Source organism: Ancylobacter sp., assembly GCF_965279025.1.
In the GTDB taxonomy this organism is placed as follows: Bacteria; Pseudomonadota; Alphaproteobacteria; order Rhizobiales; family Xanthobacteraceae; genus Ancylobacter.
The window spans coordinates 3631386-3745627 of record NZ_OZ257132.1; the positions used below are offsets into that span (position 1 = coordinate 3631386).

95 protein-coding genes and 1 tRNA gene (1 of these 96 only partly in view) are annotated in these 114242 nt (G+C 68.3%); 46 read left to right on the top strand and 50 right to left on the bottom strand.

The genetic code is table 11. The features are described 5' to 3' along the window. Positions 1–174 precede the first annotated feature (174 nt). The gene (lipB, locus tag ACQY76_RS16940; RefSeq protein WP_428029881.1) at positions 175–858 is read left to right on the top strand and encodes a lipoyl(octanoyl) transferase LipB; all 684 of its coding nucleotides are present in this window, start codon (positions 175–177) and stop codon (positions 856–858) included. Here lipB and ACQY76_RS16945 read toward each other — a convergent pair. Next, positions 855–1148 carry an acylphosphatase gene (locus tag ACQY76_RS16945; RefSeq protein ID WP_428029882.1) on the bottom strand — a complete coding sequence of 98 codons (294 nt, stop codon included), beginning with the start codon at positions 1146–1148 and terminating at the stop codon, positions 855–857. The genes lipB and ACQY76_RS16945 overlap by 4 nt on opposite strands. A 167-nt stretch (positions 1149–1315) precedes the next feature. Here ACQY76_RS16945 and mgtE point away from each other — a divergent pair, with 167 nt between their 5' ends. Beyond that, the gene (gene mgtE, locus ACQY76_RS16950; protein ID WP_428029883.1) at positions 1316–2710 is read left to right on the top strand and encodes a magnesium transporter; all 1395 of its coding nucleotides are present in this window, start codon (positions 1316–1318) and stop codon (positions 2708–2710) included. A 60-nt stretch (positions 2711–2770) separates the two neighbouring features. Then, complete coding sequence (locus ACQY76_RS16955) at positions 2771–3598, top strand: YdcF family protein (protein WP_428029884.1); 828 nt, start codon at positions 2771–2773, stop codon at positions 3596–3598. Here the strand turns inward: ACQY76_RS16955 and ACQY76_RS16960 are convergent. Together ACQY76_RS16960 and ACQY76_RS16965 are read right to left on the bottom strand one after the other, a co-directional pair. Further along, positions 3568–3846 (bottom strand): DUF3253 domain-containing protein, encoded by a 279-nt coding sequence (locus tag ACQY76_RS16960; protein ID WP_428029885.1) that lies wholly within the window; start codon positions 3844–3846, stop codon positions 3568–3570. The two genes, ACQY76_RS16955 and ACQY76_RS16960, sit on opposite strands and share 31 nt — an antisense overlap. Further along, complete coding sequence (locus ACQY76_RS16965; RefSeq protein WP_428033038.1) at positions 3836–4519, bottom strand: DUF599 domain-containing protein; 684 nt, start codon at positions 4517–4519, stop codon at positions 3836–3838. Before ACQY76_RS16965 ends, ACQY76_RS16960 begins: the two co-directional genes overlap by 11 nt. A 272-nt stretch (positions 4520–4791) precedes the next feature. On the opposite strand from ACQY76_RS16965, the gene ACQY76_RS16970 reads away from it, so the two are divergent. The 4 genes from ACQY76_RS16970 (at position 4792) to ACQY76_RS16985 (ending at position 6516) form a co-directional block, all read left to right on the top strand. Beyond that, positions 4792–4917: a hypothetical protein gene (locus ACQY76_RS16970; RefSeq protein WP_428029886.1), complete on the top strand. Its 126-nt coding sequence runs from the start codon at positions 4792–4794 to the stop codon at positions 4915–4917. A 195-nt stretch (positions 4918–5112) separates the two neighbouring features. Further along, positions 5113–5787: a glutathione S-transferase family protein gene (locus tag ACQY76_RS16975; RefSeq protein ID WP_428029887.1), complete on the top strand. Its 675-nt coding sequence runs from the start codon at positions 5113–5115 to the stop codon at positions 5785–5787. A gap of 30 nt (positions 5788–5817) precedes the next feature. Then, on the top strand, positions 5818–6252 hold the full coding sequence (locus ACQY76_RS16980; protein WP_428029888.1) for a DUF1489 family protein: 435 nt from the start codon (positions 5818–5820) through the stop codon (positions 6250–6252). 66 nt (positions 6253–6318) lie between these two features. Further along, on the top strand, positions 6319–6516 hold the full coding sequence (locus ACQY76_RS16985; RefSeq protein WP_428029889.1) for a hypothetical protein: 198 nt from the start codon (positions 6319–6321) through the stop codon (positions 6514–6516). Positions 6517–6530: 14 nt separating this feature from the next. Here ACQY76_RS16985 and panC read toward each other — a convergent pair whose 3' ends face one another. Beyond that, positions 6531–7385, bottom strand: a complete 855-nt coding sequence (gene panC, locus ACQY76_RS16990) for a pantoate--beta-alanine ligase (RefSeq protein WP_428029890.1) — start codon at positions 7383–7385, stop codon at positions 6531–6533. A gap of 140 nt (positions 7386–7525) precedes the next feature. On the opposite strand from panC, the gene ACQY76_RS16995 reads away from it, so the two are divergent. Both ACQY76_RS16995 and ACQY76_RS17000 read left to right on the top strand, forming a co-directional pair. Next, entirely contained in the window at positions 7526–8254 is a 729-nt protein-coding gene (locus ACQY76_RS16995) for a VWA domain-containing protein (RefSeq protein WP_428029891.1), read from the top strand. Then, entirely contained in the window at positions 8251–8952 is a 702-nt protein-coding gene (locus ACQY76_RS17000) for a DnaJ domain-containing protein (protein ID WP_428029892.1), read from the top strand. The genes ACQY76_RS16995 and ACQY76_RS17000 overlap by 4 nt, the downstream gene beginning before the upstream one ends. A 13-nt stretch (positions 8953–8965) precedes the next feature. On the opposite strand, the gene ACQY76_RS17005 is transcribed toward ACQY76_RS17000, so the two are convergent. After that, positions 8966–10636: a serine hydrolase gene (locus tag ACQY76_RS17005; RefSeq protein WP_428029893.1), complete on the bottom strand. Its 1671-nt coding sequence runs from the start codon at positions 10634–10636 to the stop codon at positions 8966–8968. Positions 10637–11014: 378 nt separating this feature from the next. Here ACQY76_RS17005 and ACQY76_RS17010 point away from each other — a divergent pair, with 378 nt between their 5' ends. The 5 genes from ACQY76_RS17010 to ACQY76_RS17030 all read left to right on the top strand — a co-directional run bounded on the left by ACQY76_RS17010 (position 11015) and on the right by ACQY76_RS17030 (position 15812). Beyond that, positions 11015–11353: a phasin family protein gene (locus tag ACQY76_RS17010; RefSeq protein ID WP_428029894.1), complete on the top strand. Its 339-nt coding sequence runs from the start codon at positions 11015–11017 to the stop codon at positions 11351–11353. 355 nt (positions 11354–11708) lie between these two features. After that, positions 11709–12044 carry an ATP-dependent Clp protease adapter ClpS gene (gene clpS, locus ACQY76_RS17015; protein WP_428033039.1) on the top strand — a complete coding sequence of 112 codons (336 nt, stop codon included), beginning with the start codon at positions 11709–11711 and terminating at the stop codon, positions 12042–12044. Positions 12045–12075: 31 nt separating this feature from the next. Further along, a complete protein-coding gene (gene clpA, locus ACQY76_RS17020) occupies positions 12076–14514 on the top strand; it encodes an ATP-dependent Clp protease ATP-binding subunit ClpA (protein WP_428029895.1) in 2439 nt (812 codons plus the stop codon). Between the two features lie 231 nt (positions 14515–14745). Further along, on the top strand, positions 14746–15462 hold the full coding sequence (locus tag ACQY76_RS17025; RefSeq protein ID WP_428029896.1) for an AzlC family ABC transporter permease: 717 nt from the start codon (positions 14746–14748) through the stop codon (positions 15460–15462). After that, positions 15459–15812, top strand: coding sequence for an AzlD domain-containing protein (locus ACQY76_RS17030; RefSeq protein ID WP_428029897.1), 354 nt, complete (start codon positions 15459–15461; stop codon positions 15810–15812). The genes ACQY76_RS17025 and ACQY76_RS17030 overlap by 4 nt, the downstream gene beginning before the upstream one ends. Here ACQY76_RS17030 and ACQY76_RS17035 read toward each other — a convergent pair. The 4 genes from ACQY76_RS17035 to ACQY76_RS17050 all read right to left on the bottom strand — a co-directional run bounded on the left by ACQY76_RS17035 (position 15802) and on the right by ACQY76_RS17050 (position 18846). Next, entirely contained in the window at positions 15802–16224 is a 423-nt protein-coding gene (locus ACQY76_RS17035) for an HIT domain-containing protein (protein WP_428029898.1), read from the bottom strand. The genes ACQY76_RS17030 and ACQY76_RS17035 overlap by 11 nt on opposite strands. Positions 16225–16272: 48 nt before the next feature. Further along, on the bottom strand, positions 16273–17481 hold the full coding sequence (locus ACQY76_RS17040) for a GNAT family N-acetyltransferase (protein WP_428029899.1): 1209 nt from the start codon (positions 17479–17481) through the stop codon (positions 16273–16275). A gap of 125 nt (positions 17482–17606) precedes the next feature. Then, the gene (locus ACQY76_RS17045) at positions 17607–18374 is read right to left on the bottom strand and encodes a glycerophosphodiester phosphodiesterase family protein (protein ID WP_428029900.1); all 768 of its coding nucleotides are present in this window, start codon (positions 18372–18374) and stop codon (positions 17607–17609) included. Between the two features lie 10 nt (positions 18375–18384). Further along, positions 18385–18846: a RidA family protein gene (locus ACQY76_RS17050; protein ID WP_428029901.1), complete on the bottom strand. Its 462-nt coding sequence runs from the start codon at positions 18844–18846 to the stop codon at positions 18385–18387. 148 nt (positions 18847–18994) lie between these two features. Between ACQY76_RS17050 and ACQY76_RS17055 the strand changes: the two genes are divergently transcribed. After that, positions 18995–19813 (top strand): cell envelope integrity EipB family protein, encoded by an 819-nt coding sequence (locus ACQY76_RS17055; RefSeq protein WP_428029902.1) that lies wholly within the window; start codon positions 18995–18997, stop codon positions 19811–19813. On the opposite strand, the gene ACQY76_RS17060 is transcribed toward ACQY76_RS17055, so the two are convergent. Continuing rightward, a complete protein-coding gene (locus tag ACQY76_RS17060) occupies positions 19770–21155 on the bottom strand; it encodes a DNA polymerase IV (RefSeq protein WP_428029903.1) in 1386 nt (461 codons plus the stop codon). The two genes, ACQY76_RS17055 and ACQY76_RS17060, sit on opposite strands and share 44 nt — an antisense overlap. Before the next feature lie 39 nt (positions 21156–21194). Then, complete coding sequence (locus ACQY76_RS17065) at positions 21195–21497, bottom strand: DUF3572 domain-containing protein (protein WP_428029904.1); 303 nt, start codon at positions 21495–21497, stop codon at positions 21195–21197. 107 nt (positions 21498–21604) lie between these two features. Here ACQY76_RS17065 and ACQY76_RS17070 point away from each other — a divergent pair, with 107 nt between their 5' ends. Beyond that, on the top strand, positions 21605–21976 hold the full coding sequence (locus tag ACQY76_RS17070) for a response regulator (RefSeq protein WP_428029905.1): 372 nt from the start codon (positions 21605–21607) through the stop codon (positions 21974–21976). 324 nt (positions 21977–22300) lie between these two features. Here the strand turns inward: ACQY76_RS17070 and rpmG are convergent, their stop codons facing one another. From rpmG to rnr, 5 genes are all read right to left on the bottom strand, one after another. Beyond that, on the bottom strand, positions 22301–22468 hold the full coding sequence (gene rpmG, locus ACQY76_RS17075) for a 50S ribosomal protein L33 (RefSeq protein WP_018390658.1): 168 nt from the start codon (positions 22466–22468) through the stop codon (positions 22301–22303). A 130-nt stretch (positions 22469–22598) separates the two neighbouring features. Next, on the bottom strand, positions 22599–23759 hold the full coding sequence (locus tag ACQY76_RS17080; RefSeq protein ID WP_428029906.1) for an MFS transporter: 1161 nt from the start codon (positions 23757–23759) through the stop codon (positions 22599–22601). Positions 23760–23874: 115 nt separating this feature from the next. Further along, the gene (locus ACQY76_RS17085; protein WP_428029907.1) at positions 23875–24615 is read right to left on the bottom strand and encodes an NUDIX hydrolase; all 741 of its coding nucleotides are present in this window, start codon (positions 24613–24615) and stop codon (positions 23875–23877) included. Between the two features lie 47 nt (positions 24616–24662). After that, the gene (locus ACQY76_RS17090; RefSeq protein ID WP_428029908.1) at positions 24663–25106 is read right to left on the bottom strand and encodes a DUF983 domain-containing protein; all 444 of its coding nucleotides are present in this window, start codon (positions 25104–25106) and stop codon (positions 24663–24665) included. Between the two features lie 19 nt (positions 25107–25125). Continuing rightward, a complete protein-coding gene (rnr, locus tag ACQY76_RS17095; RefSeq protein WP_428029909.1) occupies positions 25126–27366 on the bottom strand; it encodes a ribonuclease R in 2241 nt (746 codons plus the stop codon). 267 nt (positions 27367–27633) lie between these two features. Between rnr and ACQY76_RS17100 the strand changes: the two genes are divergently transcribed. After that, on the top strand, positions 27634–29112 hold the full coding sequence (locus ACQY76_RS17100; protein WP_428029910.1) for an MDR family MFS transporter: 1479 nt from the start codon (positions 27634–27636) through the stop codon (positions 29110–29112). Positions 29113–29136: 24 nt separating this feature from the next. On the opposite strand, the gene topA is transcribed toward ACQY76_RS17100, so the two are convergent. After that, positions 29137–31806 carry a type I DNA topoisomerase gene (gene topA, locus ACQY76_RS17105; RefSeq protein ID WP_428029911.1) on the bottom strand — a complete coding sequence of 890 codons (2670 nt, stop codon included), beginning with the start codon at positions 31804–31806 and terminating at the stop codon, positions 29137–29139. 290 nt (positions 31807–32096) lie between these two features. Here topA and ACQY76_RS17110 point away from each other — a divergent pair, with 290 nt between their 5' ends. Then, a complete protein-coding gene (locus ACQY76_RS17110; RefSeq protein ID WP_428029912.1) occupies positions 32097–32294 on the top strand; it encodes a hypothetical protein in 198 nt (65 codons plus the stop codon). 9 nt (positions 32295–32303) lie between these two features. Here ACQY76_RS17110 and dprA read toward each other — a convergent pair whose 3' ends face one another. From dprA to ruvX, 6 genes are all read right to left on the bottom strand, one after another. Further along, a complete protein-coding gene (gene dprA / locus ACQY76_RS17115; protein WP_428029913.1) occupies positions 32304–33416 on the bottom strand; it encodes a DNA-processing protein DprA in 1113 nt (370 codons plus the stop codon). A 3-nt stretch (positions 33417–33419) separates the two neighbouring features. After that, positions 33420–34025, bottom strand: coding sequence for a glycerol-3-phosphate 1-O-acyltransferase PlsY (gene plsY, locus ACQY76_RS17120; protein ID WP_428029914.1), 606 nt, complete (start codon positions 34023–34025; stop codon positions 33420–33422). A 63-nt stretch (positions 34026–34088) separates the two neighbouring features. Then, positions 34089–35384 carry a dihydroorotase gene (locus ACQY76_RS17125; protein WP_428029915.1) on the bottom strand — a complete coding sequence of 432 codons (1296 nt, stop codon included), beginning with the start codon at positions 35382–35384 and terminating at the stop codon, positions 34089–34091. Then, on the bottom strand, positions 35377–36342 hold the full coding sequence (locus ACQY76_RS17130; RefSeq protein WP_428029916.1) for an aspartate carbamoyltransferase catalytic subunit: 966 nt from the start codon (positions 36340–36342) through the stop codon (positions 35377–35379). Before ACQY76_RS17130 ends, ACQY76_RS17125 begins: the two co-directional genes overlap by 8 nt. Positions 36343–36412: 70 nt before the next feature. Next, entirely contained in the window at positions 36413–37345 is a 933-nt protein-coding gene (locus ACQY76_RS17135; RefSeq protein WP_428029917.1) for an AEC family transporter, read from the bottom strand. 24 nt (positions 37346–37369) lie between these two features. Further along, entirely contained in the window at positions 37370–37852 is a 483-nt protein-coding gene (gene ruvX / locus ACQY76_RS17140; RefSeq protein WP_428029918.1) for a Holliday junction resolvase RuvX, read from the bottom strand. Positions 37853–38017: 165 nt separating this feature from the next. Here ruvX and ACQY76_RS17145 point away from each other — a divergent pair, with 165 nt between their 5' ends. Next, on the top strand, positions 38018–38722 hold the full coding sequence (locus tag ACQY76_RS17145; RefSeq protein ID WP_428033040.1) for a metal-dependent hydrolase: 705 nt from the start codon (positions 38018–38020) through the stop codon (positions 38720–38722). A gap of 6 nt (positions 38723–38728) precedes the next feature. On the opposite strand, the gene ACQY76_RS17150 is transcribed toward ACQY76_RS17145, so the two are convergent. Further along, complete coding sequence (locus ACQY76_RS17150; protein ID WP_428029919.1) at positions 38729–39643, bottom strand: hypothetical protein; 915 nt, start codon at positions 39641–39643, stop codon at positions 38729–38731. 113 nt (positions 39644–39756) lie between these two features. Between ACQY76_RS17150 and ACQY76_RS17155 the strand changes: the two genes are divergently transcribed. From ACQY76_RS17155 to ACQY76_RS17175, 5 genes are all read left to right on the top strand, one after another. Further along, on the top strand, positions 39757–40083 hold the full coding sequence (locus tag ACQY76_RS17155) for a hypothetical protein (protein WP_428029920.1): 327 nt from the start codon (positions 39757–39759) through the stop codon (positions 40081–40083). A gap of 25 nt (positions 40084–40108) precedes the next feature. Beyond that, the gene (locus tag ACQY76_RS17160; protein WP_428029921.1) at positions 40109–40411 is read left to right on the top strand and encodes a hypothetical protein; all 303 of its coding nucleotides are present in this window, start codon (positions 40109–40111) and stop codon (positions 40409–40411) included. A 150-nt stretch (positions 40412–40561) separates the two neighbouring features. After that, positions 40562–40849 carry an Asp-tRNA(Asn)/Glu-tRNA(Gln) amidotransferase subunit GatC gene (gatC, locus tag ACQY76_RS17165; protein ID WP_428029922.1) on the top strand — a complete coding sequence of 96 codons (288 nt, stop codon included), beginning with the start codon at positions 40562–40564 and terminating at the stop codon, positions 40847–40849. A gap of 5 nt (positions 40850–40854) precedes the next feature. Then, positions 40855–42351: an Asp-tRNA(Asn)/Glu-tRNA(Gln) amidotransferase subunit GatA gene (gatA, locus tag ACQY76_RS17170; protein ID WP_428029923.1), complete on the top strand. Its 1497-nt coding sequence runs from the start codon at positions 40855–40857 to the stop codon at positions 42349–42351. Between the two features lie 4 nt (positions 42352–42355). After that, a complete protein-coding gene (locus ACQY76_RS17175) occupies positions 42356–42649 on the top strand; it encodes a chorismate mutase (RefSeq protein WP_428029924.1) in 294 nt (97 codons plus the stop codon). 15 nt (positions 42650–42664) lie between these two features. Here the strand turns inward: ACQY76_RS17175 and ACQY76_RS17180 are convergent, their stop codons facing one another. Both ACQY76_RS17180 and ACQY76_RS17185 read right to left on the bottom strand, forming a co-directional pair. Continuing rightward, positions 42665–42976: a DUF6455 family protein gene (locus tag ACQY76_RS17180; protein ID WP_428029925.1), complete on the bottom strand. Its 312-nt coding sequence runs from the start codon at positions 42974–42976 to the stop codon at positions 42665–42667. Between the two features lie 100 nt (positions 42977–43076). Then, positions 43077–44771: an L-lactate permease gene (locus ACQY76_RS17185; protein WP_428029926.1), complete on the bottom strand. Its 1695-nt coding sequence runs from the start codon at positions 44769–44771 to the stop codon at positions 43077–43079. A 350-nt stretch (positions 44772–45121) separates the two neighbouring features. Here ACQY76_RS17185 and gatB point away from each other — a divergent pair, with 350 nt between their 5' ends. After that, positions 45122–46615 carry an Asp-tRNA(Asn)/Glu-tRNA(Gln) amidotransferase subunit GatB gene (gene gatB / locus ACQY76_RS17190; protein ID WP_428029927.1) on the top strand — a complete coding sequence of 498 codons (1494 nt, stop codon included), beginning with the start codon at positions 45122–45124 and terminating at the stop codon, positions 46613–46615. Continuing rightward, complete coding sequence (locus ACQY76_RS17195) at positions 46612–47112, top strand: N-acetyltransferase family protein (protein WP_428029928.1); 501 nt, start codon at positions 46612–46614, stop codon at positions 47110–47112. The genes gatB and ACQY76_RS17195 overlap by 4 nt, the downstream gene beginning before the upstream one ends. A 24-nt stretch (positions 47113–47136) precedes the next feature. Here the strand turns inward: ACQY76_RS17195 and ACQY76_RS17200 are convergent, their stop codons facing one another. Next, the gene (locus ACQY76_RS17200) at positions 47137–47772 is read right to left on the bottom strand and encodes a hypothetical protein (protein ID WP_428029929.1); all 636 of its coding nucleotides are present in this window, start codon (positions 47770–47772) and stop codon (positions 47137–47139) included. Positions 47773–47934: 162 nt separating this feature from the next. On the opposite strand from ACQY76_RS17200, the gene ACQY76_RS17205 reads away from it, so the two are divergent. From ACQY76_RS17205 to ACQY76_RS17235, 7 genes are all read left to right on the top strand, one after another. After that, a complete protein-coding gene (locus ACQY76_RS17205; RefSeq protein WP_428029930.1) occupies positions 47935–48648 on the top strand; it encodes a glutathione S-transferase N-terminal domain-containing protein in 714 nt (237 codons plus the stop codon). Positions 48649–48760: 112 nt separating this feature from the next. Continuing rightward, positions 48761–48852, top strand: a tRNA-Ser gene (locus ACQY76_RS17210). A 154-nt stretch (positions 48853–49006) separates the two neighbouring features. Next, a complete protein-coding gene (locus tag ACQY76_RS17215) occupies positions 49007–49222 on the top strand; it encodes a hypothetical protein (protein WP_428029931.1) in 216 nt (71 codons plus the stop codon). 918 nt (positions 49223–50140) lie between these two features. Continuing rightward, positions 50141–51907 carry an amidohydrolase gene (locus ACQY76_RS17220; RefSeq protein ID WP_428029932.1) on the top strand — a complete coding sequence of 589 codons (1767 nt, stop codon included), beginning with the start codon at positions 50141–50143 and terminating at the stop codon, positions 51905–51907. Between the two features lie 123 nt (positions 51908–52030). Then, positions 52031–52354, top strand: coding sequence for a hypothetical protein (locus ACQY76_RS17225; RefSeq protein ID WP_428029933.1), 324 nt, complete (start codon positions 52031–52033; stop codon positions 52352–52354). Positions 52355–52441: 87 nt separating this feature from the next. After that, a complete protein-coding gene (locus ACQY76_RS17230; protein WP_428029934.1) occupies positions 52442–54250 on the top strand; it encodes a sulfatase-like hydrolase/transferase in 1809 nt (602 codons plus the stop codon). A 173-nt stretch (positions 54251–54423) separates the two neighbouring features. Then, positions 54424–55233, top strand: coding sequence for a hypothetical protein (locus ACQY76_RS17235; protein ID WP_428029935.1), 810 nt, complete (start codon positions 54424–54426; stop codon positions 55231–55233). A gap of 17 nt (positions 55234–55250) precedes the next feature. On the opposite strand, the gene ACQY76_RS17240 is transcribed toward ACQY76_RS17235, so the two are convergent. Further along, complete coding sequence (locus tag ACQY76_RS17240; protein WP_428029936.1) at positions 55251–55628, bottom strand: hypothetical protein; 378 nt, start codon at positions 55626–55628, stop codon at positions 55251–55253. Positions 55629–55989: 361 nt separating this feature from the next. On the opposite strand from ACQY76_RS17240, the gene ACQY76_RS17245 reads away from it, so the two are divergent. From ACQY76_RS17245 to ACQY76_RS17260, 4 genes are all read left to right on the top strand, one after another. Beyond that, positions 55990–57240 carry an HdeD family acid-resistance protein gene (locus ACQY76_RS17245; RefSeq protein WP_428029937.1) on the top strand — a complete coding sequence of 417 codons (1251 nt, stop codon included), beginning with the start codon at positions 55990–55992 and terminating at the stop codon, positions 57238–57240. Beyond that, positions 57237–57392, top strand: coding sequence for a hypothetical protein (locus ACQY76_RS17250; protein ID WP_428029938.1), 156 nt, complete (start codon positions 57237–57239; stop codon positions 57390–57392). The genes ACQY76_RS17245 and ACQY76_RS17250 overlap by 4 nt, the downstream gene beginning before the upstream one ends. Positions 57393–57490: 98 nt before the next feature. Then, positions 57491–58408, top strand: a complete 918-nt coding sequence (locus ACQY76_RS17255; protein ID WP_428029939.1) for an aldo/keto reductase — start codon at positions 57491–57493, stop codon at positions 58406–58408. Then, the gene (locus ACQY76_RS17260) at positions 58408–59079 is read left to right on the top strand and encodes a DUF6064 family protein (RefSeq protein WP_428029940.1); all 672 of its coding nucleotides are present in this window, start codon (positions 58408–58410) and stop codon (positions 59077–59079) included. Before ACQY76_RS17255 ends, ACQY76_RS17260 begins: the two co-directional genes overlap by 1 nt. A 5-nt stretch (positions 59080–59084) precedes the next feature. Here ACQY76_RS17260 and ACQY76_RS17265 read toward each other — a convergent pair whose 3' ends face one another. The 8 genes from ACQY76_RS17265 to ACQY76_RS17300 all read right to left on the bottom strand — a co-directional run bounded on the left by ACQY76_RS17265 (position 59085) and on the right by ACQY76_RS17300 (position 77880). After that, positions 59085–59879, bottom strand: coding sequence for a 4'-phosphopantetheinyl transferase family protein (locus ACQY76_RS17265; RefSeq protein WP_428029941.1), 795 nt, complete (start codon positions 59877–59879; stop codon positions 59085–59087). Then, a complete protein-coding gene (locus tag ACQY76_RS17270) occupies positions 59879–62944 on the bottom strand; it encodes an efflux RND transporter permease subunit (protein ID WP_428029942.1) in 3066 nt (1021 codons plus the stop codon). The genes ACQY76_RS17265 and ACQY76_RS17270 overlap by 1 nt, the downstream gene beginning before the upstream one ends. 12 nt (positions 62945–62956) lie before the next feature. Then, complete coding sequence (locus ACQY76_RS17275) at positions 62957–64069, bottom strand: efflux RND transporter periplasmic adaptor subunit (protein WP_428029943.1); 1113 nt, start codon at positions 64067–64069, stop codon at positions 62957–62959. Then, entirely contained in the window at positions 64066–65592 is a 1527-nt protein-coding gene (locus tag ACQY76_RS17280) for an efflux transporter outer membrane subunit (RefSeq protein WP_428033041.1), read from the bottom strand. Before ACQY76_RS17280 ends, ACQY76_RS17275 begins: the two co-directional genes overlap by 4 nt. Before the next feature lie 135 nt (positions 65593–65727). Continuing rightward, positions 65728–72714 (bottom strand): amino acid adenylation domain-containing protein, encoded by a 6987-nt coding sequence (locus ACQY76_RS17285; protein ID WP_428029944.1) that lies wholly within the window; start codon positions 72712–72714, stop codon positions 65728–65730. A gap of 28 nt (positions 72715–72742) precedes the next feature. Beyond that, the gene (locus tag ACQY76_RS17290; protein ID WP_428029945.1) at positions 72743–75898 is read right to left on the bottom strand and encodes a non-ribosomal peptide synthetase; all 3156 of its coding nucleotides are present in this window, start codon (positions 75896–75898) and stop codon (positions 72743–72745) included. Positions 75899–76072: 174 nt separating this feature from the next. After that, entirely contained in the window at positions 76073–76390 is a 318-nt protein-coding gene (locus ACQY76_RS17295; RefSeq protein ID WP_428029946.1) for an antibiotic biosynthesis monooxygenase family protein, read from the bottom strand. A 623-nt stretch (positions 76391–77013) separates the two neighbouring features. Beyond that, positions 77014–77880 (bottom strand): phytanoyl-CoA dioxygenase family protein, encoded by an 867-nt coding sequence (locus tag ACQY76_RS17300; RefSeq protein WP_428029947.1) that lies wholly within the window; start codon positions 77878–77880, stop codon positions 77014–77016. Positions 77881–78044: 164 nt separating this feature from the next. Here ACQY76_RS17300 and ACQY76_RS17305 point away from each other — a divergent pair, with 164 nt between their 5' ends. Genes ACQY76_RS17305 through ACQY76_RS17320 form a run of 4 tightly spaced genes read left to right on the top strand, consistent with a single transcriptional unit; the run spans position 78045 to position 92677 of the window. Next, positions 78045–78908: a thioesterase II family protein gene (locus ACQY76_RS17305; RefSeq protein WP_428029948.1), complete on the top strand. Its 864-nt coding sequence runs from the start codon at positions 78045–78047 to the stop codon at positions 78906–78908. A gap of 11 nt (positions 78909–78919) precedes the next feature. Then, positions 78920–81706 (top strand): ATP-binding cassette domain-containing protein, encoded by a 2787-nt coding sequence (locus ACQY76_RS17310; RefSeq protein ID WP_428029949.1) that lies wholly within the window; start codon positions 78920–78922, stop codon positions 81704–81706. Beyond that, the gene (locus ACQY76_RS17315) at positions 81703–83802 is read left to right on the top strand and encodes an AMP-binding protein (RefSeq protein WP_428029950.1); all 2100 of its coding nucleotides are present in this window, start codon (positions 81703–81705) and stop codon (positions 83800–83802) included. Before ACQY76_RS17310 ends, ACQY76_RS17315 begins: the two co-directional genes overlap by 4 nt. After that, a complete protein-coding gene (locus tag ACQY76_RS17320) occupies positions 83795–92677 on the top strand; it encodes an aminotransferase class III-fold pyridoxal phosphate-dependent enzyme (RefSeq protein ID WP_428029951.1) in 8883 nt (2960 codons plus the stop codon). Before ACQY76_RS17315 ends, ACQY76_RS17320 begins: the two co-directional genes overlap by 8 nt. Positions 92678–92773: 96 nt before the next feature. Here the strand turns inward: ACQY76_RS17320 and ACQY76_RS17325 are convergent, their stop codons facing one another. Further along, on the bottom strand, positions 92774–93694 hold the full coding sequence (locus ACQY76_RS17325; RefSeq protein ID WP_428029952.1) for an SDR family oxidoreductase: 921 nt from the start codon (positions 93692–93694) through the stop codon (positions 92774–92776). Positions 93695–93781: 87 nt separating this feature from the next. On the opposite strand from ACQY76_RS17325, the gene ACQY76_RS17330 reads away from it, so the two are divergent. Beyond that, positions 93782–94609: a helix-turn-helix transcriptional regulator gene (locus ACQY76_RS17330; RefSeq protein ID WP_428029953.1), complete on the top strand. Its 828-nt coding sequence runs from the start codon at positions 93782–93784 to the stop codon at positions 94607–94609. A 76-nt stretch (positions 94610–94685) separates the two neighbouring features. Next, a complete protein-coding gene (locus ACQY76_RS17335; protein ID WP_428029954.1) occupies positions 94686–95690 on the top strand; it encodes an AraC family transcriptional regulator in 1005 nt (334 codons plus the stop codon). Here the strand turns inward: ACQY76_RS17335 and ACQY76_RS17340 are convergent. The 6 genes from ACQY76_RS17340 to ACQY76_RS17365 all read right to left on the bottom strand — a co-directional run bounded on the left by ACQY76_RS17340 (position 95687) and on the right by ACQY76_RS17365 (position 102556). Further along, the gene (locus tag ACQY76_RS17340; protein ID WP_428029955.1) at positions 95687–96670 is read right to left on the bottom strand and encodes an XdhC family protein; all 984 of its coding nucleotides are present in this window, start codon (positions 96668–96670) and stop codon (positions 95687–95689) included. The genes ACQY76_RS17335 and ACQY76_RS17340 overlap by 4 nt on opposite strands. Before the next feature lie 32 nt (positions 96671–96702). After that, complete coding sequence (locus ACQY76_RS17345) at positions 96703–98922, bottom strand: molybdopterin cofactor-binding domain-containing protein (RefSeq protein ID WP_428029956.1); 2220 nt, start codon at positions 98920–98922, stop codon at positions 96703–96705. A gap of 3 nt (positions 98923–98925) precedes the next feature. Further along, positions 98926–99378, bottom strand: a complete 453-nt coding sequence (locus ACQY76_RS17350; RefSeq protein ID WP_428029957.1) for a (2Fe-2S)-binding protein — start codon at positions 99376–99378, stop codon at positions 98926–98928. Between the two features lie 282 nt (positions 99379–99660). Next, on the bottom strand, positions 99661–100272 hold the full coding sequence (locus tag ACQY76_RS17355) for a class I SAM-dependent methyltransferase (RefSeq protein WP_428033042.1): 612 nt from the start codon (positions 100270–100272) through the stop codon (positions 99661–99663). A gap of 80 nt (positions 100273–100352) precedes the next feature. Next, the gene (locus tag ACQY76_RS17360; protein WP_428029958.1) at positions 100353–100994 is read right to left on the bottom strand and encodes a DedA family protein; all 642 of its coding nucleotides are present in this window, start codon (positions 100992–100994) and stop codon (positions 100353–100355) included. A gap of 245 nt (positions 100995–101239) precedes the next feature. Beyond that, a complete protein-coding gene (locus tag ACQY76_RS17365) occupies positions 101240–102556 on the bottom strand; it encodes an MFS transporter (RefSeq protein ID WP_428029959.1) in 1317 nt (438 codons plus the stop codon). Between the two features lie 158 nt (positions 102557–102714). On the opposite strand from ACQY76_RS17365, the gene ACQY76_RS17370 reads away from it, so the two are divergent. The 3 genes from ACQY76_RS17370 to ACQY76_RS17380 all read left to right on the top strand — a co-directional run bounded on the left by ACQY76_RS17370 (position 102715) and on the right by ACQY76_RS17380 (position 105681). Further along, positions 102715–103653 (top strand): AraC family transcriptional regulator N-terminal domain-containing protein, encoded by a 939-nt coding sequence (locus tag ACQY76_RS17370; protein WP_428033043.1) that lies wholly within the window; start codon positions 102715–102717, stop codon positions 103651–103653. A 395-nt stretch (positions 103654–104048) separates the two neighbouring features. Then, positions 104049–104519, top strand: a complete 471-nt coding sequence (locus tag ACQY76_RS17375) for a DUF2147 domain-containing protein (protein ID WP_428029960.1) — start codon at positions 104049–104051, stop codon at positions 104517–104519. Between the two features lie 244 nt (positions 104520–104763). Further along, positions 104764–105681 (top strand): SDR family oxidoreductase, encoded by a 918-nt coding sequence (locus ACQY76_RS17380; RefSeq protein WP_428029961.1) that lies wholly within the window; start codon positions 104764–104766, stop codon positions 105679–105681. A gap of 52 nt (positions 105682–105733) precedes the next feature. Here ACQY76_RS17380 and ACQY76_RS17385 read toward each other — a convergent pair whose 3' ends face one another. The 7 genes from ACQY76_RS17385 to torT form a co-directional block, all read right to left on the bottom strand. Next, positions 105734–108103: a xanthine dehydrogenase family protein molybdopterin-binding subunit gene (locus ACQY76_RS17385; protein WP_428029962.1), complete on the bottom strand. Its 2370-nt coding sequence runs from the start codon at positions 108101–108103 to the stop codon at positions 105734–105736. Beyond that, the gene (locus tag ACQY76_RS17390) at positions 108100–108573 is read right to left on the bottom strand and encodes a (2Fe-2S)-binding protein (RefSeq protein WP_428029963.1); all 474 of its coding nucleotides are present in this window, start codon (positions 108571–108573) and stop codon (positions 108100–108102) included. The genes ACQY76_RS17385 and ACQY76_RS17390 overlap by 4 nt, the downstream gene beginning before the upstream one ends. Positions 108574–108592: 19 nt before the next feature. After that, positions 108593–109444, bottom strand: a complete 852-nt coding sequence (locus ACQY76_RS17395; RefSeq protein ID WP_428029964.1) for an FAD binding domain-containing protein — start codon at positions 109442–109444, stop codon at positions 108593–108595. Next, positions 109444–110457, bottom strand: coding sequence for an ABC transporter permease (locus ACQY76_RS17400; RefSeq protein WP_428029965.1), 1014 nt, complete (start codon positions 110455–110457; stop codon positions 109444–109446). Before ACQY76_RS17400 ends, ACQY76_RS17395 begins: the two co-directional genes overlap by 1 nt. Then, on the bottom strand, positions 110450–111475 hold the full coding sequence (locus ACQY76_RS17405; RefSeq protein WP_428029966.1) for an ABC transporter permease: 1026 nt from the start codon (positions 111473–111475) through the stop codon (positions 110450–110452). The genes ACQY76_RS17400 and ACQY76_RS17405 overlap by 8 nt, the downstream gene beginning before the upstream one ends. Further along, complete coding sequence (locus ACQY76_RS17410; RefSeq protein ID WP_428029967.1) at positions 111472–113043, bottom strand: sugar ABC transporter ATP-binding protein; 1572 nt, start codon at positions 113041–113043, stop codon at positions 111472–111474. Before ACQY76_RS17410 ends, ACQY76_RS17405 begins: the two co-directional genes overlap by 4 nt. 176 nt (positions 113044–113219) lie before the next feature. Further along, positions 113220–114242, bottom strand: the 3' portion of a protein-coding gene (torT, locus tag ACQY76_RS17415; protein WP_428029968.1) for a TMAO reductase system periplasmic protein TorT. 81 nt of this gene lie beyond the right edge of the window; only the last 1023 of its 1104 coding nucleotides appear in the window; its start codon lies beyond the right edge, outside the window — the gene reads right to left on this strand; it ends in the stop codon at positions 113220–113222.

A 114242-nucleotide genomic window follows, 5' to 3' on the forward strand; every position in this document is an offset into this window, starting at 1 on the left:
GGGGGTCCACAAGGGCCGCAGGAGCCACGCGGCGGCCTGTGGACAGCTGCGCCTGCCGCACATGGCGACGGACGCGACAGGAACGGGCCCAGCGACTATGTATCGGCAATGGATGAGACCACGTCTTCACCCGGACAGGCCCGGCCTGTCGGTCGCGATTCCCTTAGCCCGCTGATGCCGCCACGCGCCGGCAGTGCGCCGGTGCGCTGGCGCGTCTCGCGGGATGCCGTTGCCTATCCCGAGGCGCTGGCGGAAATGGATCGGCTGGTGGAGGAGATCGCAGCAGGGCGAGCCGATGAACTTGTCTGGCTGCTGGAGCATCCGCCACTCTACACCGCCGGCACCAGCGCCCGGGCCGAGGATCTCGTGGAGGCGGAGCGCTTCCCGATCTTCCAGACCGGTCGCGGCGGGCAATTCACCTATCACGGCCCCGGCCAGCGTGTTGCCTATGTCATGCTGGACCTCAAGCGGCGCGAACCGGATGTGCGTCGCTATGTCACCGCGCTGGAGGAATGGCTGATTCGGGCGCTGGATACGTTCAATGTGCGCGGCGAGCGCCGCGAGGATCGCGTGGGAGTCTGGGTGCGGCGCCCGGAGAAAGCGGGGTCGGGCGAGGACAAGATCGCTGCCATCGGCATCCGCGTACGGCGCTGGGTGACGCTGCACGGCGTCTCGCTCAATGTGGAGCCGGATCTCTCCCATTTCGCCGGCATTGTGCCCTGCGGCGTACGGGACCACGGCGTTACCAGCCTTGTCGATCTCGGCCTGCCCGTGAGCATGGACGACGCCGACATCGCCCTGCGCCGTGCCTTCGAAACGGTATTCGGGCCGACGATCCTAGAAGACACAACCGTCTAGGCGGTCGGCCAGACGGCGAAACCGCCGAAGGCTTCGGCCTCCGCCATGCTTTCCTCCTGCACCGTGACCTCGCTGACGTGGGCGGCCGGGGGCCCGGAGCGGCAAGCGTAGATGAAGTCCGCCAAGGTCGGTGCGGGCGCGAAGATGAGCGCTTCGACAGCGCCGTCACGCCGGTTGCGTACCCAGCCCCGCATGCCGGCCCGCTCGGCCTCACGGGCCAGCCAGGCGCGGTAACCAACACCTTGAACGCGTCCACGCACGAAAAGACGGGTGGCGGCGAGCGTGGTCATGTCGAGGCGTCTCCAACTATCTTTCGGTAGCGCGAAACCGTAGCCCGGTTGAGGAATTGTCCCCTGGCCGACTCTTCATTAACACCAGCTCGTTTATCAACGGGAGCGTCATTGCCGCACGCGGCCGAACTCCCGCTTCCCCCCATGACCCCCGTCCGGAGTAGGGCATGCGCGAAGAGACCGATCTCGCCACCCCGCCGCGCGGGCCGGAGCATGACAACGACCCGAGCGACACGCCGGGCTTCGTCGAGGCCGTCGTCGGAGCCATCGAGACGCGCGATGTCGACGCCCTGCGCGCCATCGTCAGCGATCTGCACGAGACCGATGTCGCCCGGCTGCTTGAAGCGCTGCCCGCGCCTGACCGGCCCCAGCTCATCGAGCTGCTGGGCGGCGATTTCGACTTCACGGCGCTCACCGAGCTCGACGAGACGGTGCGCGTGCAGATTCTCGAGGCCCTGTCGACGCAGACCGTCGTCGACGGCATGCGCGAGCTCGATTCCGACGACGCGGTCTACATCCTCGAAGACCTCGACGATGCCGACAAGCAGGAGATCCTTTCCAACCTGTCGATCCCGGAGCGGGCCGCGCTGCAGCGCAGCCTCGACTATCCCGAGGAAAGCGCCGGCCGGCGCATGCAGACCGAGTTCATCGCGCTGCCGCCGTTTTGGACGGTGGGCCAGGTGCTGGACTATATCGGCGAGACGGAGGGTTTGCCGGAGACCTTCTTCGAGGTGTTCGTCGTCGACGCCACCTATCGCCTCAACGGCTCGGTGCCGCTGGACCGCCTGCTGCGCACCAAGCGGGGCATCAAGCTCGGCGACGTGGTCACGCCGGATCGCCATGTGGTCAACGCCACCGACGACCAGGAAGACGTGGCGCGCGTGTTCGAACGCTACAATCTGATCTCGGCGCCGGTGGTCGACGAGGCCGGCCGCCTCGTCGGCGTGCTGACCGTGGACGATATCGTCGACGTGATCCAGGAAGAGGCGGACGAGGATCTGAAGGCACTCGGCGGCGTCGCCGGCGACGAAGAACTGTCGGACAGCTTCTGGTACATCGCCCGCAGCCGTTTCTCCTGGCTGCTGCTGAACCTGATCGCCGCCAATATCGCCTCCTTCGTCATCGCCCTGTTCGAGAACGAGCTGCAGCGCATGGTGGCGCTTGCCGTGCTTATGCCGATTGTGGCCAGTCAGGGTGGTAATGCCGCCACGCAGACGATGACCGTGGCGGTGCGGGCGCTGGCGACGCGCGAATTGCGGCCCAGCAACGCCCGGCGGGTAATCGCGCGCGAATTGCTGGTCGGGCTGTTCAATGGCGTCGTCTTCGCGGTCATCATGGCCGTGGTGGTGTTTGCGCGGTTCGGCGTGGCCGATCTTGGCTTTGTCATCGCGCTGGCCATGATCATCAATCTCGCCGCGGCCGCGCTTGGCGGCATCCTGATTCCGCTGGCGCTGGACCGCTTGAAAGTCGATCCGGCGGTGGCGTCGGGTCCGTTTGTCACCACCATCACCGATGTGGTCGGCTTTTTCGCCTTTCTCGGAATCGCCTCCCTGTGGTTCTGAACGGGCGCGCCCTATCCTGACGGTTGCAAGCTGGTCCGGACGGGCTGACGAGGGGGCGGAATGTTCTTCTACGTGTCGAAGATTGCCTGGCTGGTTGCGACCCCGTCGACCTTCCTCACACTGCTGATCGTGGCCGGCCTGGCGTTGAGCCTGTTCTGGCGGCGCGTCGGCATGACGCTGGTCACTCTCGGCGCCGTGGGCCTGCTGCTGCTTGGCCTCGGCCCGTTTGGTCGCATCATGCTGGTGCCGCTCGAAGCCCGCTTCCCGACCTTTGCCGATGACGGGCGCCGGGTCGACGGGATCATCGTGCTGGGCGGCGCGGAACTCCCCGGCGTCAGTGCCGCGCGGAGGCAGCCCTCATTCCAGGAATCGGCTGAGCGGATTCTGGCGATGGGCGAGCTCGCCCGCCGCTATCCCGAGGCCCGGGTTGTTTTCGCCGGGGGCAGCGGCCTCATGAGAAAGCAGGCGGCGCAGGAGGCGGATGTGGTGCGCCTGGCGCTTCCGCAGATCGGGCTGGCGGAGGAAAGGGTCGAGTTTGAGGACACCTCGCGCAACACCGCAGAGAATGCGCGGCTTGCCAAGGAACTGATAAAGCCACTTCCGGGAGAGAACTGGCTGCTCGTCACCTCGGCCTTCCATATGCCGCGGGCGGTAGGCTGTTTCCGGGCGGTCGGGTTTCCCGTCACGGCGTATCCGGTTGATTTTCGCACCACCGGCGATCCAGGCTACTTTCACCTCTTCGGTTCGGTCTCGGAGGGGTTGAGCTTCTTCGAGCTGGCGCTGCGCGAATGGGTCGGATTGGCAGTTTATTATCTGACCGGACGCATCGACAGCCTGCCACCGGGGCCGCTGACGGATCAGCCTGCCGGCGGCAGCCCCAGCCGGTAGACGCCGCGCAGGTCCGCCGCGTCGATCGGCTTGCCTTTGCGATAGAGCACGATACGGCCCGCCTGTGCGAGGCGTAGGGCGCCGCGCCGCACAGAGGGGAGAAGGCTCTGCCAGTCGGGTCCGGTAGCGACACTGCGCGCCACATCCTCCGGCGTCACCGTCCGCGCCGCGCCGGGCTGGCCGGCAACCGTGAGGATAGCTTCTTCGACGGCCTCCTCGGAGGGGCGGGGAGCGGCTTCATCCGGCATTGTCGAGAACCCAGTGTGAATCCCGGCCGAGCTGCCGGTTGATCATGACGAGGAAGATGGCCAGCGTCGCCGCCATCAGCGCCCAGCCATTAATGTACCAGCCGAGATAGGCAATGGCGAAAAAGAAGGAACGCTGGCCGCGGTTGAAGTGGCGGCCGGCGATCGTCGCCATGCGGGCGAGCTTGACGACATGCGCCTGCGCTTCCGGCGTGCCGCCCTCGGAAGGGGGAGGGGTCGATCCCAGCAGGATGGTTGAATAGTTGAACAGCCGGTAGGCCCAGGCGAATTTGAAGAAGGCGTTGGCGAAGATCAGCGTCAGGCCCAGCGTCTTCAACTCCCACCCCGTGCGGTTGGCGGCGCCGAAGGGCAGGTCGCGAAACAGCGCCATCACCGCTTCGGTCGATTGAAGGAAGGCGAGGGCGGCGCCGATGGCGAGCAGCGAGGTGGAGGCGAAAAACGCCGTTCCATTTTGCAGTGCAGCGATGATCTGCGCGTCGACGATGCGGTTCTCGCGCGTCAGCATGCGCTGCATCCACTCCAGCCGATAGACATCCATGCGCCGGTTCAGCGTGCGCGACTCGGCCCACTTTCCTTCCATGATGAGGTGATAGGCTACCCAGGCGAGGCAGAATGCCGACAGGGCAACCCCGTCAATATAATTGAAGCCGAGCATAGTGTTACCCAAGTGTCCCCTCTGCCGCGCCACTCTGGCAGTCTTTCCGCCATGGTGGGCGCGGCGCGCGGCGCGTTCAATAGGCCGATGCGGGAATGTTCCCTGAGACGGCATGCGGCGAGGGCAGGGCTGCACTGCGGGCAGCGGGCCCAAATGTGGCGTTTTCGCGGTTGCGAACGGCGTAACGATTTATTAAATACTGTTTCAGACGGCAGCGCTTTGCGGACACAAGGCGGGTGCGTCGAGGCGAACGTATCGTTCCGAGGATCACCATGAATTCCATTCCCGAGCGCTCCTGTTGGGGAGTTGCCCGTTGGGCTGTCGCCGCCTTTCTGGCGTGCATTGCCCTGATCTACCTCTTCGGAGGCTTCCAGGCGGCGCAGGTCGTCGCCGGTTGAGCCGAGTGCCTTCCGCATAGCGGCTTTCTCCCGTTCAATCGACAATGGCTCGGCCGCAAGGCCGGGCCATTTTTGTCGGTGGCGGCACCGGTCGGGGTGAGGATAACGGGAATTGATCGTCTCCATCACGCGGATGCGTTTGCCCTGCCGTCCCGGATGAAGGATTGATCGGGGTATGGGAAGAGGAGACGCGGCGTGACGCTCAGGCTTGTCATCGGCAACAAGAACTATTCCTCCTGGTCGCTGCGACCCTGGCTGGCCATGACCGCCCTTGGCATTCCTTTCGAGGAAATCCTGGTTGCGCTCGACGCGCCGGACTTCAAGGCGCGCGTCCGCGCCCATTCGCCGGCCGGCAAGGTGCCGGTGCTGATCGACGGCGACGCGATCGTGTGGGAATCGAGCGCGATTCTGGAGCACCTGGCTGAACGCTTTCCCGACAAGGGCGTGTGGCCGGGCGATCCCGTCGCCCGCGCCTATGCGCGCTCGCTGGCCACCGAAATGCACAATGGCTTCGGGGCGCTGCGCAGTGTAGCGCCGATGAATCTGTGGCGGCCTGTCGAAGCGCGGTCCTTCCCCGATGCGGCGATTGACGATGTCCGCCGCATCGTCCGCCGCTGGGGCGAGGCGCGGCAGCGCTTCGGGGCGAAGGGCGACTTCCTGTTCGGGGCGTTTTCGGGCGCCGACGCGATGTATGCCCCGGTGGCGACGCGGATCCGCACCTATGCGATCGAGGTCGATGACGTCGCCTCCGCCTATGTCGAGGCGATCCATGCCCATCCGGCCTTCAAGGCCTGGAAGGAAGCAGCGCTGAAGGAGACGGGGGAACTTGCCGAGGATGAGGTCGACTGGCCGATCGTCAAGCGCGTATAGAACGCGCCAACATTGACCCGCGAGCCGCTCATGCCGCTTCACCTGCTCAAGCTCTGCGTCGGCGCCGAATCCATCGAGGATCTCGAAGCGTGGATCGCCGAGAATCTCGCCAGCAAGGCGGCTCGTGGGCAACCGGCCGAGCAGGCGCACACCACCCGCATGGTGCCGACCCGAACGAGTGAACTGCTGGAAGGCGGCTCGCTCTACTGGGTGGTCAAGGGCGAGGTGGCCTGCCGGCAGGTGCTGACCGGGATACGCCCCTTCGTCGATGGCGACGGCATCCGCCGTTGCCATCTCGTGCTCGATCCTGTGGTGCATAGGGTAGAGCCGCGCCCCAATCGGCCCTTCCAGGGCTGGCGCTATCTCGCCGACAAGGACGTGCCGCCGGATATCGCCGCCGGCCGCGACGCGCCGCTTTTTCCCGATGAATTGCGCCGCGAACTGCGCTCTCTGGGACTTCTCTGACACGTCGAGGGATCGGAACTGCGATTCGGACGTTATTCCCTCACGTAATGCTAAGGGAGTAACGGAATGAGCCAGACACATACTGATGGAATGACCAAGACCAACTCGGATGATCACCGCGTGGTCGATAATGGCGAGGTCGTCGTTAAAGCCAATACGGAGGAGCGGCAGGCCGTCGAGGTCAAGCCGATGCGCTATGTTCTGGGCATCAGTCTCGCGCTCGTGGTCGTCGCCATGATCCTCGCCTATACGGTGATGATCTGACGAGGCCGTTTCCGTCACACCGCAAGATTGTCGATCAGACGGGTCGCACCAATCTTGGCGGCGACAAGGAGGCGGACGGGCCCGTCCTCCACTGATGAAACCGGCGCCAGTGTAACGGCGTGCCGGGCCTCCAGATAGTCGATGTGGAAGCCCGCCTTTGTAACATGCGCGCGGGCCGCGTCGACGGAGTTGGCGATGGCGCCGCCTCGCTTGATCGCCGCGGCAGCGGCGCTCAGGGCGCGATGCAGAGCCGGCGCGGCGGCACGGTCTTCCTGTCCGAGATAGACATTGCGCGAGGAGAGGGCGAGTCCGTCCGCCTCGCGCACCGTCGGCACGCCGATGATCTGCACGGGCAGGTCGAGGTCACGTGCGAGCTGCGTAATCACCTGAAGCTGCTGGTAGTCCTTTTCGCCGAAAAGCGCGATGTCGGGCTGGGCCTGGATGAGCAGCTTGGCGACGACGGTGGCAACCCCCGCGAAATGCGTCGGCCGAAAATCCGTCTCCAGCCCCAGCGCGGGCCCGGCCATCGAAATGGTGGTGACGAAACCCGGGGGGTACATCTCCGTGGCATCGGGCACGAAGGCGAGTTCCACACCTGCCGTCTCGGCCTTGTCGAGATCCGCCTCCAGAGTCTTGGGATAGCGCGAGAGGTCCTCCGTCGGGGCGAACTGCGTCGGGTTGACGAAAATGGAGACGACGATGTGCTCCGCGAGCTTGCGCCCTTCTGTCATCAGCGCCACATGGCCGGCATGCAGCGCCCCCATGGTCGGCACGAGGGCGACGCGCTCGCCGGCCGCTCGCCATTGCCTCACCTGCGCCCGCAGCTCGGCGACGGTGTGAACGGTTCGGATTGCGCGCGTTCTGGCCATGGCGGACGCCTCTTAAGTCGGGGCGCGGAAGCTAGCAGAGCGACCATGAGGGTCAACTGCGGGTCATCCTCGTCGTGCGGGCCTGTTCGCACGGGCGCATCGCCCGCTACACTTGCGCCGAATCCGCATCGGAAACTCGTATGGCTGCCGACAAGACCACTCCGACGAAAAGTACCTCCGGATCGCCGTCCGCGCTCTCGGCGGACACGTCCGCCTTCCTCGCAGAGCTGGAGCGCCGTGCTCCGCTGTCGGCGGAGCGGCGCGGACGGCTCATCTTCGGGCTCGACGCCACGATGAGCCGGCAGCCGACATGGGATCTCGCCTGCGGCCTGCAGATGGAGATGTTCGAGGAGGCGGCGCGTGTTGGCGGGCTGGACGTGCAACTCGTCTATTATCGCGGCCTTGGTGAATGCCGGGCATCTCCCTGGATGGCCGATGGCGGCAAGCTCGGCGCGCTGATGGCGCGCATTCAGGTTCAGGGTGGGCGCACGCAGATCGGGCGCGTGCTGAACCATGCGGGCGCGCAGGCCGCCAAGGGGCATGTCGGCGCGCTGGTCTTCGTCGGCGACGCGATGGAAGAGAATGTGGACGCGCTCTGCGCCGAGGCCGGGCCGCTGGCGCTTCGCGGCGTGCCCGCCTTCATGTTCCAGGAGGGCGGGGACATAGCTACCGAGCGGGCCTTCCGGGAGATTGCCCGCCTCACCAAGGGCGCCTATTGCCGCTTCGACGCGGGCGCCTCCGCCGAATTGCGGGCGCTGCTGCGCGCCGCCGCCTCCTATGCTGCCGGCGGATCGAAGGCGCTGGCCGCGTTGGCCGGCGCCTCGCCCGGGGCGCGGCGTCTCATCTCCGCGATGCAGGACACGCGATGATCGTCAATCTTGTCGTGGCGGCGGCCATTGTAGCCCTGCTGTATTACGGCCTGAAAGCCTTCGGCAACGCTAACCCTGCAATCCTGGCTCAGCTCGGCCGCCGGGTCGGAGGCGGGGCTCTGGTGCTTGCCGCGGGCTTCGTGGGCATGCGCGGCCATGTGGAGACGGCGTTGCCGCTCGGAATTTTCGGATTGTCGCTGTTGGGCTGGGACATTCGAAAGGCCTTCACGTCCTCGCAGAGCAAACCGAGCGGTGGGCGGACCTCGAAGGTGCGTACCGCGTTCCTCGACATGGAACTCGACCATGACAGCGGTCGGCTGCTCGGCAAGGTGATCAACGGCCCGCTGGCCGGGGCGTCTCTCGAAGCGCTCGACGTGCCCACGCTGGCCCGTCTCGCGCTCGACGTGGATACCGAAAGCCGCCAGCTACTCGAAGCTTATCTTGACCGCCGCTCGCCCGGTTGGCGTGAAAACGCGCAGGGCCATGCGGGCGGGCGGAGCGCTGACCCGCCGCGCCGCAGCGCGATGACGAAAGAGGAGGCCTACCAGATCCTGGGGCTTCAGCCGGGGACGGGGGCGGATGAGATCCGCAAGGCTCACCGTTCCCTTATGAAGAAACTCCATCCCGATCAGGGCGGGTCGAACTATCTCGCCGCCCGGGTGAACGAAGCCAAGGATATCCTGCTCGGCGGCCATTGATTCCTCCCCCCGGTCAGTTGCGGAAGACCATGCAGCCGAAGTCGCTGCGCTTCAGGGCCTGACAGGCCTTGCGCGCGGCGGACTCGGCGTCGAAGCCGGCGAAGCGGGCGCGCACGATACGGGTGGAGCCCTTGACCGCCGCTTCCGTGTAGGCGTCCGCCTTGGCCAGCGCACCGCCAGCCTTCTGCTGAGCCTTGGCGATCTGGGCGCGGGCATCGGCCTCGCTGCCGAAGGCGCCGATCTGGATCGCCCAGCCCGAACGCGGCGCAGCGGACTGTTCGGCGGTCTCGGCATCCTGGCGCGGAATCTCTATCGGTCCGGCGCTGGCGACCTGAATCTGCTGCTGCTTGATGGCGCGCTGGGCCGGCGCCGCAGCCTGCGATTCGGTGGCGTCGGACACGAAGCCGTTGGTGAAGGACAGGGTGCCCAGAATGCCCGGCTGGTTGCTGAAGGTGGCGACCGGGGTGGTCGGGCGGGCCACCGCCACGGTCTTCACCGCAACCGGTACGATGGGCGCGGCGGAACCGACCGGCGGCGTATTGACCGGCGGCGCGCTGGCCACCGCTCGGGCCGGCCGCGCCGGGGAGGGGGCGGGCGTGGGAACGGAGGCGGTGACGCTGTCCGTGTCGGCAACGGCGGACGCCATGGCGAGGCGCGGGCTGACGGCCGGAACCGGAATGGACTTGGACGCCGCAGGGGCTTCGACGGCGACCTCGATAGGCGCGCCTGCATCCTCGGCGGAGGCACCCTGGGGAGCGGTGTTCATGCGGGCGACCATCTGGCGGCCGGACTGAGCCTTGCCGAGATTGTCGTTGAGCAGGGCCACCATCTGGTTGTCGCGCGAGGCGGCGCTGGAGCCGCCCATCACCACGGCGATCACGTAGCGGCCGTTCTTCTTCACGCTGGTGAGAAGGTTGAAGCCCGAAGCGTTGGTGTAGCCGGTCTTGATGCCGTCGACGCCATCGACGCGGCCGAGCAGCCGGTTGTGATTGCGGATGGCGACGCCGCGATACTGGAAGCTGCGGGTTTCGAAATAGGCGTAATAGCGCGGGAAACGCTCCTGGATGGCACGGCCGAGCGTGGCGAGGTCGCGGGCCGTCGTCACCTGTTCGGCATTGGGCAGGCCGTTCGGATTCTTGAAGACCGAGCGCGACATGCCCAGCTGCCGGGCCCGACGGGTCATCAGGTTGGCGAAGCTGCCGGCGCTGCCGGAAACGTTCTCCGCCACGACGACCGCGACGTCGTTGGCCGAGCGGGTGATGAGCGCCTGGATGGAGTCCTCGACCGAGATGGTCGAGCCGGCTTTCACGCCTAGCTTGGACGGCTGTTGGGCGGCGGCATAGGGCGAGACGCGCAGCTGCGTGTTGAGCGTCATGCGGCCGGTCTCGAGCTGCTCGAACAGCAGATAGAGCGTCATGACCTTGGTGACGGAGGCAGGATGGCGGAGCTCGTCAGCATTGTTGGCATCGAGCACGCGGCCGGTATTGGCATCGACGACGATGTGGGAGTAGCCGCGATGCCAGTTGCCCGTGCTGGCGACGCTGCGCGTGACGGCCTGCTTGCTGCGCACCGTCTTCTTTTTCTTGGAAGCGGCTTCCGCGACGCCCGCTCCAAGGAGAGAAACTGCCAAAACCGCCACTGCGGCACGCATGAGAGTGGTGCCGACCATCTCCGGAACCCGCATTTGTCTGTCCCGCTACTCGCTGCCGGCAGGGTGCCGGAACTCAACACATTCGTCAGGAAAGGGGTGCCGCGCCCACGGCTTTGCTGCCGCTGCGAAGACCCCGATTGTTAAGGAACCCTGCCGAACCATCACTTCCCAAACCTTAAGAAGGGCAGGGTTACAGAGTCGTAAAGAACGCTCATCAACCCTGTTCATATGGCACGAAGATGGTGCCGCGCTGATTCTCGGCTCGCCTCACCCGCGAGTTATGTTGCGCTGCACAAATTCGCTTGACGGTATGTGGTGCGGTGCATTACAAAATTTGCAGGGAGAATTCCCGGGCGGGCGCGTGCGGCTGATGCGCGACGCGCGTGGCGAAACACCACAGGAGTTGGGCTCATGCTGCAGAATTTTGAAGACATCCAGAAGGTCGGCAAGGACAATCTCGAACTTGCCACGAAGAGCTTCGGCACGGTGTCGAAGGGCGTTCAGGCGATCGCCGTCGAGGTGGCCGACTACTCGAAGAAGTCGTTCGAGGAAGGCACCGCCACCGCCGAGAAGCTGTTCGGCGCCAAGACGCTGGACAAGGCAGTGGAGATTCAGTCGGCCTATTTCAAGAGCGCCTATGAGAGCTTCGTCGCCCAGGCCACGAAGATGGGCGAGCTCTATGCCGATCTCGCCAAGGAAACCTACAAGCCGTATGAGAGCGTCATCGGCAAGGTTGCTGTCGGCAAGTGATTTTAAGCGCCGGGCTTCGGCCCGCGCAAAAGGCTGACCTGAAACGGGAGTTCGGGTCATTCCTTGGTTTCGAAAGGCCCGGCGGCAACGCCGGGCCTTTTCATTTTGCGGGCTGTGACAGGTGCCGGAGGCAGGGCAGGCGCCGGCAAATGCAGGTGTCTCCACGGCTTTTGCGCCGAGGCGCCGCTCGCAAGGCGGAGCGCCGCCTCGCAATGTCACCGAATTGCGACAGCTGGTCCCGCACGCCCCACTGGCGTGAGCGGGAGGGCGTACATATTATAGCTACCGAGAACCGGGGAGCCGGTTGGGGAAATGTTTGATGTCCGACCGCGCCGAATGGCAGCCGCGTGAAAATATGATGGCCGACGACGACCGTCGCCGCCGTGGCGACAATGCGCCCGGCACGGCGGTGATCACCCGCACCAAGACGCAGGTGAAGCGGCCAAATCTCTATAGAGTGCTTCTGGTTAACGACGATTACACGCCAATGGAGTTCGTCGTGCACATACTGGAGCACTTTTTCAGCAAGAACCGGGAGGAAGCCACCCAGATCATGCTGCATGTGCATCAGCATGGCGTGGGGGAGTGCGGTATCTTCACCTATGAAGTGGCCGAGACAAAGGTCACGCAGGTGATGGACTTCGCGCGCAAGCACCAGCATCCTTTGCAGTGCGTCATGGAGAAGAAGTGACGCTCCGCGACGGCTAAACGAAGAGGTCCCGATGCCCACCTTCTCCCGAAGCCTCGAGCAGTCGCTGCACAGGGCCCTCGCGCTCGCCAACGAACGCCACCACGAATATGCGACGCTGGAGCACCTGCTGCTGTCACTGGTCGATGACCAGGACTCGGCGGCGGTGATGCGCGCTTGCAATGTCGACATCGACAAGCTGCGGCGCAATCTGGTCGAGTACATCGACACCGAGCTCGACAATCTCGTGCAGGACGGCGGCGAGGACTCCAAGCCGACCGCCGGCTTCCAGCGCGTCATCCAGCGCGCCGTCATCCATGTCCAGTCTTCCGGCCGCGAGGAAGTGACCGGCGCCAACGTGCTGGTCGCCATTTTCGCCGAACGCGAGAGCCATGCGGCCTATTTCCTGCAAGAGCAGGACATGACTCGCTACGATGCGGTCAACTACATCAGCCACGGCATCGCCAAACGCGCCGGCATGTCGGAAAGCCGACCCGTGCGCGGTGCCGAAGAGGAGACCGAAACGAAGACCGGGGAGGACACCAAGAAGAAGGCCGATGCGCTCGAGGCCTATTGCGTGAACCTCAACAAGAAGGCGCGCGAAGGCAAGATCGATCCGCTGATCGGCCGCGACGGCGAGATCCAGCGCACCATCCAGGTGCTGTGCCGCCGCTCGAAGAACAACCCGCTCTTCGTGGGCGATCCCGGCGTGGGCAAGACTGCCATCGCCGAGGGACTGGCGCGCCGCATCATTGCCGGCGAAGTGCCCGAAGTTCTCGCCAAAGCCACCGTCTTCTCGCTCGACATGGGCGCGCTTCTCGCCGGCACCCGTTACCGGGGTGATTTTGAGGAGCGCCTGAAGCAGGTGGTGAAGGAGATCGAGGCCTATCCCGACGCCATCATGTTCATCGACGAGATCCACACGGTGATCGGCGCTGGCGCGACCTCGGGCGGGGCGATGGATGCCTCCAATCTGCTCAAGCCTGCCCTCGCGGCGGGCACCCTGCGCTGCATCGGCTCCACCACCTACAAGGAGTACCGCCAGTACTTCGAGAAGGATCGCGCGCTGGTGCGCCGCTTCCAGAAGATCGACGTGCCGGAGCCGACCGTGCCGGACGCGATCGAGATCCTGAAGGGTCTGAAGCCCTATTTCGAGGACTACCACCGGCTGCGCTACACCAACGACGCCATCAAGGCGGCGGTGGAGCTCTCCGCGCGCTACATCCATGACCGCAAGCTGCCGGACAAGGCGATCGACATCATCGACGAATCCGGCGCGGCGCAGATGCTGCTGCCGGAGGGCCGGCGCAAGAAGATCATCGGTGTGAAGGAGATCGAGGCGACGGTCGCGACCATCGCGCGCATCCCGCCAAAGTCGGTCTCGAAGTCCGACACCGAGATTCTCTCGGCGCTGGAGACGACGCTGAAGCGCGTGGTCTACGGGCAGGACAGGGCCATCGAGGCGCTTTCCTCGGCGATCAAGCTGGCGCGGGCGGGCCTGCGCGAACCGGAGAAGCCGATCGGCTCCTACCTGTTCTCGGGCCCCACCGGCGTCGGCAAGACCGAGGTCGCCAAGCAATTGGCGTCCAGCCTCGGCGTCGAGCTGCTGCGCTTCGACATGTCCGAGTACATGGAGCGGCACACCATCTCGCGGTTGATCGGCGCCCCTCCCGGCTATGTCGGCTTCGATCAGGGCGGCCTGCTGACCGACGGCATCGACCAGCACCCGCATTGCGTGCTGCTGCTCGATGAGATCGAAAAGGCGCATCCCGACCTGTTCAACATCCTGCTGCAGGTGATGGACCACGGGAAGCTGACCGACCATAACGGCAAGCAGGTGGATTTCCGCAACGTCATCATCATCATGACGACCAATGCGGGCGCCGCTGACATGTCGAAGTCGGCCTTCGGCTTCACCCGCACCAAGCGCGAGGGTGACGATGTCGAGGCGATCAACCGGCTCTTCGCGCCGGAGTTCCGCAACCGCCTCGACGCCATCATTACCTTCGCCCACCTGACCAATGAGGTCATCTCGCTGGTGGTGGAGAAGTTCGTGCTGCAGCTTGAGGCTCAGCTCGCCGACCGCAACGTCACCATCGAGCTCTCCGACGAGGCGACCGCGTGGCTGGTGGAGCGCGGCTATGACCAGCAGATGGGTGCGCGCCCCATGGGCCGCGTGATCCAGGAGCACATCAAGAAGGCGCTGGCCGACGAGGTGCTGTTCGGCAAGCTGCGCTCGGGCGGGCATGTCCGCGTCGTGTTGAAGACCGACGAGGATGGCGAGACGTCGCTGGCCTTCGAATTCCCGGAAGGGCCGATCACGCCCAAGCCGGAGAAGATCGAGGCGCCCAAGGCCAAGCGAGCGCCGCGTCGCAAGGCGCCGGCCGCCAAGGCAAAGAAGGCGGCTCCCGCAGGCAGCCGCGCCAAGCCGGGCTCCTCCAAGGTGCCGAAGGTGCCGCTCGTCAAGGCGTGAGCCGCGGGCCGTCCTGGACGGTTGAGACGATAGCCATCAAGCCGCCCGCGATCCTGTCGCGGGCGGTTTCGTTTTGAGCGTGCTACGGGGCGTGCGGGCCGCCGTGCGCGTTTCGCTCGCCTCATGGCAGCCATGCGCGTGCCGCGTGCCGTTTGTCTTGACGGGATCGGGCTCGGGCCGCAGAACGCCGTCGCGAGTTCCCGAATGAATGGCGTTCCTGATCCGTCTGTCGTGATCCATTCCCATGCGGCGCACTGGTTTGCGCGCGGCATGCGTGGGGCGTTGTCGACACCGGGCCTCGTGCTGGTCGCGACCTTCATCGGCTTTGGAGGGTTGCTGCACGATCTCGGCTTTCCCATCTTCGCCGGCATCCTCTCCACCCTGCTGATTTGGGCGCTGCCGGCGCAGGTGATCCTGGTCGGCGGGCTTGCGGCCGGCGCGTCGCTGCCGGCGCTGGCCCTCGCGGTCTGCCTGTCCGGCGTGCGGCTGCTGCCCATGGTGGTGTCGCTGATGCCGCTGATGCGCGGGCCCTGGCCGCGCCTGCTGAGCGAACTGGTTTGCGCGCATTTCGTCGCCGTCACCATGTGGGTGGAAGGCTTCCGGCTGCTGCCGAAGGTGCCGGCCGAGGGCCGGCCGGCCTATGCCGCCGGGCTCGGCTTCGGGTTGACCGCGCTGAGCATGTTCGGGACAGCGGTGGGCTTTTATCTGACCGGAGCCCTACCTGGCCCGCTGGCGGTGGCGCTGCTGCTGCTCACCCCCATCTCGTTCGCCATCCTCCTCGTGCGCAATGCGCGCCAACCGGTCGACTGGCTGGCCATCGGGCTCGGCGCGGCGATCTCACCGCTCGTCGCCAATTCGCCCGGCGGGCTCGACCTGTTCTGGGCCGGCGTGGGCGGTGGGACTCTGGCCTTCTTCATCGCCCGCCATTTGCCGGGGGCACGGTCATGAATTTCGTCTCGACCGAACTCGGCGCCATGCTGGTGGTGATTCTTGTTGGCTTCCTGCCCAACGAGGTGTGGCGGGTGCTCGGCGTGCTGTTCGGCCGGCGTATCGATCCCGACAGCGTCTGGATGCAATGGGTGCAGGCAGTGGCGACCGCACTGCTGGCGGCGGTGGTGGCGCGGCTGCTGCTGGTGCCCAGCGGCGCGCTGGTCGCGCTGCCGCTCTGGCTGCGCGTCGGCGCCGTGGCGAGCGGCATTGCCGGCTTCCTCGTCGTCCGCCGCTCGGTCCTCGCCGGCGTTCTCACCGCCGAGGCCGTGCTGGTAGCCGGCGCCTGGTGGCTCGGCGTCAGTCCCTGAGCGCCGCCGCCAGCCGGCTCGCCTGGTCGGCCAGCACGTCCGCCGCTTCCTTGTAGGAGAGCGGAGCGCGCAGCTCGATGCCGGCGTGGCGCGGGATGACATGGACATGCAGGTGGAACACCTCCTGCCCGCCGGCCTTTTCATTGTGCTGGGTGAGGGTGATGCCCTCCGCCTCGAACACCTTCATCTGCGCCTGCGCAATGCGCTGCGCGGCGGCGGCCACCGCCGCCAGATCATCCGCCTTTACGTCGAGCAGGTTGCGGGCCGGGGCCTTGGGGATGACGAGGACATGGCCGGCCGCGCGCGGCATGATGTCGAGGAAGGCGAGCACGCGCGCGTCCTCATAGACCGTATAGGCGGGCAGTTCGCCGCGCAGGATCTTCGCGAAGATGTTGCCGGGATCGTAAGCCATGGGTTCCTCCCTGTCCGGCTGACCTGATCGCAAGCCCTCGGGCGGCGGTCAAGGTTCGTCCGCGCGCTCGTCCGCCACCTGCTGACGGAAGGGCCCGAGCGCGCTCAGTTCCGCACCGGCTTCCGCGACATAGCGGCGCTCGCGCTCGAGATAATGGGCGACGGCGGCTCGGAACTGCGGATCGGCGATAAAGTGCGCCGAGCGGGTGATGACCGGCATGTAGCCGCGCGCCAGCTTGTGCTCGCCCTGCGCGCCCGCCTCGACCGTCGACAGGCGGTGCGCGATGGCGAAGTCGATGGCCTGGTGGTAGCAGACCTCGAAATGCAGGAAGGGATGGTGCTCGATGGCGCCCCAGTGGCGGCCGTAGAGCGCGTCCGAACCGATAAAGTTGATCGCGCCGGCGATCCATTGCCCGCCGCGTTTCGCCATGATCAGCACCATGCGATCCGCCATGCGCTCGCCGATGAGCGAGTAGAAGGCGCGGTTGAGATAGGGGCGCCCCCATTTGCGCGAGCCCGTCTCCATGTAGAAGCCGAAGAACGCGTCCCAGACCTCCTCGGTCAACTCGGCGCCGGTGAGGTGGTGGATGGTGATGCCGTTCTCCAGCGCCTCGCGCCGCTCGCGCCGGATCTGCTTGCGCTTGCGCGAGGCGAGGGCACCGAGAAAATCCTCGAAGTCGCCATAGCCCTCATTGTGCCAGTGGAACTGCTGGTCGGTGCGGGGCAGAAAACCCTCTGCCTCCAGCGCTTCCGCGTCGGCCTCGCTGAGGAAGGTGGCGTGTACCGACGAGACCTTGCGCATCCTAGCCAGCGCGACCAGCCCGCCCGCAAGCGCCGCACGCACGCCCGGCGCCTCCGGCCCGGTGCCGGCCAGCAGGCGCGGGCCGGTGGCGGGGGTGAAGGGCACGCTGACCTGCAGCTTGGGATAATAGCGCCCGCCGGCGCGCTCGAAGGCCTCCGCCCAGCCATGGTCGAAGACATATTCGCCCTGGGAATGCGACTTCAGATAGGCAGGGCAAACGCCGAGCACATCGCCCTCTGGCCCTTCGAGAACCAGATGCTGGGGCAGCCAGCCGGTTTCCGCGCAGACGGAACCGGATTCCTCAAGCGAGGACAGAAAGGCGTGGCTTACGAAGGGGTTGTAGGCGGGCTTTGACTCCGGCTCCGAGGCCGGAGGGCTGGCGCAACCATCCCAGTCTTCAGCGGCGAGCGCGGTGATGTCGCTCTCGACGCGCAGGCGAAACGTTTCGTCGGACATGCGGGAGTGGCTCGGTCCGTTCTAAGCCCGGCGACGGTCATGCCCGGCATCGTCGCGCACATTGTGCGCCGCACGCAGCCGCGCCCACAAGGGTGCTCACGCGATCGGGAAGCGCTGCCGCACGTTTACGGCAGAAAGCCCTCGAAGATCATCTGGTCGGCATAGCGCGCGGCGACCTCGCGGTCCTGTGCCGTGCGCACTGTCCAGGTGAGCAACGGAAGAGGCGCGGCGCGGCGCACGTGATCGACGGCGGCAGAAGGCAGTTCCTTGACATAGTGGGCGATGAAGTCCGGCTTTGTCTGCGGGAGGTGCAGCAGGTTGCCCCAGGCGTGCTTGGTCTGCGAACTGAGAATGTCCCATTCCGGGTCGTCATAGCGATGTTCCATGGTGATGCCGCGCGGGATGAGCGGTGCCAGCGTGCGCACCGCCGCCACCAGGGCGGGATCGAACGACATCAGCGCCGCCGGCCCCTCATAGGTTGCGAGCACCTCGGCGGCGCGGGCGGCGAGGGCCGTCTCGCCATCGAAATGGCTTTTCATCTCGATGATGAGCGGCACCCGGCCGCCGACCCGGGCGAGCAACTCGTCCAGCGTCATCATGCGGTCGGCAGTGCCGCGCAAGGCGATAGCCTTGAGCTGCGCCGTTGTAAGCGCCTTTGCCGGCCCTTCCGCGAGGGTCAGGCGTTCCAGCGTGTCGTCGTGGAACACCATGGCATCGCCATCGGCGGAGAGCTGGATATCGACCTCGATGGCGTAGTCGCGCGCCAGCGCGGCATCGACCGCCGACGCCGTGTTCTCGATGACACCGCGCGCGGCGTCGTGCAGCGCGCGGTGGGCGATCGGCCGGGCGGTCAGCCAGCCAGGCGCGTTGAGAGCGGGCGTATCGGGAGCCATGGGCGCAGCCTCAGGCGAATTCGATCACCGCCTCGATTTCGACGCTGACATTGAACGGCAGGGCGGCGACGCCCACGGCGGAGCGCGCATGCCGGCCCGCGTCGCCGAACGCCTCGACGAACAGATCGGAGCAGCCGTTCACCACCTTCGGCTGGTCGGTGAAGTCCGGCGCCGAGTTGACGAAGCCGACCAGCTTCACCACCCGCTTGACCCGGTCGAGGTCGCCCAGGGCGGCCTTCATCTGGGCCATGAGGTTGATGGCGCACTGGCGCGCCGCAGCGCGTCCGGCCTCGACGTCCGCCTCGCCATGGAGCTTGCCGGCCATGAACGCGCCATTGGCCATGGAGATCTGCCCGGAGATCCACAGCAAGTTACCGCTGATGACGAACGGGACATAGTTTGCCGCCGGCGCCGAGGCGGCGGGGAGGGTGATGCCGAGGGTCGCCAGCTTGGCCTCAACCGTTCCGGTCATGGGTATCTCCTGCTATCGTGCCGGGCGCGCCTTTCCGGCGCGCGGCCGAGACAATCGACCTTCAATTGCCATCTTCGATGGGTCATGTTTGGCGGATCGGTCCGCCATTCGCAAGCCGCGTCTGACGTCTGCGAGGAGCCTCTTGCCTATGCCGTCCGCACGTTCCACCCGCCTCGCTGTCGCTGCCCTGCTTCTGGGTGCGTCCTCGCTTCCGGCCTTGGCGATCCAGTTGACGCCGCACCGCGCCACCTATGCGGTCTCGCTGGACGCCTCGGCGTCTGCGACGCGCATCAACGCTGCCGAGGGGCGCATCGTCTACGAGATGCGCGGCAATGCCTGCTCCGGCTATTCGGTGCAACTGCGGCAGGACACGGTGCTGGCGACCGAGGGCGGCCGGGTCAACAGCGCGGTGTCGACGGCCACCTGGGAGGATGGCGAGGCCAAGTCCTACCGCTTCCGCGTGACCAATGCGGTGAACGGCGAGAGCAGCGAAGAGGCCGACGGCGTGGCCGAGCGCGGCGACAAGGGGCTGGTCGTGACGGCGACCAAGCCCGAGGATCTGACCGTCGATCTGGGCAAGAGCGTGCTGTTGCCGACCCAGCACGTGCTGCGCCTCATTGCCAGCGCGGAGAAGGGCGAGGCGGTCCTGGAGGCCTCGGTGTTCGACGGCTCGCCCGATGCGAAGAAGGTCTATGACACGCTCGCCGTCATCGGCCGTGAGACCAGCGACACCAAGGGGCTCGAACAGGCCGCCACCTCCGCCGACCTCGCCGGCCGCCCCCGCTTCCCGGTGACGATCAGCTATTATGAGCGCGGCGGCGCCAGCGACACGCCGGACTACGTGATCAGCTTCGACATGTTCGACAATGGGGTGAGCCGCAAGCTGAAGCTCGATTATGGCGAGTTCGCCCTGAACGGCACGCTCATTTCCTACGAGGCGCTGCCGCAGGAAGCGTGCGCGAAGTAGCACTTGCGGGGTTCGACGCGTCGGGCCCACCCGGCTCTTCCAGCCGATTGCGATGCGGCTGCTCGGGCTCCCGCCGGCGCGGCGCGTCGAGGCCGATGCCGCGGTCGATGATCTCCTTGCCGAAACGTGCCCGCAGCGAATCGGTGGCGAGTTCGGCCTTGCTGCGCTTGGTGGCGGAGGCGTCGACAAGGTCTGCCGGGTCCGCCAAAGTCGGGTCGGCGAGTTCGGACACCCCCACCCCGATCAGCCGGAAACGCCGTCCATCCGTTTCGCGCGCCAGCAATTCGCGGGCGTGGTCGAAAATCCGGTGCGCCAGCCGCGTCGGGTCCTCCAGAGAGCGGGCGCGGGTGACGAGGCGGAAGTCCGACGTCTTCAGCTTCAGCGTGACGGTGCGGCCGGCGAGATCGGCGGCCTTCAGCCGGTCGGAGAGTTTGCGGGTGAGCCGGTAGAGTTCCTGCTCCAGTGTGCGGTAATCGGCGATGTCTGTGTCGAAGGTCGTCTCGGTCGAGACGCTCTTGGTCTCGCGCTCGGGATTTACCGAGCGCGTGTCGATGCCGCGCGCCAGCCGCCACAGTCGCAGCCCCTCATTGCCGAAGCGGCGGGCGAGGGTGGTCTCGTCAGCCACTTGAAGGTCGGCGATGGTCCGGTAGCCTTCGCGCGCGAGCCTTTCCTGCGTGGCCTTGCCGACGCCCCAGATCGCGCCGACGCTGCGCGGGGCGAGAAAGTCCATCGCCTCCTTCGCCCCGATCACCGCGAAGCCGCGCGGCTTGTCGAGTTCCGACGCCATCTTGGCGAGGAACTTGTTGGGCGCGAGGCCGACGGAGATGGTGACGCCGATCTCTGTTTCGACCGACCGTGCCAGCCGCGCCAGCGCCCGCGCCGGGCTTTCCCCATGCAGCAATTCGGTGCCGGCGAGGTCGAGGAAGGCCTCGTCGATCGACAGCGGCTCGACGAGCGGGGTGAGGCGCAGGAAGCGTTCGCGAATCTGCCGGCCGACGGCGACATACTTCGCCATGTTGGGCTTGATCACCACCGCCGCCGGGCACAGGGCGAGGGCCTTGAACATCGGCATGGCCGAGCGCACGCCCTGCACCCGGGCGAGGTAGCACGCGGTCGATACCACCCCGCGCTTGCCGCCGCCGATGATGACAGGCACGTCGCGCAGTGCGGGGTCGTCGCGCTTCTCCACGGACGCGTAGAAGGCATCGCAGTCGATATGGGCGATGTACAGCGTGTCCAGCTCGGCGTGGCGGGCGAGGCGCGGGCTGCCGCAGCGAGTGCAGCGGCGCTCCTCCCCGGCCTCGTGCAGGCAGTCGCGGCAGAAGGCCGGCAGGCGTGTCATCACCCGTGCTCCGCTGGGCGGTACTCTCGGTGTTCCGCCTCAGTCTTCGCCCATATCCGCATGAAAGAGAATCTCGCGCGCCGCCACCACATGGCCGGGGTCGATCCCCGCCTCGCCGGCATAGTCGACCAGCAGGTCCTGCCGGTTGATCAGATAGTCCAGCAGCGCCACATGGAAGGCGGCCGACCCCACCGCTCCGCGCAGGTCGGCGGGCGACAGGCCGCTCTCCGCCAGAAACGGGCCGATGCGCTCGGGATCGCCGGCGAGAAAAGCGAGGGCGCCGAGAGCGACCTGCCGGGCAGCCTCGACCTGGGTGGGGGTGCGGGAGTTGCGGCTTTTCATTTCCGGTTCCGTAAGGAATGGGTGGGTAAAGCTAGCGTATCGAACGGCGGATAGGTGAGCGATTCCGGCTCGCCAGAATGTGCCACCGTTGCAGGGACCGTCGAGCAATGCCCAAGACCGTTCTGATCGTTGAAGACAACGAGCTCAACATGAAGCTCTTCAACGATCTGCTCGAAGCCCACGGCTATATCACGGTCGGCACGCGCAACGGCATTGAGGCGCTGGATCTGGCGCGGCGCCACCGTCCCGATCTGATCCTGATGGACATCCAGCTGCCCGAGGTCTCGGGCCTGGATGTCACGCGCGCGCTCAAGGCCGATCCGGAGCTGAAGGCTATTCCCGTGATCGCCGTCACCGCCTTCGCAATGAAGGGCGACGAGGAGAGGATTCGCGAGGGGGGCTGCGAGGCCTATCTCTCCAAGCCGATCTCGGTCGCAAAGTTTCTCGAAACCGTGCGCCAGTTCGTTCCGCCGAACTGATTTGGCGGCCCGATCCGCGCGCCTCGCCCGAATCGATCCACGACAAATACCGTTGCTTTTGCCGAAGGTTCGGGTAGCTTCGCCTGGGTATCCGTTTGCCCTACGGAGTGCTCGGGTCCGCCGCATCTCCTGGGTCCGTGGGGTCTGGTCGGCGGGCGGTGTCTACGGATGGCCTCTCCGTTCACCGCTCGCCGATTCCACCCCGATACGCCCCCACCGACACCGATTGTCCGAAACGGCCCAACCAAAGGAAAAGGCGCCTTGCGGCGCCTTTTGCGTCTCTGGTCAACAGCGCGGCGGGCAGGGCCCGCGCGGTGGCTCAGATCACTTGATCTTGCCTTCGCGGAACTCGACGTGCTTGCGCGCAACCGGGTCGTACTTCTTCACGACCAGCTTGTCGGTCATGGTACGCGAGTTCTTCTTGGTCACGTAAAAGAAGCCGGTGTCGGCGCTCGACACGAGCTTGATCTTGATGGTCGTTGCCTTGGCCATGACCGGGTCTCCTGGGAGCGTGGTCTCAACGTGGGGTCACCACGCCGAAGAAATGGGGTTCGCGCGGCAGAACCGCCGCTCGTTGCGCGTCCGTATCGGTGATCGGCGCGCGAATGTCAAGAAAGCAGGGTCAGCGATCGCGCCAAATCTGCCCGGCCACCACCAGCACATAGAGCAGCAGGAACGCGCCGATGGTCCAGGCGAAGCCGTGCGGATCAAGGATCTGCATGCCGCCGCCCACGGCCGTGGGGCCGATGGTGAGGCCGATCGAATAGAGCATCACGAAGGCTGCATTGGCGGTGGCGAGCGCCGCCCCGTTGAAGCGCGCGCCCAAGAGGGCGAGGCCGACCGTGTAGAGACCGGCGACGATTCCCGTGGTGAAGAACGCGGTGATCCACAAGGCCCAGCTGCCGATGGCGAGGTGGGGAATCAGCAACGAGCCGACGACCCCGATGATGCCGCAGGCGAGCAGCAGCCGGCGCCGGTCCACCCTGTCGCTCAGCAGGCCGAGCGGCAGCTGCAGGGCGACATTGCCGAGCTCGGCGACGGTGAGCAGCAGCGCCGCCTCGCCCGCATCGAGCCCGCGCCGTAGCGCGTAGAGCGGCAGGAAGTTGATCATGCCGGTTTCCACCGCGCCGAAGATGAAGGCGGCCAGCGTGGCGGCCGGCGCTATGCGCATGAGCGTCCAGACGCCGCCGCCGGAATGGTCCTCCTCGATCGCCGGCGCACCGGCGGCGCCGATCAGCACCGGAATGCCGGCCAGAGCGAAGAAGGCGGCGCCGAAGAGATAGGGTGGCCAGCCCTGCGTGCCGACGAGGCTCAGGATCGCCGGGCCGCCCGCAAAGCCCATCGACAGCACGGTCCCGTAAATGCCGATGACGAGCCCGCGCCGGTCGTTCGGCGACGCCGCATTGATCCAGAACTCGCTGACCACGAACAGCACGCACAAGGCGGCCCCGAAAATGAAGCGCAGCGGAAACCACAGCACGAAGGACGAGGTGACCTTGAAGGCGAGCAGGCTCACCGCCGCGCTGAGAAGGGCGGCCAGCAGCAGTGGCCCGGCACCGAGCCGGCGCACGAGCTTGGGCAGAAACGGCGCCAGCGCGATGGTGGCGAGCCCGCCAACGGCCGTGTTGATGCCGATCCAGGTGCTGGAAATGCCCCGGTCGTGCAATTCAAACGCGAGCAGCGGGATGGAAAGCGCGAGGCCGAGGCCGACCACCGAGATGGCGGCGATGGCGGCCGCTATGGAGGCGATGTTGACCGGGCGTGAGACGGCGGGGGCATGCATGGGTCACCTGATGCCGGGAGGCGCCTCCCGGACCGCCCGCTCTAGCCCATGGATGGCAAAAGTCGAATGACTTTTGGGAATGTCTTCATGCCGGGAATTTCTGAGACGCCTGCGCTCAGGAAATCGCCTCGCGAAAAACCTTGCCGCCGCGCGAGAAAAAATACGGCACTGGCTGCCAGGGCCGGTTGCCGGCGGTGAGGCGCGTCTCGACCTCTTCGAGGATTGTGCGGGTGATTTCCGGCACGTCGGCGCCCTTTGCTTCGGCCAGGGTGAACCAGCCGACCTCGACGAATTCCGCCTCCGGGCCGACCGTGCCCTCCAGCCGGTGCGCCACATGGCCGACATCTGCCATGAAAAAGCGGGTGTCGAAGCGGCGGGCGAGGCGGGGCGGGGTGACGGCGCGGGCGATGAAGGTGAGCGCCTCCAGATTGGGGAACAGACCGGCCTCGCCGAAGGCCTTCCACGCCTGCGGCAGGCGGCCGGGCGCGCCCGCCTCATCCGTGCCGAGCAGCAGCCCGGTCTCCTCGCAGGTCTCGCGAATCGCTGCCAGCGCAAGGGCTCGCGCCCGCCCGGCGCTGGGGCGCACCACCCGCGCGAGCAGGCGTCGCTCGCTCTCGGAATCCAGCGTTCCGTAGACGCGGACATGGCGATCCGTCGCGTCGACCCGGCCACCCGGAAACACGAACTTGCCCGGCATGAAGCGCAGCGCCGGGTTGCGGCGCCCCAGCAGAACGCGGGGCGTCCGCCGGGAACTGTCGATCAGCACCAGTGCGGCGGCGTCGACCGGCCGGATGAGCGGATGCCCCGCGTCGAGCCGTTCGGGCGGGAAATTCCGGGAGACGTCGGTCAGGTTCATGAGGCCGGTGTGGTGGAGTGTGAGTGCAGTGAGACCGATTCGTGCGATCAGGAGCGCTTGCCGGCGAGTGCGGCATCGTGGCTCGGCGGATGCGGATCACGCTCGGAATCATTCGGATCGAAGCCGTGCATGTGCACCGCCCACTGGAAGCCGATGAGCGCGCCCTTCACCGGCGGCAGCAGCACCAGCGACAGGATGAGGGTCAAGGGCAGCCACACGACAAGGTGGATCCAGATGGCCGGGTGCAGCGCCATCTCCACTGCCAGCAGCAGCGGCACGACGATATGGCCGACAATGGTGATGACCATATAGGGCGGCGCGTCGTCGGCGCGGTGGTGCCACAGCTCCTCGCCGCAGGCCGGGCAATGGTCGTTCACCTTGAGATAGGAGCCGAACATCGCTCCCTTGCCGCAGGCGGGGCAGCGCATGCGGAAGCCGTTGACGATGGCCGGGCCGATGGGGCGGTTGGGCTGGGTCGGCTGGTTCTGCATGTGGCTACGCCTCCCGGCGCTATTTGCGCTTGCCGATGCGCCTCGGGCCCGTGGGGCGCTCGGCCGGCCGTCCGCCGCGTCCCCGGCCGCCTCCCGGGCGGCGCTTGTCGAAGGGGACGCGCGTTCCCTCTGATATAAGCTCGAACCGCAGCGCGCCAGCCACCGGTGCCGCTTCCACGAGCTTCACTTCGACGCGGTCGCCCAGCCGGTGCATCTCGCCGGTGCGCTCGCCGATCAGCGCGTGGCGCACCTCGTCATAGCGGTAATAGTCCTGCCCGAGCGTCACGGCGGGGATGAATCCGTCCGCGCCGGTGTCGTCGAGGGCGACGAAGAGCCCCGCCTTGGTGACGCCGGAAATGCGCGCCCGGAAGGTGGCGCCGATCTGCACCGCCATGTGGTGGGCGATCAGCCGGTCGATGGTCTCGCGTTCCGCCGCCATCGCCCGGCGCTCGCTGGCGGAGATGCGGGCGGCGATCTCGGCGAGCTGTTCGGGCGTCACCGCCTCCGGCAGCCCGTCGCGGCCGAGGCCGAGCGCGCGCACCAGTGCCCGGTGCACGATGAGGTCGGCATAGCGGCGGATCGGCGAGGTGAAATGCGCGTAGCGGCGCAGGTGCAGGCCGAAATGGCCGTAATTGTCGTTGGCATATTCCGCCTGCGCCTGGCTGCGCAGGATCACCTGGTTGACCAGCGGCGCCAGTTCCGAGCCTGCGACACGGGCGAGAATATCGTTGAACTGCGCCGGGCGGACGGCCTCGCTTTTCGGCAGCTTGATGTCCAGCGTCTGCAGGAATTCGCGCAGGCTCGACATCTTCTCCAGCGAGGGCTGGTCGTGCACGCGGTAGATGAGCGGGACGTGCTTCTCCTCCAGCGTCTCGGCGGCGGCGACATTGGCGAGGATCATGAACTCCTCGATCAGCCGGTGCGCGTCGAGCCGCTCGGGCACGATCACCTTGTCCACCGTGCCGTCGGGCTTCAGCAGGATCTTGCGCTCGGGCAGGTCGAGGTCGAGTGGCGCACGGGCATCGCGGGCCTTCTTCACCGCGCCATAGGCGGCCCAGAGCGGGCGCAGCACGCCCTCCAGCAGCGGGTCGGTGAGATCGTCCTGCCGGCCGTCGATCGCCGCCTGCGCCTGCGCATAGGCGAGCTTGGCGGCGGAACGCATCATGATGCGGTGGAAGCTGTGGCGCTTCTTGCGGCCATTGGCACCCACCACCATGCGCACCGCCAGCGCCGGCCGGTCCTCCAGCGGGCGCAGCGAGCACAGGTCGTTGGAGATGCGCTCCGGCAGCATCGGCACCACGCGGTCGGGGAAATACACCGAATTGCCGCGCGCCAGCGCCTCGCGGTCGAGCGCGGTGCCCGGGCGGATATAGGCGGCGACGTCGGCAATGGCGACGGTGAGGATGAACCCGCCCTCATTGTCCGGGTCGAGATCCGGCGTCGCGTGCACTGCGTCGTCATGGTCCTTGGCGTCGGGCGGGTCGATGGTGACAAGCGGCAGGTCGCGCCAGTCCTCGCGCCCGGCCAGGGTGGCGGGCTTGGCGGCTTCCGCCTCGGCCAGTGCCTCGCGGCGGAAGACGCTGGGAATGCCGTGGGCGTGGATGGCGATGAGGCTGATGGCCTTCTCGGTGGAGACCGAGCCGAGCCGCTCCTTCACCTTGGCGGTGGGCAGCCCATAGGCGTGGTGGCGCACGATCTCGACCGAGACAAGGTCGCCTTCCTCGGCATCGCCGGCGAAATCGGCGGGGATGGCAAGCTCCCGGCCCATATTGCGCTTGTCGATGGGAATGAGCCGGCCGCCACCCTGCGCATCGCGGCGGAAGATGCCGAGCGTCAGCGCCCGCGACTTCTCGATCAGCTTCAGCACGACGCCATTGTGGCGGATGCGCCCATCGGCCTCGGGAATCTCCTCGGTCTTCAACAGCACCCGGTCGCCAACAGTGGGGGCCGGGCCGGCGACACGGCCGCGCCGGGCGAGCCGCACCAGAATGCGCGGGGCCTCGCCGTTCTCCTCCGTGTCCCAGTCCACCGGCGCGGCGATGAGTTCGCCGTCCTCGTCGCGCTCGACGATTTCCGACAGCACCACCGCCGGCAGGGCGCCCGGCAGATGCAGCTTGCGACGCTTCGTGCCCAGCAGGCCCTCATCGGCAAGCTCGCGCAGCAGGGACTTGAGGGCAATGCGGTCCCCGCCATCGAGCCCGAAGGCGCGCGAAATCTCCCGCTTGCCGACATCGCCGCCTTGCGAGGCGATGAACGCCATCAATTCGTCGCGACCGGGCAGACCCTTGGCAAGGCCGGGCGGCAGGGCAGGGCGGGCGGGCTTCCGCCCCTTGGATTTTATTGGTTTACGCACGATTCACCGCGTGTGGGAGAGCCACGCCGACGCTAGCGGGATCGACGCCTCGCGTCGACCGGCTCGGCCGGCTGACCATGCGTGAGATGGAGGACATCTCTTGCAATTGCCACCCAATGGGTGGAATTTCCGGCCTTTAGCGGCGGTTAGACGACGCCGATCTGGATTCTTCCCATGGATGCCCGCACGCCGGAGGCGACTCAGACGCCTCTGTCCCACGCCGAGATTCGTGTCATCGTTATCGGCGTTATGGTCGCGATGTTCCTCAGCGCCCTCGACCAGACCATCATCGCCACCGCGCTGCCGACCATCGGCGCGAGCTTCGGCGACCTCGGGAATCTCTCCTGGGTGGTCACCGCCTATCTCCTCACCGGAACCGCGATCACCCCGCTCGTGGGCAAGCTGGCGGATATTCACGGCCCCCGGCCGGTGCTGCTGGTGGCGATCGGCACTTTCCTGGCCGGATCGGTGATGTGCGCCATGGCGCAGAGCATGCCGTGGCTGATCGTGGCGCGCGCCGTGCAGGGGCTGGGCGGTGGCGGGCTGATCGCGCTGGCGCAGACCATCATCGGACTGCTGATCGCGCCGCGTGAACGCGGGCGCTACCAGGGCTATTTCGCCATCGTCTTCATCACCTCGAGCATTGCGGGACCGATCCTCGGCGGGTTCTTCGCCGAGCACCTGCACTGGTCGCTCATCTTCTGGATCAACGTCCCGCTCGGCCTCGTGGCGGCCGCGATGAGCGACCGGGCGCTGCGGCGCCTGCCGGCGCACCATCATCCGCACCGCCTCGATATTCTCGGCGCCCTGCTGATGTGCGCGGGCACGGTCGCGCTTCTCATGGCGCTGAGCTGGGGCGGCACGTATTTCCACTGGTTGTCGTTGCCAATCTTCGGCCTACTGGCGCTGGCCGTGCTGCTGTGGATCGGCTTCGCCTTCCGCGTCGCCACCGCCAGCGAGCCTCTGGTGCCGCTGACGGTGCTGTCCAATCAGGTGGTGCGCACCGGCGTTCCCTCGGCGGCCTTCGCCATGGGCACGCTGGTGGGGCTGTCGATCCAGATGCCGCTCTATCTCGAAGGCGTCATGGGGCTGACGGCGTCGGAATCGGGCGTGGCGCTCATTCCGCTCATGGCCGGCGTGGTTGTCGGAGCCACCGGCGCGGGGCGGGTGATGGGGCACTTCACCCATTACAAGCGACTGCCGATCTTGGGGCTGATCGCCAGCATCGCCGCGCTGGGCATTCTTGCGGTGTGGCCGATCGGGCTGTCGATCTGGTGGGTTGCCGCCGCCATGGGCGTGGCGGGAATGGGGCTCGGCACGGTGCTGCCGGTGTCCACCGTGGCGATCCAGAACGCCGTGCCGCTGCCGCAGATGGGCACCGCGACCGGCGTGGTGAACCTGTTTCGCTCGCTTGGCGCCGCGGTGCTTACCGCCGGCTTCGGCGCCCTCGTCATCGGGCTGTCCGGTATCGAGAGCAGCGCGCTGCTGGAGCGGCTGCTGGAAGGCCGCGCGCAGGTGGTGCCGCTCGCTGGCGCGTTCCGCTGGGTGTTCGTGGCCGCGGCGGCCTCTCTGGCGGCGTCACTCGTCATGATGATCGCGATGGAGGAGCGCCCGCTGCGCTCCGGCCATTCGCCCGCGCCGCTGCCGGAGTGATCCGACGGCGCGGGCAGCCGGCGCTCAGGCGCCAGCCGCTTTCTTGACCGCTGCCTTCTTCGCCGCAGGTTTCTTCGCTGCCGGCTTCTTGGCCGTCGACTTGGCCGTCGACTTGGACGCGGCGGGCTTGTCGGAAGCCGCCTTGGCCGGCGCCCGGCGTGCCGGCTTGGCCGGCATCGTCCCGGCTTTGGCGGTGATGAGTTCCACTGCCTGTTCCAGCGTCACCGCGTCCTGCTCGATGCTCTTGGGCAGCGTGGCATTGACCTTGCCATGGTTCACATAGGCGCCGAACCGTCCCGGACGCACCGTGATCGGCCCGCCCAGCGTGGGATGCTCGCCGAGCTCGCGCCCGCCGACCGCGCCGCGCCGGCCCGGACCCTTGTTCTGCTTGTCGGCGATCAGCGCCACCGCGCGATTGAGGCCGATGGCCAGAATGTCGTCATCCGCCTCGATATTGGCGTAGGTCTTGCCGTGCTGGACATAGGGCCCGAAACGACCGATGCCGGCGAGGATGGGCTCGCCGCTTTCCGGATGACGGCCGATCTCGCGCGGCAGGGAGAGCAGCGACAGCGCGGTGTCGAGGTCGACATCGGCGGGGGCGAGCCCCTTGGGCAGGCTGGAGCGCTTGGGCTTCTCGCCGTCCTTGCCCTCGCCGAGCTGCAGATAGGTGCCGAAGCGCCCGCCGCGTATCGTCACTTCCATCCCCGAGGCCGGATCGGTGCCGAGCACGCGGGTGCCGTTGGCCTCGCCGCCATTCTCGTCGTCACCGCCCTGCGCCGCCAGCGGGCGGGTGTACTTGCACTCGGGATAGTTCGAGCAGCCGATGAAGGCGCCGAACTTGCCGACCTTCAGCGACAGCCGGCCGGTGCCGCAGGTCGGGCAGATGCGCGGGTCCGAGCCGTCTTCCTTGGGCGGGAAGATGTGCGCGGTCAGCATGCCGTCGAGCGCGGTGATGACATCGGAGACGCGCAGTTCCTTGGTCTCGCCGACGGCGGCCATGAAGTCGCGCCAGAAGTCCCGCAGCACGTCCTTCCACTGCAGCTCGCCATTGGAGATGCGGTCGAGCTTCTCTTCGAGATCGGCGGTGAAGTCGTATTCGACGTAGCGGTCGAAGAAGCTCTCCAGGAAGGCGGTGACCAGCCGTCCCTTGTCTTCCGGCACCAGCCGGCGCTTGTCGAGCTTCACATATTCCCGGTCGCGCAGCACGGCGAGCACGGAGGCATAGGTCGAGGGACGGCCGATGCCGAGCTCTTCCATGCGCTTGACCAGCGAGGCTTCCGAATAGCGGGGCGGCGGCTCGGTGAAGTGTTGGTCGGCCTTGATGCCCTTATTGGCCAGTGCCTCGCCCGAGGACATGGCCGGCAGGCGGCGGCTCTCCTCGTCTTCCTCGTCGTCGTCGCTGCCTTCGCGATACAGGGTGAGGAAGCCGTCGAACTTGATGACGGTGCCGGTGGCGCGCATCTCCAGCGCCCGGCCACCCGCCTTCGCGTCGATGTCGACCGTGGTGCGCTCCAGCTCGGCCGATTCCATCTGGCTGGCGATGGTGCGCAGCCAGATCAACTCGTAGAGCTTCGCCTGGTCGGGTTCTAGCTGGCGAACCACATCCTTTGGCAGGCGCGAGAGCTCGGTCGGGCGGATCGCCTCATGGGCTTCCTGCGCGTTCTTCGCCTTGGCGGTGTATTTGCGCGGCGCTGCCGGGACGTAACGGTCGCCATATTCGCGGGCGATGACGGAGCGGGCGCCGGCGACGGCTTCCGGCGCCATGTCGACGCCGTCGGTCCGCATATAGGTGATGAGGCCAACGGTCTCGCCGCCGATATCGATGCCCTCATAGAGCCGCTGCGCGATGCGCATGGTGATCGCCGGCGCGAAGCCGAGCTTGCGGCTGGCTTCCTGCTGCAGCGTCGAGGTGGTGAAGGGCGGGTAGGGGTGGCGGCGGGCCGGCTTGGCCTCGACCGAGCGCACCTTGTAGTCGGCCTTCTCCAGCGCGGCGCGGAAATCCATCGCCTCGGCCTCGGTGCCGACATCCAGCCGGGTGATCTTCTTGCCATCGGCGCCGACGAGGCGGGCCTCGAAGGTCTCCTGCCGCGGCGTGGCCAGCTGGGCGGCGATCGACCAGTATTCGCGGCGGATAAAGGTCTCGATCTCGCGCTCGCGGTCGCAGACGAGGCGCAGCGCGACCGACTGCACGCGGCCGGCCGAGCGGGCACCGGGCAGCTTGCGCCAGAGCACCGGCGACAGGGTGAAGCCGACGAGGTAGTCCAGCGCGCGGCGGGCGAGATAGGCATCGACGAGCGCCGCGTCGATGATGCGCGGATGCTTCATCGCATCCAGCACCGACTGCTTGGTGATGGCGTTGAACACCACGCGCGAGACCGGCTGGTCCTTCAGCGCGCGCTTTTCCTTCAGCACTTCGAGCACGTGCCATGAGATCGCTTCGCCCTCGCGATCCGGATCGGTGGCGAGGATCAGGCCGTCCGCCCCCTTCACCGCCTTGGCGATATCCGATAGCCGCTTCTGCGCCTTGGGGTCGACATCCCACAGCATGCGGAAGTCATCTTCGGGATCGACGGAGCCGTCCTTGGCCGGAAGGTCGCGCACGTGTCCGTACGAGGCATAAACCTCGTAGCCCGGTCCGAGATATTTGTTGATCGTCTTGGCCTTCGCAGGCGATTCGACGATGACGACCTGCATGTGTTCGCTACGTCCGTTAATGGGGCAAGCCCGAAGAGGCCGGGAAAATGGGGTAGGCGCCCCGGCGTGTCAAATGGCAAGCAGGACGCGTGCCGCCGATCATGATGGTTACGGCGGCACGCAGGCCTTGCCGCAGGGTGTTTTACGGTCGGTGAACGCGGAAAATGCGAAGCCAAAGGCCCCAATGCAGTCAAGGGTTGTATTAAATTAACATGCACAATCAATGATCGTGACTGGCGTGGCGGCTATGCTACGCTTCACCCACAGCCCATCAGCAACGGACGCCCGACGTGACCGATGAAGACCGCCAGCGTGTGCCCTTGCAGGACGCCGCCGAGTATATCGCCACGCTTGCCGACGAACTGGCGACCATGGCGGCCAGCAACCGGCTCGACGTGCTGCGCTTCCTGCTGGAGATGGCACGTGACGAGGCCCATTCGGTGGCGCGGGCCGAGCACACCCCGCCCAAGCGTGGCCAGAGCGCCTGATCCGGCCATCTAGACGAGGAGGGAGACGCTGCCATTGCGGTGCCGCTCCAGCCGTCCGGCCAGCTCCAGTTCGAGCAGCAGGATCTGCACCTCGCTCACGCTGGCGCCGGACAGGACGACCAGTTCGTCCACCGGCAAGGGCGAGGGGCCGAGCAGCGTCAGCAGCCGGGCGCGGCTGTCGTCGCTAGGCTCGGGCGCTTCCATCGCCTCCGCGGGATCCTCTTCGACGATGATCGGCCGCCGGTCGCGCAGGGCGGCGAGAACCTCCAGCACGTCCTCTGTCCCCGTCACCAGCGCGGCCCCCTGCTTGATGAGCGCGTTGGTGCCGCCGGCGCGCGGGTCGAGCGGCGATCCCGGCACGGCGAGAACCTCGCGCCCCTGTTCGCCGGCGAGGCGGGCGGTGATCAGGGAGCCGGAACGCTCTGCCGCCTCCACCACCACCACACCGAGCGACATGCCGGAAACGAGCCGGTTGCGGCGCGGAAAGTCGCGCGCCCGGGGCTCCCAGCCCATGGGCATTTCGGAGAGCACGACGCCCTCCTGCGCGATGCGCGCCATCAGCGCCTCGTTCTCGCGAGGGTAGGGACGATCATGCCCGCCGGCGATGACCGCGACGGTGCCGGTGGCGAGGCTTGCCTCGTGGGCGGCGGCATCGATGCCGCGCGCGAGCCCGGAGGCGACCACCCAGCCGGCCGCGCCGAGGCCGCGTGCCAGGCGGGAGGTGATGGTGCGGCCGGCGCCGGACGCATTGCGCGCGCCGACAATGGCCACCGTCGGGCGGTCCAGCAGTTCGGCCCGGCCGCGCAGCGCCAGCAGCGGCGGCGCGTCGTCGATCTCGCGCAGAAGGCTCGGATATTCGGGCTCGCCCAGGGCGATGAAACGGCCCCCCAGACGAGCCAGGGCCGCGATCTCGGCTTCCGCCTCGGCGATTGTCGGAACGCGCGGGGCCAAAAGGCCGCCGCCGCGCCGGGCAAGGTCGGGTAGCGCCTCAAGCGCTGCCGCCGCGCCTCCAAAACGGTTGATCAGGCTTCGGAAGGCGCGCGGGCCGACATTCTCGGCGCGTATCAGGCGGAGCCAGTCGCGGCGCTGTCCCGGATCGAGATGAACGCCGTGCCCGCCCACGACCTATCCCTTTTTGCCGATGCGGCCTTCCGTGCCCGCCAGCAGGCGCTGGATGTTGGCACGGTGCATGAACCAGAGCAGGACGGCGAGAACGGCGAGCAAGGCGCCGATCTGCACCGTGCCGTAGAAAAACGCCGCCAGCACGGTGGCCACGCTCGCTGCCAGCGCGGCGAGGGAGGAATAACGCGAGACGAAGGCGACCGCGAGCCAGGCGACGACGAAGACCAGCGCGGCGGGCCAGGCCAGTGCGATGGTCACGCCCAGGAAGGTCGCGACACCCTTGCCGCCCTTGAAACCGAGCCAGACCGGGAAGAGATGGCCGAGAAAGGCGCCGAGCGCCGCCGCCAGACCAGCCTCCGGCCCGAGCAGCCAGCCGGCCAGCAGCACGGCGAGCGTGCCCTTCAGCGCGTCGCCCAGCAGCGTTGCGGCGGCGAGACCCTTGCGACCGGTGCGCAGCACATTGGTGGCGCCGATATTGCCGGAGCCGATGCTGCGAATGTCCTGGGTCCCCGCCAGACGGGTGATGACCAGCCCGAACGGAATCGAGCCGAGGGCGTAGCCCAGCAGCAGCGCCAGAAGGCTCGACAGGGGGGGCAGCGACCAGCTCATGCCAGCGACCTTACAGACTTCCGGGGGAATGCACAGACGGGCGCGCCGGCGCCGGCCACTTGGTCACACGTATTCATATACCGTGCGGCCAGCGACCAGCGTGCGCACGACGCGGCCCTCGAAGCGGGCCTCGTCGAAGGGCGTGTTGCGGCAGCGCGACTTCAGCGTCTGCGCGTCCAGTATCCACGCGTCGTCCAGCGCGAGGAGAGCGATGTCGGCCCGGGCGCCCGGCCGCAGAGTGCCACCCTGCAAGCCGAGCCGTTCCGCCGGCCGGGTCGACATGGCGCGGATCAGCGTCATGAGGTCGAGCGCCCCCGAGGTGACGAGGCGCAGGCCGGCGGGGAGCATGGTCTCCAGCCCGACCGCGCCGAACGCCGCCTCGGAGAAGGGCAGCCGCTTGACCTCGACATCCTGCGGATTGTGGTCCGACACGATGATGTCGATCAGCCCCTCGGCCACCGCCTCGACGAGGGCGATGCGGTCATCCTCGGCGCGCAGCGGCGGCGTCAGCTTGAAGAAGGTGCGGTAGCCGACCACGTCGCGCTCGTTGAGCGTCAGGTGGTTGATGGAGGCCGAGGCGGTGATGTCGATACCGGCATCCCGGGCGCGTCGCAGCACCTCAAGTGAATCCGCGCAGGTGAGCGAGGCCGCGTGGTAGCGGCCGCCGGTGATGGCCGCGAGGCGGACGTCGCGCTCGAAGATGATGGTCTCGGCGGCCCTGGACAGGCCGGCGAGACCGAGGCGCGAGGCGAGTTCGCCTTCATTCATAACGCCTTCGCCGGCGAGGCTCGCATCCTGGGTGTGATGGACGATGAGCGCGCCGAAATCGCGGCCATAGGTCAGCGCGCGGCGCAGCACCTGCGCCGAGGCGAGGGAGCGGGTGCCATCGGTGAAGGCGACCGCGCCTGCTTCGGCGAGCAGGCCAATCTCGGTCATCTCCCGCCCTTCGAGACCCTTGGTGAGGGCGGCCATGGGATGGACATGGACGATGGCGGTGTCGCGCGCCCGGCGCAGGATGAAGTCGACAATGGCGGGGTCGTCGATCACCGGGTCGGTGTCGGGCTGGCAGATGATGGTGGTGACGCCGCCCGCCGCCGCCGCCTGGCTGGCGGAGGCCAGCGTCTCGCGGTGCTCGGCGCCCGGCTCGCCGATGAAGGCGCGCATGTCGACAAGGCCGGGCACGGCGACCAGACGGCGGCAGTCGACGATTTCGGTATCGGCTGGCAGGCCGGCGGACAGGTTCGGGGCGATGTCCTTGATCACGCCGTCGGCGATCAGGATGTCGCCATGGGTGTCGAGATCGCGCGAGGGGTCGAGGATGCGCGCCTTGGAGAGCAAGGTGGGGCGGGGCTCATGCATTGGGCAAATTCCCCGGTAGCGTTCGCGACAGCGCATCCAGCACCGCCATGCGGACGGCGACCCCCATCTCGACCTGTTCGCGGATGAGCGACTGGGCACCGTCGGCGACCGCCGAATCGATCTCGACGCCGCGATTCATCGGGCCGGGATGCATCACCAGCGCGTCCGGCTTGGCGAAGCGCAGCTTGGCTTCATCCAGCCCCCAGAAGTGGAAATATTCTTTTACCGAAGGCACGTAGGAGCCGTTCATGCGCTCGCGCTGGAGGCGCAGCATCATGACGATATCGACATCGGCCAGCCCGCTGCGCATGTCGCCATGCACCGAGACGCCGAAGCGCTCGATACCCTTGGGCAGCAGCGTCGGGGGCGCGACGACCCGCACCTGCGCGCCGAGCGCCTGCAACAGCAGGATGTTGGAGCGGGCGACGCGTGAATGGGTGATGTCGCCGCAGATGGCGACGGTGAGTCCCTGGATGCGGCCCTTGTTGCGGCGGATGGTGAGGGCGTCGAGCAGCGCCTGGGTCGGGTGCTCATGGGCGCCGTCCCCGGCATTCACCACGGCGCAGTCGACCTTGCGGGCGAGCAGTTCCACCGCCCCGGAGGCGCTGTGGCGCACGATCAGCACGTCGGGGTGCATGGCGTTGAGCGTTGCCGCCGTGTCGATGAGCGTCTCGCCCTTCTTCACCGAGGAGGTGCTGACCGACATGTTCATCACGTCGGCGCCGAGGCGCTTGCCGGCGATCTCGAACGAGGCCTGCGTGCGGGTCGAGGCCTCGAAGAACAGGTTGATCTGGGTGCGCCCGCGTAGCGTCGCGCGTTTCTTCTCGACCTGGCGGTTGAGAAGCACGAACTCTTCGGCGAGGTCGAGAAGGCCGACGATCTCGTCGGGCGACAGACCCTCGATGCCGAGCAGGTGGCGGCGCTGGAGGGTGAAGCTGGCGTTCGGGTTCGATGTCATATCGAAGTCGGCTGGATAGAGGCGTTGAGCGCCTGCCGCAAGCCCCTAAGCGCGCCGGGGCGACTTTCCCTCACAGAAGTGCGACCGCGGCGATGACGAGAGGCATGGTCACGGCGGCCAGAAGTGTCTGAACGGTAAGGATTTCCGCCAGCAGCGGCGCGTCCCCGCCCATCTGCCGCGCCAGCACGTAGCCGTTCGGGGCGGAGGGGACGGAGGCGCCCACCGCGACGATGAGCAGGTCGACGTCGCGCAGGCCCATCGCGAGGCCGATCGCCACCGCGACGCCGGGGAGAATCGCCAGCTTCACGAGGCTGGCGAACCAGGTGGCCGCGTTTGGCGAGCGCAGGTCCTCCAGTCGCAGGCCGGCGCCGACGACCAGCAGGCCAAGCGCCAGCGAGGAGCGGCCGAGAATGTCGCCGAAGGTCATCAGCACCGGCGGGATTGGCAGGTGCAGGGCGTTGATCAGCGCGCCGGCGGCGCAGGACCAGATGAACGGGTTGCGCGCAATCTGAAGCAGCAGCAAGCGGTTGCTCGCGCCGCCATTCTCGCCGTGCCGCGCCAGCACGATGACGCTGAGCGTGTTCAGCACCGGGATCATCACCGCGAGGCCGACGGCGGCGACCGCCAGCCCGCGCGGCCCGGCGAGCGAACCCGAGACGGCGAGGGCGATATAGGTGTTCCAGCGCAGCGCGCCCTGGAAGACCGAGGTGTAGCTCGGGCCGTTGAGACCGAAGGCGCGGGAGATCCGGTGGCGGGTGAGGGCGATGAGGAGGCCGATGAGACCGATGGCGCCGAGCAGCGCCGTCGACACCTCCATGACGGCGACTTCGCCGAGATCCGCCCGCGCGATGCTCACTACCAGCAAGGCGGGGAACAGGATGAAATAGGTCAGCCTCTCCAGCGCGATCCAGTGCGAGGCTTCGGGCAGAAGCCCGCGCTTGAGCACGGCACCGAGGGCGATGGTGAGGAAGACCGGCACCAGCGCGCCGAGCACAGCGGACATGTCAGCCCCGCTCCATCGAGAAAATCAGCCGTTGCCGGCGATGAAGCGCAGCCGGTCGAGCGCGCCCTGCAGGATGAAAGCGGCGGCCTGCTGGTCCACCACCTCGGCACGCCGCGCCCGGCTCATGTCCATGGCGATCATGTCGCGCTCGACGGCGGCGGTGGAGAGGCGCTCGTCCCACAGGATGATCGGCAATTCGGTGAGGCGGGCAAGATTGCGGGCAAAGGCGCGGGAGGATTGCGCGCGCGGCCCCTCGCTGCCGTCCATGTTCACCGGCAGGCCGATGACGATGCCGATCGCCCCGCGCGCCGTGCCCAGCGCGAGAATGCGGGCGGCATCGGGGGTGAACTGCTTGCGGGCAATGGTCTCCACCGGGGCGGCGAGCCGCCGGTCGGGATCGGAACTCGCGACGCCGATGGTCTTGGTGCCAAGATCGAGCCCGATCAGCCCGCCGCGAATCGGCAGGAGCGGGGCGGCGTCGGTGACGGTGAGGATGGGGGCGACCATGACCGCGCTCGCCTAGCATGACCGCCGCGCGGACACCATGGCCGCCGCGCCCGCGAGCCGCCGCGTGTCTCGGCATGCTTGTGTCGGGGCTTGGGTGCCCTATGTTCCCCGCGTCTGTTTTCCGCGTCTGTTTTCTGCGTCCCCTGCCACGAATGAGGAATGGCGATGAATATCACCTGGTTCGGCCATGCGGCGTTTCGGCTCGACTTCGCGGGCACCTCGGTGCTGATCGATCCGTTTCTCACCGGCAACCCCGCCTTCACCGGCGATTTCGGCGCGGCCATCGCGGATGTCTCTTATGTGCTGCTCACCCATGGCCATGGCGACCATGTGGGCGACACGGTCGCCATCGCGCAGGCCAACGAGGCGACGGTGGCCGCCAATGCCGACCTCGCCGGCTGGCTGGGCCAGCAGGGCGTCGCCAAGCTCGAGCCGATGAACACCGGCGGCACGGTGCATTGCGACGGGTTCACCGTCAGCATGGTGCGGGCCGACCACTCTTCCGGCATGATGGAAGAGGGCAAGACCGTCTATCTCGGCAATGCCAACGGCATCATCGTCAAGGCCCCGGGCGAGCCGACCGTCTGGCACATGGGCGATACCGACATTTTTTCCGACATGGGCCTGATCGCCGAGCTGCACAAGCCGGACGTGGTGATCGTGCCGATCGGCGACCGCTTCACCATGGGCCCCGAACTGGCGGCGATCGCGGTGTCCCGCTATCTCGGCGGCCTCACCATCATTCCCGCGCATTATGCGACCTTCGGCCTGCTGGAGCCCGGCGCCGAGCGTTTCGTCTCGCTGGTGGGGGAAGAAGCAACGGTGGTGGTGCCGGAGAAGGGCGTGCCGGTGGCCTTGTCCCGGCTCTGATCCGGGTCAGGCGACGCCGATGGCCGCCAGTCCGCGGCGCACGGCAACCGCCTGACGCACCAGCACCAGTGCGACGAACGCCTCCAGCGCCTCGGTGAGCGCCGGCTGCGGCAGCACCCCGGGCCCCCGGCTGCCCTGTTCATCGACTCGCCGCACGAGGCCGGCCTCGGCTGCGTTCTGCACGATGCCGACGACGTGGGAGCGGGAGATGCGGAACGAGCGCGCCAGCTGGGAGATCGACAGCGGCTGGCCGGTCGGCCCGGTGCCGAACAGGGCGAAGGCGATCAGCATGCCGCCGTCCCGGTCGGCGAAATGGGCAATGGCGGGAACGTCGAAGGCGGGGCGCCAGCCGGCCCGCATCGGCTCCAGCAGAGCGTGGACGAAGGCGGCGAGGAAGGCCGGATCTTCGATATGGTGCAGGCCGCGCTCCCCTTCCTCGGGCAGGACGAGGGCGAGGCTCTGCAGGATGGTCCGCCAGCGCTCGCGGTGGATCGCCAGCAGCCGCTCCGTGACGACAAGGCGCCGGCGCCGCCCGTCGAGATCCGGCGCCGGAGCCACCAGCCCGAACAGCCGGAAGGCGGCGAGAATGGCGCCCACCCGGCCGGGGCTGCAGATGTCGAGCGCCACGGCCTCGGCCTTCAGCCGGCCGGTGGTGAGGCCGGGCGCGTCGGGCTGCTCGAAATGCATGTCCAGCATCAGCAGGGCGAGCGCCACCCGGCCCCGGTCGTTGAGCAGCCGCGTGAGCAGCAGGTTGCCGCGATAGGCTTCACTGAGAGTGATGGCTGCCTGCCGGGCGACCCAGGGAAAATCCGGCCGGGCGCGCATCCGGGCACGTTCCTGCAATTCGCCGGGCATCAGCGCATTGAACCGGAGTGTGTCGGAGGCATCGATTCGAACCGTAGCTGAATCGCGCGCAGACATGCTTGTCCCCGTATCCCTAGGTTACGACCAATAATCGACATTGCTGAGCGCTACAATTCGCCCAATGTGGCGTCCGGCTCCCCTAGGGGTATCCCGACAAGGACATGATCATTATGAGCTTCCATTCTCACCTCTTCCCGTCGGCGCGCCGCCTCGTGCCGGCCGCGCTCTGCGGCGGTTTGCTGGTCGCTCTCGCCGTGGGCAGTTCGACCCCCGCCGACGCAGCCGTCATCTATTGCACCGGCCCGGGCATTCCGGTCGGATGCGTGGTTCGCGCCACTCCCTATGCCGCGCCCGCGGCACGGGCGGCCGTCTACTGCACGCGCCCTGGCTTTCCGGCCGGCTGCACCGCCGGCGCCAATGTCAATGCACGCGCCGTCGCACGGCCCGGTCCCGGCGTCAATGTGAACGGCGGCGTGAACCGCGCGGGCGTGCGTTGAGTTCGACCTTACCATGGAGACTGTCATGATGCTTCGTTCCATCGTCCGCGCCCGCGGGCTGTCCACGGCTGCCTGCGCCGCGCTCGTGCTGCTGGCCGGCACCGCCGCCCGCGCCGACCAGGCCGCCGGCAATGCCTGCGCCGCCTCGCTCAATGCCGACGGCAAGGCGATCTATTCGGCGGTGATCGCCGCCGGCAACACCGGCGACCTGCGCACCCTCGTCACCGACACCACCAAGTCGCTGGCCATGTCGGGCCAGATCGACCGCGGCAGCGCGCGCAGCAATGCGGAAGCGGCCGGCCAATGCCTGGAGCAGGCGCGCTCCTGAGCAAGCCGGCCGGCCTGGGTACGGCCGGCGCGGCTCGCCGACCGGCATCCGAAACCCGTCATCGATTGTGGAGCGTAGCGCCGCGCGTTGCGGGGCGCGGTGCCTGCCTGCTATAGGGCGCGCATCGGTTTCAGTGGATTGGGAATTCGGATGTCGGTCGATCAGGCGACGGTCCGGCGGGTGGCGCATCTGGCGCGCATCGCCGTGACCGAGGACGAGGTGGCGCACCTCCAGGGCGAGCTCAACGCCATCCTCGCCTTCGTGGAGCAGCTCGGCGAGGTGGATACGGCCGGCGTAGAGCCCATGACCAGCGTTATTCCGATGACCTTGCCGCTGCGCGAGGACGCGGTGAGCGACGGCTTCTATGCCTCGCGCGTGCTCGCCAACGCGCCGGCGAGCGAGGACGGTTTCTTTGCCGTTCCGAAAGTGGTGGAGTGAGCCCCATGAGCGCATCCACCCCCGGCGAGCTTACCCGCCTCACCGTCACGGCCGCCCATGAAGGGTTGAGCCAGGGTCATTTCACCGCCACCGAGCTGACGCAGGCCTATCTCGACGCCATCGAGGCGGCCGGCGCGCTCAACGCCTATGTTCTGGCGACGCCGGAAAAGGCGCTGGAGATGGCCAAGGCCAGCGATGCGCGCTTCGCCGCCGGCGAGGCCGGGCCGCTGGAGGGCATTCCGCTCGGCATCAAGGACATGTTCGCCACCGAGGGCGTGCGCACCACGGCCTGCTCGAACATCCTCAAGGACTTCATCCCGCCCTATGAATCGACCGTCACCTCCCGCCTGTGGAAGGACGGCGCCGTCCTGCTGGGCAAGCTGAACCAGGACGAGTTCGCCATGGGCTCGTCCACCGAATCGAGTGCCTTCGGGCCGGCGGTGAATCCGTGGCGGCGCAACGGCTCTTCCCAGAAGCTGGTGCCGGGTGGCTCCTCCGGCGGCTCGGCAGCGGCGGTGGCGGCGCATATCTGCGCCGGGGCGGCGGGCACCGACACCGGCGGCTCGATCCGCCAGCCGGCGGCCTTCACCGGTACGGTGGGCATCAAGCCGACCTATGGCCGCTGCTCGCGCTGGGGCGTCGTCGCCTACGCCTCCTCGCTCGACCAGGCCGGACCGATCGCCCGCTCGGTGAACGACGCCGCGCTGCTGCTGCGCTCCATGGCCGGCCATGACGCGAAGGATTCCACCAGCGTCGACATGGCCGTTCCCGACTATGAGGCGGCTGTGGGCGCCTCGGTGAAGGGCAAGCGCATCGGCATTCCCCGCGAGTACCGCGTCGACGGCATGTCGCCGGAGATCGCCGCGCTGTGGGACAAGGGCGCGGACATGCTGCGCGCCGCCGGCGCCGAGATCGTCGAGATCAGCCTGCCGCACACCAAATATGCGCTGCCCTCCTACTACATCGTCGCGCTGGCCGAGGCGTCCTCCAACCTCGCGCGCTATGACGGCGTGCGCTATGGCGAGCGGGTCGCCGGGCGCGATATCGTCGACATGTACGAGAAGACGCGCGCCGCCGGCTTCGGCGATGAAGTGCGCCGCCGCATCATGGTCGGCACCTATGTGCTCTCGGCCGGCTATTACGACGCCTATTACCTCAAGGCGCAGAAGGTACGCACGCTGATCAAGCGCGACTTCGAGACCGTCTTTGCCGAGGGGATCGACGCCGTGCTGGCGCCGGCCACGCCCTCGCCGGCCTTCGGCATCGGCGAGAAGTCGGGCGCCGACCCGGTGGAGATGTATCTGCAGGACGTGTTCACCGTGACGCTGAACATGGCCGGCCTGCCGGGCATCGCGGTGCCGGCCGGGCTCTCCTCCGAGGGGCTGCCGCTCGGCCTGCAGCTCATCGGCCGCCCCTTCGGCGAGGAGAGCCTGTTTTCGCTCGGCCAGGTGATCGAGGAGGCCGCCGGCCGCTTCGAGGTCACCGACCGCTGGTGGGAGTGAGGCGATGCCGAGCCTGCCCTCGAATGAGCGCTCGCTCGCGCCCTTCCGGGCGGAGATCGACGCCATCGATGCCCAGATCGTCGAACTGCTCGCCCGCCGCTTCGAGGTGGTGAAACACGTCATCGCCGTGAAGAAGGTGGAAGGGCTTGCCGCCTTCCTGCCCGAGCGGGTGGAGGACGTGATCGACAAGGTGAGCGCCGAGGCCGAGACCAAGGGCGTGCCGCCCGAACTGGTCGAGAAGCTCTGGCGCGAACTGATCGCGTGGGTCATCGCCTATGAGAATGAGCGGCTCGGCTAAGCCGGCCGCAAGGGTCTACTCGGCGGCGGCGCGGCGCATCGCTTGCCCCGCTCCCTGCTCTGCCGCAGCCTCCTGCTGTGCCGCGGTTTCCTCTCTCCACACATCGAACTGCCCGGCATTTCGGCAGAAGCCGGGGACCGGCGCCGTCGCGTCGCGGGCTTCCAGCCAGCGGTGGCAGTCGGGGGCGTCGCGGCAGCCGAGGCAGCGCTGGGCGGCGGCGCGCAATTCTTGCGGCGCCTGGGCAGAGAGCGTCGCGAGGTCGACGCCGGCCTGTTCGGCCATCGCCCGAAACAGCGCGAGGCGCTCGTCAATCGTGTCGACATTCATGGCGGTTCTCCCTTTGGGGGAGAGTGCCGGCGCGCGACCGCGCCGGCCTTGATCTGTCGCAAAGGAGCGGCCGGGCCCACCCGGGCCCCCGCCGTTCGCCTTACCGGCCGACCAGCGGGTCACTGAGGCCGACGGCGTAGAAGCCGACCAGCAGCAGCGTGCCGGCGACGATCAGATAGTAGATCGTCGGCAGGATGGTGATGCGCAGCGTCGCCCCTTCGCGCCCGAGCAGGCCGACCGTCGCCGAGGCCGCGACCACGTTGTGGATGGCGATCATGTTGCCGGCGGCGGCGCCGACCGACTGGCCTGCCACCATCAGCGCCGACGAAATGCCGAGGCCCTGCGCCACCGAGAACTGGAACTGGCTCAGCATGAGATTGCTGACCGTGTTCGAGCCGGCGAGGAAGGCACCCAGCGCGCCGATGGTGGGGGCGAAGACCGGGTAGACCGCGCCGACCTGTTCCGACACCCACTCGGCGACCAGCACCGGCATGCTGTCCAGCCCATTGGCGTTGACGCCGGAATTGATCATCACCCGCACCATCGGCACGGTGAAGATCAGCACGAAGCCGGCACCGATCAGCGTGCCGCTGCTCTCGCGCACGGCGGCACCGAAGCCGGCCAGCGTCATGCGATGCAGCAGCACCGTGATGAGGCAGATGATGACGAGCAGCCCGCCCGGCGAGAACAGCAGCGGGAAGTCGCCATTGATGCCCTGTTCGCCGAGCAGATCTGAGAACGCCAAGGTCGCCGACTTCAGCGCGTTGCCGATGTCGGGCATGGTGCGGCTGACCACCAGCACGACCGCCAGCAGCACATAGGGCGCCCAGGCGAGGGCGAGCGGGATGGTGCGCTTCGCCAGGCTGTCGAGCGTGATGTCGAGCTGGCCGAACCATTCCTTCGGCCATTCGGAGGGCGGCGCGAAGTCCCAGGATTGCTTGGGCACCAGAAAGCCGGAGCGGGCCGCGAGGGTCATCACCCCGAGGCCGATCAGGCCGCCGAGCAACGAGGGGAATTCCGCGCCGAGGAAGGTGGCCGCCAGTACATAGGGCACCGTCATGGCGAAGGCGCCGAGAATGGCGAAGGGGGCGGCCGAAAGGCCCTCGGTCCAGGATTTGTTGCGGCCGAAGAAGCGGGTCATCACCATGATGAGGAACAGCGGCATCAGCGTGCCGCAGATGGCGTGGATGACCGCCACCTCCGTGGTGATGAGGTGGAAGAAGATGGCCCAGGAAGAGCCGGCCTCGGTGAGTTGCGCGGTAATCGCCGCCTGATCGAGGCCGGTCTGCACGCCGACGATCAGCGGGGTGCCGACGGCGCCGAAGGACACCGGCGTCGACTGGATCATCATGCCGAACACCACGGCGGCCATCGCCGGGAAGCCGACCGCCACCATCAGCGGCGCGGCGACGGCGGCGGGGGTGCCGAAGCCCGAAGCGCCCTCGATGAAGGAGCCGAACAGCCAGGCGATGAGGATGACCTGGATGCGCCGGTCCGGGCTGATCGAGGTGAAGCCGGCGCGGATCGTGGAGATGGCGCCCGAATGCTTGAGCGTATTCAGCAGCAGGATGGCGCCGAAGATGATCCAGAGCAGGCCGGCGGTCTGCAGCAGGCCCTGCAGGGTGGAGGCCATGACCCGGTTGGCGCTGACGCCCCAGAAGACGAGGGCGATGACCACCGCCATCGCATAGGTGATGGGCATCACGATGCGCGCGGCGATACGGAATCCGATGAGCAATACGCCTGCCGACAGGATCGGCAGGAAGGCAAGCAGTGCGAGCAAACCCGTTGACATCCGTTTCTTCCCTCCTTGTCGCCTGCCTTTTCCGCGGGAGCCGGTTGCGGAGATGGCGACGTTGACTGTTGCGAAGCGCTCCTCCCGGGAGCACGCCGACTGGTAATATTTTCTGACCAGAATGGCGCTGACTGCAGGATTACCTCGCGTGAGCCTCCCTGTCGCCCCGTCCAAAGGTCGGGTTGGGCGGATTTGTCGCCCGGCGCGTTCACATCGCCGCGGGTGGCGCCCGTTCTTCGCCCGGCGAGCGGTGCGGATGCGGGAGAAGGTTGTCAGGACGGGCGAGAGCGGAGTAGGGAACTGCCACTCCCGCGCTTTCGTGCCGACGCACGCCAGAACAGGTCCGTCCGATGAACATGCATTCCCGTCCCGCCGACCCGAAGAAGCTCATCAAGGGTGCCACTGGCGATTGGGAGATCGTGGTCGGCATGGAAATCCATGCCCAGGTCACGTCCAATTCCAAGCTGTTCTCCGGCGCTTCGACCGAATTCGGCGGCGAGCCCAACAGCCATGTCTCGCTGGTGGATGCGGCGATGCCGGGCATGCTGCCTGTCATCAACGCCGAATGCGTGAAGCAGGCCGTGCGCACCGGCCTCGGCCTGAAGGCGCAGATCAACAAGCGCTCGGTGTTCGACCGCAAGAACTATTTCTACCCCGACCTGCCGCAGGGCTACCAGATCAGCCAGTTCAAGGACCCCATCGTCGGCGAGGGCATCGTGCTGGTCGACACCTCGGACGGGCCGATCGAGGTCGGCATCGAGCGGCTGCATCTGGAGCAGGACGCCGGCAAGTCGATCCACGACCAGCACCCCACGCTGTCGCTGGTCGACCTCAACCGCTCCGGCGTGGCGCTGATGGAGATCGTCTCCAAGCCGGATCTGCGCTCCTCCGAGGAAGCCAAGGCCTATGTGACCAAGCTGCGCACCATTCTGCGCTATCTCGGCACCTGCGACGGCGACATGGAGAAGGGCTCGCTGCGCGCCGACGTGAACGTCTCGGTGCGCAAGCCGGGCGATGATTTCGGCACGCGCTGCGAGATCAAGAACGTCAACTCCATCCGCTTCATCGGCCAGGCGATCGAGACCGAGGCACGCCGGCAGATCGGCATCATCGAGGATGGCGGCACGATCGACCAGGAAACCCGCCTGTTCGACCCCGGCAAGGGCGAGACGCGCTCCATGCGCTCGAAGGAAGAAGCGCATGACTACCGCTATTTCCCCGACCCGGATTTGCTGCCGCTGGAATTCGACGACGCCTTCGTCGCCGAGCTGAAGGCGCATCTGCCGGAACTGCCGGATGAGAAAAAGGCGCGCTTCGTCTCCGCCTATGGCCTCTCCGCCTATGATGCGGACGTGCTGGTGGCCGAGAAGGAGACCGCCGACTTCTACGAAGCAGCGGTGGCCCATGGCGGCACGGCCCGCGACGCCAAGGCGGTGGCCAACTGGATCATGGGCGACGTGTCGGCCTTCGCCAATGCCTCCGGCCTGTCGGTGTACGAGACCCATATCACCCCGGTGCAGATCGCCGGCCTGGTCGACCTCATCGCCGACGGCACCATCTCCGGCAAGATCGCCAAGGACGTGCTGGCGATCATCATCGCCGAGGACAAGGACGGGGACCCCCGCGTGATCGTCGAGGCGCGCGGCATGAAACAGGTGACGGATACCGGCGCTATCGAGGCGGCGGTCGACGCCATCATCGCCGCCAACCCCGACAAGGTGGCGCAGGTGCTCGCCAAGCCGACCATGCTCGGCTGGTTCGTCGGCCAGGTGATGAAGCAGACCGGCGGCAAGGCCGCGCCGCAGGTGGTCAACGACCTGCTCAAGGCCAAGCTGGGGATATGAGCGGCACCGCGTCCGGCGCCCCTGCGGCGGGCGCCGTCATCGTCGCGCCCGCCACCCGCGCCGATCTGCCGGCCATCGTCTCGATTCTCGCGCGCGAGACGCTGCTGGGCGTGCGTGACAGCACGGAGCCCGCCGCGTTTCCCGAGTATGAGCGCGCCTTCGATGAGATCGCCACCGATCCGCGCGCGACGCTCTATGTCGCGCGGCTCGACGGCCGCGTGGTCGGCACCTTCCAGCTGGTGTTCTTCCGCGCGCTGCTGCGCCACGGCACGCTGCTCGCCCACGCCGAGGCGGTGCAGGTCGACCCGGAGGTGCGCGGCAAGGGCGTCGGCCGGGCAATGATGGACTTCGCCATTGCCGAGGCGCGCCGCCGGGGCGCCGGCTCGCTGCAGCTTGCCTCCAACAAGCAGCGGCATGACGCGCACCGCTTCTATGAACGGGCCGGCTTCGAGAAGCGCCTCGACGGCTTCAAGATCGACCTCGCCGGGCACGGCTGAGAAGCGCCCGGGCGGGGGGCCGGCTTACGGCAGGCAACGCGCCATGAAGACGTGCCACGCCTTGGCGCCGGTGAGGTTATGCCGGGTCTTGTAGGCCTGCCATTCGCCGTTGCAGCGGTTCAGGGCCTCGCGGTCATTGGCGTCCGGTGTGCGCGACAGGTCCGGTGCGGGGTCCGGCGCTGGGCGCGGCACGCTCGGCACCGAGGTGCGCGGCTTGGCCGGCGGTTCCTTCGGCTCGGCGGGCTTAGGGGGCGGGGTGTCGTCCAGCACGCCGGTGCCGGCAAGGCATTCCTGGGCGAAATCGCGATAGGTCTGCTTGCCGGTCTGGTTCTTCGCCTTCATCTCGTTCCACAAATCGGCGCACTGTTTCATGGAAGGCTGGGCGGCCGTTGCGGAGGCGCCCGTCGGTGCGGTGCTGCGCCGGGGAGCGGCCGGTGCCTCGACGCTTGCGGGCTTTTCGTCCGATGCCACGCCGGCCTCGGCGAGGCATCTGGTGGAGAAGTCGCGAAAATTCTGGTCGCCGGTCTGGTTCTTCGTCTTCATCTCGTTCCAGCGGTCGGCGCAGATCTTGGCCGGCGAGGGCGTCGCGGACGACTGGGCCAGCGCCGGGCCGGCGAGGGAAAGCCCGGCGAGCAGGCAGAAGAGAGCGACAGGTTTCACGCGCGCGGTCTCGCTGGTTCGTGGCGCGGGGCGCCGGGCGCGCAAATCTACCCTCATCCGCCCGGTGAGGCGAGCGCGCGGCGCCACGCTTGCCAGCGTCGCGGGGCGGCTCTAGTTCTGTTGCCATACGCCCCATGGCGGGCGAGGGGGAGTGCTTGCGTCATGGCTCAGCTTCAGTCGCGCCCGATCCAGCTCTATTTCTGGCCGACGCCGAATGGCTGGAAAATCTCCATCATGCTGGAGGAGTGCGGGCTCCCCTATGAGGTGATTCCGGTGAATATCGGCCGGGGCGACCAGTTCAAGCCGGAATTTCTCGCGCTCTCGCCCAACAACAAGATGCCGGCCATCGTCGACCCGGAAGGTCCGGGCGACGCCCCGATCTCGGTCTTCGAATCGGGCGCGATCCTGCAATATCTCGGCCGCAAGACCGGGCTGTTCTACCCCGCCGACGAGCGCGGGCGGGTCGAGGTCGACCAGTGGCTGTTCTGGCAGATGGCGGGGCTTGGCCCGATGGCCGGGCAGGCGCACCATTTCCGCATCTACGCTCCGGAAAAAATCCCCTACGCCATGGACCGCTACACCAACGAGGTTCACCGCCTCTACGGGGTGATGAACCGGCGGCTCGCCGACCGCCCGTTCCTCGCGGGCGATTACTCCATCGCCGACATCGCCTGCATCGGCTGGGCCAAGCTGTGGGAGCGGCAGGGGCAGGACATCAAGGAATTCCCGCATTTCGCCGCCTGGTTGGAGCGGATGCTGGCACGGCCGGCGGTGAAGCGGGGCCTCGCCCTCAACGCCGAGGATCGCGGCAAGGTGGACTATGCCACCGACAAGCAGGCGCAAGGCGTGCTCTTCGGCCAGCGCTCGCCCAACTGAGCGCCGGAGACGGTGGAGCGCGGGCGTATTCGGCCTTGACCGCGAGGCAGGGGAAACCTAGACAGGTCGCCGGCTCGAAGCACGGTCGCCGCAAGGCACCGTGACGCCGGCTGGAGACGTGGCCGAGAGGCTGAAGGCACTCGTTTGCTAAATGAGCAGGCCCCCAAAAGGGCCTCGAGGGTTCGAATCCCTCCGTCTCCGCCATTCCTATTTTTCCCTTTAAATCAATAACTTGGCTTGAGCCTGTAAGTCATTATGGGGAGAAGAGCGGGACTGTTGTCCACAGGCGCGGGTAACGCGGCACGGCTTGTTCTTGTTCTGTTCTCATGAAATCAATAGCGACCTACAGGAGGTCGCCATGAACGCCACGCAGCTACCCGAATCCCACGCACCGCAGACCATTGAGCCCGTCATTGGCGAGGCCGATATCGACGCCGCCATAGAGACGTGCGGCGGTGACGTCCGCAACACGATCCTCTCCCTGCTGCTGGCGCTCGACAGCGCCCGGCGTGACGCGTCCTGGGGCTATGTGCGCGGTCGTCCTTCCCGCTCGGTCAGCGGGCAGGAGGGGTGAGCCATGGTCCAGCGATAGCGAACCAGGGCGGTGTGGAAGGCCGAAGAGAGGCAGCGGGAGCTATCCGGGCACAAAGCGCGTGCTGATTGCAGGGCGCGAGCAGCGACAGGCCTTCCGCCATGTCCGCACCGATCGGATAGCGGCTGACAAACTGCCGGAGCCGATCCGCGAACGACGCGGACCGCTCCTCAGGCGCTGGGAGGCATGGCGGTCAGCCAAGCTGACGGAGAGGACGAGGAGCCGCTGAGCCCGTCTGATTCTCCGTTCATCTGCCTCGATCGGTGGCGGGCCTTTCCCGCTTATCGTTTCGGATCGGCAGAAGCGGGGGCGTGCTTCGCTCGCCTGTCTGCGCGTAGCGTCACCGCCTGGCCGTGCTGATCCTCCACTACCGACGGTTCTCAAAAAGGCGGCGATCGGAGGACGGCTAAGCCTATTACTTTGGCAGAAGGCCCTTGCGAGATTTATTTCCGTATATTAGCCTGTCAACGGGCGATGTTACAAGATGCGGGCAAGCAAACCTGATGGTATATTTGCATAATATCATCATTACGTTCATCAAAATTCGCTCTTGAAAGAGATGCTCGTCCTTTGATGGGCGGCGCGGCCGCAGGCGGGGTGAGCGACCTTTTCCGCAGCTTCACTCTTGGCGGGCCTGCAGCAATGCGGCCGTCGCCGGCACTCGGGCCGACAATGACAGAAGAGTTCGTGTCAGGAAGGGGTCACGCCGCGCGCGGGTTGTTGCTGGCGGTTGCGCCACTATGGCGGGAATACTGAACTACCAAAAATACTGGGCTACCAAAATACTGCGATGCGGAAATACTGGGCTGCTTGAGCCCAGACAACGACACTGGGGAGACATAGATGTGTACTGCGTGTGATTGGGCGCCGTATTTCGAGGCATTCGGGCGGAGCCGGACGATGAGCCGCCGCTCGGTGCTCCGCGCGGGCGCGGCGATGACGGCGGCCACCGCCCTCGCGCCGGGCTTCTTCGCGACCGATGTCTCCGCCGAGGAAAGCAAGGCCAAGGCCGCCATCGACGGCCCGGCCGATTTCGTGTTCCACAATGGCCCGGTCTACACAGTGGCGACAGCCGCAGCGTGGGCCGATGCGGTCGCGGTTCGCGGCAATACCATCGTTCATGTCGGCGATGCGGCCGGCGCCCTGGCGATGGCCGGCCCGAAGACGCAGGTGATCGACCTCAAGGGCCGGCTGCTGATGCCCGGCTTCGTCGAGGGCCACACCCACCCCTTCCTCGGCGCCTTCCTCACCTCCGGCCTCGATCTCCAACTGGCCAATCTCGACGAGGTGCTGGCGGCCATCAAGACCTACGCCAAGGAGAACCCCACCGGCCCGATCCGCGGCTTCGGCTGGCGGGTCGACATGTTCCCGCCCGAGGGGCCGAACCGGGCCGAACTCGACGCCATCCTGCCGGACCGGCCGGCCTTCTTCTTCGCCATTGACGGGCACAGCCTGTGGGTGAATTCCAAGGCGCTGGAAATGGCTGGCGTCACCCGCGACACGCCCGACCCCATTCCGCGCTTCAGCTACTACGCGCGCGACCAGAAGGGCGATCCGACCGGCTATGTGCTGGAGGTGAACGCCGTGCTCAGCCTCGTCAACGCGGTTGAGCCGATTTCCGGCGATGCGATGGGCAAGCTGCTGGAAGGCTGGCTGCCCAAGGCGGCGGCAGCCGGCATTACCACCGTGTTCGACGCCGGCGTGCCGCCGATCGGCAGCGATCAGGGCGCCATGTTCGCGCTCTATGTGGATGCCGACAAGCGCGGCGTGCTGCCATTCCGCGTATCCGCAGGGTATACGGTGAAGTCGCCGCCCATCGACAAGGCGGTGGAGACGCTGACCGACATCCGCAAGCGAATCGGCAGCGAGCTGGTCAAGGTCGACACGGTGAAGATCATCGGCGACGGCTCCCAGGCCGGCTATACGGCGTGGGTGATCGAGCCCTATGCCGACATGCCCGACTCCACCGGCGGCTCGCCTTTCACCGAGGAGCAGTGGCACCAGCTGATCAGCTCGGTGGACGCGGCGGGGTTCGACGTGCATGTCCACGCCTGCGGCGAGCGAACGACGCGGGTGGCGCTCGATTCGATCGAGAAGGCCATCGCCGCCAACCCGGCGCGCGACCGCCGTCACACCATCGCGCATCTGGTCTATGTCGAGGACAGCGACGCGCTGCGCTTCCCCAAGCTCGGCGTCATCGCCGAGTTCTCCGCCAACTGGTCGTCTGCCGATCCCGACACGCTGGAGAACATGGTGGCCCGCTACGGCCAGCCGCGCGCCAGCCGGATGTATCGCACGCGCAGCGTCCTGAAGGCAGGTGGACGGGTTTCCTTCGGCACCGACTGGCCGGCGGCCGGTTATTTCTCGACCTATGAGCCGCTCAAATCGATCCAGGTCGGCGTCACCCGGCAGCTCATCGGGCTGAAGGACGCGCCGGTGCTGAGCCCGGCCGACGAGCGCCTGACGGTGGAGGAAGCGATCCACGCCAACACGATGGGCGCGGCCTATCAGCTGCGCATGGATAAGGAGATCGGCTCCATCGAGGTCGGCAAGCGCGCCGACCTGATCGTGCTCGACCAGAACATCCTGAAGATCGATCCGCACGAGATCCACAAGACCAAGGTCGATCTGGGCATGATGAACGGGACCATCCGGCACAAGGCGTGAGGCCTTGCCGGGCGCTGATAGCCTCGAACCCCAACCCGTGAGGCGGACATGATGTGTCCGCCTGCCTGCCCTTCAGGATGGCGGCTGGTCCTGCCGCCTCACCCTCCTCGAAAGTCGTTCTCGATGAAGCCGCTGCTCGCCCTGTTGACGCTCCTCGCCGGCCTTGCTGTTTCTCCGCTCGCGGCCCAGTCGCTGCCGGACATCTGCACCAAGAAGAACTGCTTCATGACGTTTGACGGCAGCGAGCGGGGATTTTGCCAGGCCTATGTCGAGGGCAAGTCCTGCTTCATGTCGTTCAACGACAGCGAGGATCGCGGCTGGTGCCAGCATCTGCGCGAGGGCAAGTCGTGCATGATGGCGCTGGACGGCCAAGCGCGCAAAGACTGCGAGGCCAACCGGGTCCCGCGCGAGCACCGTCACTGGCAGCGGATGTGCAGCTACTGGTGAGGTTTCCACGCGCCGGCCCGGGTGGCCGGCGTCCCTATCCGGTAGCCTGTCGAACCTTTTGCCCGCGCATTCACAAGGCCCAAGTCCATGTCCCAAGACGATACGCCCGGCGGCATTTCCCGACGCGACCTGCTCGGCAAGGGGACGGCGACGATCCTCGGTGCCAATCTGCTGCCCGGCATCGCGGCCGCGCCGGCAGAGGCGGCGGAAGCGGCGACAGCGCCCGCCGAGCCAGTGACGGCGCCGGAGGCACCGCCCGGCGGCTACAACATCCTGTTCATTCTCGTGGACCAGGAGCACTTCTTCCCGAAATGGCCGTTCCCGGTGCCGGCGCGCGAGATGCTGAAGCAGAAGGGCATCACCTTCGCCAATCATCAGGCGGCGTCCTGCGTGTGCTCGCCGGCGCGCTCGGTGATCTATACCGGCCAGCACATCCAGCATTCCGGCGTCTTCGACAATCTGAACTATCTCTGGCAGCCCGACCTCTCGACGTCGATCAAGACGATCGGCCACCGCATGAGCGATCTGGGCTACCACTCGACCTATCAGGGCAAGTGGCACATGAGTGCCAATCTCGACCAGACCAAGGTCGCGGTGGACGCGCCGATGGCGGATTATCGCGAGATCATCCAGAGCTACGGCTTCGACGGTTTCTTCGGCGTCGGCGATCTCATCGACAGCGGGCTGGGCGGCTACACCTTTGACGGCTTCACCGCCGACCGCGTGGCGAGCTGGATGCGGCGCGAGGGCGAGGAACTGCGGGCCAAGGGACAGCCCTGGTTCCTGGCGGTGAACTTCGTCAACCCGCATGACGTGATGTACATCAACTCCGACCTCCCCGGCCATGTGGTGCAGGGCAAGGATGCCGCCATCGACATCTTCCCGACGCCGGAGGACAGGCTCTACCAGGAGCGCTGGGACGACCTGCCGCTGCCGTTCAACCGCAGCCAGCCGCTCGACGCGCCGGGCCGGCCGAAGGCGCACGCCATCTATCAGCAGATCCAGGACATGATGGTGGGCGAGTGGCCCGACGAGGACCGCCGCTGGCACGTGCTGCGCAACTATTATTACAACTGCATCCGCGACTGCGACCGGCAGATCGCCCATGTCCTCAAGGCGCTCGAGGACAATGACATGCACAAGAACACCATCGTGGTGTTCAACGCCGACCATGGCGAACTCGCCGGCCACCACCAGATGCGCGGCAAGGGCAACTGCACCTACAAGGAGCAGAACCACGTCCCGCTCATCATCTATCACCCGGCCTATCCCGGCGGAGTCACCTGCGAGGCCATCACCTCGCAGCTCGATTTGGCGCCGACGCTGATCGCGCTGACCGGGGCGGACCCGTCCGCGCAGGCCAAGGCCGCCGACGGGCTGAAGGGGCACGATTTCTCCGGCCTGCTGAAGGCGCCCACGACGGCGAAGGTCGACGCGATCCGGCCGGCATCGCTATTCAACTACAACATGCTCTCCTACCAGGACGTGACCTGGGCGGAGCACTTCGTGAAGATGACGTTCTCCGGCGATGTCACCAATGACGAGAAGGTCCAGACCTATCTGAAGAACGACCCGGACTTTGCCGAGCGCGTCGGCATTCGCTCGATCTTCGACGGGCGTTACCGCTTCTCGCGCTATTTCGGCCAGACCGACTTCAACACCCCCACCACGCTGGAAGACCTGGTCGCCAAGAACGATCTCGAACTCTACGATCTGCAGGAAGACCCCGGCGAGATGAACAACCTTGCCATGGACACCGCCAAGAATGGCGAGCTGCTGCTGGCGCTGAACAAGGTCGCCAACGACCTCATCGCGGCAGAAGTGGGCGTCGACGACGGTTCGTTCCTGCCGATCAAGGACGGCAAATGGTATTTCCCGTCCAAGAGTGAGCGCTAGGGGCCGTGGTGCCGGTTCGGCGGGGCAGGGGAAGGCGCGGCAGGCCTCGGCCATGGGCGGCAGCCGGGCTGATCGCCCTGCTGTCGACGGCGGCGTCCCCGCGCGCGCAGGCACAGGAGTGCGACGCCTGCGGCACCGGGACGGACGGCGCCGCGTCCACGGAGTCGCAGCCCATGACGAACTTCTTCGGCAATTCGCGCTACCTGCAGGCGATCAGCGAGCAGGTGAACCTCAGCCGTCAGGGTGGGCCGCTGCCCATCACGATTTCCGGCAATGTGCAGACCTGGACCAGCGGCCCGGAGCAGGCCGACCTCTACACGGAGAGCGCCCAGCTCGCCTACAAGATGAACGACGAGTGGACGCTGCTCGGCCAGCAGCTCTACCAGCAGCAGGCGTCGATCGAGCTGTGGAATTTCGTCGGCGGCGTCGGCTATCAGCCGACCGAGGATTTCAGCATCAATATGATGGCGGGCGTCGGCGTGCACACGCGCTACACTTACCAATGGGCCACCTATATCTCGCCGCAATACACGCTGCCGCTCACCATTGCGGGCGAGAAGAGAATCGCGCTCGGTGCCAATTTCACGGTGGAGAAATATGAGCTGGGCACGTTCTACCAGGTGCAGCCGCGCGTGAGCCTGAAGATCGCGTCGTGGCTGCCGCAGCTGCAGATCGGCTACGCGTTCGGCGACTTCGACAATTCGACCGATGTGACAAAGACCCAGTATTACCAGCCGCAGGCGGTCAGCGGGCTATCGCTGACCGCGGTGTTTCATCCCTTCGAGCCGATCTATGCGGTGATCACCTACCTGCCGGAGAACCGCAACTACATCGCCGGGAACTATTCGGTGCAGAGCACCATCAGCGGCACGCTGCACATGAACCTCACCCCGTCGCTGCGCACCTCGCTGTTCTACCAGGACACCTGGTATCAGACGGGCAGCGACCAGGCGTTCGGCGGCAGCCTCAGCGTGGCGTTCTGAGGTGAACGGGCGGGATTCTACTTCAGGCCCGCCAGCGACCGGGCCTTGGCGACGGCCTTCATGCAGCCGGCCTCATTGCCTGCCGCCTGCAGGTTCAACGCCTCGTTCAAGGCGCCGGCCGCCCCGGTCTGCGGCTCATTCAGGCCCGCTGCAGCCAGCGACGAGGGCGTCGGCTGGTGGGAATCCTGCGCGGCGACGCTCTGGTCCTGGGTCTTGGGCTGGGCCGGCCCCTTTGCCGAGGATTCCTTCAACTCGTGCTGGGTCTTGGCGATCGCTTCGACACAGTTTTCCCAATTTGCCGCGCCTGCCGGCTGAGCCAGCAGAACGGCGCCGGCGGACAGCACGGCAGCGGCGAGGCGCTTTCGCCCAAACACATATGTCGACAGGCGCTTCACGGCTGCCCCTCCGCTTACTGAAAATCCGGAACGAAATCTCGTCGGGCCACTCAAGCATCGTCCTCCGGCCAGCGTCAAGGACGATCCTGGCGGCGCGGGACGAGGCCCTGTTCTTGCACCGGACGCAGACCGGAAGTCGGCTATCGAGCCACCGAATGCCGACCCTGACGGCACGCGGCCGGTGGCTACATGATGCCTTCCGCCACGCACCGGCCCGGCCTACAAGAGCGGGTCGCCACGCCTTTTGCCGCCCACGTTCACGAGACTGATCCCGGCCATGTTCAAACTGTCATTTCTGCTCATAGGCACGCGGGCTTTTCGGGCGCGTTGGTATGTTCTCTGCGTCCTTGGCGCGCTGCTGATGGCCGGAGCCCTCTTCCTGGCCTTCCACGCGCCGGCCGGCCTTGTTGTCCTCACGGGCCGGGCGATCGGCGTCGTCTTCCTTTTCATGGGGGCCGGCAACCTGCTGCGCTTCATGAGCGAGCTGCGCAGCGTGCGCGGCGCCTTTGCGCTTGCGAGGGCGGTCTGCTTCCTCGTGACCGGCGCCATCGCGATCCACTGGCCGGCCCATGCCGAGGATGTGCTGGCGGCGCTGTTCTGTCTCGTCTTCATCGTCGACGGTCTCGGGCGAATCGGCGTGGGGCTGCTGCTGCGCCTGCCCGATCTGCGCTGGCGCCTGCTCTACGGCTCGGTCCAGCTCGCCTTCGCGGTGGTCTTTCTCGCCGGCTGGCCGTTGCCGCTGGAGCGCAGCGTCGCCCTGTGCATCGGCCTGATCTTCGCCTTCCGGGGCTGGCTGCTGATGCGGCTCGGCCTGCTGTTCCGCACGCTGGACGATGACGCGACGATCCTCCATTTGCCGATGTTCGCCACGCGCGGGTGGTACGACCGGTCCCCGGACCTTGCAGACACCACAGGCGCGCCCACCGTGGCGCATCCGATGGTGGTTCATGTGTGGACGCCGGTCGGCTCCGCCCATGTGCCGCACCGCCGGCTGCTGCTCGACCGCTACGTTGCCGCGGTCGGCGCCGACGGCATGATCTCCACCGGCCATGCCTCGCTGGAGATGCTGCCGTCGCTGTACATCAGCCATTACCCCGCCGTCGAACTCGACCGCACGGGCGAGGATTTCGTCGGCGCCCTGCGCAGCACGGCGGAGAACGACGTGAAGGGCCATTTCCAGCCCTCCTATGCCGAGGAGGCGGCGGGGTGGTGCGAGGCGGATGGCCGGGTGGAGTTCCACAATTTCAGCCCCCGCCAGCTTCAGGCGTTCTGGGCGCGGTATCAGCAGGACGACACCTACAACCTCACCAACCGCAACTGTTCGGTCGTCGTGGCGCAAGCGCTCGATGCCGCGCTGGAGGGCTCGCTGGCCACCCGCACCCCGTGGCTGCAACTGCTCATGCTGGTGGCCAATCCGGATGTCTGGGTCGCCGCGCTGCTGCGGGCCCGTGCCAATCTCAGCACCTGGACGCCCGGCCTGGTGCTGGACTACGCGCACACGCTGGCCCGCATCGTCGAGCGGCGCGATGTCTCGTGGCCCGACAGCCTCCACCGCTTCATGCAGCGGGTCGGGCTGGCGCGCCGGAAGAGCCCCGACGGCGCCCTCCCGTGACCGTCTCGTCCGGCGGCTCCCGGCTCTTTGCCCGGGCGGCGGGACTGGCCATGGAATGGTCCGATAACGGCCTGGCCTTCTTCGCGGCGGCGGTGTGCGCGACCTTTGCCGTGTTCGTAGCGATCATGAACCGGAACGGCCGGGCCACCTGATCTCTCGGGGCACGCCGCACGCAGCTGTGATCGGGCCGGCGGGTCGACGCCGTGCGATCCTACGTTACGTCAGGGGGCGTAGCGGCGAGGGAGAGACGGTGAGCATCACGCGCAGAAGCCTTGTAGGCACCGCCGCCCTTGGCGTCGCTGCCGCCGCGCTGGAGCCCCTGCGCCTGTCGGCTCAGGCCGCGCCACTGATGCGCGCCATACCTGCGTCCGGCGAGCGGATTCCGGCGGTCGGGCTCGGCACCTGGATCACCTTCAATGTCGGTGACGACCCGGAACTGCAGGCCGAGTGCACGCAGGTGATGGCCGCCTTCTTCGCCGGCGGCGGACGCATGATCGACAGCTCGCCCATGTATGGCTCCTCGCAGGCCGTCGTCGGGCGCGGGCTCGACGAACTCGGCCGTCCGGAGGCGCTGTTCGCGGCCGAGAAGGTGTGGACCTCGTCCGAGACGGACGGCCCGGCCCAGATCGAACAGACGCGCCGCCTGTGGGGCGTAGAGCGCTTTGATCTGCTGCAGGTGCATAATCTCCTGAGCTGGGAAGCGCATCTCGACACGTTGCTGGCCATGAAGGCCGCCGGCCGGCTGCGCTATGCCGGCATCACCACCTCCGAAGGGCGCCGCCACGATCTGCTGGAGGAGATCATGCGCCGCCAGAGGATCGACTTCGTGCAGCTCAGCTACAATCCGGTGGACCGCGCGGCCGAGCAGCGCCTGCTGCCGCTGGCGGCGGAGCGCGGCATCGCGGTGATCGTCAACCGGCCGTTCCGGCAGGGCGCCCTGACGCGGCGGCTCGAAGGCGAGGCGCTTCCCGATTGGGCGGGCGAGCTGGGTGCGACAAGCTGGGCGCAGCTGATCCTCAAATTCATCCTGTCGCACCCCGCCGTCACCGTCGCCATCCCGGCCACGACGCAAGCCGGCCATGTCCGCGAGAACCTCGCCGCAGCGGGCGGCGTGCTTCCCGATCGGGAGCTGCGGGAGCGGATCGCGGCGCGTATCGGCGCGCTGTGATGCCGGAGTGGTCGAGCTACGGGCTGGAAGACTTCCTGCTGTTTTCTCCGCGCGCCTATTGGCGCTTGTTCGAGGCGCAGAACGCTGCGCTGTGGCCGCTGCAACTGGCCACCATGGCGGCCGGGCTGGCGCTTCTCCTGCTGATCCTGCGCCGCCCCGGGCGAGCGAAGCCGTGGGTGGGGCTCCTACTCGGCCTGCTCTGGGCTTTCGTCGCGTGGTCGTTCCTGCTGCAGCGCTATGAGGCGATCAACTGGGCGGTCGCCTATGCCGCACCGGCGTTCTTCGTGCAGGCCCTGCTATTGGTGGGGGCCGCAGTCCTGCCCGGTGGCCCGGCTTTCGGGCGACGCGACCCGCCCGGCTGGGCGGGGCTGGGCATCGCTCTCGCCGGGCTCCTCTATCCCTTGCTGGCGCCGGCCGCCGGCCGGCCGCTCGCCAGCGCGGAGGTGTTCGGCCTGGCGCCCGATCCCACCGTCCTCGTGACCATCGGCATGGTGCTGATGGCCGGGGGCCGATGGCGCGCCCTGCTGCTGCCGATCCCGCTGCTGTGGGGCCTGTTCAGCGGCCTCACCCTCCTCGCCATGGGCGATGTACAGGCCTGGCTGCTCCTGGTGAGTGTCGCGATTGCGGTACTTTCAGCGGTGACTGGACGCCGGGTCGCTTCGGATCGGTGACAGCGTCACCCGAGAGCCGCGATTTCCCCCAGCCACTCCCGCAGAGGATGAGGCGGCATGCCTCCCTCAAGGCTCTCCCACCGTGCCGTGTGCGGCTGGACCACCGCCAGGCAAAAGGGCGCGGCGTGGAGGGCGATGCCCTCATACTGGGCGAAATTCTCGAAGCGGGCGCGCACGCCGCCGGGCAGCGCCGTGAGGGTGCGGGCCTCCAGCAGGCTGAAGGGCATGGTAAGGCCGCACCGCAAGGCCTTGGACAGCGCTTCCTTGAGGCACCAGAGCTGCAGCAGCCGCCCGGCGTCGTCACCGGGCAGGGCGCTGCGCGCGAGCGCCCATTCGCGAGGCGTCGTCTGCGCGCGCAGGGCGGAAAGCTGATCCGGTGCCGCCCGTTCGAGGTCCACGCCCATGGGGCACGCTTCCGGATGCGCGATGGCGAAAGCCGCCATGCCGGCGTGGGCGAGCGTCACCTGCAGGTTCGACCGCCCCGGTACGTGGACGACCGGCTGCTGAAGCAGGCCCGGCAGTATGCGAATCTCCCGGGCGGAACTTTCGGGCGCGAGAAAGCCAAGGGCGTTCTTGGCGGCGCGGCGCCCGGCGAGGAAAGACTGCCGGCGAGCCGGCGCGAAGCCGTCGGTCAGCAGGTCCGCCTCCTCCGGGCTGAGCGTGTCGGGCGCCACACCTTCAAGCACCGCGAGCGGGGCGGCGACCATCGAAAGCGCGCATGGCAGCCGGCGGCCGCCCTCGTGCAGCGGCAGGAGGGCGCTCCGCTCGAACAGCGCAAAGGGAGCGGGCGTCGCGGGCATCAGGCGGGCGCGGCGGCCGGCGCGGGCACGCTCTCGTCGCGGTGGCTGAGCAGCAGGTAGAAGGCCGGCACCACGAACAGGGTGAAGAGAGTGCCGATGGAGAGCCCGGAGGCGATGACCAGACCCATATTGTAGCGCGAATTGGCGCCCGCCCCGGTGGCGACGATGAGCGGGGTGACGCCCAGCACCATCGCCGCCGTCGTCATCAGGATCGGGCGCAGGCGGATGGTTGCCGCCGCGATGACCGCCTCGCGCTTGGCGAGGCCCTGCGTGCGCAGCGTATTGGCCACTTCCACCATCAGGATGCCGTGCTTGCTCACCAGCCCCATGAGCGTGACGAGGCCCACCTGCGTGTAGATGTTGATGGTGGCGCCGCCAATGCCGAGCCAGATGAAGACCAGCGCCCCGGCCAGCGACATGGGCACCGACACGAGGATGACCAGCGGATCGCGGAAGCTGTTGAACAGCGCCGCGAGCACCAGGAAGATGATGACCAGCGCCAGCGCGAAGGTGGTGACGAAACCGTTGGATTCCTGCTCCAGCTGGCGCGAGGAGCCGGCAAAATCATAGCTGTAGCCCGAGGGCAGCGCACGGGCGGCGATGGCTTTCAGCTCGGTGAGCGCCTCGCCATCCGACACGCCGGGCATGGCGATGCCGGAAATGGTCGAGGAGTTGAGCTGCTGGAAGTGGTTCAGCGATTGCGGAACCGTCTTCGTCTCGATCCACGCGATGGTGGAGAGCGGGACGGAGGTGCCGTCTCCCGCCTTTATGTAATAGTTGAGCAACTGGTCGGTGTTGAGCCGGTGCTTTTGCATCACCTGCGGAATGACCTTGTAGGATTTGCCGCCGAGATCGAAATAATTGGCGTAATTGCCGCCCAGCATGGTGGCCATGGCAGCGCCGACATCGCTCATGTTCAGGCCCAGTGCCGACACCTTGTCACGGTCGAAATGTATGGCGGCGTGCGGCTGGTCGATCTTCATGTCGCCGTCGAGAAAGATGAACTTGCCGCTCTTCATCGCCTCGCTGAGGAAGTTCTGCGACGCCTCATAGAGCCGGGCATAGGAATCGTTGGATTTCAGCACGAACTGGATCGGCAGGCCGCTGCTGCCGGGCAAGGGCGGCAGCTGGAAGGCGGCCACGCGCACGCCGGCGATCTTGTTGAAATCCTGCTGGATGAGCGGGGCGAGCGCCAGCGCCGATACGCTGCGCTGGTCCCACGGCTTCAGCACCCAGCCGCCGATGACCTGCCCCGGCATGTTGATCTGGAAGACGAGGTCGGTCTCCGGCCGCTTGTCGAGGATGTCGTAGATCTGCTGCACGTAGAATTCGCGCTGCTCCAGCGTGGCGTTCGGCGCCGCTGTCATCATGGTCAGGATCACGCCCTCATCCTCCGGCGGGGCGAGCTGCGATGTGGCGTTGGAATAGAGCCAGTAGATGCTCGACAGCACCAGCACACCGAACAGGACAGTGACCGGCAGGACGCGCAGCGAGGCGGTGAGGGCGACGCGATAGGCATCGGTGACGGCCTTCATCGCGGCGTCGATGGTGCGCACGAGGCGGGCTTCCAGCGTGCGCGCCGAAGGATCGTAGGGTTTCAGAAGATGGGCGCAACTCATCGGCGAGAGAGTGAGGGCGATCACCGCCGACACCATCACCGCCGCCACCAGGGTGAAGGCGAATTCCGTGAACAGCGAGCCAGTGAGCCCCCCCTGGAATCCGACCGGCACATAGACCGCGATCAGGACGGCGGTCATGGCGATGATGGGGCCTGCCAGCTCGCGCGCTGCCGCGATCGCCGCATCGACGGGTTTCAGGCCCTGCTCCATGTGGCGGTTGACGCCCTCCACCACGATGATCGCGTCGTCGACCACAAGGCCGATGGCGAGCACGAGGGCGAGCAGCGTCAGCAGATTGATGGAAAAGCCGAAGACCAGCATCAGCGCGAAGCTGCCGATCAGCGAGAGCGGAATGGCGATGATCGGGATGAATACCGAGCGCCAGGACCCGAGAAAGACGAAGACCACCAGCGTGACGATCAGCGCTGCCTGGAACAGCGAGGTGACCACCTCCCGGATGGAGGTGTTGACGAAGTCGGTCGCGTCATACAGCACCGTGCCGGAAAGCCCGGATGGCAGGTCCGCGAAGATGGTGGGCAGCATCTGCTTCACCCCTTCGATGACATTTAGCAGATTGGCCGAGGGCGCCACCTGAATGCCGATATAGACCGCCGACTTGCCGTCGAAACTGGTTCGCGAGTCGTAGTCGTCGCTGCCCAGGCTGACATTCGCCACGTCCTTCAGGCGGATGACGGCGCCGCCGACATTCTTGATGATGAGCTCGCGAAACTCCTCCACCGAATGCAGGTTGGTGGCGGCGGAGAGCTTCACCTGGATCAGCCGGCCCTTGGTGGTGCCCACGCCGGCGATATAGTCGTTGGTCTCCAGGGCGGTCGCCACATCCGTCGCGGTGAGGCCGAGCGAGGCCAGCTTGTCCGGGTCGAGCCAGGCGCGCAGGGCGAAGTTCTTGCCGCCCAGAATCTCCGCCACCTGCACGCCCGCGACGGCCTGCAGCTTCGGCTGCACCACACGGGCGACGTAGTCCGTCACCTCGTTCTCCGCCAGCACCGTGCTGGAAAAGGCGATGTACATGGCGTCGATGGTCGAGCCGGTCTTCAGCGCCAGGATGGGCTGCTGGGTGCCGTTCGGCAGCTGGTTCAGCACCGAGTTCACCTTGGTGCTGATTTCCGTGAGGGCGTCGCCGGTATTGTAGTTCAGCCGCAGGTTCACGGTGATCGAGCTGACCCCGGTCTGGCTCGACGAGGTCATGTAGTCGATGCCGTTGGCCTGCGCGATGACGTTCTCCAGCGGCGAGGTGATGAAGCCGGCGATGATGTCGGAATCGGCGCCGGCATAGGTCGTCGTCACAGTGACGACGCCGTTCTGCATGGCGGGATATTGCAGGATCGGCAGTCCGAACATGGCGCGCACGCCGATCACCAGGATCAGCGCGCTCACCACCAGCGAAAGCACCGGCCGGCGGACGAAAATGTCGGTGATGGGCATCGTCCGCTCCTGTCAGTCCGACACGTTCGGATCGCGCTCGGCCGTGGGAATGTGGCTGTTGTCGACCACGGCGGGCGTGCCATTGCGCAGTTTGATCTGGCCTGCCACCACCACGGTCTCGCCCTCCTTCAGCCCGGACGTGACGGCGATGAGGTCGCCGCGCGCCTGGCCCGTCTTCACGAAGGTCTCGCGTGCCACCAGGCCGGTGCCGGCGGCGTCCTTCTCCAGCACGAACACGGTCGAGCCATAGGGATTGGCGACGATGGCGGTCTGCGGAAGGGTGACGAAGGGCTGGGCGGCGTCGATCTCAAGGTCGACCTTGGCGAACATGCCCGGCACGAGCTTGTCGTCGGGGTTCTTGAAGGTCGCCCGCACCTTCACATTGCGGCTGCCCGCCTCGACCTTTGCATTGATGGCGCTCACCGCGCCGGTGAAGGCCTGCCCCGGATAGGCGTCGATCTTCAGCGTCACCGGCTGCCCCACCTTGAGGCTGCCGATATATTGCTGCGGCACGAAGAAATCCGCGAAAATAGGATCGAGTGCCTGAAGGGTGACGATGACCGTGCCGGCGCTCAGATACTGGCCGAGATCGACACTGCGGATGCCGAGGCGGCCGGCGAAGGGCGCCTTCAGGGTATAGTAGGAGACCAGCGCCTCCTGCTGCTTCACCAGCGCTTCCGAGTTCTTGAGATTGGCCTGGTCGGTCTCGATCGTCGCCTGGCTTACCGCCTTGATCTTGAGCTGCTCCGTGTCGCGCTTCAGGGTCAGGGCGTTCAGCTCGGCGGTGGCCTTCAGCGAGGTGAGCTTGGCGGTCTGGTCGTCGGCGACGAGATGCAGCAGCGGCGCGCCGGCCTTCACCGTGTCGCCGGACTCGAAGGACAGGGTCTGCACAACGCCAGAGACCTGGAGCGCCAGATCGGCACCCTTCGATGCCCGCAATTCGCCTACCAGCTCCATGGTCGGCTGCCATGTCTGGATCTGCGCCGTCTGTGCGGCAACCGTCTGCGCCGGGGCGCCACCATGTGCCGGGGCGGGGCCGGCGGGGGCGCGCTCTTTCACGACATAATAGGCGGCGCCCGCAACGGCCGCGACAGCCAGCCAGGCGATGACATGCCTTGTCCTCACGGGAGTCGCTCCATGTCGCTGTCGGATGGCGGAATTGCCGGGACGTAGCCGGTCCGGGTCGCGGAAAGCGCCGGCCCGTCCGGCCCCTGGAGGTAGCCGCCATTGCGCGGGAGGGCGTCGCTGGTCTCGTCGACGCGGTTCCACCAGCCCCCGCCCAGCGACTGGAACAGCGCCACGGTGTCGTTGTAGCGCATGGCCTGCGCCTGGATGCGGGCGATGACGGCGTTCTGGTAGGTCTGCTGGGCGGTGATGACGATGGCGTAGCCGACGGCACCGAACTTGAACTGCTCCTGCGCCATCTTCAGGCTTTCCAGCGCCGATTGCTCGGCCAGCGCCTGCGCACGCAGCGTCGCGGCGTCGTACTGCACGGCGCGCAGCGAATCCGCCACGTTCTGGAACGCGGTGATGACGGTGCTCTGATACAGCGCGTAATCCTGTTCGAAGGTGGCGACGCTGGCTTCCTTGGTGCGGTAGTTCTGAGCGCCGTCCATCAAGGTCTGCACGACGTTGGCGGCGAGGGTCCAGGCGAGGCCGTTTGGCGTGAACAGCTGGCCGACGGTGAGCGCGTCTGTCCCCAGGGACGGGGAGAGAGTGAACTGCGGCAGCAGGTTCGCGGTGTTCACGCCCACGGTTGCCGCCGCCTGGTGCATCGTGGCCTCGGCGAGCCGGATATCGGGGCGCTGCCGCACCAGTTGGGAGGGCAGGCTGACGGGCAGTTTGCGCGGCAGCCGCAGGCTCTTCAGGCTGACGCTTTCGCCCCGGTCTTCGCTGGGCAGGCGGCCGAGATAGGCCATCAACTGGTTGCGCCCCTGGGCGAGCTGCTTCTGCAGCGGAGGCAGGGTGGCCTGCGTCTGCGCCAGCGTCGCCTGCTGGGCGAGGACGTCGGCGCGCGAGACCGCGCCCACATCGAACTGCCGCTCGACCCGGCGCAGCTGGTCGGTCTCGGCGGTGACGATCGCCTGCGTGGCGGCGATCTGCTCCCGCAGCGAACCGTCCGATATGGCTGATGTGACGACATTCGCGGTGAGGGCGAGATAGGTCGCCTCCATCTCGAAGCGCTGGTACTGCGCCTTCGCCTCGGCCGATTCCACCTGCCGCCGGAGACCGCCGAACACATCGAGCGTGTAGGTGACGTTCACCGACGCCTCGTAGAGATTATATAGCAGCGGCTTGCCGGTGGTGCCTCCCGAGGCGGCGGTTACCTGCTCGCGGGTGACCGACACGTCGCCGCTGACCTGCGGCACCAGCGCCCCGCGTGTCTGCAATGCCGTCTCCCGCGCCGCGCGCAGGGCGTATTGGGCGGCGCGCACATCCGGGTGGTTGCGCACGGCCTCTTCGACGAAGGCGTTGATCTGCGGCGAGTTGAACTCGCGCCACCATTGGCCGCCCACATCGAGCGCCTCAACGAAGTTCTGGGGCGCACCGCCGGCAATGTCGGTCGCCATCGCCGGCGTGAGGCGCGGCTCCGCCGTGTAGCCGCTCACCTCGGGCGCCGGCGGCGCCTGGAAGTTCGGCCCGACCATGCAGCCGGAGAGCAGGAACGGGGTTGCGACGGCGTACAGCCACGCACGTGGCACAGCCGCAATCAGGCGCCCTCGGCTGGCGCCGCGCTGCGTGTGCCCTCTGATGCGAATCGGCGGCGCGCCCATGGCGTTACCTTACCTCTCCGCCGAGGAAGGTCGGACGAGAAAAGACGCGATCGCCGCCGCGGTGTGGGCGGCCGCCTCGCCCGAGAGCATGGACACATGGTCGCCGCCGACCGTGCGCACGCCGAGGAGCCGATCATTGAGGCGCAGCCAGCCCATGTCGGGTGCCGAAACGAGGGTCCTGTCGGATTCGCTGAGGTCGCCCGGGCTGACGCTGGAGGCCCGCACCAGGCCCAGCGGCAGATCGCGCGGCGCGTCCGGCGCCGGGGCATAGGCGAGAAACGCCGCATAGAGAGCGCGGCTGGCGCGATAGGTGCGGCGCAGCCACGCCGCATCCGCCTCCGGGGCGATGAGGCCGGCATTCCGCATCCGGGCGCGGGCGAGCGCGAAGCGGCCTTCTTCATCCAGCGGCAGCAGGTCCTCGACGCTGAGGTTCGGCGCCATGGCATGGTGACGTGCGCGCACGCCGGCCATCCGCACCAGCCATTCCGCCTCGGCGCGGCCGGGATCCGCGGGTAGCACGGAATGGCGGCCCAGCGGTGCCGGGGTGTCGATGATGACCAGACGTTCGGGCGGGCTCCCGCGCCGGCTGAGCTGGCATGCCATCTCATAGGCGACGATGCCGCCGAACGAATAGCCGCCCAGCAGGCGCGGGGCCGGGATGCCCCGGCGGGCGAGCGCGTCAAGGTTCGCCGCCGCGAGGGCCTCGACGCTGCCGGGCGGTTCCTGCCCCGGCTCCAGCCCGGGCGCCTGCAGCGCCCAGAACGGCGTGCCGGCGGGAAAAGCGCGGGCGAGTTCGAGGAAGGCGCTGACATCGCCGGCGATGGGATGGACGCAGATGAAGGGCTCCGCCTGCCCGGTGGCAAGCGGCACCACCGCATCCCAGACCGGCGGCGATGTCGCCTTTACCGCCAGCGCGCGGGCCAGCGCCGCCGCGCTGCGATGCTCGATCAGCGCGGTGACCGGCACCGGCCGCTGCAGGCGCTCCGACAGGCGCGCCGCTGCCGTGGCGAGGCCAAGCGAGGTCAAACCGGCCGCCAGCACGTCCTCCGCACGACCGAGCCGGCGGCCGATAATGGCGGACAGCACGTCGAGCACCGCGGCTTGCCCCGCGTCGGTGGGGTCGGGAAGCGGCGCGGAGCCGGCCTCGTTCGGCTCCTCGCCATCCTTTGGCACCGGCCGGGGGACCGTGGCGCCCGGCGGAAGAGGCAGCGCCGAGACGGTTCGCTCGATGGTGCCGGGCAGGGCGGCGAACAGGGCGGCGAATTCGTCGATCATCGTCTCGCCGACGATGGCGGCGGTGTCGTCGAGGTCCGGCAGCACGATGGAAAGTCCCACGCGTTCGCCGGGCACGACGACGCCGGTCAGGCTATAGGCGGATTTCAGGGCGTTATGGACGCTTTCCACCCTCAGCCCGTCCGCGCCAGTCCACGCCTCGGCGCCGGACGGCATGTTCTCGACCACCAGCAGCGTATCGAACAGGGCCGAGGCACGATCGCCGATGCCGGCGGCCTCCACCACTTCCATCAGCGAGACGGTTCCCTGCGACTGCAGCGCAGCGATCTGGCGCTGCATCTCCTCCGCAAGGGCGAGGATCGGGCTGCCGGCATCGAAGCGCAGCCTCACCGGCAAGTTGTTGATGAACAGGCCGACCATCTGCTCCACGCCCGGCACCTGTGGCGGCCGGCCGGAAACCGTGGTGCAGAAGACCGTGTCGTGGCAGCCCCGCCGCGCGGCCGACCACAGCCCCCAGGCCAGATGCGCCAGCGCCGCGATGGTGAGCCCGCGCCGGCGCGAGAGATCGCTCAGCGCCTTGCTTTCCGCGAGGGTGAGCTGCCGGCGGACGGTGACATAGGAAGCGGCACCATTGCCCGCCGCATGGAGGGCCGGCTGATCCTTCACGCCGGCCAGCAGCGGCACGAAGGCGCCGCGCATCGCGACCCGGTCGACCGTGGTGCTCCAGGCGATGAAGTCCCGGAACCGGGCCGGCGGCGGCAGCACATACTGGATGCCGCGCCGCAGGGCCTCATAGGCGGCGCGGGACTCGCGCTCCAGCTGGGCGAGGCACCAGCCATCCGCCAGCAAATGGTGGAAGCTGGCGATCAGATAGGCTTCGCGGGCGCTCACCCGGATGAGGATGAGGCGCGCGAGCGGGCCTGCTTCCAGATCGAAGCCGGCCGCCCGGTCTTCCGCCAGACGCTGCTGCAGACGCTCGACCCTGAACCCGGGCCAGGTTTCGAGTGTCACGGGTGGCTGGGCGGTACGGCGAACCAGCTGCAACGGGCGGCTCAGGCCGCGCCAGCGGAACACCGTACGCAGCACCGGGTGGCGGTCGAACACCAGCGCCCAGGCCTTGCGCAGGGCGGCGATGTCGAGAGGGCCGCTGAAGCGCATGCAGCTTTGCTCGAAATTCACCGCCGAACCATGGCGGCTGAGCGAATGCAGCAGCATCGCCTCCTGCATCGGCGACAGGGGATAGATTTCCTCGATGTCCGTATCGGCGCCCACGACCTCGTCGAGCGTGGCGGAGTCGAGACCGGCGAGCGGGAAATCCCCCGGTGTGAGAACCGGCGCGGCCTGCGCCTGCGCCCAGAGGGCGATGGCCCGCAGCGTGTGGGCAATCGCGTCCAGCACGGTCTCGGGGGTGAGGGCCGGCACGCCTCCCGACCAGCCGAGCGCCATGCGCCCACCCGTCACCCGCACTGTCAGGCTGGCCCGCACGGAGGGAGAGAAGTTCGGCGTGTGATGATGAAGAGCGATGGCCGGGTCCTGCGCCGGTGCCGGCAGGATGGCGAGGCCGATGGTGGGCTGGGCCAGGCGAAACGCCGAGCGAACGGCGCTGAAGGCGAGGCCGAGCGGCTCGGCGCATTGACGCGCCGCCTTGGCCTCGCGCAGCCGGAGGCCGAGCGCCCGCCCGGGCGGGCAGGCCTGCAAAGGCAGCAGCGCGTCGAGATTGGCGACAAGACCCGCCGCCTCCGGCGCCCCGGCGGGCAACGTGCGGCGGCCGTCCAGCACCTCAATGGCGGGAGCGCCGTCGAGAGCCTCGCCGAGCGCGACCAGCAGCGCATCCAGCAGGGCAACGCCGAGCCGGCCGGGCAGGTCCTCCAGCAGCAGGCGGGAGCTGGCGCCGTCCAGCACCAGATGCGCCCGAGGCGTGGCGGGACCGAGCGGCAGATCGGGCGGCAGATCGGGCGGCAGATCGGCCGGAGGGGCGGCCTCCGGGGCCGTTGCGGCCACCGCCGCCTCGCCCGCCATCGCCGCTTCGCGGACGGTGGGGCTGGCGGCATGGCTGGCGAGCCAGGCGAGCCAGTGGGAGAAGCTCAGCGGCGGCACCGGCGAGCGCGCGCTGTTCGGGCCTGCCGCCAGCGCGGCTTCGAGTTCGGTGGCGAGCAGCAGCATCGCCCGGTCGTCGGCCACCGCCTCATGCAGGGCGAGCACGACCATGTAGCTGTCCCCCGCCGGGGTCTCCTGCTTCACCAGCGTGGCGGCGATGGTGACGCCGGTTGCGAGGTCGATGCCGCGCGCCAGCCGGGCGCGGTGATCGGCGATCCAGCGGTCAAGATCGTCGAGCGTTCCCGCCGGCACATCGATGAAGCGCACCGGCACGGCGGGCAGGAAATCCGACACGGTGAGATAGCGGCCGCTGGCATCCTCCGCCCGCAGGAGACGCAGGGCGTCGTGCCGCTCCGCCAGCCGCTGGATGGCGTAGCCGAGGTCCACCGCCGAGACCCGTCGTGCCACCGCCACGCTGACGAAACGGCACGGGTTGCGGGAATCGCTCGCGGCGGCCACCAGTTCCGCGCCATGGCGGGCGCCATGGCCCAGCGCCTGCACCGCCCGCTTGCGGCGGACCGCGATGGCGGCGAGGCCCTCGACGGTCGGCTGCTCGAACACGTCCTTCAATTCGATGTCGAGACCGGCCTCGAAGGCGCGGGCCACCAGGCGGATGGTGAGGATCGAATCCCCGCCCACATGGAAGAAATTGTCCCGCACCCCCGGCGTCGCCGGCCCGAGCCCGCCACCGAGCAGGTCGCTCCAGATGCGGGCGAGTATCCGTTCTTCCGGCGTGCGGGGCTCGACGGGCGTCTCGGCGGGAGCGTCGGCGACCTCCATCCGGGGCAGGGCGCGCGTATCGACCTTGCCGTTGGCATTCAGCGGCAGCTGGTCGAGGATGATGAAGGCCTGTGGCAGCATCTGCCGGGGCAGGCGAATTTCCAGATGGGCGCGAAGCTCGCCCGCTGACAGCTCCATGCCCGGCTTCGGCGTGACATAGGCCACAAGGTCGCGCTCGCCGCTGGCCCGGCGGGGCGCGACCGCCGCCGCGCTGCCGACGGCCGGGTGCAGGGCGAGCACGGCCTCGATCTCTCCCAGCTCGACGCGGAAGCCGCGGATCTTCACTTGCGTGTCGGCGCGGCCGAGGAAGACGATGGCGCCGTCCGCCCGCCAGCGGCCGAGGTCGCCGGTGCGGTACATGCGCGCCCCGGGAGCCGGCGCGAACGGGTCGGGGTGGAAGCGGGCGGCGGTCAATTCCGCATCGCCGCTATAACCCAGAGCGACGCCGTCGCCACCCACCCATATCTCTCCCACCAGTCCCGGCGGCAGCGGCCGCCTGGCGGGGTCGAGCACATAGGCGGTGCTGTTGGAAATCGGACGGCCGATGGGAATGGTCAGCTCGTCATCGCGTAGGTCGGCAATGTCGAAGAGGGTGCTGAAGGTGGTGTTCTCGGTCGGGCCGTAGCCATTGAAAAGCATCAGCCCCCGCTCGCGGCCCGCCGCCAGCACGGCCCGCGCCGCTGCTGGATTGACCACGTCGCCGCCGGTGATGACGACGCGCGGCCCGGCGAGGGCGCCGGGGTCGAGCGCGGCGATCTGCTGGAACAGGCCGGCGGTGATCCACAGCAGCGACACGCGCGCCTCGGCCAGGAACAGGCGAAGCGCGCGCGGGTCCATGACCACCGTGCGATCGACGGGCAGCAGCGTGCCGCCATTGAGCAAGGGCTGCCAGATTTCCAGCGTCGAGGCGTCGAAGGCGGGGTTGGAATAAACCGCCACCCGCCGTCCCGGCGCGGCGAGGCCGCGCGCCCGGGCGAGACGCACAATGGCGCGGTGGGGCACGCACACGGCCTTGGGCATGCCGGTGGAGCCGGAGGTGAACATCACATAGGCCGGGCTGTCGCCCCTCACCGGCGCTCCGGGATGCGGCTCTGCCGTTTCGGCCTCGGCGACCAGCATTGCCCAGTCGAGACGGGTGCAACCCGCCGCCAAATGGGAAGGGTCGCGCATGATCGCATGCCGCGCGGCCACCTGCCGGGCGCGCAGGTCGCGCTGCTCGGCGGGAAAGGAAGGGTCGACCGGCGCATAGGCGGCACCGAGCGTCAGCACCGCCAGCTGCGCCTCGATGAGGGCGGCCGAGACCGGCAAAGCGAGAATCGCCACATCGCCGGGTAGCAGCCCCCGCGCCGCTAGCACGGTGGCGAGCCGGCGCACCCGCGCGGCGAGCGCGCCATAGGTCAGGACGGTGCCGTCTTCCTCGATGGCCGACGTGTCGGGATGGCGCGCGGCATCCCGGAAGAACAGATCAATGGCGCTCGCGTCGCGCTCATAGGGCGGGGCGGTGGGGTTGAAGCGCGCGACCAGCGCCTCCCCCTCCGCCGGGGACAGCAACGGAACAGACAGCACCGGCTGGTCCGGCTGCGCGGCCAGCGCCTCCGCAAGGCGGCCGAACCAGCCGAGCAGGGCTTCGATGGTTTCAGCCGTGAAGAGTGCCGCGTCATAGCGGCACCACAGCCGCAGGCCATCCGCTGCAGTGGCATAGACCAGCGACAGTTCCGCCTTGGCTTCTTGGTCGAGCTGCTCCGGCAGCCGCGCGAAACGGGTGCCGTCCAGCGCGGTCACAGGAGGATGTGGCGCTTCCGCCGTGCCGAAAAGCACCTGCAGGAAGGGTGCCGCCTCGCCGCGCCGCTCGACACCGCTGGCCTCGACGATGCGCTCGAACGGCAGGTCGCCATGCGACATGGCGGAATGCAGCGCCTCCCGCACATCGGCCAGAATCGCGGGAAAGTGCGTTTCCGCCTCCACCACGGCGCGGATCGGCAGCGTGTCCACCATCAGGCCGATGACCCCGGCGAATTCGGGCCGGTCGCGTTTCGAGGCCGGGATGGTGACGACGAGATCGTCGAGCCCGCTCCAGCGCCGCAGCACGACGAACAGCAAAGCGAGGTAGATGTTGAATTCGCTCGCGCCCTCCGTGCGTGCCAGCGCCGCAAGGGCGGCGGCTGCCGGTCCCGGAACATGCAGCTCGGCCTGCGCCGAGCGGGCCTCGCCACCCGCTTCCGGCCGCCGGTCATAGGGCAGGTCGAGCCGTGCCGGCGCGCCGTGCAGGCGGTGGCGCCACGCGGCCATGGCGGCATCGAGCGCCGGGCCGGCAGCGCCGAAGCGCTCCTGCTCCCAATCCGCGACATCGGGGAACTGCAGCGGCAGAGCCGGGCGGGTGCCCCCCTTTCCAGCCATCGCGTCGTCATAGGCCGACGTCAGGTCGCTCACGAAAACGTCCAGCGACGCGCCATCGCAGATGATGTGGTGGAACACCGCCACCAGCACGGCGCCGCCGTCTGCCGCCTGCAGAAGGAGGAAACGGGCGAGCGGGCCTGCCGAGAGGTCGAAGGGCTCGTCCACCATGGCCTGCGCCTCGGCAGCCATTCTGGCCGCGAAGTCGGGGCCGGCGAGAGGCAGGTCGGTGGCGATCATGGCCAGCGGGAGCGCTGCCTCATCGGCGACGGCCTGTACCGGGGCGCCCTCCACCAGGGGAAAGGTGGCGCGCAGCCCGTCATGGCGCTGTACCACTGCGTCGAGCGCGGCGCGCAGGGCCTCCCGATCCACCGGCCCCGCAATTTGCAGGAGCAGGGGCATGGCGAACAGCGTGCGTCCCGGCCGCAGCAGTTCCGCCATCCGTATCTGGCGCTGGCCGAAGGAGAGGCCCGCAACATAGCCGCTCGCCATCAGCGGCATCCCGAGCGCTGGACGGCGTTCACGACGGCAGCTCCACCCGCACCCGGGCGCGCACCACCGGCGCGGGCTCGGGCCGGTGCGGGGCGGCGGCGAGGTGGTCCGCCAGCGCGGCGAGCTGCGGCGCCGCGAACAGGTCCGCCAGCGTGGCGGTCGGGGCAAGTTCCCGGCGCACGCGGGCGATCATCTGCATGGCGAGAAGGGAACTGCCGCCGAGCGCAAAGAAGTGGTCGTGGCGCCCCACCGTGACGCCGCCCAGCACATCGCTCCAGACAGCAGCCAGTGCGGTCTCGAGCGAACCCTGCGGCGGGACGGTGATTGTGCCGGGAAGGGTCGCGCGCGGCAGCGCGGCCAGGTCCACCTTGCCATTGGCGGTGCGCGGGAGGCGCGAATGCCGCACGAAGGCCTGCGGGATCATATAGGCAGGCAGCCGGGTGCCGAGCTGCGCACGCAGCGCGTCATCCTCCGGTGCGCCGTCTCCGGCGCCGAGATGTGCCACGAGGCGCCCGGCCTGTCCGTCACGCTCTTCGAGCACCACAGCGGCTTCGAGAAGGCCCGGCTGCGCCAGCAGCGCGGCCTCGATCTCGCCGGGCTCGACGCGGTATCCCGCCAGCTTCACCTGCCGGTCCGCGCGGCCATGGAAGAACAGCCGGCCGTCAAAGCCGAGCGAGACCCGGTCGCCTGTGCGGTAGGCCGGAGTAGCCGAAGGCACGACCGCGCCGGGAAGCGGGGTGCGCAGGACGACGCCCGGCAGGGCCCCGACATAGCCCCGCGCCACGGCCGGCCCGGACACGACGAGTTCGCCCATGGTGCCGAACGGGCAGGGCCGGCCCTCGGCGTCGATCACATGCAGCCGCGTGCCGGGCAGCGGGTGCCCGATGGCGACGCTGGAGCCGGTGGTCTCCGGCCGGCAACGCTCGACGCACACCCAGACGGTGGCCTCGGTGGGACCATATTCGTTGCACAGCACGGCGTTAGGCGCGCGGACGGCGTGGGCGGTGACGAGGCCCGGCGGGCACGGCTCGGCCGCCACCTTTGCCATGCGCACGCCGGGGAGGCCGGCGGGGCCGGCGGCTTCCAGCAGCAGCGCCCAGAGCGAGGGCGTCATGCACACATGGGTGGCTTCCTGTTGCCGTATCAGCGCGACCAGCCGGTCCGCGTCGCGCGCCTCCGCCGCATCGGGCATGACCAGCGTGCCGCCTTCGCAGAGGGTGCAGAACAGCCCGGTCACGGCGCCATCGAAGAACAGCGGGAAGGTCAACAGGAACCGGGCGATCGGCAGGTCGGCGTTCTCGGCGGCGCTGGCCGCCACGTGGTAGCGCAGATTGTCATGGCCGACGCTGACGCCCTTCGGCCGCCCGGACGAGCCGGATGTGAAGATGACATAGGCCTCGCCGGATGCCACCGGCGCTTCGGGCCCATCGACGCCGGCCGGTGCCGGCTCGACATCCTCGACCGCGACGATCGCGAGATCCGGGAAGGCGTTGGCGCTGGCGCTGTGGGTCACCACAGCCGCGACACCGGCGCTTGACATGATGAGGGAGCGGCGTTCGACCGGCGCATCGGGATCGAGCGGCACATAGGCCGCGCCGGCACTGAGGATGCCCAAAATGGCGGCCACCGCCTCCGGCCCGTGGTCGAGCATGAGGGCGACGCGCCCGCCCGGCCGAACCCCGGCCGCGGCAAGCCGCGCGGCAATGGCGTCGGCATGGGCGCCGAGTTCGGCATAGGACCAGACGCGGCGGCTTGTCCGTAGCGCCGGCGCGTGCGGCTGCTGGCGTCTATGCCCGCCGATGATGTCCATCACCGTGCCGGACGGCGCGGGCAGCGGGCGGCCCGTCAAGGCGGCTTCGGCGCGCTCCCGCAGCGGGGCGGGCATCACATCCAGCATATTGGCCGGCGCGTCGAGATGGTCCGGGAGTGCGCGCAGTGCCGTGGAGAGCATGTCGAGAAGCTGGCGGGCCTGCTGAGACGACACATGCTCGTGGTCGAACATCAGGCGCAGCTCGAAGGCTTCGCCGATCTCCACCATGAGATTGAGCGGCATGTCGGGCTGGGTGATGTCGCCGCTGTCGGCGATCTCGATTCCGGCGGCGCGGAAGGCGGCGGCGAGTGCGAGGGGGTAGGTCTGAACCGCGACCAGGCTGCGCAGCGGCAGCGCGTCTCCCGGCAGGTCCAGCATGTTGCGCATCGTGTCGAGCCCCAGCGGCCCCGCCTCGCGGCCCGCCGCCCGGCCGGCCTGAAGCTCGGCCAGCCACTGGCGCAAAGGTGTTCCGTCGCGCCGCACGCGACAGGGCAGCACGCCGATCTGCGGGCCCACCATATGGCTGGAGCGATCACCCAGGAGCTCCGGTGGACGCACGGATTCGACGCATCCGAACATCAGGTCGTCGGCCCCGTCCGCGCGCGCGAGCACGAGCGCCCACGCCGCTTCCACGAGCGTGCTCAGCGTCAGCCGCTCGGTGCGCGAGACAACGGCGAGGCGCTCGGCGCTGTCGGCCGGAAGAACGCACGCCTCCTCGCCGATGCGCGGTGCCGATCCTGCGGCGCCGCGCGCCACCGCATCGGCCGCAAAGCCGCCCAGCACGGCACGCCAATAGCGTTGTCCGGCGGCGGCGTCGCGTGCCTGCCACCATTCCACATAGCGACGAAACGGCAGGGCGGGGGGCACCGGTGCGCCCCGGTAGAGATCCAGCACCTCGCCGAGGATCTCGCCAAGCGACCAGCCGTCGACGGCGAGATGATGGCGCGTCCATACCAGCAGATGGCGCGGCGTCGGACCCTCCGGCACCAGGCTGAGAAGGCGCACCCGCATCAAGGGAGGACGCCGGACGTCGAAGGGGTGGGCACGATCCTCCTCGAGCAGCGCCTCAAGCGCTGCGCGCCACTCCGGCTGCCGGGTCCAGTCGATCCGCGTCACCTCGAAGGCGGGGGCCGCGAGCACCACCTGGGCCGGAGCGCCCTTCATTTCCCAGTGGAAACCCGAACGCAGCGCCGCATGGCGGGTGACAACCGCCGTCCAGGCCGCGCAGAAGGCGACGGCATCAAGCGGCCCTTCCAGCAGAGCCCACCATTGGCCCATGAAGAGGGGCTGGTCGGGAAAGCTTGCGCACCGCACAAGCATTGCACGCTGCATGTCGGTGAGGCCGTAGATGTCTTCGATAGGACCGCGGGCCACGTCTTTACCCTTGAAAGCAAAATGCAGCACACGCGGACTGTTCAGCATGCAACAGCCGCTATGAACACTGCCTGCCGGTCCACTACGCGATGCCGCTCCACGGCCCGGCGTGCCGATGCCTGATCCTGCGCCCGGAGAGGGGCCGGCGGCAGCCATGGACCACCGCCGGAAGTATCAGAGGCTCTCGATGTAGAAGCCTTCGCCCTTGATATCGCCGTCGCAAAGCTTCTGGAGCTTTTCGACGATGCCGCCGCCATCCTTGGCGCGCGGGTTGGACGACATCTTGTCGAAAGCAGCTTCGCTTTCCCACACAGTAGCGATGCCGTACATGGACGGGTCCTTCTTGGACTTCATAAGTCCAAATCCGACCAGGCCCTCAATGACGTCGCCCGGCTTCTTGCCGTCGGTAGGCAGCATTTCTTTTTCGAGAAGCGCGCGGGCATCCTGCTCGCTTCCAGCCTTCACGTGACAACGAGAGATCGTCATAAACATACTTGCCACAGGGGTATCTCCAGCCAGAGTTGCGGACCATGCATTACAGGCGGGCGACCGCACCGGCAACTGTCTATTTTTGGTCGCTTTTCAGTATGTTCTCGCGCGCCGTCCAATAAGGTTATAGCAATTCACAAATGCTCCACATGGAGGTGGTATAAATTTTATCTCAGTCGACTTCGCGACGGGCTCCGCTCTCAAGTCAAGCACCGCATGCCTGTGCCGAGCGGCAGGGCCTTGGCGCGGGTCGATCCGTCGAGTCGCGCCCGCGGACATACTTGAAGCGCACAAGTTTAGCGCCACCGCTTGAGGATCCGCGTACCTCCGCCTCGGGTTGCAACACACTGCGCGAGCGTTGCGGTGCCCGGAAGCATTACGGACATGGCTGGTTGATGGGTAGATACGGCGCGGCGGGCGGCGACGGCACATCGGAGGCCAGCGTCGCCTCGCATTCTCTCCGGCAGTGCGGGTTCGTTCCCGCGCTCCCGATCATGTTGATAAATAGCCGGCTTAGCGCCTTTCCGCGTCTGGCCGTTTGGCGAGCCCCGGCCCACGCCGCTGCAGTGGGGAAAGCCGGGCCGGCAGGTCGCGGCAGGTTTCCTCGCTGCCGGTCGCTTCCCTCTTCAGCCGAACGGCGTGAGGACGGGAAAGAGAGCGCCGCGAATGGGCGCACCAACGGCGAGATCCACGTCGAAGCCCTCGGCCACGAGCCGGTCGACCACCGTGCCGCCATGCGGCGCGAGAACGGCGGTCTCGTCAACCCATCGCGTGACCATGCGGCGCGTGTCATGGTCCAGCGTGTTGCCGGGCGAGCCGTGCAGCGTGCGGGCGTGGAACACCAGGCAGTCGCCGGGCTGCATGTCCCAGCTCAGTATGTCGTAATCTTCGCGGTGCGCCTGGATGTCGGGCACGCGGGAAAAGGTCTCGCTGGCGGAGATGTCGAAATCCCCGTGGTAGCGGGCATAGAACTCCTCGACGGCGGGCAGGGCGGTCTGTTCCCCCTCGAAGAAGTTCGCCGGCATGAAGAGCTGGTTCCAGCGGTGCGAGCCGCGCACGAATTCCAGCGCCGCTTCCCTGGGGATGGGATCGAGCGCCACCCAGATGGAGCAGAACGGGCCGAGCACCACATTGTCGTGGTGCCAGGGCGTACGCGCCTGCGTGCCGGGGCTCTTGTAGAACCATGTGTCTTGCAGAAGGCGCACGCTGGGGGTGCGCAGGCAGCGGGCGGCAATGGCGGCGGAAGGCGATTCGAGGGCGAATTTCTCCAACTGGGGAATATGCCGGCGCGACCAGATATCGGAATAGAAGGCGCCCTTGTCATTGGGCGAGAAGCTCTGGAACAGGGCGCCCGGGCTGTCGAGATTGCGGGCGATGCCCTCGGCCGCGAGATCCACCCACTCCGGCCCGAAGGCGCCCTTCAGGCAGATGGCACCGTCCCGGTCGAGCGCTTCGATCAGGTCCTCGTCAATGGGCGCGCGTTCGTCCGGCATGGATCCTCCTGCGAAATTATTCGGCTAAATAGTTATTCCGCGGCGTCTCCCCGGAGCCAGGCGCAAGCCGGCGAAAATACGCAGGGCGCTTCCGGGCGTTCTTGGAACACCGTTCGCGTACGATGCGGCCTTTGGGTGGGCGCTGTCCAGCGGCGATGCGCGTCATGACGGCGATGGTGTCGCGTACCTGCCTGGAACCTGGGGGCGCCCCTCGCGCACCGACGCTGCTGCGCTGGATACGCCAGCGACCCGGCGCGCCGGTGCTGATCTGCTTTCCCCATGCGGGCGGAACCGCTCTGTCGTGCATGACGCTCGCCGGTGCTCTGCCCGACGACCTGTCGATCGCCACGGTGGCGTTGCCGGGCCACGGGCCGGACGTTCCGGGAGAGCCGGTGGCGGATGCGCGCGCGCTGGCCGAAGCGATCGCCGCCGAGATCGCCCTTCAGCCCTTGTCGGCGCAACTGACCCTGCTGGGAAACAGTTTCGGTGCGCTGCTGGCCTTCGAGACCTGCCTCGCGCTGGAGCGGCTGGATGCTGAAGGTGCCCGGCGGTTGCACCTCGTCGTTTCTGGCTTCCGCGCGCCGAGCCGGCCGCCCGCCGATGCGCCGCTGCATCGCCTGCCGCGTGCGCGGCTGCTGAGCGAACTGCGCGACTGCTTCGGTGCGGTGGGGGGGCCGGATCTCGGCGACGTGCTCGGCCCGGAACAGGAAGCGGCGCTGCGGGCCGATCTCGCCGCGTGCGAGACCTATCGGCCGGGCAGCGCGCGCCCGTTCCACGGCGCGCTTACCGTGATCCGCCTGCTGGCCGATGCCTCGGTCTCGCAGCCCGAATGCGCGGCATGGGGCGAGGTGTGCGCCGGTGCCACCCGGTTCCGCACGCTTGCGACCGGTCATTTTCCCTGGACGAGCGCCCCCGCCGCCCTCGCGGAGCTTATCCGTGAGGCGATCCGGGTGACGTCCGCCGTTTCCGCCGCACCGAAACCGGCCCCGGCCGGTCGGTCCACCCGTTTCCCGCCCGCACGAGAATAGTAAAGAGCGCCATGTCCATCCGGCATTTCGACTGGTTCAAGAAGCACGAAACCGAGGACGAGCTGCAGCACAAGCTGTCGCGCCTCTATGGGCTCGCCTGCGACAGGCTGGCGATGAAGCCGGACAGCAGCTTCATTTCTGCTGCGATGGCCGCCAATCCGGAAGAAGCCCGGCGGGACCCGGTGCGGCGCCTCGCCCACCACCTGTTCACCTACAAGCTGGCGATGCCCAGCGGGGCCTGGGGCCTGCTGGGGCTCGGGCTGCTTCATTCGGTGCTGCAGGAGGCGGCGCGGGAGGATGGCAAGAAGCCCGCGCCGGTTGTCATCCCGCGCACCGAAGCCCATGACCTCAACGGTCTCGCGAACCGGCTGCTGCTGCCGGAGGTCGATCAGAAGGATGTGCGCCGGGCGGCCGCCTTCGTCGAATATCTGCTGAAAGCGAAGGGCGCGCGGGGCTTCGTGAAGTTCGGACGCAACATGGGCGTCGACGGATCGGTGGATGCCGCCTGCCGGGCCGTGGCAGGCATCTCGGCCGGTGCGCTGGAACTGAAATGGCAGGACGTCATCCGCAGCGGCACGCCCGAAAAGGGGCCCGTCCATCTGGTGCTGTGGGTGGCGCGGGCGACGGCGCGGCACAAGGTGCTGCTATTCTGGTTCCTGCTCGCCAACGCCGTGCAGATTCTCTACGCCGTCTACGTTCCTCTGTGGCTGCAGGCGCTTTTCGACGACGGCATCAAGACCGGCGATGTCGCGGCCATCCGCACCTATCTGTCCTACCTGACCTGGGGCTTCCTGGCGGCCTCCGGCTTCGGCGTGCTGCTGGACTACACGATAGCCAAGCTGGGACCCCGCATCCTCAATGACCTTCGTGCGCGCATGTTCCGCAAGATCAACAATATCGACGCGCGCGAACTCGCCAGCTCGGACAGCGACGAGATCATCGCCGACTTCTCCAACGACATGACCGTGGTCGAAAAGGCGGTCATCTGGGCGGTGCCGGGCCTGTTCTCCAAAGGGCTGATGCTGATCGGCTCGGTGGTGGTGGCCTTCACGCTCGACACCCAGCTGGCGATCGCCACGCTGGTGTCGCTGCTGATTGCCTTCTGGCTTCCCCGCAGCTTCAGCAAGCGCGCCGTGCGCTACAATTACGAGCGCGGCGCGGAGGACGCCAAGGTCGCGCACATCGTCAAGGAGACCCTGCTGATGCAGCGGGTGATCCGCATCTTCGGCCTGCGCGACCTGCAGGCGAAGCTGTTCACCGGCCAACTGGGCAAGCTATTCGGGGCGAGCTACCACCAGTATTTCTCCTCCGGCCTCGTCGGCCGCCTGACCAGCTTCGGCGTCAGCGCCGCGCAACTGCTGGTGATCGGGCTCGGCGCCGTGCAGTCGGTCGACGGCGATGTGTCCTCGGGCACTATCGTCGCCTTCATCACCCTGCTGCTGACGATTGGCGGCGCCGCCGGCTTCATCGGCGCCCAGCTTCCCCTGCTGATCCAGGGCGTGGGCGGCCTTGAACGGGTGCAGGCTCTGCTCGGCAAGCCCGACGCCGCGCCGGATCCGGAACGGCCGGAAGATGTCGGCGGGAAGGTGCATTCGCTCCGCTTCGAGGAGGTGAGCTTCAGCTATGACGGCAGCGCGCCGACCCTCGACCGGGTGTCCATGACCATCGACTGCCCACGGCGGGTCATGGTGGTGGGGCCTTCCGGTTCCGGCAAGTCGACCATTCTCCGCCTCATCGAGAACCAGTTCTCACCTGGCAGCGGCCATGTGAGGGTGAACGGCGTCGACATGCGGATGCTGGGCGAGAAGCAGGTCCGTTCGCTGATCTCGCTGGTGCCGCAGGAAACGATCCTCTTCCAGGCTTCCGTGCGGGAGAATATCCGCATGGGCAAGCTCGATGCCAGCGATGCCGAGGTAGAGGCCGCGGCGAAGGCCGCCGATATCCATCCGCTCATCATGTCGCTGCCCGACGCCTACGATACCGATGTCGGGGAGGGCGGCAGCAAGCTCTCCGGCGGGCAGCGTCAGCGTATCGCCATCGCCCGCGCCATCCTGCACGACCCGCAGATCATGCTGCTCGACGAGGCCACCTCGGCGCTTGATCCGGCCAGCCGCGTGGCGGTGGAGGAGACCCTGCGCAAGGTGACGGCCGGGCGCACGGTGGTTGCCGTGACCCACGATCTCACCCAGTGCGAGCATGCCGATCTCGTCTATGTGGTGAAGGCGGGCCGGGTGGTGGAAAGCGGCAGCCACCAGACGCTTCTCGATGCCGACGGCGTCTATGCCGATCTCTGGCAGCGCAGCGTGATCGCCGGGGCGGCCGAAGGCACGGTGCCGCGCGAACAATTGCTGGAGCGGCTGCGCAAGCGTCCGATTCTCAAGGATGTGCCGGAAGTCTTCCTGCAGCGCCTGCTCTCCCGCATGACGGTGGAGACCGTTGGGCCGGACACGGTTCTGGTCGAGGACGGCAAGCCGGCCGACCGCCTCATCTTCATGACCCAGGGCGAGGCGCAACAGAGCATACGTCTTTCCGACGGCACGCTGATGTCCGTGGGAATTCTCGAGCCGGGCGATTCGATGGGCGATTACGCGGCGCTGGAGGGCGCGGAGGAATTCACGCGCGTGGTGGCGCGTAAGGCCTGCCACCTGCTGACGATCGACGCCGCGTCGCTGCGCGCGCTGCTGGCCGCCAATGCCGACATCGAGCTGCACATCCTGACCGCCCTCGCGGCACGCCACGAGGCGATGATGGAGCATTACACATGGCAGAAGCTGCAGCAGCAGGCCCAGCCGCAATGATGGCCGGTTCACCCGCCGGCACCATTGCCGCCCGCCTCAACGCCCTCGCGGAGGCCGCCGATTGCCGCTGGAGCATCACCTTCCTCGACAGCCACGGGGCGGTGTTCGAGCGCGCCGGCGCCGGGGAACTGGCGGCGCGGGCCGCCGCCATCGCAGGATTTTTGGAGCGAGAGAGCGCGCCGGGCGCGCCGGTGCTGCTGGTGTTCCAGCCATCCGTCGATTTCCTCGCGGCCTTCCTTGCCTGCCAGTGGTCGGGGCGTCTTGCCGTCCCCATCAACCCGCCGCGCCGGCATCGGCTGATCCAGCGCTTGCAGGCGGTGGCCGCCGACAGCGGCGCGGCCGTGGCGCTGACCGGCGGCGGCGTGGCGGAGCAATCCGCGCTGTGGCAAGCCGACAGCGCGGAACTCGCGGCGATCCGCTGGCAGGATGTCAGCGATATCGCTACCGATCCCGCGCACGCCACCCCGCTGCGGGAGGTCGATCCCGCGGCCACCTGCTTCATCCAGTATACGTCCGGCTCCACAGCCCTGCCCAAGGGTGTCGAGGTGAGCCATGCCAACCTGATGGCCGACATGGCGCGGATGGAGGCGGTATGGGGCCTGTCACCATCCAGCACCATGGTGACGTGGCTGCCGGCCTTTCATGACCTCGGGCTCATCTTCGGCTTGCTGCAGACGCTGTATTCCGGCTGCCCGGTAGTGCAGATGGCGCCGAACAGCTTCCTGCAGCGCCCGGTGCTGTGGCTGGAGGCCATCAGCCGTTTCGGCGGCACCCATACGGCAGCGCCCAATTTCGCCTATGACCTCTGCACCCGCCGCATCCTGCCGGAGCAGAGGGCAGGCCTCGATCTCTCCTCCCTCGTCATGGCGATGAACGCCGCCGAGCCGATCGACCCGCAGGTGATGGAGAACTTCGTCGAGACGTTCGGCCCGCGCGGATTCCGGCGCGAGGCCTTCGCGCCGGCCTATGGCCTCGCGGAATCGACGCTCGCCGTCACCGCGAGCCCCATCGGGACGCAGCCGAAGCTGTTCACACTCGACGCCGCCGCACTGGAGGCCGGGCGGATTGCACCGGCCGGCGGCTCCGCCCGGCAAGCGGTGATCGCCGGTTGCGGTGCCCCACTCGCCGACGTCGCCTTCGCCATCGTCGATCCTGAAACCGGCCGGCGCCAGCCGCCCGACCGCGTCGGCGAAATCTGGGTCGGCGGACCTACCATCGCGCGCGGCTATTGGCGCAGGCCGGAAGAGACCGTCGCGACCTTCGGGGTGCGAGTGGCCGGGGAAGATGACCCCACCTTCTATCTGCGCACCGGCGATCTCGGCGCGATGATCGACGGGGAACTGTGCGTCACCGGCCGCATCAAGGATCTCATTATCCTGTCCGGCGCCAACCATTATCCGCAGGACATCGAGCGGGTGGCGCAGGCCGCCCACACGGCGCTGCGCGCAGGCAGCGGCGCGGCGTTCGGGCTGATGGGAGAGCCGGGCGGCGAGCAAATTGTGCTGGTTCAGGAGGTCGAGCGCACCCAGCGCCGCATAGACCCCGCGCCGGTGTTCGCCGCCATCAGCGTGGCGGTCTGGCAGACGCTGGAGCTCCAGCTTGCGCGTATCGTGCTGGTGGAGCCGGGCGCCGTGCTGCGCACCTCCAGCGGCAAGATCCAGCGTGCCGCCAACCGCATGGCCTGGCGCGCGGGCGAGCTTCCGGTGATCGCCGAATGGCACACCGCGCGGCAAGAAGCGCGACGCACGTCCGCCGCCGCCCTGCCGGCGGGCGAGGCGCTGGCGCTCGACACATGGCTGCGCGGCTGGCTCGCGGCTCGGCTCGGCCTGCCGTTGTCCCAGGTGCCTGCGGACCGGGGGCTGGGCGAGCTCGGCCTTACCTCGATCGATGCCGTCGATCTCGCCGGCGCCGTCGGGGCGCATATCGGCCGAGACCTTGCTCAGTCCTTCGCCTTCGACCATCCGACGATCCGCGCCATGGTGGCGCATCTCACCGGATCATCCCCGCCGGCCCCTGTGGCGCCGGCAATACCGGCCGCCGGCGGCGACCTGGAAGAGCTCCTGTCCATGATCGAGGAGAGCGGCCGTCATGACTGAAGACCGCCGCGCCAGCCTTGCCCGGCGCCTTGGACAATTGCGCCCGGAGCAGGTCACGGATCTGATGCTCGCCCTCGAAGGCCGGATAGACGGGCTGCGAAGCGAGGCGGCGCGGGCCCGGCAGCCGGTGGCGATCGTCGGGCTCGCCGCGCGTTTTGCCGACGCGGCGACGGCGTCAGCCTATGGCGATCTGCTGTTCGCGGGGCGCGACGCGGTTCGCCCGGCGCCCGCCGACCGGCCGGAACGCGCGGGACTGCCTCCTGGCGGCTACATCGAGGGGGTAGAGCGCTTCGACGCCGCCTTCTTCGGGCTGCGGCCGGATGAGGCCGATGCGATGGATCCCCAGCATCGGCTCGCGTTGATGCTGGCGTGGCAGGCGCTGGAGGATGCCGGCTATGCCGATGCCGGGCGGCGCCCCCGCGCCACCGGGATTTTCCTCGGCCTCGGGGCCAATGATTACGAGACCCGGTTCCACGCGACCGACAGCCTCTCGCCCGCCGCCATTCTGGGCAATGCCGGCTCCATTGCGGCCGGGCGCATCAGCCATTGGCTGGACGTCACCGGCCCGGCACTGGTGATCGACACGGCGTGCTCGTCCTCGCTGGTCGCTGTCCATGCGGCCTGCCGCGCGCTTCGGGCGGGGGAATGCGATCTGGCGCTGGCCGGCGGCGTCAGTCTCGTGCTGGACGCCGAGGTTTCCGCCGCGCTTGCTGCCGCCGGGATGCTGGGCCCCGGCCATGCCTGTCGGACCTTCGATGCGGGGGCCGATGGCTATGTGCGCGGCGAGGGCGGCGGGCTGGTGGTGCTGAAGCGCCTCGCCGACGCCATGCGCGACGGCGACCGCATCCGTGCGGTCCTACGTGGCTCCGCGATCAATCATGACGGCCATTCCAGCGCGCTCACCGCGCCCAATGGCGCCGCGCAGCACGCGGTCATCCGCGCGGCGCTCGCCGATGCCGGGCTTTCGCCGCAGGAGGTACAGGCCGTCGAGTGCCACGGCACCGGCACGCCGCTGGGCGACCCCATCGAGGTGCAGGCGCTCGCCGCCGCCTATGGCGAGGGGCGCACCGTGCCCCTGCTGCTGGGTTCCGCCAAGACCAATATCGGCCATCTGGAAGCCGCCGCCGGCATTGCCGGCCTGATCAAGATGGTGCTGGCGCTGGAGGCGGGCCGCCTGCCGGCCACGCTGCACCAGTCGAGCCGCAATCCGCGCATCGCGTGGAGCGACCTGCCGGTGCGTGTGGTGGACGCGGCCACGGACTGGCCCCTCGGCGCGCCGCGCCGCGCCGGGGTGAGCAGCTTCGGCTTCTCGGGCACCAATGCGCATGTGATCCTGGAGCAGGCCCCACTGGCACCGCAGGTCGCCGTCACGGAGGCGCTTCCCACCATCTTCGTGCTTTCGGCCCGCGACGAGGACGGCCTGCGCCGCCTGGCCTCTGCGCTGGGCGATCACCTGGCGCTCCATCCGCAGACGCCGCTGGCGGCTGTCGCGGCGGCCCTGGCCACCGGGCGCGGCACCTTTCCCTATCGCGCCGCCTGCCTGGCGCGCGGCGTGGAGGAAGCGCTTGCGGGCCTGCGGGCCATCGCCGAGGGCGAGACACCCATAGCCGGAGCCACGGGGCACGCAGGGCCCGAGCGGCCGAAGGTCGCCTTCCTGTTTTCCGGGCAGGGCAGCCAATGGCCGGGCATGGCGGCGGACCTTTACGCCGCCGATGACGTCTTTCGCGACCGGGTGGACGCCGCCGCGCGCCGGCTCGACACGGACCTCGCCGTGCGGATGTTCGCGCCGGAGGAAGGCAACACGTTGACCGACACGGCCGAGGTGCAGCCGGCCCTGTTCGCGCTCGAATACGCGCTGGCCGAGCGTCTCGCCGCCTTCGGCGTCGCGTCCGACATGGTCGCCGGGCACAGCCTGGGCGAATGGTCCGCCGCCTGCGTCGCCGGGATGCTGCCCTTCGAGGCCGCGCTCGACGTGGTCGCCGCGCGCGGCCGGCTGATGGGCGCCCTGCCGCGCGAGGGCGAAATGGCGGCGGTGTTCGCTTCGGCAGAACGCGTGGCGCCTTTTCTGCAACGCTTCGGCGGGCTGATCGACATCGCCGCGCTCAATGCGCCAGACGAGGTGGTGGTGTCGGGCGACACGGCGGCGATCGCGTCATTGCTTGGTGATCTCGACGCTGCCGCCATCGGCTGCCAGCGCATCGTCAGCAGCCATGCTTTTCATTCCTACCACATGGAGTCCGCGCTGGCGCCTTTCGAGGAGGTGGTGCGCGGCGCCGGTCTTGCTCCCGCCTGCCTGCCCATCGTCTCGAATGTGACGGGAACGCTCGCGGCGGACCTCACGGACCCCGCCTATTGGGGGCGGCAGATCCGCCAGCCGGTGCGTTTCGGCGACAGCCTCGACACGCTCGCCGCCCTTGGCGCCGACGTCGTGGTTGAGATAGGCCCGGCCGCGACGCTGGTCGGCCTCGCCCAGCGCGCCCCCGGCTTTGCGGAGCGGGACACGCGCTTCGTCCCGACCATGCGCCGCAACCGCGCGGCGACCGAGACGCTGGCGCTCGCGCTCTGCCGCCTGTTCGTCGCAGGGCTCAACATAAGCTGGCCTGCCAGCGGCGCGGCCCGAGCGAACCTGCCCGGCTATCCCTTCGCCGGCGAACGCCACTGGATCGATGCGCCGGAGCGGGCGCGCGGGGCGGAGCATAGGCAGCCCGCGACAGCCACCGCCGTCGTGTTGCCGGCGGCAGTGCCCGCTCTCGGCCGTGACGACATCCGCGCGGGCATTGCGGCGAGCCTTCGCCGCAGTCTGCAGCTTGACGACGCAGCACTGGAAGGCAGCGCCGGCTTCTTCACCCTGGGGGTGGATTCCCTGGCGCTCGCGGAAGCCATATCGACCCTCGAACGGCGCTGGAAGGTGGCGATCCCCCGTCGCGAGCTGTTCGCGACGCTGACCACGCCGCGCGCGCTGCTGGAGCGCGTGTTGCGCGAGGTGGAAGCGCGCGCCGCCGACACGTCCGTGAACGTTGCGGCGTTGCCAGAGCCCGCCCGCCTGCCCGCCATGTCCCAACTCGCTGCGGCACGCGCCGAGACGCCGGCGCCTGCCGAGGCGATGAGCCCGCAGGCCACGGCCTTCATCGCCGATTTCGCGGCGCGCTACGGTGCCGTGCGCGGCGCTTCCCGCCATCAGCGCGAGGCCTTTGGTTCCGTGCTGGCGGACAGCCGCGCGGTGGCGGGCTTCCGGCCCGAGACCAAGTCCATGCTCTACCCCATCATCGGTGTGAAGGGGCAGGGTAGCCATGTCGTCGATGCCGACGGCAATGACTATGTCGATCTCACCATGGGCTTTGGCGTGCAACTGCTCGGCCATAACCCGCCGATGGTGGTGGAGGCGATCCAGCGCCAGCTCGCCGAGCAGGGGCTGTTCCTCGGCCCGCAGGCGGAGAAGGCCGGCGAGGCCGCCGCCCTGATCGCCCGTCTCACCGGCAATGAGCGGGTACTGTTCTGCAACACCGGCACCGAGGCGGTGATGACCGCGCTCCGGCTGGCCCGACACGCCACCGGCCGCCCGCTGGTGGCGATGTTCGCCGGCTCGTATCACGGCCATTTCGACGGCACGCTGGCCCGCGCCGGCACCGACGGCGCCAGCCTGCCGCTGGCCGGTGGCACGCCGCTGGGCATGCTGGCGGATGTCGTGGTGCTGGACTATGCCGACCCCGAGGGCAGCCAGATGGCGCTGGAAGCGCTGGGCGACCGGCTCGCGGCGGTGATCGTCGAGCCGGTGCAGAGCCGGCGCCCGGGTCTGCAGCCGCGCGATTTCCTGCACTGGCTGCGCGGCTTCACCCAGCGTGCCGGCGCGGCGCTGATCTTCGACGAGGTGCTGCTCGGTTTCCGTGTCGCCCCGGGCGGCATGCAGGCCTGGGCCGGCGTGCGGGCCGATCTCGTCACCTATGGCAAGATCGTCGGCGGTGGCCTGCCCATCGGCGTCGTCTCCGGCCGCCGCGCCTTTCTCGACGGGATCGATGGCGGCACGTGGCCGCTGCATGGTGCGGGTGGACCGCAGGCCGAGCGGACCTTCTTCGCCGGCACCTTCAACAAGAACCCGCTCGCCATGGCGGCGGCCACCGCCATGCTCACCCATCTCGAGGCCTCCGGCCCGGCGTTGCAGGAGCGGCTGAACGCCCGAACAGGCGCTTTCTGCCAGGCGCTGAACGCCGCCCTTGAAGAGGACGGAAGCGCGCTTCGGGTGGAGCACTTCGCCTCGGTGTTGCGCTTTTCCGGCGCGAGCGACCTGTTCTACAGCCAGCTGATTTCGCGTGGTATCTATGTCTGGGAGGGACGCACCTGCTTCCTTTCCACCGCGCACACCGAGGAGGATCTCGACCGGGTGGCGCGGGCCGTGCGCGAAAGCGCCCGCACCCTCGGTGCGGTCGGCCTGATGGCCCTGTCGCCCCGGCTTCCGGCCCGTACAAGCATCGCCACCTCTCCGGGGCAGAAAGCGCTGTGGACGCTCGCCGCCTTCAGCCCGGAAAGCGCAGCGGCGTATAACCAGACCCTGGTGCTGCGCTTCGCCGGCGCGCTCGATCCGGCGGCGCTGGGCGGTGCGTTCGCCGATCTCGTCCTGCGGCATGACAGTTTGCGCATGCGTTTCGCGGAGGGCGGCGGGGAAGCCATCATCGACCGGCGCGTCGACATCCCGCTGGTGGAAGCCGAGGTGCCGGACGATGCCGCCTGCGCCGCCTGGGTGCGGGCGCAGGCGGCACGGCCGTTCGATCTTGCCGCCAGCCCGCTGCTCAGGGCGGCGCTGCTGCGGATCGGCGCGGGCGGTTTCGCGCTCGTGCTGATCCAGCCGCATATCGTCACCGATGGCTGGTCGATGCAGGTGCTCGCCAACGAGCTTGGCGAGCTCTATTCCGCCCACCGCGCGGGGATCATGGTGGAGCTGCCAGCGCCGGTCTCCTATGAGCGCTTCTCCGAATTTGCCGGGGCAGCGGCCGCCGACCCCGAGGCAGCGGCGCATTGGCAGGCGCTTTTCGCCGACCCTCCGCGGGCTCTCGATCTTCCCACCGACCGGCTGCGCCCGCCGCTTCAGACCTATGCCGGCGGGAGCGTGCGCGCGCTGCTCGATCCCGCCTCGGCCGCCCGGCTCGCGGCGCGGGCGCGGGCGCTGGACTGCTCGCTCTTCACCCTTTGCCTTGCCGCCTATGGGCGGCTGCTGGCCGAACTCTCCGGGCAGGATGATCTTGTCGTGGCGATCTTCGCCGCCGGCCAGCCCATGCTGGGCGAGCGTGGACTGACGGGCTACTGCATCTCCACAGTGCCGGTGCGTCTGGCCGGCATCGGCGGCGCGGACAGCCTCCGCACCACCCGCGCCGCCATGGCACAGGCGATGGTCCATCCGGCCTATCCCCTGTCCGCCATCGTCAAGGCCAGCGGCGTGCGGCGCGATGCCTCCCGCCCCCCGCTGGCGAGCGTGTCGTTCAATCTGGATCAGGTGGAGACGCTGGCGCCGTTCGGCGACCTCGCGCCCGTGGTGCGTGCCAACGCGCATGGCAGCGTGCGCTGGGACCTCAACTGGAATCTGGAGATCGGCGAGGCCGGGCTCGCCATCGAGGCCAATTTCAATGCGGACCTGTTCGATGCTGTCCGGGCCGAGGGGTGGATGGCGCGGTATCGCTCCCTGCTGAACGACCTGGGTGCGCGCGGGGACGCGGCCGAAATACCCGGAACGGCGGCTCGTCCGACAGAGGTGACGGACGCCGCGCCGGCGGCGCCTTTCAGCATCGCCGACCATGTGGCGCAATGGGCGCAGACGCAGCCCGATGCGCCGGCGGTGATCGACGGGGAGGGGACGCTGAGCTGGTCCCAGCTCGGGCGGGCAAGTGGCGATCTTGCGGCGCGGCTGGCGGCGAACGGTGTCGTTCCGGGCGATCGGGTCGCGTTCTGTCTTGAACGCGGTGCCGGCCCGCTGGTGGCCATGGTGGCGGCGAGCCATCTCGGTGCCGCCTTCGTTCCGCTCGATCCCGAGCATCCGGCCGCGCACCGCGCCGCTCTCATGGCAGACAGCAACGCCAGGGTGCTCGTGGTGGATGGCGCCGTGCAGGGCGAGACGGCCACAGTCCCGACACTGGCCTGGAGCCGACACCCGGCGGACCGAACAGTGCCGCCGCGCGTCACTTGCGGCCCGCTCGACCTCGCCTACATCCTGTTCACTTCCGGTTCCACCGGGCGGCCAAAGGGCGTGATGGTTTCTTGCGGGGGGCTGCACGCCTACGCCACCGCACTGTTGCGCCGGCTGGAGCTTCCCGGCCCGCAGGTGTTCGCGATCGCGACCTCCTTCTCGGCCGATCTCGGCTATACGAGCGTCATCGGCGCGCTCGCTTCCGGGGGCACGCTCAATGTGGTGGACGCAGCCACGGCGCGCGATCCGTCCGCCTTCATCGCCTGGATGCAGCAGGCCCCGGCGGATGTGCTGAAGATCGTCCCCAGCCATCTCGCGGCGCTGCTGACGCATCCGGAGGCGCGCGCGCTGCTGCCCAGGCGGGCGTTGATCTGCGGCGGCGACGTGCTCAGCTTGGCGCTGGTGCAGACACTCGCGGCGCTGCGGCCGGAGCTGCGCGTCTTCAACCACTACGGCCCGACCGAGACGACGATCGGTTGCACCATGGCGGAAGTGACGCCAACGCTTGCCGTCGCCGCCGCGCAGGCGGAGGGCCGCGTGCCGGTAGGGCCAGCGCTCGACGGTGCCACCATCGACATCGTCGATGACGCGGGCCTGGAGCTGCCTCCCGGCGCCGTCGGCGAGATCCGGGTGAGCGGGTCGGGCGTGGCGCTCGGCTATATCGGGGAGGCGCCCCATGTCGGGGCCGGTTTTATCCGCAGAGAGGACGGCGCGCGCGCCTACCTCACCGGCGATCTCGGCACGAAGGATGCCGGTGGTCTGATCCGCTTCCTCGGCCGCAAGGACGACATGGTGAAGGTGCGCGGTCATCGGGTCGATCCCAATGGGGTCGCCGCGTTGCTGCGCGCCTGCCCCGGGGTTGTCGATGCGGCGGTGCTGGCCGAGCGGGACGATCGCGGGAGTGCCCACCTGATGGCCGCCGCCGTCGCCCCCGACCACACCGCTCCGAGCCTCGATGCGCTCCTCGCCGAGCGGCTGCCGGAAGCGCAGCGTCCGGCGCGCCTTATCCTGCTGGACACGCTGCCGCTCACCGCCAATGGCAAGGTCGACCGCAAGGCGCTGATGGCGCTTCTCGCCCCGCCCGCCCAAATCGCCCGAACTGCCGAAGCCGCGCCGCCCGCCGAGGGCGCGCTCGCCACGGTGCTGGCGCTCTGGCAGGAATTGTTCGGAGGGCCGGCGGCGGCCATTGCTGCCGACGATGATTTCTTCGCGCTGGGCGGCGATTCCATCATGGCGATCCAGCTCGCCGGCAAGGCGCGGGCGGCGGGGTGGCTCCTCTCCCCCGCGGAGATATTCACCGCGCCGACGCCGAGGGCGCTGGCGGGAATCATCCGGCCCGTCCCGGTGCGCCCGGTCGAGGAACGCGGGACGCTTGCCGGGACGGTGCCGCTGACGCCGATCCAGCACTGGTTCATGGATATCGACATGCCCGACCGCCGCCATTGGGCGTTGACGGCGGTGTTCGACCTGCCCGCCGGCACCAACGCCGCGACGGTGGAGATGGCGTTTACGGCGGCGGTACGCCGGCACGATGCGCTACGTATTCGCCTCCGCGCCGGCATGCCGCCGCTTCAGCAGGTGGGCGAGGCGACGCTGCCGACGCTGCTGCAGGATCAAGCTGCAGAAGGCGAGGTCCGTTCAGCCGAGGATCGCATGGCCGATCGTCTCGTCGCGACGCTGGACCCCGCGAGCGGGGTGAACGGCGCGGCGGGCCTGATCGACGTCGGCGAGACGCGGCGCCTGGTGGTGGCGATGCATCATCTGGTCTTCGACATGGTGTCCTGGTCGATCCTGGCGGACGATCTGGCGAAGGCCGTTCTCCAGCCGCCGCAGCCGGTGGCGGCGCCCGCGACAGCTTGGTCGTGGTGGTGCCACCATCAGGCCTCGACGGCGGAAGGCTTCGAGCCGGATCGTCCCTATTGGCAGGCCGTGGCCGCCATGTCGGCGACGGTGCCGCTCGATCATCCGGAGGTGCCGGACCTCGAAGGCGCCGCGCATGTCCGCGAACTTAGGCTGGACAGGGAGCTGTGCCAGCCGCTTCTCGCCGCGCTGTCGGAAAGGTTCGGCCAGCAACCGCAGGAGAGCGCGCTCTGCCTTGTGGCCCGCGCGCTCGTCGCGTGGACGGGAGGCGGCGTGCAGGTGGAACTCGAAGGGCATGGGCGCGAGCCGCGCGACGCGGATATCGACCTGTCGCGCACCATCGGCTGGTTCACCACCCGCTACCCCGTGGCGCTCCCCGAGGAAGGCGCCGACCTCGCGCGCTGGCTTCTTGCCGTCAAGGACATCGCGCGGGCGGCGGCGGGGCGGTCGATGGGCTACGGGCTGCTGCGTTGTGCCGCCAACCCCCTGGCCGGGCCACGTCCGAAGCTGTCCTTCAACTACCTCGGCGACCTCGGCCGCTTTGGTCATGCCGGCCTGCCCCTGGTACGGCTGGGCGCGGGCCGGGAGCGCCACCCGCGCGCCGCGCGGCCGCACCGCCTCGCTTTCAATGTCTGGCAGGAGGACGGCGCTCTCGTGATCCGGTGCGAGTTCGGCGCGGGCCATGAAGCCTCCACCATCGAGCGCCTGCTGGAAGCCATCGCGGCCGGGGTGCCGGCGTTGCAGGCCGCCGCCGTCGATTCCGGTCCGCGCTATTCCCCGAGCGACTTCGCCGCCTTCGACATCAGCCAGGAAGACCTCGACGCCCTGACCCTCTTCAACTGACGCCCGTCCCCCCGCCTACGGGACCGAGCGCTCCGGCGGCAATCCCGGGAGGATGATATCGCCATCCTCCCGGGCCGTGGCCGTAGTGGCCCCGCGTTACTTCGGAACGCTGGTCTCCGACGCTCCGCCGAAATAGCCCGCATCGCGGATGTCGGCCAGGAGGTCCGGCCCGGTGGGGTTCCATCCCAAAAGGGCCTGGGTCCGCTCGCTGGAGGCCGCCTGGTCCAGGGAGGCAAATCCGGAGAACCAGCCGAAATGATCGCGCGCCTCGTCCGGCGTCAGTGACACGCAGGGAAGATCGAGGCCGGCCGCGATAGCCTGCGCGATCGCGCGGAATGGGATGCCCTGCTCGGCCACGGCGTGGAACGTGCCGGTGCCGGCGCCGCGCTCGACGGCGAGGCGGAAGGCGCTGGCGGCATCCGTCACATGCACGGCCGGCCAGACATTGCTGCCCGCGCCGATATAGGCCGACAGGCCCTTCTGCCGCGCCATGTCGATCAGCATCGGCACGAAGCCATGGTCGCCTCTGCCATGGACGGAGGGCGGCAGGCGCATGACGCCGGCGCGGATGCCGCGAGCGGCGAGGGCGCTTGCCGCCGCCTCCGACGCCCTCGGATAGGCATCGGTGGGCGGCAGGGCGGCGTCGGCCTCCCGCGCGACAGGACCGGCGGCGTCCAGGGAGGCGAGGCCCGCCGTGACGATCAGCGGCTTGGCCGTTCCCTCGATCGCAGCGCCGAGTGTTTCGATGGCCGCTCGATCGATCGCGCAGGATTCGGCGAACCGCGAAAAGTCGTGGATGAAGCCGGTATGGATGATCGCGTCGCAGGTCCCCGCCCCGGCACGCAAAGTCTCGGGTGCCGCGAGGTCCCCGCGAAGGACGTCCGCGCCCATCTGTCGGAGCGCGGCGGCACTGCGCTCGGATCGCGCCAACCCCACGACCCGGTGCCCATGCGCCAGGAGCTCCGCCGTCACGGCCGAGCCGACAAACCCGGTCGCGCCGGTCACAAATACTTGCATGGCTGTTCTCCTTCTTGCCAGGAGGGAGAAGGACGGCCAAAATATACCCAGTTAAAGACGTGACTTTATACGGGTATAATGAACAACATGCTGGATACGGAAGGCGACACGCACCGCCTCGGCGCGTTCCTGAAGGACCGGCGGCAGCGGCTCGATGCCGCCGCGCTGGGCTTCGGCGGGCGCCGCCGGACGCCGGGCCTGCGGCGCGAGGAAGTGGCGCAGCGGGCCCATATCAGCACCACCTGGTACACGTGGCTGGAACAGGGACGTGGCGGCGCCCCTTCGCCGCGCGTGCTCGACAGTCTCGCGCAGGCGCTGATGATGACCGAGGCGGAGAGGGAGCATCTGTTCCTGGTCGGCATCGGCCATCCCCCCAAGGCGCGCAACTCCGCCGGCGAGGGCATATCGGGGCGGCTGCAACGCCTTCTCGACGCGATGCCGTTCCTGCCGGCGACGGTCGCCACCTCGACCTGGGACATTATCGGCTGGAACCGCGCCGCCCGGCTCGCGCTGACGGATTATGAGGCGCTGGCGCCGGAGGAGCGCAACATCCTGCGGCGGATGTTTCTCGATCCGGCCACGCGCGCGGCGCAAAGCGACTGGGAGGCGGTGGCGCGGTTTCTGGTGGCGACCTTCCGCGCCGAAACCGCCCGCGCAGGCGAGGACGAGCGGGCGGCCGAACTCGTCGCCGAACTCTCCGCCGCCAGCGCCGACTTCACCCGGCTGTGGAGCGAGAACGACGTGCGGATGACCGGCGAAGGCGCCAAGACGCTGCGCCACGCCGTGGTGGGGGAGATGACCTTCGAGTTCTCGTCCTTCGCCATCGACGGCCGGCCCGACCTCAGGCTGATGGTCTATGTGCCGGCCGGGAGTGCCGACCTCGAAAAGATGCATCGGCTATGCGGCCCTGCGTAGCCGACGCAGGAACTTCCCGGCGCCGCGACTGGGCGCTGCCTAGCCCGCTTTGCTGTTCTCGACCGAACGGAATGTCATGGATCCGCTTTCCGACCTCCTGTCCCTGCTGAAGCCGCATGCCTATGTCTCGTCCGGCTTCGACGCCGGTGGCGACTGGGCGGTCCAGTTCGGCGACCAGAGCACGCTCATCAAATGCTACGCCGTCGTCTCGGGCGGCTGCTGGCTGGCCGTCGAAGGCGTCGGCGAGCCAGTGCGCCTGCAGGCCGGGGAGTGCTTCGTGCTGCCGCGCGGCCGTCCGTTCCGCATGGCCAGCGACCTCGGCCTGCCGGCCACGCCTGCCAGCGAGATCTTCCGGCCGGCGCATCATGGCGGCGTGGTGACCTTCAATGGCGGCGGCGGCTTCGCCCTCGTCGGCAGCCGCTTCGCCGTGCGTGGCAACCATGCCGACCTGTTGCTGGGGTTGCTGCCGCCCATCGTCCATATTGGCGGGCAGTCGGGACAAGCGGCCCTGCGCTGGTCGGTCGAGCAGATGATGAAAGAACTGCGCGAGCGCCAAGCCGGCAACGCGCTGGTGCTGCAGCATCTCGCTCACATGATGCTGGTGCAGGCGCTGCGCGTTCATCTCGAAGCGGGCACCGGTGATGGCTGGCTGTTCGCGCTGGCGGACAAGCAATTGGGTGCGGCGATCCGGGCGATCCATGCCGATCCGGCGCATGGGTGGACCCTGCAGGAGCTTGGCGTGTGCGCCGGCATGTCGCGCTCCACCTTTGCGCTGCGGTTTCGGGAGAGCGTGGGCGAGCCGGCGATGCAGTATGTAGTGCGCTGGCGCATGCTGCTGGCCTGCGACCGGCTGCAGAATACCGGCGATTCCATCGGGGTGATCGCGCTCGCGCTGGGCTATGAATCGGAAAGCGCGTTCAGCACCGCGTTCAAGCGCCTCATGGGATGCTCGCCACGCCAGTACGGACGCGAGGCGCGGGCCATGCCCCCAACCGATGGCGCCGCTCCGCGCCGCGACGAGGCGGCTGCGGGCGAGCCGCTATCACACGCCGTCTATCGCCGTGCGGCGGGGGCGCGCTAGAAATCGTGCGCCGGCAGCGCGAGGTCACGCGCCGTGCTCGGATGCGCGACGGTGGCGAGCGCGGGAAACCTCTCCTGCTCGGCCTGCATGATCTCCGCGAGGATCGAGACCGCGATGGCGCTGGCGCTCTTCGCGCCATGGAACAGCCCGGCCGGCCCCCGGATGCGCGCCACCGTCTCGGCACGAAACCCCTCGCCGAGCAGGCGCTTGCGGCGCGCCTGCTGCGTTGTCCGACTGCCGAGTGCGCCGATGTAGAACGCCTCGCTCGCCAGCGCGGCGTTGAGCAACGCCTGTTCCCATTCATGATCGTGGAACATCAGCACGACTGCGGTGCGGGCATCGGCTGCCAGGGCCTCGGCGTGGCCGGTGCGCGGGACGGGGAGGGCGAGTATGCCATCCCGCATGGCGGCGGCCTGCGTTGGCGTGTCCGGTGACAGGAGCCGCGTGGCGAAGCCGGCGACACCGGCCAGCCGCAGGAGTTGCACCGCAGCGGCGCCGACGCCGGCGACGACCAGCTGCGGCCGGGGGCGGTAATGGCGGGTCAGCACCGGGCCGTGCGGCCCGCCGGCGGGGCCGATCTCGACCGTGCTGATCTGTCGCGCGCGGTCTTGGCGGTCCAGTCTTTCGAGATCGCCGAGCGTCGTCGTCACGTCGAAGAACAGGTCGATCGCGCTGCCGCAGGGCAGCTGGATATCGAGATATCGCGAGCCCTTGCCGTACCGGACGAGGCGATTTTCGCCGGCCTGCATCGCCTCGACGGCCTCGGCGATCACCGCGCTTTCGAGGCAGCCTCCCGAGAGATAGCCGACGCTCTCGCCGGCGGCGGTAACGGCCATCTGGGCGCCGAGCGGGCGCGGCGACGCGCCATCGATGGAAAACAGCGTGACGAGGGCGACGCGCTCGCCCGCCCGCAGGCGAGCCAGGGCGAAGTCGACGACGTGATCGTCGAACGGGTCCCAACTGCTGTCCGGCCTCTGCATGCTCGACTCCTTCGGATCGTTGTCCCGAACGCTTACCCGGCGAGCGCCGCCTTCACCCGTTCCGGCAGGAACGGATAATGCCGCAGCCGCACGCCGCCGGTGAGGCGGGCCACGGCGTTGGCGATGGCCGGCCCGACCGGCGGCAGCCCGACCTCGCCGATGCCGGCCGGCTTGTTCTCCGGCGTCGGCGTCACCTTCACATGGATGCGCGGCATCTCCGACATGCGCAGGATGCGATAGGTGTCGAAATTGGTCTCCTGCACCTGCCCTCCCACAATGTTGATCTGCTCGTAGAGTGCATGGCTCGCGCCGAAGAGGATCGCGCCCGTCACCTGCGCCTCGATGTTGCGGGGCTGGACCGCCACGCCGGGATCGACCACGCACCACACATCGTGCAGGCGGATCTCGCCGCTCTCCCGGTCGAGCGACACTTCGGCGACCTCTGCGCAATGCGCGCCGAAGGCATCGGTATAGGCGATCCCGAGCGCCCGGCCTTCGCGCGGCCGCTGCCATTGCGCCATTGCGGCAACCGCCTCGATCACCTTCTGCGCGCGTGGCTCGCCGCTCAGCAGCTCAAGCCGGAACGCCACCGGGTCGACGCCCCGGGCCGACGCCACCTCGTCGATCGTGCATTCCACGCCGAAATTGTTCTGGCCGTAGCCGACAGCGCGCCAGAAGCCGACATCGCGCCCGCTGTCCTGCCGGATGTACTCCACCAGATGCGCGGGGACGCGGTAGTTGAAGATCGTGCTGTCGGTCACCACCGTGTCGAGCCCGCCATCGCCCTTGAACATCTCCGGCATGGTGCGCGCGAAGATGGAATCGGCGACCACGCGGTGACGCCAGCCGACAATGCGGCCCGTCGCGTCGAGGCCCACTTCGACATGCTGCGCGGCGAGCGGCCGATACTTGCCGTGCTGGACGTCATCCTCGCGGCTCCAGACCAGCTTGACCGGCCGGCCCTCGACCTCCTTGGCCAGCAGCACCGCATCGGTGATGAAATCATCCTCGGCCCGGCGGCCAAAGCCGCCGCCGAGCAGGGTGGTGTGGACCTTCACCTTGTCCGGGCTCGTGCCGGCCGCTGCGGCGGCGAAGCGCAGCGTCGCCGTGGGGCCCTGCGTCGGCGCCCAGACCTCGACGGTGTCGCCCGTCACCAGCGCCGTCGCGTTCATCGGCTCCATGGTGGCGTGGTAGACGTGGTCGGTCAGATAGTCGGCGGCGATGACCCGCGCGGCGCCGGCAATGGCGGCGGTCGCGTCGCCCTGCGCATGCGCCGGCACGCCGGCCTGGGCGAGGTCGCGGCCGGCGGCGCGGTAGGCCTCCGCCAGAGCGGCGCTGTCATAGGCGCGGGCCTTCGCGGAACTGCTCCAGGTAACGGCCAGCGCCTCCTTGGCGCGCCGGACGGCGTCCGTGCTCTCGCCGATGATGCCGACGCCATAGGGCAGGGGCACGATGCGCGTCACGCCCTTCACCGCCTTCGCGGCGGTATCGTCGATGCTTTCCGGCCGCTCGCCCGGCACGGGTGGCCGCAGGACCGCGCCATGGAGCATGCCCGGCAGGGTGACGTCGATGCCGAAGCGCGCCGTGCCATTGACCTTGGAGGGCACGTCGACACGATCCACGTCGTGCCGGCCGATATAGCGCCATTGGTCGGCCGGCTTGAGGTCAGCCTCGGTCGCCTGCGGCAGCGGGTCGGGCAGCGAACCCGTTGCGGCGATCTCGCCATAGCCGAGCGAACGCCCGCTGCGGGCATGCACCACGCGGCCGGGCTCGGTGGCGAGTTCGCCGACCGGCACGTTCAGCCGCTCGGCAGCCGCGGCGAGGAGGACCTTGCGCGTCTGCGCGCCGACGAGGCGGAGCAACTGGTAATAGCCCCGCATCGTCTCGCTGCCGCCGGTCAGCTGGATGCCGTAGAAGCCGGGATTGCCGTAGGTTTCGGCGTCGGAGGGCGCCTGCACGACGCGGACCTTCTCCCAGTCGGCATCCATGTCCTCGGCGATCAGCAGCGGCAGCGCGGTCATCACGCCTTGCCCCATCTCGGAGGCGGGCGAAATGAGGCTGACGGTGCCGTCGGCGGTGATGGTGACCCACGCATTGGGCGTGAAGCCGCCGGCGGCGGCCTCCGCCACCTCGGGCGCCAGCAGGAGCGCGGGCGCGCTGGCGAACGCCACGGCGATGCCGGCGCCGCCCAGGGTGACGAGGAAGCTGCGCCGTGACAGGGCGGTGGTGCGGGGCTCGAGATATGCCGTCATGGTTCAGCTCTCCTGCGCGGCGCGCTCGACAGCGCGGATAATCCGGTCATAGGTCCCGCAGCGGCACAGATTGCCGTCCATATGCGCGACGATCTCCTCGCGGCTCGGACGCGGGTTACTCGCCAGAAGCCCGGCCGCCTGCATGATCTGGCCGGACTGGCAGTAGCCGCATTGCGGCGCCTGCTCGGCGATCCATGCCTTTTGCAGGGGATGGCTGGAATCGGGGGAAAGCCCCTCGATCGTCGTCACCTGCCGCCCGGCGACATCCTGCAACGGGGTCTGGCAGGAGCGCGTGGGTTCACCGTCGACATGCACCGTGCAGGCGCCGCACAGCGCGATGCCGCAGCCATATTTGGTGCCGGTGAGCTTGAGCTCGTCCCGGATGATCCAGAGCAGCGGCGTGTCGGGTTCCGCGGCGACCTCGACGGCGCGCCCGTTGATGGTGAAGGCGGTCATGATGTCTCCCTCTTCGGGCCAAAGGTGTTCAGACTGATGATGAGTTCCGCACGCCAACGGTGCTTTGGCAGAGATCGCCTGTTGACCAATGCAACATCTCGGAGGCGCGAACCGAGAGGTCGTTCAGGGACGCGCGACTTACGTAACTGTCGCGCGACAAACTCATCATTGTTCGAACGTAACTCTGGAGGAGAGTTCGACCTATGCTGGACCGTCTGACTTTTCTTTGAGATCGTGCAGCTCTCGCGCGGAGCGCTCATCTGGACGCGCCGCGCGCGAACCTCACCGGCCCCCGGCGATGTCGCGGCGCGGGAAATCGCGGCGGGCGCCGGCGCCGCGCCGGCGGAGGCGATAGACGGCGGCAGGTGGCAGGTTCGCCAGCGTGCCGCCGATGCGCGCCGCCTCAAGGTCGAGCTGGTCCAGCATGCGCGGCGTGACGGGGCAGCGCGGGCCATAGGTGAACTGGTAGAAGGCGCCGTCCGGCCGCAGCTTGCCGAACGCGCCGATGAGGATCGCCATCACCTTGCGCGGCGCGATGGACAGCAGCGGAAGCCCGCTGACGACGGCGCCCGCCGGCTGGCCGTTGAAGAGATCGACCGTCTGGAGGCGCGCGGCATCCATCCAGAGCGTCCGCGCCCCCGGGTACCGGGCCTGCAGCGCGACGGCGAATTCCGAGCCGTACTCGATCAGCGCCAGATCCTCCTGCCGGACACCGCGCGCGATCAAGGCGCGGGTGAACGCGCCGGTGCCGGGCCCCAGTTCGATCACCGGCCCGGTATCGGGCGAGATCTCGCTGGTGATGAGGCTGGCCAGCGCGCGTCCCGAAGGCGCGATCGCGGCGACCCGCAGCGGGCTTCTGAGCCATTGCTGGAAGAAGCCGAGTGTCTCGGCCATACGAAGTTGGTGCATTGGAGATGATCCCGAACCGGGTTGCGTGGAGACGGCGCGCGCGAGCTGCGCCAGGTAAGCCGCCGTCAGTGCCGGCACAGCGCGGCCTCCGGGGTGCGCCGCGCCCGAAGCCGTCGCGTGATCCAGATCAGCACGCCTTCCGCCGCGAGCAGGCCGCCGAGCACCGCCAGGGCGAGCACCGTCGCATTGGCCGTATCGATGGCGTGCGAGGCCACGAAGCCGGCGCCGATGAAGAGGCCGTTCCAGACCAGGATCCCGCCGGCAGAGGCGGCGAGAAAGCCCTGGGCATTGCCGCGAAGAAGCGCGGCAAAGGCCGGGGCGAGCAGCCGGACCGTCGGCAGGAGCTGGAGCGAGAAGGCCAGAATCGTCTGGTTCCGGCGGAACGCGCCGATCCAGCGCACGGTGCGCTCGGGGGCCATGCCGAAGAGCCGGCCGGCGCCGACGACAAGCCGGCGGGAGCGCGCCTCGCCCAGCGCCCGGAAGGCGTAGAAGCAGAGCGCGCAGCCGAGCAGGCTGCCCGCGCTGGTGGCGAGGAACGCGCCCCAGAGCGACCAGACGCCATCGCCGGCGGCAATGCCGATCGCCAGCAGCAGGCCGTAGGAGGGCATCACCGGCACGAAGCGCTCGGTAACCGCCACGGCGAACAGACCTGCAATCCCAAATGCGCTGATCCACGCCATGGTTGTGCCTACAGGATCGAAATCCATCAGCGGCCTCTTTCTGTCCAATGTTGAAAACGGGGCCACCGAAGGAGCCGTTGCGGGTGTGGCGCAGGCGGCGCCTTCGGTGGCTGTGGAGATCGCCGGCGCCATGGCGCGCGGCGACCTCATCGGATCAGCAGAAACGGGGCAGTGTTTCCTGATCCGATCTCGGTGCGGTGTGAACGACGGCGCGCGGGGTCGTGCCCTGCGCCGGTGGTCGCGGGCCGTGGGTGGAAGACCTGTCCGTCGGTTCAGCGGCGCCCGAACGCGTCGGCGATGCGCTGGTTGGCGATCAGCATGGCGATGGCGGTGGCGACGCTCGCGACCGGGACGGCGAGCATGCCGAGCGCGAGGCCGTTCGGTATCTGCGCGGCGCTTGCCGCGTCGCTGACCATGCCGACGATCAGCGGCCCGAGGGCCGGGCCCATCAGGCCGGAGCCGACCATCACGATGCTGGTGGCCTGCGCCTCCTTGCCCTTGCCGGCGACGAGATGCGACGCGCCGAAGGCCCAGGGCAGCATGAAGGCGAAGGACAGCATGCCCGGCACCAGCAGGGCGACGGCCACCCAGCCGCTGGGGACGAACAGCGCGACGGAGGTGGTGACGCTGGCGATGAGGAACAGGATGGCCGGCGGCCCGAGCACCCGGCCGGTGCCGGACTGGACCGCACGGTCGAACATCCGCCCGCCGACCACCGTTCCGACGATGCCCATCAGCCCCTGCAGCAGACCGAAGGCCAGTCCGGCCTCGCCGGCCGTGAAGCCGTGGACGCGGATGAGGAACGGTGCCGCGAAGGCGTAGAACGGTGCCGAGGCGAAGCCGACCGCGATGGCGCCGATAAACAGCCAGCGGAAGGCCGGCGTTGCCAGCAGCCGCGCGCTGGAGCGAAGGAAGGTCTCGCCTGTCGCGGAGGTCTGCCGGAGCGGCGCCGTCGGACCGATGACGGCGAAAGCCAGTACGGCGATCACCCCGCCAATGGCTCCCGCGCCGATCAGGGCCACCCGCCAGCCCAGTGCGTCGGCGACCGCGCCGCCGGCCGCGAAACCCACCATCGCGCCGATCGGCATGCCCATGGCGAAAAGGCCGATCGCCATGCCGCGCCGTTCGGGCCGGATCTTCCGGGCGATGATGGCATGGCCGGCCGGGAAGGCGCCGGCCTCGCCGGCGGCGACGCCGAACCGGGTAAGGGCCAGCAACAGAAACGTGGCAGCGAAACCGCCCAGCGCTGTCATCGCGCTCCAGGCTACGATGCAGGCAACGAGCACGAAGCGCGGCGAGCCTCGGTCCGCAGCGCGTGCCAGCGGCATTGACAGCAGGGTGTAGCACACCGCGAAGGGAACGCCGGTGAGCAGTCCCACCTGCGTGTCACTCAAGGAAAGGTCGCGCTTGATCGCCTCCGCCATAATGAAAGGCAGAATGCGGTCGACCTGCGAGATCGTGCTCACGAGGAAAAGTGTCAGAAGTGTTGCATAGACACGCCAGCCGCTCACGTATTCGCTACCGGATCCAGCGGATGGATAAGGGATATCCTTTAGTCTATCTATTGATCTCACCGCACTTTCCGTCATCCTAGGCACGCTCCTCAGCTTGGGTCGCACCATTAAGCTAGAAGGAGAGTCCAATGATCAGAATGCCCGAAACGTCAATAAATTTGCCTATTCCTGCAGGCGCCAGATCCCTTGAGGGATGCGGGGTGCAGAAGGCGCAGAACGAACCGGAGGCGTGTGTGCCGTCATCGCTTTTTGAGGCCGTCACTTCGTACATGGAGAGCCAGGGCGGCGGGCAGGGTCTGTTCCCGACGCCCGTGCCCGGGTTCAACATCATACGTTCCTTTCAGGAAGTGATGCCCAATCGCAAGATCTATCAGCCTTCGCTCTGCGTGGTGTTGCAGGGGGCCAAGCAGATTCTCTTCGGCAACGAGACGCTCGACTACGGGGTCATGGAATGCCTGGTCGTGAGCATCGAGCTGCCGGGCACCGGGCGCATCATCAAGGCCAGTGCCGACGAGCCTTTTGTCGGTCTCACCGTCGAGCTCGACGTGGCGGTCATCCGGGACATGGTCGAGCGGCTGGACGAGCCGCCCGCGCTCCCGGCGGGTGGCGGGCCCTGTGCCTTCGTGGCGCAGGTCGACGAGCCGTTGGCGGAGTGCATCCAGCGCCTCGTGCGGATGTCCGACACGCCGAAGGCCATTCCCATTCTGTACCCATCGGCGATGCGCGACATCTGCTACTGGCTGCTGAGCGGCCCACATGGCGCCGATATCTGCAAGCTATCGCTGCCGGCGTCGAACACCGAGCGGGTTGCCAGGGCCATCCATCTCCTGCGGGACAACATTGCGCAGCCCATGCGCATCGAGCAGCTCGCTGAGGCGGCGCATATGAGCCCGTCTTCGTTCCACCAGCATTTCAAGGCGCTGACCTCGATGACGCCGCTGCAATACCAGAAGCAGCTGCGCCTGCTGGAGGCGCGGCGGCTGATGGTGACAAGTGCCGCCAGCGTGGCGGATGCCTCCTACAAAGTCGGCTATGAAAGCGCCTCGCAGTTCAGCCGCGAATATTCCCGCATGTTCGGCGTTGCGCCCAAGCGCGACGTGCTGAACCAGCATCGGCTGTATCGCACGCTGACCGGCCGCGACCTGCCGGCAGCCAGCGTCCGGAGCGCCTGAGACCGCTTCATCGATCCGCGCCGACTGAACGCGCCCCGTCGCCTGGCAGCAAAATGCCGGTGGCGGGGCGCTTTCGTGTGAGGCCCGGTCAGCCCCGATTGCCGCCACGGGTCCCAGCCGTCGAGCCGCCAGGATAGGTGCGCACGCCTAGGAGAAGGCGGATCGGCAACGTCACCGGTGGTTGGAGGATCAGGCAGGTTTTTTGCCCGTTTCGGCATTCGCCCTCGCGGCATCCACGTCTAGTTTCTTCGCCGATGGCCATTGCCCGCCGAGCGGGAACCAACCGGCCCTTTTCGAGCCGGCTCCTGCCGAGCCGCTGGATCATTCGGCCATCCCCGTCCGAGGCGACGAGGCGTCGCCCGTCGCTCACCCCCCTCATTCGACAGGAACACCCAATGCGCAACTCCGTCCTGGGGCCTTTTCTGGCTGTCTCGCTCACGGCCGGCATGACTGCCTTTTCGGCTGGCCATGCCGCTGCCCAGGCCTCTTCGCCGCACGACATCGTCGGCGTGTGGGAAGCCGAGAACGGCAATATCAAGCTGGAGATGTTCGATGCCGGCGGCAGCTACGCCGCCCGCATGCTCTACGGCAAGCTGGTGATGGAAGCCGATGGCAAGACGTTCAAGAAGGATACGCTCAACCCCGATGCGGCGCTGCGCGACCGGTCGCTGGAAGGGATCGTCTTCGTCACCGATCTGAAGTGGGACGCGCGCGATGGCCGGTGGGAGGGCGGAAACTTCTACAGCGGCGCCACCGGCCGCACCATGTCGGCCCAGGCGGAACTGGTCGGCGAGAAGATGGAAGTGCGCGCCTATATGGGCGCACCGCTGCTCGGCCAGAGCTTGGTCTTCCGCCGCGTGCAGTGAGGCCGTGCCGTGTGAAGCCCTGCATCAGTACGCGCAGGGCTCCCGCGTCGCGACCATCGGCTGCTGGCTCTAACGGATGGACACGCGCCGTCCTCCATCCGCCGGCAAATTGCAGGAATAGGCATGTTTTCTGCGCGTTCCGGCATGGCGGTCTCACGCGCGGCGGGCACCCTAGCGCCGGCATCGAAAAAACCGGGCGAAGCGGCGAGGCCCTGCCGCCCTTCCCAACCAGCAAGGATCGAACATGACACGATGGACCAGCCGGGACATCTCCTCGCAGCACGGCCGCACTGCCGTCGTCACCGGCACCGGCGGCCTCGGCTTCGAGGATGCGCTGGCACTGGCCCGTGCCGGTGCCCGCGTGGTGATCGCCGGGCGCAATCCGCACCGGGGTGAGGCTGCCGTGGCCGCCATCAGGCAGGCCGTCCCCGGCGCGCAGGTGGGGTTCGGCGAGGTGGACCTCGCCAGCCTCGCCTCGGTCGCCACCTTTGCCGCGCGTCTTGCAGACGAACATGACGGCCTCGACCTCCTGATCAACAATGCCGGCGTCATGACGCCGCCGCAGCGCCGCGAGACGCGCGACGGTTTCGAGCTGCAGTTTGGCACCAACTACCTCAGCCATTTCGCCCTCACCGCGCATCTTCTGCCGCTGCTGAAGAAGCGGCGCGATTCCCGCGTCGTAACCGTCGGCAGCATCGCGGCGCGCCGGGGCGCCATCCATTTCGACGATCTGCAGGCCGAGCGCAGCTACCAGCCCTTTCCCGTCTACGCGCAGTCGAAGCTGGCGTGCCTGCTGTTCGCCTTCGAGCTGAGCCGGCGCAGCCAGACGGGCGGATGGGGCGTCCAGAGCCTTGCGGCGCATCCCGGCCTCTCGCGTACGGATCTTCTGTTCAACACCCCCGGCGGGCCCACCCGCACCGTCTACTTTTTGCGCCGCGCCTTTCGGCGGCTGTTCCAGCCCGCCGCGCAGGGCGCGCTGCCGACGCTGTTTGCCGCCACAGACCCGGCCGCGCGCGACGGCGCCCATTACGGGCCCGACCGGCTGTGGGGAATGCGCGGCCACCCCACGCGGGAGGCACCCCCCAAGCAGGCACTGGACGCCGCCGTGGCGCGCCGCCTCTGGGACGTTTCGGAGGAACTTGCCGGGGTGAGCTTCGGGTAGGACGCGGATGAACGCCGCCCGCCGCCGTGTTCAGCGGTATCGCTCGCCGGGATCAGCTCTGCGGACGATGCGGCTGCACCAGATTGTCGGGCCATGCCGGCTGTATATGTGGGAAGGCGAGTTCGGGCTCGCGGCCGAGCAGCAGGGCGAGGACGCGGGGCGGGGTCAGCGGCAGCTCCTGCACGCGCCGGCCGGTGGCGTTGGCGACCGCGCAGGCCACTGTCGCGCCCACATTCAGGATCGGCACCTCGCCGGCCCCCTTTATGCCCAGCGGCCCCAGGGAGGGCGCCCCCTCGAACAGATCGATCTCCACCGGCACCACATCGCCGGCCAGCGGCACGCGGTAGGTCTCGAAGCCGCTCTGGCGGATGTGGCCCTCCACGTCGATCGACACTTCCTCGTGCAGGGCGTAGCCGAGGCCCTGCACGACCCCGCCCTGGATCTGGCCGCCAATGGCGCTGCGGTTGAGCGCCCGTCCCACATCCTGCACGACACGGTAGCTCAGCACGTCGACATGGCCGGTATCAGGATCGACCGCGACTTCACAGTCGTGTACGGCGAAGACCGGGATGTCGAGAGCGTCGATGAAGTGACCGGCGACGCAGCCGGGCATGGCGGGTACGCCGGTGCGGGTGGAGGAGCCGGTGCCGCCGACCGGTCCCAGCAGGGCCTGCGCCCGCGTCGTCACCTCGGCAATGCTGAAGCCGGCGCCGTTGGGGCCGGCGATTTCGATCCGGCCGCCCTGCATCACCAGGTCGCCGGGCGTGGCCTCCAGCATCTGCGCCGCGACCGTCATCAGCTTGGCGCGCACGTCCTGCGCCGCCGCGAGGCTGGCGGCGCCGAGCGAGACGGTCTGCCGTCCGCCGCCGACGCCGACATCGTAGCCCGAGGCATCGGTATCGGCCTGGCGCACCACCACCTCGTCCGGGCGGATCCCGAGTTCGCCGGCGACGATCTGCGGCAGGCTCTGCATCATCGAGCCGGAGCCGATCTCGACGCCCGACGTGACGAGGGTGGCGCTGCCGTCGGCATTCATGTTCACCGTCGCCGCCGAGGGACCGGTGAAGACGAACCAGGTGCCGACCGTCGTGGCGCGGCCGTAGAGGCGCCCGTGGAGGCGCCCCTCCCGCGCCCGGCCGGGCTCGCCGCGCGCGCGCAAAGCCTCCATGCGCGCCAGCATCGGGCGCAGCACGTCGCCGTCGAACACCTGGCCGGTGGCGCCCAGATCACCGTCGCCGAGAACGTTGCGCCGGCGGAATTCCAGCGGGTCCATGGCAATGGCGGCGGCGATCTCGTCGGTGTGCCGTTCCAGCGCGAAGGTGTTGTAGACGCCATTGCAGGCCCGGAAGGCGCCGTTCGGCGCGGTGTTGGTGTAGACGGCGCGCGAGGCGAGGCGGACCGCGCCGAGCCGGTAATTGCCGCCGAGCGTGTGGGCGGTCATGGTGGTGAGGAATATCTGCTCGCCGCCATGCGCCCCGCAATCCATCAGCACCACCGCCTCGCGCCCGGCGATCGTGCCGTCTGCCGTCACCGCCGAGCGGATGCGGATTTCGGCGTTCTCGCGGAACAGGCAGGTGAGCATTTCCTCCTCGCGCGAATTGACCAGCCGCACCGACTGGCCGCTCTTCTTCGCCAGCAGCGCGGCGAAGGGCTCGATGGCAATGTCGAATTTGAGCCCGAAGGCGCCACCCACCGGCGGCACGGTCACCCGCACCTGCGAGGCCGGCACGCCGAGGAAGCGCGCCGTAGCATTGCGCACCGTCCACGGCACCTGTGTGGACGTCTCGATATGGAAGCGGCCTTCCTCGTAGCGTGCCACGGCCGCGCGCGGCTCGAAAGCCATGTGGTTCTGTCGTCCGACGCGGAACGCGCTCTCGACGATGGTGACATCCGGCCGGGCGAAGGCGGCGTCGACATCGCCGCGCAGGACGGTGGCCTCCCAGGCGACATTGCCGGCGCGAGCACCGCCTTCCAGCAGCACCTCATAGTCCTGCCATGCCGCGTGTACGAGCGGAGCACCCGGCGCCAGCGCCTGCTCCATGGTGATGACGGCCGGCAGCGGCTCGATCACAACCTCGATCGCCGCCAGCGCAGCCTGCGCCTGTTCCGGCGTCTCGGCGGCAATCGCGGCGAGCGGTTCGCCGACATAGCGCACCGCGTCCTCGGCGAAGAGCGCGTGATCGGCCACGCCGATGCCGATGCGACCGGGCGCATCGGCGGCGGTGGCCACGGCGCGCACCCCCGGCAGAGCCGCCGCCATGGCGGTATCGAGCTTCACGAGACGTCCCGATGCCACCGGCGCCCGCAGCACGGCGGCGTGCAGCATGCCCGGCGCGGCGCGGTCGATGGTGTAGCGGGTGCGCCCCGTCAGCTTGTCGCGGGCATCGCGCCGGCGAAACTCCATCACGGCCTCGACGGTCATGGGCGAACCTCCCCGCCTGCGCCGGCGGCGGCCAGCGCCGCGTCGACGATGCGCTCATAGCCGGTGCAGCGGCAGATATTGCCGGTGAGCGCGGCGCGGACATCCTCCCGGCTCGGCTGCGTGTTGTGCGCGAGGAAGTGGGTCAGCGTCATCACCATGCCGGGGAAGCACATGCCGCATTGGACGGCGTCGTGCCGGTCGAGTTGAGTCTGGATGTCGTTGAGACGGTCGAGCGCGGAAATACCCTCGATGGTGACGATATCGCAGCCCTCGGCCAGCGCGACCGGGATCAGGCAGGAGGCTCTCGGCGCGCCGTCCACCAGCACGAGGCAGGCGCCGCAGAACCCCTCGCGGCACACCGGCTTGGCGCCGGTGAGGTGAAATTCGTCGCGAAGCACGTCGATCAGCGGGGTCAGCGGGTTGCCGGCGGATCGCCTTGCCGTGCCGTTCACCCTCATCTCTGTCGGCATCCTGGCTTCCTCCGGGTGATCAGCAGAGCGCGGCTGCGGCTCGCCGGGCCAGCGCGGGCAGCACGCTGACGCGATACCAGCCCGGCGCGTCGACGCCGTCGCGACCGTTGAAGTCGTCGACGAGTTGGGTGGCCATGCGCTGGGCCGAGGCGTCATCCAACGGGGCGCCGATGAGCGCCGCTTCGAGGCGCGGCCAGCGGCGTGCAAGCGGCTCCACCGAGCCGACGGCGACCCGGGCCTGTGTGACGCGCCCGGTCCCGTCGCGCTCCACCGACAGGCTGAGAATGGCGGTGGGGTAGTCGCCCGCCTTGCGCAGCGGCAGACGGGCATGCGCGCTGCGGGCGGGCGAGCGGGCAACCCGGACCCGCGTCAGCAGGCGCCCCGGCCCCAGCGATCCGCGAAGGGCGAGGAACCGCTCCAGCGTCAGGCGCTCCACACCGTCGCGCGAAGCGATGTCGACCTCGGCATCGAGGCAGAGCAGCGCCGGGACCAGGTCGGCGGCCGGGAAGCCGGGCGTGCACAGATTGCCGCCCACCGTCGCCGCGCGCCGCACGGCGGGGTTGGCCGAGTGGCCGGCTGCCTGCGCGAGGGCCTGCAGGTCCGGCAGGTCGCGCAGCGCCTCCGCGAGGCGGGCATGGGTGACGCCGGCGCCGAGCAGGACATGATCGTCCCGAAACTCGACATGGCCGAGTTCCGCAATACGGCCGAGCCCGACATAGGCCGGCGTCGACCGCTCGTGACGCACCGGCGCGCGCATGATCCAGGTGCCTCCGGCAAAGGGCGTCCCGTCCTTGCCCCGCTCGGCGAGGGCGTCGACAGCGGCATCGAGCGAGGGCGCCATGTAGAGCGAGGGGTGCGTCGAGGACACCATCAGCGCCGCTCCAGCCGCAGCCGGTCGAGCACGACGCCGATGATGACGATGGCGCCGAGCACCACCATCTGCACATAGCCGTCGATCCGGGTCAGGTTCATGCCGTTGGAAAGGATGGTGACGAACAGCGCGCCGACCACCGCCGTGCCGACGCCGCCGCGCCCGCCGGCAAGGCTGGTGCCGCCCACCACTGCAGCCGCGATGGCCTGAAGCGACAGCGAGCCGCCGAGATTGGGCTCGCCCGAACCGGTGCGCGCGGTCATCATCAGCGCGCCCAGGGCCGCGAGGGTCGAGCACAGCACATAGGTAGCGACGAGCAGGCGCTTCACCGGAAGCCCGGCCACCGCCGCTGCGCGCGGATTGGTGCCGATGATGTAGAGTTCCCGCCCGTAGACGGTGCGGGTCAGCATGAGATGGAGGCCGATGCCGACCAGCACCGTGATGAGAACCGCCGCCGGCATGCCCAGCAGGCTGCCGCCATAAAGCAGATGCGAGAACAGGTCCGGCACGCCCTGCACCGGCCTGCCGGCCGAGAGCGTGGTGGCGATGCCGATGGCGATGTTGTAGCTGCCGAGCGTCGCCACGAAGGGGCTGACCCTGAGATAGGCGATGACGAGCCCGTTGAAGAGGCCGCACGCCGCGCCGAGCGCGAAGCCCGCAACGAGCCCGATGAGCAGCACCGCCAATGGATCGTAGCCGCTGGCCACGGCGCTGGCCATGGCCAGGGCGGCACCCACGCTCACCATCGAGACGGTCGGCCCGAGGGCGAGGTCGAAGCCGCGTGTGAGGATCACCACCGTCTGCGCCATCGCGAACAAGGCGAGATAGCTCGCCTGCTGCACGATGTTGACCAAATTGCCGGGCGTCAGCACCGCGGTATCGACGGCGGCAAAGCCGAGCAGCAGAACGACCAGGGCGATAGGCAGCGCCGCCTGCCACAACAGCGCCTGCACGGCGAGGCGGCGGGAGGCGGGGGCCGTAGCGGGCGAGGTCGCAAGATCGAGATCAGACACGGGTCTTCCTCCGCTGTCCAAGCTCGTCCAGCGCCACGGCGACCACCATGATGACGCCGAGGAACACGGGTTGCAGACGGGAATCGATGTGGAGCAGGTTCAGCGCATTGCCGAGAATGGTGAGAAACAGCGCGCTGACCGCGACGATCTCGACCCGGCCGATGCCCCCGCGCAGGCTGACGCCGCCAATGACGGCTGCGGCGATCGACTGCAGCATCATGCGGTCGCCGCCGAAGCTCGCCTGTCCGGAACCCACTTGCGCGGTGAGCAGGAGGCCGGTCAGCGCCGCCAGCAGGCCCGACAGCACATAGGCGCCGACGAGGTGCCGCTTGATGCCGACGCCGGAGACCACCGCCGCATCGGCATTGCCGCCAATGGCGTAGACATAGCGGCCGAACAGAGTGCGGCGCTGCACGAACACCATGACCAGCAGCACCGCCAGTGCGAGATAGATCGCCGTCGGCAGGCCGAAGAACTGGGCGCGGCCGAAATCCCGCACGAAGCTCTGCGGCATGCCGTAAACCGGAATGCCTGACGTGATCATGAGCGCGACGCCGGCCGTGGCCGACATGGTGCCGAGCGTGACGACGAAGCCCGAGACCTTCAGCCGGGCGACGCACAGGCCGTTGATCAGCCCGACGATCACGCCGCTGCCGAGCCCGGCGACGACGCCGCAGGCGATGATCAGCGGTTCGTTGCCGGGAAAGGCGACGGCGGCCATCGCCATGGCCTTGGCCGTCACCACGCTGGCCAAGGCCACCACCGCGCCGACCGACAGGTCGAAGCCGCCGGCGATGATCACCATGGCCTGCCCGCACGCCACGATGGTGAGGAAGGCGGCGTTGCGCAGGATGTTGAGGATGTTGATCGGCCCGTAGAACTGGGGATCGACCGCCGACATGCCGGCGACCACCAGCAGGAGCAGCGCCGGCAGGAAGCCGATGCGGCCGAGAAGGCTGCGGGCAAAGGGAAGGGCCACGGCACCGGTGGCTGGCGAAGAGGAGGCGTGCGCGCTCATGCCGCCTCCGTCGACAGATGTTCCCGGAAGAAGGAGGCCAGCACGTTCTGCTCGGTCTTCTCCGCTCCGCTGAGTTCGGCGGCGATGCGCCCGTGATGCATGACATAGAGGCGGTTGGAGAGCGCCAGCACCTCCGGCAGTTCCGACGAGACGACGATCACCGCCGCTCCCGCCTCCACCAGTTGCTTCATGAACTCATAAACCTCGAGCTTGGCACCGACATCGATGCCGACGCTCGGTTCGTCGAACAGGAAGACCTGGAGCTCGCGGGTCAGCGCCCGTCCCAGCATGACCTTCTGGCGGTTGCCGCCGGAGAGCGCACCCGCGGGGCGCTCGATATTGGGAGGGCGCAGCTTCAGCCGCTCCATGGCCGCCGCCACCAGGCTCCGCTCGGCGCCCTGGCGCAGAAGGCCGAACCGGGCGAGCCGGGGAAGGTCCAGCGCCGTCATCGAGGTGTTTTCCCGGATGGAGCGCGACAGGGCCAGCCCTTCGGCCACCCGATTGGCCGGGAAGTAGGCGACGCCGCGCTTGAGGCTCGCGCGCGGGGCAGGGGCGTCATAGGGCGTGCCGTCGATGCGCACCGTGCCGGCCTCGATCGGCTCGATGCCGTAGATCGCCCGCACCAGCTCGGACTTGCCGCAGCCGACAAGACCGGCAATGCCGGTGATCTCGCCGGCGCGCGCATGGAAATTCACGTCCTTCACCGAGCCGTCGGCAAGGGTTAGCCCCTCCACATCCACCTTCACCTCCGCTGGCGCGTGCGGGATGGTGGGAAAGAGCACGTCGATCCGCCGGCCGGTCATCAGCTCGACAAGCTCGCCGTCGGTGACGCCCGCCGCATCGAGCGTGCGGATATGCTTTCCGTCGCGCAGCACCGTCACCCGGTCCGCCAGCGTCCGGATCTCCCGCATACGGTGCGACACGTAGATGAGGCCGACATCCCGCGCCTTCAGCCGGGCGATCAGCTCGAACAGGCGGCCGGTCTCGCGGTCGGTGAGCGAGGCTGTCGGCTCGTCGAGGATGAGCAGGCGCACCTTGCTCAGCAGGGCTTTGGCGATTTCCGCCATCTGCTGGTGGGCGCGCGACAGGTCGTCGACCCGCCGGCCCGGATCGAGGTCGAAGCCTAGTTCGTCGATCAGCGCGCGGGCCTTCTTGCGCATCGCCCCGGCGCGCAGGATGCCGCCGGTCGACACCTCGCGCCCGAGGAACAGGTTCTCCTCGACGGTGAGGCTCGGCACCAGCGAGAATTCCTGGAACACCGGGCTGATGCCGATGGCGCGCGCCCGCTGCGGCGAGAGGTGGCGGATCTCCGCGCCGTCGAAGTGGAAGCTGCCTTCGTCCGGCGCGAAGGTGCCGGCGATGACGTTGATCAGCGTCGACTTGCCGGCGCCGTTCTCGCCGAACAGCACGTGCAGTTCGCCCGCGCGCACGTCGAGGTCGACCCGGTCAAGGGCCCGCACGCCGGTGAAGCGCTTTGAGATGCCGGCAAGTGCAAGCAGAGGTTGCGCGAGCAACGGCGCCCCATGGCCCGCGGCCGGGTCGATCGCGCCTGAGCCGGTTTCCGTCATGCACCGTCCTCGCTGTCGGCATTGTGAGCTGGGCCATCGACGTAGCCCGATAAGGTTCTCGTCATCCCGGAACGGCCGCAGGCCGTATCCGGGACCGCGCGCAGGTCTCGGCGCACGATCCCGGCTCTCCGCCTTCGGCTCCGGCCGGGATGACGACCCGCGAGCAAGCCCTAAGACTACTTCGCCTTGACGGAGTAGACCGGGCTCCAGTTTGCCGGCGCGAGCACGAGGTCCATCTGCAGTTTCGGCACCGTCGTCTGGTCGATGACGGCGGCGACGGGCTGCACCAGCGACATGACCGGCTTCTTCTCGATGAGCCGCACCGCCTGGTCGATGGCGATGGCGCCTTCGCCGACAGGGTACTGGGTGGCGAAGGCGAGGATGTCGCCGCGGTTCAGCGCGTCGAGCATCGCCTGGTTCTCATAGGAGGAGACGATCTTGATATCGGTGCGGCCGGTTTCGGCGACGGCGCCGATGGCGGCTTCGGCGGTGGGGGCGGTGCCCCAGATCACGTTCATGCTCGGATAGGCCTGAAGCGCGTCCTGAATGAGCTGGAGCTGCACGGCCACGCCGGAATCGCCGAACTTCTCGCCGAGAATCTTGGCGTCGGGGTTCTTCGCCACCGCCTTCTTGAAGCCCTCGTTGAAGGATTCCGCCCAGCCCGAGCCCGCTGGGCCGGGGAAGGTGACGATGTTCAGCTTCTCGCCCGGCTTGGTTTGCGCCAGCAGGCCCTCGCCGGTGACTTCGCCCATGGCGACGAAATCGACATAATTGGCGGCCGGCAGCGCGTTCGGCGGCAGCGGGTTGGTGACGCCGACCACCGGTATGCCCTTGGCCTTTGCCTCCTCGAACTTCTTCATCAGGCCGGCGCCGGAGATGGCACCGACGATGATGGCGTCTGCCTTCGCCGCCATGCAGTCGTCGAACTGCGAAAGCTGCTTGGGCAGGTTCTCATAGCCGCCGGCCTCGTAGAGATTCATGTTCACGTTCGAGGTTTCGGCCTGCTTGACGATGCCATAGGCCACCGCCACCCAGAAGCTGTCCTTCATGTGCGGGAACAGCACGCAGATATTGTAGGGCTTCTCGGCCTTGGCCAGCGGCGTGTACTCCGCCGCCACCGGCGTGCCCGACGAGGCGTCGAAAATCTTCATCGGGAACCACTTCGTCTCCGCCGCCGCCGGGGAGAGCGTGGCGGAAGC

What these genes read in the sequence shown, in the direction of transcription:
- ACQY76_RS17375 (WP_428029960.1), top strand. Translation starts at nt 104,049, where the DNA reads ATGCGCAACTCCGTCCTGGGGCCTTTTCTGGCTGTCTCGCTCACGGCC.
- ACQY76_RS17010 (WP_428029894.1), top strand. Translation starts at nt 11,015, where the DNA reads ATGCTGCAGAATTTTGAAGACATCCAGAAGGTCGGCAAGGACAATCTC.
- ACQY76_RS17045 (WP_428029900.1), bottom strand. Translation starts at nt 18,374, where the DNA reads ATGGCTCCCGATACGCCCGCTCTCAACGCGCCTGGCTGGCTGACCGCC.
- ACQY76_RS17380 (WP_428029961.1), top strand. Translation starts at nt 104,764, where the DNA reads ATGACACGATGGACCAGCCGGGACATCTCCTCGCAGCACGGCCGCACT.
- ACQY76_RS17080 (WP_428029906.1), bottom strand. Translation starts at nt 23,759, where the DNA reads ATGCATGCCCCCGCCGTCTCACGCCCGGTCAACATCGCCTCCATAGCG.
- ACQY76_RS17070 (WP_428029905.1), top strand. Translation starts at nt 21,605, where the DNA reads ATGCCCAAGACCGTTCTGATCGTTGAAGACAACGAGCTCAACATGAAG.
- panC (WP_428029890.1), bottom strand. Translation starts at nt 7,385, where the DNA reads ATGGCCAGAACGCGCGCAATCCGAACCGTTCACACCGTCGCCGAGCTG.
- ACQY76_RS17185 (WP_428029926.1), bottom strand. Translation starts at nt 44,771, where the DNA reads ATGTCAACGGGTTTGCTCGCACTGCTTGCCTTCCTGCCGATCCTGTCG.
- ACQY76_RS17005 (WP_428029893.1), bottom strand. Translation starts at nt 10,636, where the DNA reads ATGCGGGTTCCGGAGATGGTCGGCACCACTCTCATGCGTGCCGCAGTG.
- ACQY76_RS17395 (WP_428029964.1), bottom strand. Translation starts at nt 109,444, where the DNA reads ATGGTGTCCTCGACGCACCCCTCGCTCTACATGGCGCCCTCGCTCGAT.
- ACQY76_RS17175 (WP_428029924.1), top strand. Translation starts at nt 42,356, where the DNA reads ATGCCGAGCCTGCCCTCGAATGAGCGCTCGCTCGCGCCCTTCCGGGCG.
- ACQY76_RS17335 (WP_428029954.1), top strand. Translation starts at nt 94,686, where the DNA reads ATGGATCCGCTTTCCGACCTCCTGTCCCTGCTGAAGCCGCATGCCTAT.
- ACQY76_RS17160 (WP_428029921.1), top strand. Translation starts at nt 40,109, where the DNA reads ATGATGCTTCGTTCCATCGTCCGCGCCCGCGGGCTGTCCACGGCTGCC.
- ACQY76_RS17000 (WP_428029892.1), top strand. Translation starts at nt 8,251, where the DNA reads ATGATCGTCAATCTTGTCGTGGCGGCGGCCATTGTAGCCCTGCTGTAT.
- ACQY76_RS17390 (WP_428029963.1), bottom strand. Translation starts at nt 108,573, where the DNA reads ATGCCGACAGAGATGAGGGTGAACGGCACGGCAAGGCGATCCGCCGGC.
- ACQY76_RS17315 (WP_428029950.1), top strand. Translation starts at nt 81,703, where the DNA reads ATGATGGCCGGTTCACCCGCCGGCACCATTGCCGCCCGCCTCAACGCC.
- ACQY76_RS17150 (WP_428029919.1), bottom strand. Translation starts at nt 39,643, where the DNA reads ATGTCTGCGCGCGATTCAGCTACGGTTCGAATCGATGCCTCCGACACA.
- ACQY76_RS16985 (WP_428029889.1), top strand. Translation starts at nt 6,319, where the DNA reads ATGAGCCAGACACATACTGATGGAATGACCAAGACCAACTCGGATGAT.
- ACQY76_RS16995 (WP_428029891.1), top strand. Translation starts at nt 7,526, where the DNA reads ATGGCTGCCGACAAGACCACTCCGACGAAAAGTACCTCCGGATCGCCG.
- ACQY76_RS17235 (WP_428029935.1), top strand. Translation starts at nt 54,424, where the DNA reads ATGACGAACTTCTTCGGCAATTCGCGCTACCTGCAGGCGATCAGCGAG.
- clpS (WP_428033039.1), top strand. Translation starts at nt 11,709, where the DNA reads ATGATGGCCGACGACGACCGTCGCCGCCGTGGCGACAATGCGCCCGGC.
- ACQY76_RS17285 (WP_428029944.1), bottom strand. Translation starts at nt 72,714, where the DNA reads ATGGCGAGCGGCTATGTTGCGGGCCTCTCCTTCGGCCAGCGCCAGATA.
- ACQY76_RS17245 (WP_428029937.1), top strand. Translation starts at nt 55,990, where the DNA reads ATGGCCGGAGCCCTCTTCCTGGCCTTCCACGCGCCGGCCGGCCTTGTT.
- ACQY76_RS17205 (WP_428029930.1), top strand. Translation starts at nt 47,935, where the DNA reads ATGGCTCAGCTTCAGTCGCGCCCGATCCAGCTCTATTTCTGGCCGACG.
- ACQY76_RS17405 (WP_428029966.1), bottom strand. Translation starts at nt 111,475, where the DNA reads ATGAGCGCGCACGCCTCCTCTTCGCCAGCCACCGGTGCCGTGGCCCTT.
- ACQY76_RS16955 (WP_428029884.1), top strand. Translation starts at nt 2,771, where the DNA reads ATGTTCTTCTACGTGTCGAAGATTGCCTGGCTGGTTGCGACCCCGTCG.
- ACQY76_RS17125 (WP_428029915.1), bottom strand. Translation starts at nt 35,384, where the DNA reads ATGCATGAGCCCCGCCCCACCTTGCTCTCCAAGGCGCGCATCCTCGAC.
- ACQY76_RS17085 (WP_428029907.1), bottom strand. Translation starts at nt 24,615, where the DNA reads ATGAACCTGACCGACGTCTCCCGGAATTTCCCGCCCGAACGGCTCGAC.
- ACQY76_RS16960 (WP_428029885.1), bottom strand. Translation starts at nt 3,846, where the DNA reads ATGCCGGATGAAGCCGCTCCCCGCCCCTCCGAGGAGGCCGTCGAAGAA.
- plsY (WP_428029914.1), bottom strand. Translation starts at nt 34,025, where the DNA reads ATGAGCTGGTCGCTGCCCCCCCTGTCGAGCCTTCTGGCGCTGCTGCTG.
- ACQY76_RS17360 (WP_428029958.1), bottom strand. Translation starts at nt 100,994, where the DNA reads ATGGATTTCGATCCTGTAGGCACAACCATGGCGTGGATCAGCGCATTT.
- topA (WP_428029911.1), bottom strand. Translation starts at nt 31,806, where the DNA reads ATGCAGGTCGTCATCGTCGAATCGCCTGCGAAGGCCAAGACGATCAAC.
- ACQY76_RS17295 (WP_428029946.1), bottom strand. Translation starts at nt 76,390, where the DNA reads ATGTTTATGACGATCTCTCGTTGTCACGTGAAGGCTGGAAGCGAGCAG.
- ACQY76_RS17300 (WP_428029947.1), bottom strand. Translation starts at nt 77,880, where the DNA reads ATGCCGGACGAACGCGCGCCCATTGACGAGGACCTGATCGAAGCGCTC.
- ACQY76_RS16970 (WP_428029886.1), top strand. Translation starts at nt 4,792, where the DNA reads ATGAATTCCATTCCCGAGCGCTCCTGTTGGGGAGTTGCCCGTTGGGCT.
- ACQY76_RS16945 (WP_428029882.1), bottom strand. Translation starts at nt 1,148, where the DNA reads ATGACCACGCTCGCCGCCACCCGTCTTTTCGTGCGTGGACGCGTTCAA.
- lipB (WP_428029881.1), top strand. Translation starts at nt 175, where the DNA reads ATGCCGCCACGCGCCGGCAGTGCGCCGGTGCGCTGGCGCGTCTCGCGG.
- ACQY76_RS17135 (WP_428029917.1), bottom strand. Translation starts at nt 37,345, where the DNA reads ATGTCCGCTGTGCTCGGCGCGCTGGTGCCGGTCTTCCTCACCATCGCC.
- ACQY76_RS17225 (WP_428029933.1), top strand. Translation starts at nt 52,031, where the DNA reads ATGAAGCCGCTGCTCGCCCTGTTGACGCTCCTCGCCGGCCTTGCTGTT.
- ACQY76_RS17155 (WP_428029920.1), top strand. Translation starts at nt 39,757, where the DNA reads ATGAGCTTCCATTCTCACCTCTTCCCGTCGGCGCGCCGCCTCGTGCCG.
- ACQY76_RS17030 (WP_428029897.1), top strand. Translation starts at nt 15,459, where the DNA reads ATGAATTTCGTCTCGACCGAACTCGGCGCCATGCTGGTGGTGATTCTT.
- gatA (WP_428029923.1), top strand. Translation starts at nt 40,855, where the DNA reads ATGAGCGCATCCACCCCCGGCGAGCTTACCCGCCTCACCGTCACGGCC.
- mgtE (WP_428029883.1), top strand. Translation starts at nt 1,316, where the DNA reads ATGCGCGAAGAGACCGATCTCGCCACCCCGCCGCGCGGGCCGGAGCAT.
- ACQY76_RS17265 (WP_428029941.1), bottom strand. Translation starts at nt 59,879, where the DNA reads ATGCCCGCGACGCCCGCTCCCTTTGCGCTGTTCGAGCGGAGCGCCCTC.
- gatC (WP_428029922.1), top strand. Translation starts at nt 40,562, where the DNA reads ATGTCGGTCGATCAGGCGACGGTCCGGCGGGTGGCGCATCTGGCGCGC.
- ACQY76_RS17355 (WP_428033042.1), bottom strand. Translation starts at nt 100,272, where the DNA reads ATGGCCGAGACACTCGGCTTCTTCCAGCAATGGCTCAGAAGCCCGCTG.
- ACQY76_RS17145 (WP_428033040.1), top strand. Translation starts at nt 38,018, where the DNA reads ATGAATATCACCTGGTTCGGCCATGCGGCGTTTCGGCTCGACTTCGCG.
- ACQY76_RS17260 (WP_428029940.1), top strand. Translation starts at nt 58,408, where the DNA reads ATGCCGGAGTGGTCGAGCTACGGGCTGGAAGACTTCCTGCTGTTTTCT.
- ACQY76_RS17215 (WP_428029931.1), top strand. Translation starts at nt 49,007, where the DNA reads ATGAACGCCACGCAGCTACCCGAATCCCACGCACCGCAGACCATTGAG.
- ACQY76_RS17040 (WP_428029899.1), bottom strand. Translation starts at nt 17,481, where the DNA reads ATGTCCGACGAAACGTTTCGCCTGCGCGTCGAGAGCGACATCACCGCG.
- ACQY76_RS16965 (WP_428033038.1), bottom strand. Translation starts at nt 4,519, where the DNA reads ATGCTCGGCTTCAATTATATTGACGGGGTTGCCCTGTCGGCATTCTGC.
- ACQY76_RS17100 (WP_428029910.1), top strand. Translation starts at nt 27,634, where the DNA reads ATGGATGCCCGCACGCCGGAGGCGACTCAGACGCCTCTGTCCCACGCC.
- ACQY76_RS17130 (WP_428029916.1), bottom strand. Translation starts at nt 36,342, where the DNA reads ATGACATCGAACCCGAACGCCAGCTTCACCCTCCAGCGCCGCCACCTG.
- ACQY76_RS17385 (WP_428029962.1), bottom strand. Translation starts at nt 108,103, where the DNA reads ATGACCGTCGAGGCCGTGATGGAGTTTCGCCGGCGCGATGCCCGCGAC.
- ACQY76_RS17365 (WP_428029959.1), bottom strand. Translation starts at nt 102,556, where the DNA reads ATGACGGAAAGTGCGGTGAGATCAATAGATAGACTAAAGGATATCCCT.
- ACQY76_RS17345 (WP_428029956.1), bottom strand. Translation starts at nt 98,922, where the DNA reads ATGACGGCATATCTCGAGCCCCGCACCACCGCCCTGTCACGGCGCAGC.
- ACQY76_RS17055 (WP_428029902.1), top strand. Translation starts at nt 18,995, where the DNA reads ATGCCGTCCGCACGTTCCACCCGCCTCGCTGTCGCTGCCCTGCTTCTG.
- ACQY76_RS17310 (WP_428029949.1), top strand. Translation starts at nt 78,920, where the DNA reads ATGTCCATCCGGCATTTCGACTGGTTCAAGAAGCACGAAACCGAGGAC.
- ACQY76_RS17065 (WP_428029904.1), bottom strand. Translation starts at nt 21,497, where the DNA reads ATGAAAAGCCGCAACTCCCGCACCCCCACCCAGGTCGAGGCTGCCCGG.
- ACQY76_RS17180 (WP_428029925.1), bottom strand. Translation starts at nt 42,976, where the DNA reads ATGAATGTCGACACGATTGACGAGCGCCTCGCGCTGTTTCGGGCGATG.
- ACQY76_RS16980 (WP_428029888.1), top strand. Translation starts at nt 5,818, where the DNA reads ATGCCGCTTCACCTGCTCAAGCTCTGCGTCGGCGCCGAATCCATCGAG.
- ACQY76_RS17280 (WP_428033041.1), bottom strand. Translation starts at nt 65,592, where the DNA reads ATGGTCGGGCCGAACTTCCAGGCGCCGCCGGCGCCCGAGGTGAGCGGC.
- ACQY76_RS17350 (WP_428029957.1), bottom strand. Translation starts at nt 99,378, where the DNA reads ATGACCGCCTTCACCATCAACGGGCGCGCCGTCGAGGTCGCCGCGGAA.
- ACQY76_RS17050 (WP_428029901.1), bottom strand. Translation starts at nt 18,846, where the DNA reads ATGACCGGAACGGTTGAGGCCAAGCTGGCGACCCTCGGCATCACCCTC.
- ACQY76_RS17060 (WP_428029903.1), bottom strand. Translation starts at nt 21,155, where the DNA reads ATGACACGCCTGCCGGCCTTCTGCCGCGACTGCCTGCACGAGGCCGGG.
- gatB (WP_428029927.1), top strand. Translation starts at nt 45,122, where the DNA reads ATGAACATGCATTCCCGTCCCGCCGACCCGAAGAAGCTCATCAAGGGT.
- ACQY76_RS17220 (WP_428029932.1), top strand. Translation starts at nt 50,141, where the DNA reads ATGAGCCGCCGCTCGGTGCTCCGCGCGGGCGCGGCGATGACGGCGGCC.
- clpA (WP_428029895.1), top strand. Translation starts at nt 12,076, where the DNA reads ATGCCCACCTTCTCCCGAAGCCTCGAGCAGTCGCTGCACAGGGCCCTC.
- ACQY76_RS17320 (WP_428029951.1), top strand. Translation starts at nt 83,795, where the DNA reads ATGACTGAAGACCGCCGCGCCAGCCTTGCCCGGCGCCTTGGACAATTG.
- rnr (WP_428029909.1), bottom strand. Translation starts at nt 27,366, where the DNA reads ATGGCGTTCATCGCCTCGCAAGGCGGCGATGTCGGCAAGCGGGAGATT.
- ACQY76_RS17195 (WP_428029928.1), top strand. Translation starts at nt 46,612, where the DNA reads ATGAGCGGCACCGCGTCCGGCGCCCCTGCGGCGGGCGCCGTCATCGTC.
- ACQY76_RS17090 (WP_428029908.1), bottom strand. Translation starts at nt 25,106, where the DNA reads ATGCAGAACCAGCCGACCCAGCCCAACCGCCCCATCGGCCCGGCCATC.
- ACQY76_RS17330 (WP_428029953.1), top strand. Translation starts at nt 93,782, where the DNA reads ATGCTGGATACGGAAGGCGACACGCACCGCCTCGGCGCGTTCCTGAAG.
- ACQY76_RS17410 (WP_428029967.1), bottom strand. Translation starts at nt 113,043, where the DNA reads ATGACGGAAACCGGCTCAGGCGCGATCGACCCGGCCGCGGGCCATGGG.
- ACQY76_RS17270 (WP_428029942.1), bottom strand. Translation starts at nt 62,944, where the DNA reads ATGCCCATCACCGACATTTTCGTCCGCCGGCCGGTGCTTTCGCTGGTG.
- ACQY76_RS17340 (WP_428029955.1), bottom strand. Translation starts at nt 96,670, where the DNA reads ATGCAGAGGCCGGACAGCAGTTGGGACCCGTTCGACGATCACGTCGTC.
- ACQY76_RS17305 (WP_428029948.1), top strand. Translation starts at nt 78,045, where the DNA reads ATGACGGCGATGGTGTCGCGTACCTGCCTGGAACCTGGGGGCGCCCCT.
- ruvX (WP_428029918.1), bottom strand. Translation starts at nt 37,852, where the DNA reads ATGGTCGCCCCCATCCTCACCGTCACCGACGCCGCCCCGCTCCTGCCG.
- rpmG (WP_018390658.1), bottom strand. Translation starts at nt 22,468, where the DNA reads ATGGCCAAGGCAACGACCATCAAGATCAAGCTCGTGTCGAGCGCCGAC.
- ACQY76_RS17035 (WP_428029898.1), bottom strand. Translation starts at nt 16,224, where the DNA reads ATGGCTTACGATCCCGGCAACATCTTCGCGAAGATCCTGCGCGGCGAA.
- ACQY76_RS17325 (WP_428029952.1), bottom strand. Translation starts at nt 93,694, where the DNA reads ATGCAAGTATTTGTGACCGGCGCGACCGGGTTTGTCGGCTCGGCCGTG.
- ACQY76_RS17230 (WP_428029934.1), top strand. Translation starts at nt 52,442, where the DNA reads ATGTCCCAAGACGATACGCCCGGCGGCATTTCCCGACGCGACCTGCTC.